The following is a 115,343-nucleotide window of genomic DNA, read 5'->3' as shown; positions in this document are numbered from 1 at the left end:
TTTCCCGACCCGGATGGCGCCGAAAAGACGATTAGTTTTCCTTTGTTCATTCTTTTATTATTACGAGGAACGAAGTAATCCGCTCCTTAATTTAGTTGTGTGTGTTTATGTTTTTAAGAAGGAACTAATTATAAAACGTTCAATACCTGTTCTTTGATTTTTTCCAATTCGTCTTTCATCTGAACGACAAGTTTCTGCATGCCGGCGTGATTGGATTTGGAACCCATCGTATTGATCTCGCGACCCATTTCCTGAGTAATGAATCCTAATTTTCTACCATTGGCCTCAGTTCCATTCAGCGTTTCTATGAAATAATCCAAATGATTGGTCAGACGCACTTTTTCTTCGGTGATGTCCAGTTTTTCCAAATAGTAGATCAATTCCTGTTCGAATCGGTTTTCATCCACAGTGACTTTCAGCTCATCAATAGCGGTTTGCAGTTTGTTTTTGATGTTCTGAATGCGTTCCGGATCCAGTTCCAAAGCCTGTTCCATGTACGAACGAATGTTCGCGATGCGCAATTGGAATTCTTTTTCCAGAGACAGTCCTTCATCGGCTCTGAAATTGTTGATATTGGTGAGCGCTTCGTCGATAACCGACATAATTTGCTTCCATTCGTTTTCGTCCAGCTCATCGCGCTCCGTCTTTAAGGCATCGGGCATGCGAACGGCCATTTTTATCAGTTCCGTTTCATCGGCAGTACCTAAAATGTCGCGGATTTGCGACATATACGCTTTTACAATCGGGGCATTCACTTTGGTGGATGTTTCTTCTCCGGTCACTTCGATATAAAGGGCAAAATCAACCTTACCGCGTTCCAGGCGTTGGGAAATCTGATTGCGAAGACCCAATTCCATTTCGCGGTATACAGAAGGCATGCGGACATTAAGATCCATTCCTTTACTGTTTAATGATTTTACTTCCACTGTGATTTTTTTGGTAGCCAACTGCAGCGTTGACTTTCCAAATCCGGTCATCGATTGTATCATGTTTTTCTAAATAGACTTCAAAGATAATTAAAAGTGTTCAGTAATCAGTGGTTAGTGTTGACTTGGGTCGGTAACCGCCATGGATTCACTGACAGTCGCAGGTTTCTTTTTGATTACGAGATATACGCCGGCGAAAATCAAAGCAGCCGAACCGATTTTTACCCAACTCAATTCGTCTTTTTGTAATGCGATAGCGAAAACCGTTGCGAAAAAAGGTTGCAGGTAGATAAAAACCGCTACGGTTGTCGGTTTCAGTTCGCGCATCGAAAGTAAATTCAGAAGATAAGTCAGGAATGTGGAAACCACCACTACGAATCCTATTTTCCAGAAGATGTCCATCGGGACTAACGTCCAATCCACCGCGTCAAATTCGTTCCATCCGAAAGGGATCACCATTATAAATCCGAAAAGATAGATCCATTTCACAAAGGAAAAAGCGTTGTATTTGTCCATCAGTTTTTTTACCAAAATCAGATAGAAACCATAAGAAACTGCGTTTACAAATACCAGAAAATTTCCTAAAGTCGCATTGGGTGCGTTGACCATCGATTTTCCGTATAAAATTAATGTTGAGGTTCCGGCCAGTCCCAAAAGGATCCCTAAGACTTTTTGCTTTTTCATGCGTTCTTTCATGATGATAGCCGACAAAACCAAGACAATCATCGGGGTGGTTACCATAAGAACGGCTCCCATAATGGGCGAAGTGTAACTCAGTCCTTTAAAGAAAGTCAGCATGTTCAAGGCCACACCAAAAAACGCGGCGGCCAAAATTCGCGGAAAATCCTTCCGGTCAATTTTTTCGGTTTTCACAAAAAAAGAAGCGATCCAAAACAAAATGGTCGATCCGCCCACGCGAAGGAAAATAAATCCGAACGCATCAATGTATTTCGGCATTACATCTTTGGCAATCGTAAAGGTCACTCCGTATATGATGGCTACCGTCCACGCAGCGATCAGGGCATAAGTACGCGCTTTCATTTAACTTAAAACAGCAATAACTTCGTTAATGTTTTTCTGGCTGTTGCCGATGTAGATTTTTCCGTCGATAATAAAAACCGGACGGCTCAGGAAGGTATAATGTTCCAGGATGTATTTCTTGAAATCGGCTTCGCTCAGGTTTTTGTTTTTCAGATCCATCGATTTGTATAGTTGTGCCTTTTTGCTGAAAAGTGCTTCATAACTGCCCGAAAGCTGGTACATTTCTTCCAGTTGTTCCGGAGTGATAGGATCCTGGCGGATGTCCTGAAATACCAAACGGTTGGTGTTGGGTAGGGATTTGATGATTTTTCGACAGGTATCGCAAGAAGCGAGATAGTATATTTTGTCCATGACCTTTTTTTTGCAAAAATACGCTTTTCGTTAAAAAAGATTTAATTTAAGTCGGCGTAAAGTACGGAAGCGGATTATTCTCTTTATTTTTGGGTAAATTTTACAAAAATGAATGCTTTTACCAGAGAGATTTCCATTCGATGGTCGGATTTAGACCCGAATTTTCATGTGCGCCACAGTGCCTATTACGATTATGGAGCCCAACACCGTATCGAACTTTTGGAACGGGAAGGATTAACGATGAAAGTGATGCAGGAAGGACACTTCGGACCGATTATCTTTAGGGAAGAGTGTGTTTTCAGAAAAGAGATGCACTTGGGGGATAAGATTTTCATCAGTACAAAAATGGGAAAAATGAGAGCGGATGCTTCCCGTTGGACCATTGTGCATGAGTTAAGAAATGATAAAGAAGAGCTTTGTGCCGTGATCACTCTGGACGGAGCGTGGATTGACACCAAGTTGCGAAAACTAGCCAGACCAATTCCTGAAATTGTTGGTCAGGTAATGGGTTCTTTTCCGAAAACCGATGATTTTGTTTCACTTTAAATTATACCGTTATGCAATCCACTTTTGACATTACCCAGTCGAGCAGAAACATTCTTCTTAAATTTATGGAAGACAATTCGTTAGAGCGTTTAAATAAAATTCCGGACGGTTTTTCTAATAATCTGATCTGGAATATTGGTCACATTGTTGTTGTCCAGCAAATGTTGGTGTACAATTTGTCCGGTTTGCCAATGTTGATTTCTGCAGAAATGGTCGAAAAATATAAAAAAGGAACCAAACCTGAAAATCCCGTGACTCAGGAAGAAGTGGATCATATTAAAAGTTTGCTTTTTGAAACTGTAAATCAGACCAAAACCGATTTTTCAAATGGTGTCTTTAAAGAGTATAAAGAATTTACCACTATGTCCGGTTTTAATATCCGAAATGCTCAGGAAGCGATGGAATTCAATAATTATCATGAAGGGGTTCATACCGGAGTAATGATGCGAATTCATAAGCTTATCTGATTTTCAGCAGCCGGTCATCCTAATTGTAAATTGGTTTGCCCTTACTCGTTTCAAAATTAAACGATAAATTTGTGCCTTTATTTGAAATTTAAACGAATACTATATGAAATTCAATACCAAAGTAATACATGGTGGACAACATCATGAAAAAGTGACCGGCGCGGTAATGCCTCCGGTATTCCAGACTTCTACTTTTGCTCAGGTTTCTCCCGGACAACCGGTGGGCGATTATGAGTACAGCCGTGCGGCAAATCCAACACGTCAAGCTTTGGAAGATGCTTTGGCTTCTATCGAAAACGGAGCCCGCGGACTGGCATTTGCGTCCGGATTGGCAGCAACTGACTGTTTGTTGCGCCTGTTCAAAGCCGGAGACGAAATTATAGCTATGGATGATTTGTACGGAGGAACGTACCGTTTGTTCACTCGTTTGTACAAAGACAGCGGCATCAAATTCCATTTCGTGGACATGAACGATTTGGAAGGATTTGAAAAGCTGATTAATGAAAACACCAAGTTGGTTTGGGTAGAAACCCCTACCAATCCCCTAATGAAGTTGGCCGATATCACTGAAATCGCCAAAATCACTAAAAAACATAATATCTTATTCGCGGTGGATAATACCTTTGCGACACCATACCTTCAAAAACCTTTGGATTTAGGCGCTGATATCGTGATGCATTCCGCAACAAAATATTTGGGAGGTCATAGTGATGTAATTGCGGGAGCTCTTGTGATCAAAGACAAAGTTTTAGGTGACGAGTTGCACTTCAAACAATTTGCTACCGGCGGTACGTTAGGACCAATGGACAGCTTCTTAGTGTTGCGCGGCATTAAAACCCTGCATTTACGTGTGCAAAGACATTGCGAAAATGGAGTGAAAGTAGCGGAATTTTTAATGAACCATCCGAAAGTGGAACGCGTTTATTACCCGGGATTGGAAAACCATCCTTTTCACGAAATTGCCAAAAAACAAATGATTGGCGGTTTTGGCGGGATGGTGACGTTTACATTTAAATCAGGTGCAAAAGCAGATGCTATCAGCTTCCTAGAAAAACTTAAAGTATTTACGTTGGCCGAATCATTAGGCGGAGTGGAATCCTTAGCGAATCACCCGGCATTGATGACACATGCGTCAATCCCTGAAGACAAACGTAAAGAAGTCGGAATTACAGACGATTTGGTTCGTTTAAGTGTTGGCGTTGAAGATGCTGCCGACCTAATCGAAGATTTAAAACAGGCATTGGCCTAAAAATAAAAAACCACGCAGTGAGCGTGGTTTTTTTATATATGTTTGTTTTGATCTATTGCAAATAGTAAATGTATCCGAAGTTTAACCAAACCAACCATTCATTGGCTTTATTTTCCGGATAGATATTAGGATCAGGATTTACCCCGTCAACCCAGTTGGAGAAGTAATACTGCCAACGTAAATCAATCATCAAATCGGATAATTCATTTAGCTTCCAACGGGTTCCCACACTGGCCACAACAGACCATGTACTTCCGTCATCATTGGAAACACCTCCGATATATTTTGTAGGCAACACACCAGGCTGGTCTAAACGTCCTCTGGTTGAACTTGCTTCAGGGTTGTAATAAGTGTAATGCGCACCTAAACTTACGAAAGGTCCGAAGGCGCCATCAGTTACGGTGAAATCTCGGATACTCAAAGGAAAGTATTCTAATTGCATTCCGATATCCGTATTCGAAGCTACTCCTCGCATACCTCTTAACTGCTGAGCAGTGATCGACGTTCTTTTTGAGTCAACCCATTCACCATAGTGCTTAAGTTCAGATCTGTTATAAGAAATCTCCGTTCTCAGTTTAAAGTGATCGTTAAAGTAGGTTTCAGGAGTGTAACAGTTACATTCCGCTCTATAAGAAAAATTCAGATAGTGTACGATACCGATACCATATCCGTTATTTCCGGAATTTGTTTCCCAATCATATCTTTCACCATAATCCGACATGAACATCACAGGACCAGCAATTGCTCCGATTTCGTGGGAAAAACCAAATTGAGCTCTAATAGCATTACTGCTTCCTAAAGCGACTAGCAGGATAAATAAAATCTTTTTGGGCATTTTACTCTAAAATTTAGGTCAATATCTGACAAATATATAAAAACAAACTTCACTTCAAAAAAAAAGTAAAAAAGACTTTAAAAAAAATGTAAATTTTCTCTGCCAATGTGTGAAATATTTGTGTTCACGGGAAGTTTTTTTTAAAAGTAAAATATATAAAAAACTGAAAAGTGCCGTTTTAGACTATATTTGTACAACAAACTGAGATTAATGAGAAAATTAGAGTACTTTATCCTGCTTGTTTTTATTAGCATTAATTCTTTTTCACAGCAAAGCCAGTTGTGGAGAGGTTTTTTTTCCTATGCAGAAGTTAAAGACCTTTCCCAATCTGCCAATAACGTCTACGCAGCGTCTGAAAATGCTGTTTTTTCAAAGAATATACAGACCAATGACCTGAAGACTATCAATTCCGTGGACGGTTTAAAGGCTGATGTGATATCTGCAGTGCATTACAGTGAAACGTTTCGTAAAATCGTAATAGGAAATCAAAATGGACTGCTTTTGGTGGTAAATGAAAGTGATGGGTCGGTTTTAAATGTAATTGATATTCTTAACAAACCGTCTATTCCCCCAAACCGAAAAAAGATCAACCATATTTATGAATATGAAGGAAAAGTTTATCTGTCGTGCGATTTCGGTATCTGTGTTTTTGATCTGGCCACATCGCAATTCGGGGATACCTACTTTATAGGGCCGGCGGGCGAGGAAATCAAGGTTTTTCAGACCACGGTTTTTAATGGATTTATCTATGCGGTAACAGAGCAAAACGGTATTCGCAGAGCGGATTATTCCAGTCCGAATCTGGTGGATTTCAGCCAATGGACCACATTTGATACCGATTATTGGAGCGGTATAGTAACTTTTCAGAATCAATTGATTGCCTCTCATAGTAATAATAAGGTTTATAGACATACAGGAGGCGCTTTTCAACAACTTACAGATGTAGGACAAGCCATCAGGGATTTGCGGGCCTACAATGACCGTTTGGTTTTTACATCAGCCAATCATGTTTATGTTTATGATAATCAATTGGTACAACTGTCACACATTACCCAGATACCGGATGTCATTTCATCGTTTTCATGTGCTACAGCCATTGGGGATAAAATCTTCATAGGTACGTCCGAAGAAGGATTGTATCAGACAACAATTGGGAACCCAACACTATTTGAAAATTGTACACCTAACGGGCCGGAACGGAATAAGGTTTTCAGAGTTAAAAAAACGGATAGTGTCCTATGGGCAGTTTATGGAGGTTATACGAAACAATACAATCCTTTTGAGTATTGCTGTGGTAATGTGCCGAGTGAATATGAAATAAGTTATTATAATAATCAGAACGGATGGGATTTTATACCCTACACTGAACTTTTGGGAGCCAAAGCGATCTCAAATATTACTGTCAATCCGACCAATCAAAATCAAATTTATTTTGGATCATTTCATTCCGGCTTACTCAGGGTAAATAACAGGGCAGCCGATTTTTTATACAATTCTTCAAATAGTCCGTTGGAAGATATCATACCCGACGTAAGTTTTATCGGAGCCAGTACTTTTGATAAACAAGGCGGTCTTTGGGTAACGAACAGCAGGGTTGCAAAAGGCCTGAAAGTTTTAAAAATGGATGGCCAATGGAGTTCTTATGATTTTACCAATGTAACTACGAATCCCCCGGCAGACAATTACTCTTCAATAGTTGCTGACAAAAACGGGACAAAATGGATCGGATCCTACAGAAACGGTGTGATCGGATTCAACGAAAATTACAACAATAAATTCATATTGATAAAATCAGGTTCAGATGCCGGAAACCTTCCCGATAATGATGTGCGTTGTGTTGCTGTGGATCACCGTAACCAATTGTGGATCGGAACATTTGCAGGGTTACGTGTGTTGCCGAGTGTGGATCGCTTTTTATCCGATACCAGCCTTGATACAAATCCAATTATCATTTTGGACAATGATCTGGCTCAGGAACTTTTTTACCAGCAAAGTATTATGGATATTGTGGTGGACGGATCCAATAATAAGTGGGTAGCCATTGATGGAGCAGGAGTATTTTTGGTTTCTTCCAACGGTCAGGAAACCCTGCACCATTTTACAAAGACTAATTCGCCGCTGCCAAGCAATAATGTGTTAGATATTGAAATTGACGGCGTAACCGGAGAGGTGTTTTTTGCTACCGATAAAGGATTGGTTTCTTTTAAAGGGACTGCTACGAAAGCCGCGGAAGATCTGAGTCACGTCTATATTTATCCGAATCCCGTGCGACCGGAATATACAGGAACGGTTAAGATCAGCGGCTTGATCAATGATGCCAATGTGAAAATCACCGATATTGGAGGAAATCTGGTTTATGAAACCACATCCGAAGGAGGAACGGTGGAATGGGATACCAAAGCCTTCGGTAAACACAAAGTCGCTTCCGGGGTGTATATGATTTTTGTCGCTTCCGGAGACGGAACGGAGACCACCGTAAAAAAAGTGATGATCGTAAGGTAATTATAACTGATTGGTTGGTATTTCATGATTTTTAATTTGTCTTTTGTAATTCGTAAGTAATTCAATGCTGGTTAAAACCAAAGCAATCGTTTTAAGCGCCATAAAATATCAGGAAAAAAGCCTGATCGTAAAATGCTTTACCCAGTCTAATGGTTTGAAATCCTATTTTGTACCCAATGCTTTTTCGGGTAAGAAATCAAATCACATAATAGCTTATTTTCAACCGTTGAGCATCCTCGAAATCGAAGCCGTACATAAGAACAAAGGCACCTTGGAGCATTTTAAGGAGATTAAATTAGCGATGCCTTATCATTCCATAAATACCGATATCTATAAAAGTACCATTGTCATTTTTCTGTCGGAAATGCTGCATCACAGTATTCGCGAAGAAGAACAGAATGAAGCTTTATTTTCCTTTCTTGAAGCCGCTTTGATTTGGCTTGATACGCACGAAGAAATGGCCAATTTTCACCTGATCCTGTTGCTGGAAATAACAAAATACTTAGGGTTTTATCCGGATGTTTCCGAAGTGGATCTGTCTTTTTTTGAGCTTAATGAAGGGGTGTTTTCTGCTTTTCACGGCATCAGTTGCCTCTCAGATCATGAGACATTTCTTTTTAAAAAACTGATCGGTTTAAAACTGGATTCCGATCAAAAGGTTTTCGCCGGGACAGAGCGTCAGCTACTGCTAAAAATTCTTCTGGATTACTATGCTGTTCATCTCGAAGGATTTAAAAAACCAAAATCCCTGGAAGTGCTTAAAGAGGTCTTCTCATAGTGGCAGGTATGTTAAATGTTAGCAAACTCTTAAAACTGTTGCGTTTATTCGTCTTTTTTCCTGCTTCTTTTCTCTATTTTCTTTAAAATTCCGTACTTTCGCGCATTGATTTTAGAAAACGACAAAATGAGTACGAAATTCACTGAATACAAAGGACTTGATTTGCCAACCGTGGCTTCTGAAGTGCTTGATTTCTGGAAAAAGCAAAACATCTTTGAACAAAGTGTAACTTCCCGTGAAGGTGCAACCCCTTATGTGTTTTTTGAAGGTCCGCCTTCAGCAAATGGATTACCGGGTATTCACCACGTGATGGCGCGTGCGATCAAAGATATTTTCTGTCGCTATAAAACTCAAAAAGGATTCCAGGTTAAACGTAAAGCCGGTTGGGACACACACGGTTTGCCGGTTGAATTGGGTACCGAAAAAGAATTGGGCATCACCAAAGAAGATATCGGGAAAACCATCACCATCGCCGAATACAACGAAGCTTGTAAAAGAACCGTTATGCGTTATACCGACGTATGGAATGACCTGACCGAAAAAATGGGTTATTGGGTAGATATGGAAGATCCGTATGTGACCTACAAATCCAAATACATGGAAACGGTTTGGTGGTTGCTGAAACAGATTTACGATAAAGATCTATTATACAAAGGCTATACGATCCAGCCCTATTCGCCTAAAGCCGGAACCGGTTTGTCTTCGCACGAAGTAAATCAGCCGGGTTCGTACCGTGATGTAACGGATACTACGATTGTGGCACAGTTCAAGGTTTTGGATAATCAGCGAAAACTGACGTTCGCCAAATTTTACGATTACATCACGTCCAACAATTTAAAACAATACAAATTTGAAGCGTTGGAATTGGATGAAATCTATTTCCTTGCCTGGACGACAACGCCATGGACTTTACCAAGTAACACGGCATTGACCGTTGGACCGAAGATCGATTATGTGTTGTTGAGAACCTTCAACCAGTATACGTTCCGTCCGATCAATGTGATCTTGGCTAAAAATTTAGTTGGAAAGCAACTTTCGAAAAATTATTTTGCGACCAGCGAAGAGTCTGATTTCGATAATTTCAAAGAAGGAAATAAAAAGATACCTTTCGAGATCCTGGCAGAATGTAAAGGAGCCGATCTTGTCGGAATTCAATACGAACAATTATTGCCATATACATTGCCATACCAAAATCCTGAAAACGCTTTCCGTGTAATTTCAGGTGATTTCGTTACTACGGAAGATGGTACCGGTATCGTACATACTGCACCGACATTTGGTGCGGATGACGCGAAAGTTGCTAAAGAAGCTTCTCCTGAAGTGCCACCGATGCTGGTTTTAGATGAATATGGGAATCCAGTGCCATTGGTTGATTTAAGAGGTAGGTTTTTGCCTCAAGTTCATGATAAGGTATTTGGACTGTCAGGGGAATATGTAAAAGCGGAATATCTTGATGAAGAGGAAAAGGCAAGTGATTTTGCAGTGCAAAAAGAACAGTTAAAATCGATAATTCCCGACTTAAAAAATTATTTATCGGTGGATGAGCGAATAGCTTTGAAATTAAAAACCGAAAGTAAGGCGTTTAAGATTGAAAAATACGTTCACAGCTATCCGCACAGTTGGAGAACCGATGAGCCGTTGTTGTACTATCCGTTAGATTCTTGGTTCATCAAAGTAACTGATGTGAAGGACCGTATGTTCGATTTGAATGATACTATCAACTGGAAGCCTAAAGCTACCGGGGAAGGACGTTTCGGAAACTGGCTGAAAAATGCCAACGACTGGAACCTGTCCCGTTCAAGATATTGGGGGATTCCGTTGCCTATCTGGAGAACAGAAGATAAGACCGAAGAAATCTGTATCGGTTCGGCAGAAGAATTGTTCAACGAAATCGAAAAAGCGATTGCCGCCGGGCTTATGACCGAAAATCCATTCAAAGGATTTGAAATCGGAAACATGAGTGAAGAGAATTATGAGTTGGTTGACTTGCACAAAAATGTAGTTGATAATATTACATTAGTTTCCCCATCAGGAAAGCCGATGAAACGTGAAAGCGACCTTATCGATGTTTGGTTCGATTCGGGAGCGATGCCTTATGCGCAATGGCATTATCCTTTTGAAAATAAAGAGTTAATTGACGAAAATAAGTCGTTCCCTGCGGATTTCATCGCAGAAGGGGTAGATCAGACCCGTGGTTGGTTCTACACATTACACGCTATCGGAACGTTGGTTTTTGATAAAGTGGCCTACAAAAATGTAGTTTCCAACGGTTTGGTGTTGGATAAAAACGGACAGAAAATGTCCAAACGTCTGGGGAATGCAGTGGATCCGTTCACTACTTTGGCGGAATACGGTCCGGATGCGACACGTTGGTACATGATTGCCAATGCAAACCCGTGGGACAACCTGAAATTTGACATCGAAGGAGTGGCTGAAGTTAGAAGAAAATTCTTCGGAACTTTGTATAATACCTATTCGTTTTTCGCGTTATATGCTAATATAGACGGATTTAAATACGCAGAAGCGGAAATTCCGTTAAACGAAAGACCTGAAATTGACCGTTGGATCTTATCGGAATTAAATACTTTAATTAAAGATGTGGATAGTTTCTACGCCGATTACGAACCAACAAAAGCGGCCCGAGCTATCTCTGATTTCGTTCAGGAGAACTTGAGTAACTGGTACGTGCGTTTGTGCCGTCGTCGTTTCTGGAAAGGTGATTACGCCCAGGATAAGATTGCGGCGTATCAGACACTTTACACTTGCTTGGTGACTGTTGCCAAGTTAGGAGCGCCTATCGCACCGTTCTTTATGGACAGACTTTACGGAGATTTAACACAGGCTACACAAGGAGAAAAATTCGGAAGCGTACATTTGGCAGCGTTCCCGAAATACGTTGAAAACTTTGTTGATAAATCGTTAGAGAGTAAAATGTTGAAAGCTCAGACGGTTTCATCCTTAGTTTTATCATTGCGTAAGAAGGAAATGATCAAGGTGCGTCAACCGCTGCAAAAGGTTATGATTCCTGTGCTTGACGCGAATCAGCGTGCCGAAATCGAAGCCGTTTCCGATCTTATTAAAGCGGAGGTAAATGTGAAAGAAGTAGAGCTGTTGGATGATGCTTCCGGTATTTTAGTGAAGCAGATCAAACCGAATTTCAAAGCATTAGGACCTCGTTTTGGGAAGGATATGGGGTTGATTTCCAAAGAAATACAGAATTTAGATCAGGAAAGTATCGCTAAACTGGAAAGAGAAGGCACTTTAAGCATTGTCATTTCAGGAAATAGTGTTAACTTAACATCTGAAGATGTAGAGATTTCTTCACAGGATATTGAAGGATGGCTGGTTGCCAATTCGGGTGGAATTACCGTGGCCCTGGACATAACAATTTCAGACGAATTACGTAAGGAAGGTATTGCCCGGGAATTGGTTAACCGAATCCAAAATATACGCAAAGACTCAGGTTTTGAAGTAACGGATAAGATTAGAGTGACGATGCTAAAAGACGGTATTATTCAGGAAGCCGTAAAAGATAATGAAGCATACATAAAATCGGAAACGCTAACAGAAGAGCTGGTTTTTGAAGACCGTATCGAAAATGGTACGGAAATTGAGTTTGATGAACTAAAAACAAGAATATTAATTTCAAAATAGGGAAATTATGGTGGACGAGCAAATAAGGTATTCCGACGCGGATTTAGCGGAATTCAGAGAGTTGATTCAGAAGAAATTGGAAAAAGCAAAAAACGATTTGGATTTGATAAAAAGCGCTTACCTAAACGACTTAAACAACGGAACTGATGATACATCACCAACGTTTAAAGCTTTCGAAGAAGGTAGCGAAACTATGAGTAAAGAGGCCAATTCACAGCTTGCCATTCGTCAGGAGAAATTCATTCGTGATTTAAAAAACGCATTGATCCGAATTGAAAACAAAACGTACGGAATTTGTAAAGTAACTGGAAAATTAATCAATAAAGAGAGATTGAAACTGGTTCCTCATGCAACCATGAGCATCGAAGCAAAGAATCTGCAACGTTAATCTTTTCAAAATTTTACTGAACGCTCCCTAGGGGGCGTTTTTTATATGGTTTAAATAGTTTATTTTTGTTGCTTAATTTAGTAAAATGTCGTTAAAAAAAGCCTATTTACTGGTAATTCTCGTTCTGGTAATCGACCAGATCTCTAAAATATACATCAAAACCAATTTCCGACTGGACGAGGAAATTTACGTTTTTGACTGGTTCCGTATCCATTTTATCGAAAATTCCGGTATGGCTTGGGGTGCTGAAATCCCCGGTGCTTTTGGAAAATTAATGCTGACCGTCTTCAGGATTGTAGCTGTTGGAGGTATTGGTTACTGGTTATATGATGCAGTTAAGAAAAGCTCTTCTAATTTTCTTATTGTGGCCGTTGCCTTGATATTGGCCGGCGCTGTAGGGAATATCCTTGATTCGGTATTTTACGGAGTTTTATTCGATGACAGTTACGGACAGGTAGCAACTTTATTCAGCCATCAGCCGTATGGGAAATGGTTCCACGGAAAAGTGGTAGACATGTTCTATTTCCCGATCTGGGAAGGGAATCTGCCGTCGTGGTTGCCAATCTGGGGCGGAAACCATTTTACGTTCTTCAACGCTATTTTTAATGTGGCCGATGTGGCGATTTCAACAGGAGTCGGGATTTTGATCGTATTCAATAAAAAAGCATTTGCTAAATAATATGAAATTGTAATTCGATTTAGATAATAAAAAAAGGATGCTTTCGGCATCCTTTTTTATTTATTGTGTCCCGGAGCATGTCGTTTTGCGCTCTTGTCACCGGATATTTTTTTTGCCTGTCCGGGCGGTAACTTATGTGATTTGTGATGATGGTGGTGTGAAACCATGCAGCTGTTCATGCTTAGGGTCATAACAGCCAGCAGTAGGCCACAAATAATCTTTTTTGGGGTTGCTGTTTCCATGAAAATGAGATTTGGTTTTAGCGAATATAGTTAAATTATTGGAATTTAAAAATTCCAAACGGGGTTACGCAAAAATCCAGTTTAATATCACTTTCAAAGGCATCGCTTATTTTTTCCTCGTGATCATAGAACGAAAGTCCGATTTTTAGGGTTTCCGGTTTGCATTCGGACAAAAATCGGTCATAAAAACCTTTGCCATAACCTACACGATGTCCTTGCTTGTCATACGCTAAAAGCGGAACAAAAACTACTTCGATCTTTTCCGACGGCACTTCAATTCCATCAACCGGTTCCGGAATTCCATATGTGTTCTTTTTGATTCGGGTATTGTCCGTCAAAAGGAAATGCGTCATTTTGAGATGCTCAAAATCTGAACTGGATACAATGATTTCCTTATCCCTTCCGGAAAGAATCTGTAAGAGAAATTCGGTATTGATCTCCTTTTTATCTTCAATTGGCAAAAATAAGTGGAAATAGGTTTTATTCCAAACCGGTAAGGAAAGACAATTGTTGGCGATGTTCAGGCTCAGGTCCTGTATTTCTTCAAAAGTCAGTTCGTTTCTTAGGTTTTTATACTTCTGTCTCAGTTCTTTTTTCAACATAACGGGTACTTTTCAAATCGGTTATAAAAGTACTCAAATGATCCACTTCCACGTGATCCATGATCACAATTTTATACCATTGGTTGGTTTTATCGTGCTTTTGGGGAACCAGATCATATTTCTTTTCCAGCCCTTGCGCAATGTATTCAGCATGGATTGTGACAATATTCATAAACGGATCCCGGAAATATCGGATATTTAAAGCGTCAAGAGCGTTGCAGAGCCAGTCGGTACGCATTTGAAGGATTCGCACCTTTTCGCACCAGCCAAAGACGCCATAGGTAAACATTATCATCCAAACCGCCACGGCATTGGAACCACTACGGCTTCCGCAAAGTGTCAGATCAAGTCCTTCCACATATTGAGCTTCTTTCGTCAGTACGTTTTCTATCAGTCCTTTTCGGCAGATAAAAATTCCCGTGCCATAAGGCGCCTGAAGCATTTTATGCGCATCAATAGTTATCGAGCTGATCTTTGGATTTTCGAATGATATAGCCGATGTTTTATTCGTAAAGGGGTATACAAATCCGCCATAAGCAGCGTCGATATGAAGTTTATAGGTCAGTTTATGTTTTTCAAGAATGGTGATATAATCTTCCGGATCGTCTATGGAACCGAACATGGTGGTTCCCATATTGGAAACGGCAATGAAGAATTTCTTTCCGTTGGTTTTCGCGGAAGCGACTATGTTTTCCAATTGCTCGGTATCCATCGTACGGGTTTCGAAATCTACCGGAACAGCATACCAGTCGAGCATCAGCAAATTGGCGGCTTTCGGAATCGAATAATGGGTGTCTTCTGAAGCGATAATGGCGATTTCCTCCAGTTTTGCTTCACAATCGTTTATGAAATGATTGCGGTACATCCAGATCGCCTGAATGTTGGCTTCCGTTCCGCCCGGAGCTATATATCCGTCATATGTGTTGATTTCCGCTTTAAAAATATCTACGGCAATGATCTGCAGTACTTCGCGCTCCATTTCCTGTGTGCCGCTAAAAGCACTTTCGGAAACACCAAAAGTGTGGCAGCCGATATGATTGGGATTGGCTACATACGTTTGCAACAGTGGTGCATCTTTCAAAAAAGGCGCGTCATTGCGGAATACTTCTCCGTCCAGTCGGGAGCCCGGATACCCTAAGGAAATGTCGTTGGCAAAGTTTACATTTTCCTTAAGTGCTTTTTCGATGCGTAATTGCTGTTCGCTTTGGGGAAGTTTTTTCCAAGTAATCATAAAAAATTGTTTCGTACAAAGCTATGGGCATCCGAAACAATAAAATATGATAATTGTTAGGTTTTATTTTTCCAGTTCCGTTGAAATATGGTAGATGGCATCCCCCTGATACACGATCGGTGCTTCATTTACATTGATAATATATCCGGCGTTTGGCGCTTTCATCTTGTGTTCGATTTTTCCGTAGGGATCGGAAATGGTGGCCAGAAGTTGTCCTCTTTCCACATAACTTCCAATGGCAGTATACCCGTGGAACAGACCGGAATATTTGGCTCGGATCCATGAGGATTTGGTTATGTAAATACTGTTGGTTTCTGCCGGATGCGCTTTTTTCCGATTGCCCAGCATGCCTAAATGTTCCAAAACGCGTTTGGCGCCTTCAATGCCCCGTTGCGTGATGTCTTCGTTGATGTCGATGGATTTACCGCCTTCAAACAACAGCATTTTTACGCCCAGTTTGTCACACGAATTTCTGAAGGAACCGGTAATGTTATTGGAATAAAGCGTAAACGGTGCGTTAAACACCGCAGCCAAATCCTGCAGTTCCGGGTTGTTGGGCGCGATTCGGATTTGAGCCGCATTGAATCGGGCTGCTCCTCCGGCATGAAAATCGATGGCATAATCCACGTGCGGAATAATTTCTTTTAACAGATAGTAGGCAAAACGACTGGCCAGTGAACCGGTTTTACTTCCCGGAAAGACCCTGTTCAAATCACGGCCATCGGGAAATTCTCGGGTTTGGTTTACGAATCCGAATACATTGATAATCGGAATGCAGATGATGGTTCCGGTCTTTGGTTTGTTGATTTTCTTTACGATCAGCTGACGCACGATCTCGATCCCGTTGATTTCATCGCCATGGAGTCCGGCTGAAAGTAAAACCGTCGGACCCGGCAGCTTGGAACGTTCCACAATAATCGGAATCTTGAGCTTTGTCATGGTGTGGAGTGTGGCAATTTCCATGTTGATGGTCTTGCTTTCTCCGGGTAAGATCTCTTCTTTTAGTATTTTCAGAATGTTATTGCGGTAGTTCATAGTCAGTTAAAACGCTAAAATAGTAATAATTATAAATTATGGATCACGAATTGTGATTTTTAAGCGACGATGAAAAGACACTAGTGAAAGCAGTATATTTTTTTCCAACGAAAGAAATTTCCAAAAGAATCATTTTTTAATGTAAAAATTATGGGATTATAGCATGTTTATACGTTTTTTGTGTCAAATGAATTTGTAAATTTGAACAACATTCGAATTTTTAATCCGACAATTCCATAAAATGTCGCTTTCCGCTTTAGAACTCCAAATCCAAACCCTGCCCGATAATCCGGGAGTGTATCAGTATTACGACAAGGAAGGGAAAATCCTTTATGTGGGAAAGGCCAAGAGTCTGAAAAAAAGGGTCGCTTCTTATTTCAATAAAGTACACGATAATGCCAAAACCAATGTGCTGGTTAAGAAAATAGTGTCCATAAGACATATTGTTGTTCCGACTGAAACCGATGCACTTCTGCTGGAAAACAATCTGATAAAAAAATTGCAGCCCCGCTATAATGTATTGCTGCGTGATGATAAAACCTATCCATGGATCTGCATTAAGAATGAAAGGTTTCCGCGCATATTTTCCACCCGCAAAATGATTAAGGACGGTTCGGAGTATTTCGGACCTTATACCAGTTTTAAGACCGTACATACGATCTTGGAGCTGATTAAAGAATTGTATCCGTTGCGAACCTGTAATTATGACTTGAGCAAAGCCAACATCGACAGCGGAAAGTTCAAGGTTTGCCTGGAATATCATATCGGGAATTGCAAAGGTCCGTGCGAAGGGTTTGAAACGATTACGAATTACGAAAAACAGGTGCAGGCCATCCGTGAAATCCTCAAAGGGAATTTTAGGGAAAGCTTAAAGGATTTTAAAAAACTGATGGGGGAACTGGCAATGGAAATGAAGTTCGAAGAAGCCCAGAAAATAAAGGAAAAGATCGAGGTTCTGGAAAATTACCAGGCACGATCAACCATCCTGAATCCGAAGATCTCCAGTATCGATGTGTTTTCAATCGTATCTGATGAGAGCATGGCCTACGTGAACTTTTTACAGATTTCCCATGGGGCCATTATCCGATCACATACGATGGAAATCAAAAAAAAGCTGGAAGAAAGCGACCAAGAACTTTTGGAATTGGCTGTGGTGGAATTGCGCGAGCGTTTTCATCTGAATTCCAAAGAAATTATATTGCCCTTTGAATTGAATTTTGGTGAAAAAATAAAAGTGACCGTTCCCAAACTGGGCGACAAAAAACAGATTCTCGACCTGTCGGAACGCAATGCCAAGTTTTACCGAATGGATCAGCTGAAACAGATTAAAATAGTAGATCCGGACCGGCATACAAACCGTATCATGGCTCAGATGCAGAAGGATTTACGCCTTCCGGTGGAACCCCGCCATATTGAATGCTTTGATAATTCCAATATTCAGGGAACGAATCCGGTTTCGGCCTGTGTGGTTTTTAAGGACGGAAAGCCGAGCAAGAAGGACTACCGTCATTTCAACATCAAAACCGTGGAAGGTCCTAATGACTTCGCTTCCATGGAAGAAGTGGTTTACAGAAGATACCGCCGATTGCTGGACGAGAATCAGCCCCTGCCGCAACTGATCATCATAGACGGTGGAAAAGGACAATTGTCTTCCGCATTGAAAAGCATTGATGATTTGGGTCTGCGAGGAAAAATTACTATTATTGGTATTGCCAAGCGTTTGGAAGAATTATTTTATCCGGGTGATTCGGTACCGCTCTATCTGGATAAGAAGTCGGAAACGCTTAAAATTATTCAGCAACTGCGAAATGAAGCACACCGTTTCGGTATTACCTTCCATCGCGACAAACGAAGCAAGGCCGCTTTAAATTCGTCGATCGAAAGTATTCCCGGAATCGGAGAAAAAACGATGCAGGCACTGATTTTGCACTTTAAATCGGTGAAACGACTAAAAATGGCGACAGAAAAAGAAATTTCTGACGTCATAGGTCTTTCAAAAGCAAAAAAAATTGTCGAATTTTACAAAAACGAATAACGGTATGCAGATTCAGGCACCAGCCAAAAGCCAAAAAGTTGAGGGTAGCAGAAAGAGCTGCTTTTTATTTGCATATCAATTATTGGTGATTGCTTTTTGTTTGGTATCTACGACCGCTATCGCCCAGGATACTGTTGTTCAGCCTAAAAGGCCTAAAATTGGGCTGGTTTTGAGCGGAGGAGGCGCAAAAGGTCTCGCGCATATCGGTGTCCTGAAAGTGTTGGAAGAAGCAGGCGTAAAGATTGATTATATCGGTGGGACCAGTATGGGAGCTATTGTCGGCGGATTGTATGCGGCGGGATATACGGCACATCAGTTGGATTCCATTTTCAAAGTAGCCGATCCGGATGCTTTACTACAGGATTATATTCCGCGAACTTCCAAAAGTTTTTTCGAGAAACGGAATGATGAAATGTATGCTTTGATGCTGCCTTTCAATAATTTCAAAATTGGTGCTCCTCCGGCGCTTTCCAAAGGAATGTATAATTACAATCTGCTTAGCAGGCTGACGAATCATGTGCGTTACGTTCGCGATTTCAACCAACTTCCGATTCCCTACGTGTGTATAGCAACCGATATCGAAACCGGTGAAGAAGTGGTGATCCGAAACGGAATCTTGCCCAAGGCGATTTTGGCCAGTGGTGCCTTTCCTTCCCTGTATACTCCGGTTGAAATCGATGGAAGACTTTTGATAGACGGCGGTGTGACCAACAATTATCCCATCGAAGAAGTTAAGCGCATGGGAGCAGATATCATTATCGGAGTTGATGTTCAGGAAGGTTTGAAAGACAGGACCAGAATCGGCGGAGCTACCGGAGTGATGGCGCAGATTGCCAATTTCAGCATGATCGAGAAGATGAGCGAGAAAAGAAATGCTACCGACATCTACATAAAGCCCGATGTTACCGGCTATTCCGTTATTTCTTTTGACTTAGGTCAAGAAATTATCAAAAAAGGGGAAGATGCGGCTTTTGCGGTATATGAAATTTTGGCCAAATACGGTGAAAATCCAAAAAAGGTGCCGCAGAAAATTTATGCGACAAAATTGACTGATACGATCACTATTGATAATCTGAAGGTGAGCGATCTTAATAATTATACGCGACCTTACGTGTTAGGGAAATTAAGATTTAAAAACAATTCGGCCGTTACTTTTCAGAAACTGAGCGACGGGATTGGAAATTTAAGTTCGACACAAAATTTCAGCTCGATTGCCTATTATTTCGATAAGAATGACGATGAGGGTGAGCAGATGGTATTGGAATTAAAAGAAAATCCAATTAAACGCTATCTGAAGTTCAGTATCCATTACGATGGTTTGTATAAAAGTGCGGCTTTGGTGAATGTGACCCAGAAAAAAGTCTTTTTTAAGAATGACAATTTTTCGGTAGATTTCATTCTGGGAGACAATTTCAGATACAATCTGAATTATTACTATGATAATGGTTTTCAGTGGAGCTTTGGGGTGAATTCCTACCTGAACCAATTCAACAAGAACAGTTTGGTGGATTACAGCGACGGAAAAGCTTTGAAGGATTTGAGCGTGCATTCGATTCCTCTTTCTTATTTGGATTTCACTAATCAGGTATTTGCCCAAACCATTTTCGCCCAAATATTCCTTATTGGCGGTGGAGGGGAATGGAAAATCCTTAAGATTGAATCGGATGCGTTGGAAAATTCCGATTCGGTTATTGAAAACAGCGGGTATTTTTCTTTGTACGGTTACATGAAGTTTGATTCAAAAGATAAAAATCATTTTGCGACAAGAGGATGGCATTTCCTGGGGGATTTCAAATCGTTTTTGTATTCGACCAATTATACTAACAACTTTGAGCCGTTTTCCATTGCCAAAGCAGATATCGAGTTGGTGCACAGTTTTTTCAAAGGGGTGGCTTTTAAAATCCAGTCGGAAGGCGGATTTGCCATAGGGGAACGAACGGTTCCTTTTCATGATTTCGTTTTGGGAGGATATGGCTACAACATGGTTAATAACTTCCGTCATTTTTACGGCTATGATTTTCTTAGCATCCCGGGCGATAGTTACGTAAAGGGCGAAGTAGGATGTGATCTCGAGTTTTATAAAAAAAATCATTTGAACTTTTATGCTAACTTCGCTAATGTGGGGAATGCTATTTTTGAAGATGGCAGCTGGATTACACATCCGACGTACTCGGGTTATGCGGTCGGCTACGGATTGGAAACACTTATCGGTCCCATCGAATTAAAACACACTTGGTCTCCTGAAACGAGAGATCACTTTACCTGGATCAGTGTAGGGTTCTGGTTTTAGTGGTTTATTGCAAGCAATCACCTCTTTTCTTGTTTTAATTTCATTTTTTTGCAGCAATGTTTCAAAAAAATTCTATTTTTGGGGACATAAAATTACCAAAACTATAGATATGTCAATTTGGAAAAGAAAATCTATTAATTCTTTATTGGCCGAAGCTTCGGATTCGGAAAAAGGGTTAAAAAGAACGCTTACTGCCTGGACTTTGGTAGCACTTGGAATCGGTGCGATTATCGGAGCGGGATTATTTGTTAGAACTGCTGCTGCGGCGGCAAACAACGCCGGTCCTTCTGTGACGATTGGTTTTATCGTGGCAGCTGTAGGATGTGCCTTGGCAGGACTTTGTTATGCGGAATTATCTTCTTCCATTCCAATCGCGGGAAGTGCTTACACGTATACGTATGCAACCATGGGTGAATTTTTAGCCTGGGTAATCGGTTGGGATTTGATTTTAGAATACGCCGTGGGAGCGGCAACTGTGGGAATCGCCTGGAGCGAATACCTCAATAATTTACTGGTCAATGTCTTGCATACCAGTCCGATACCTTATGAATGGTGTCACTCGCCATTTCAGCATTCCGCAGACGGGGTAAGCGGAATCATCAATCTGCCGGCGCTTTTCATTGTAGGGGCTTTAAGTTTATTGTTGATCAGAGGAACACAGGAATCGGCTTTCGTTAACGGAATCATTGTAGTGCTTAAAGTAGCTATTGTAGTAATGATTATTGTTTTAGGATGGCAATTCATCAATCCGGCAAACCATGAGCATTACATTCCGAAAGCAACGATTTATACGGATCATCAGGGGCTAGATCATAATTTCGGTGGAATCATGGGGATTTTAGGTGCTGCCGGTACCGTTTTCTTCGCGTTTATCGGTTTTGATGCGGTTTCGACTGCGGCTCAGGAAACTAAAAATCCTAAGAAAGATATGCCAATAGGTATTTTAGGGTCATTAGCAGTATGTACTGTTTTATATATCCTTTTTGCTCACGTATTAACCGGAGTAGCTAATGTTGAAGATTTCAGAGGTGAAGGTGGTGAGGCATCGGTAGCATATGCAATCAACAAATACATGGTAGGATATGAATGGTTAGGACAGTTTGTAACCGTGGCTATTTTAGCTGGTTTCTCTTCGGTAATCCTTGTGATGCTTTTAGGTCAGTCACGTGTATTCTATTCAATGGGTAACGATGGTTTGTTGCCGAAAGTATTCAGCGAAGTACATCCGAAATACAAAACACCTTATAAAGCTAACATGATTATTTTCGTAATCGTTGGTTTGTTCGCCGCTTTTGTGCCTGGAGATATTGTTGGAGATATGACAAGTATCGGAACATTATTCGCTTTCATCCTTGTTTGTATTTCAGTAATTGTGTTGCGTAAGACCAATCCGGAGATGAAACGTGAATTCAAGACGCCATTTGTTCCATTCGTTCCTGTTTTAGGAGTGTTGGTGTGTTTGGCAATGGTTTACGGATTAGGTTGGCCAAACTGGTTGCGACTGATTGCCTGGATGATCATCGGATGTGTGATCTATTTCGGATACAGTAGAAAGAACAGTAAGCTGAATAACGGAAAGTAAGTTCTCAAGATAGAGCAAAAGGATTAAAAAGGTAACTTTTTAATCCTTTTGTGTTTTTTAAAAGTGTGACTGCACTGTTTAACAAATCGTATTTTTTCCGATATTTGTAAAGTATATGAATAAGCATTGGACGGGTTTATTAGCGCATCTTAAGTTCCTCATCAAGAGAAATCCTGAGTGAGCGCTTTTTGTTTGGTATGAGCGGGGTTTTCAAACTAACGTTGAACTTTAAACAAATAAAAAATGCCATTTTATCATAAACTTGGAAAAATTCCACATAAAAGACACATACAATTCCGTAAAGAGAACGGTGATTTGTATTATGAGCAGTTGTTCGGGACCATCGGTTTTGATGGGATGTACACCAACATGTACCACGAACACCGCCCAACCCAGGTAAAGGAAATCCGCAAACAATACAGCGTAGCTCCAAAAATTGCCAAAGCAAATAACATTCAGTCTTACCGCCTTCGCGGATTTCAGGTGCCACAGATTAACGATTATCTGGAAAGCCGAAAAGCTGTGCTGACAAATAGTGACTGTACGATTATTTTAGCCGCTCCGAAAGAATCCACACGCGATTATTTCTATAAGAATACCGATGCCGATGAAATGATCTTCATCCACAGAGGAACCGGGAAATTAAGAACCATGTTAGGGAATCTTGATTTCAAATATGGAGATTATCTGATCGTGCCTCGCGGAATGATCTATAAAATCGACTTCGATACCGACGATAACCGTTTGTTCATCGTTGAGTCAAGGCGCCCTATTTACACTCCGAAACGCTACAGGAACTGGTTCGGTCAGTTGTTAGAGCATTCGCCGTTCTGTGAAAGAGACATCCGTCGTCCGGAAGAACTGGAAACACACAACGAGAAAGGTGAATTCATCATCAAGGTGAAAAAGAAAGATGAGATTTTTGAAATGGTTTATGCGACGCATCCGTTTGATGTTATTGGCTACGACGGTTTCAATTATCCTTATGCGCTTTCCATTCATGACTTCGAACCGATTACGGGAAGAATCCACCAACCGCCTCCGGTACATCAGACTTTCGAAACCGATGCGTTCGTTGTATGTTCCTTCGTGCCGCGTTTGTATGATTATCATCCGCAGTCGATCCCGGCACCTTATAACCACAGTAATATCGACTCTGATGAGGTTTTATATTATGTGGATGGTGATTTCATGAGCCGAAATGACATCGAAGCAGGTCATATTTCATTGCACCCGGCCGGAATTCCACACGGACCGCACCCAGGGGCTACCGAAAGAAGTATCGGAAAAACAGAAACACAGGAATTGGCTGTAATGGTTGATACTTTTAAACCTTTGATGGTTACGGAAGACGCCATGAAAATTGCCGACGAGCAATATTACCAATCCTGGCTAGATTAATTTACAAATTTGAAAATTTGGAACGGTAGTAGTTTGGCCGTTCTGAATTTTCGTTATGGGATTTGACAATTTTCAAATCTTCAAATTTTATTAATTTTCAAATAAAACATCATGTCAGAAGAAATAAAATCAGTAGAATACGGATTAGAAAAAATTTTTGAAGGAGCACAAGACTTCCTTCCGTTAATGGGAACCGATTATGTAGAGTTTTACGTAGGTAATGCAAAACAGGCGGCCCATTTTTATAAAACCGCTTTCGGATTCCAGTCGTTGGCCTACGCCGGATTGGAAACAGGAGTGAAAGACAGGGCTTCTTATGTTTTAAAACAGGACAAAATTCGTTTAGTACTAACAACCGCTTTAAACAGTAATTCACCAATCGGTGAGCATGTGAAAAAACACGGAGACGGGGTTAAAGTTATTGCACTTTGGGTGGAAGATGCGCGTTCGGCGTATGAAGAAACTACAAAACGCGGAGCAAAATCTTATTTTGAACCGGTTGTTGAAAAAGATGAAAATGGTGAAGTAGTGCGTGCCGGAATCTACGGTGCTTACGGAGAGACGGTTTTTGTTTTTGTAGAACGCAAAAATTATAACGGAATCTTTTTACCTGGATATAGTGAATGGAAATCGGACTACAATCCGGAACCGGTTGGACTAAAATATATAGACCACATGGTTGGAAATACGGGGTGGAACCGAATGAATGAGGCTGTAAAATGGTTTGAAGATGTGATGGGATTTGTGAATTTTCTTTCTTTCGATGACAAACAAATTACTACTGAGTATTCTGCATTGATGTCGAAAGTGATGTCAAACGGAAACGGACGCATCAAATTCCCGATCAATGAACCGGCAGAAGGTAAAAAGCGTTCGCAAATTGAAGAATACTTGGATTTTTACGAAGATGAAGGCGTTCAGCATATTGCAGTAGCGACCGATGATATTATCAAAACGGTTGCCGATATGCGTTCAAGAGGCGTAGAATTCTTGAGCACACCGCCTCAAGCGTATTATGACGCGATTCCGGAGCGATTGAAAGATCATATGAATAAATTCAAGGAAGATATTCATGAACTGCAAAAATTGGGGATCATGATCGATGCCGATGAAGAAGGTTACCTGTTGCAGATTTTTACCAAACCGGTGGAAGACCGTCCGACACTTTTCTTCGAGATTATCCAGCGAATGGGTGCAAAAGGCTTCGGTGCAGGTAATTTTAAAGCCCTATTTGAATCCATTGAAAGAGAACAAGAATTGCGAGGAACGTTATAAAAATTATACTTTTATTACGAATAATGCAAAAATGAACTTTTTGAAGGCTTGTTTTTTGCTAATGTTGTGTTAAAGTTGAAATTTGAGTTGCAATTCTGCAATAAAACCAACTACTTTTGCACTGCGAAAATGAGGAAGTCATAAGCCCTCATTGGAGTAAGTAAATTTTTCATAATTTATAGTTTTTTGGTTGGTTAATAGCATAAAAACTCAGTCATTTTTTTGACTGAGTTTTTTTGTTTTCCTAAATTTGGAATAATAATTGCGAGGAAGGTTTTAAATCGCATAAAATTTGACCAATGAAAAAAGGTATATTACTTCTGTCCTTAGTTTGTTTGCTGGCATTTGCCGCCTCTTTTACGACGTCAAGGCAGGAGGATGCTTTTACGACAGGTGAATTTTTTAAGTTCCGAATCCATTACGGATTGGTAAATGCCGGCTTTGCAACGTTAGAAATCCGCGAAGCCGTTCGGAATAACAGAAAAGTGCATCATGTTGTCGGAAAGGGCTATACAGTCGGCATGACTAAATTCTTCTTCAAAGTCTCCGATGATTATCAAAGCATGTTCGATAAAGAAACCGGTAAGCCTTATCAGTACCTTCGTAAGATCGATGAGGGCGGATATACAAAAAATCAGGAAGGCTTTTTTAATCAAACAAAAAATTCGGTACTTGTTAAAGATTATAAAAATAATACCGAAAAAACATTTACCGTGCCTGAAAATGTTCAGGATATTGTATCTTCGTTTTATTATTTAAGAAACCATCCGAAAATAGATAAGTTGACTCCGGGCGAGTCGATTGTAATCGATATGTTCTTTGATGATGAGGTGTATAAATTCAAACTTAAGTACATCGGAAGAGAAGATATTGAAACAAAATTCGGAACAATCCCAACCATGGTTTTCAGGCCTTATGTACAGTCCGGAAGGGTGTTTAAGGAGCAGGAAAGCTTAACCGTTTGGATTTCGGATGACGATAATAAAATGCCGATCCGTATAAAAGCGAGTTTGGCAGTAGGTTCGTTAAAAGCCGATTTGGATGGATTCAAAGGATTAAAAAACTCTTTTAAGGTTAAAGTAAAAAAACAATAATGGAAATTACACCGGAAATTCAGAACACCCTGAATCATATTGATGAAAAATTCAAAGCAATAAATCAAAAAACAGACACGCATTTAGAAGGTCTTTTATGGGCTAAACCAATCACGTATTGGGACTACATACAAACGGATGCTCTTTTGAATTTGCAGATTCAGCGAACTACGTTACCGGATGAAATGGTTTTTATCATGTACCATCAGATAAACGAGTTGTTGTTCAAAATGATTTTGTGGGAAATTGAACAGGTTTCCAATGCTGAGACGTTAACAACGAAGTTTTTTGCTGAAAGACTTAATCGAATCAGCCGTTACTTCAATATGCTTACTACCTCTTTCGATATCATGGGTGACGGAATGGAACCTGAACAGTATCTGAAATTCAGAAACACATTGACACCGGCGAGCGGTTTCCAAAGTGCACAATATCGTTTGATCGAATTCGCATCAACCGATCTGATCAATCTTATCGATCGCCGTTTCAGAGCTACGATCGATCGCAATACACCGTATGAGCATGCCTTAGAGCATTTGTACTGGCAAGCGGGAGGAAAAGATTATGCAACGGGCGAAAAATCATACTTGTTAAAAGGATTCGAGAAGAAATACAAGCCGGAATTCCTTGCGTTTATGGAGGAATACAACCAGAAAAACCTTTGGCAGAAATTCAGACAATTGCCGGAAGCGGATCAGAAAAACGCCGATTTGATAGCCGCTATGCGTCATTACGACAGAACAGTAAATATCACTTGGGTAATGGGTCATTACAATGCAGCTGTAAAGTATATCGAAAGTGTTCCCGGTAATCATGAGGCTACCGGCGGAAGCGACTGGAAAAAATATATGTTGCCAAAATACCAAAGAAGGATATTTTTTCCCGAACTTTGGTCGAAAGAAGAATTGGAAAAATGGGGAGAATAACAAAATAACCAACCTAAACCAACTAAATTGAGATACGTCACAATCATATTATTATCATTAATATTATTTGCTTGTAACAAAAAAGAAGAAAAAGAAGGAACAAAAAAAACCGAAGCCCCAAAAGAAAAAATCATCGTTGAATTCGGATTCAAACTGAACGATTTCAAAGTAGTTCATGATACGATACAATCAGGAGACAGTTTCGGTAAAATATTGGGAGAACAGGGATTTGATGCAGCTAGAGTGCATCAGATCAACGAAAAAGTAAAAGACTCTTTCGATGTTCGCGACATCCGGATAGGAAAACCATTTACCTTACTTCAAAATAAAACAGCGCCCAACGACTTAAAAGTATTCATCTATCAGCCCGATAAGATGAGTTATTATGTCGTGGATTTGCGTGACTCCATTCCATTGGTTTATAAAAAAGAACGTCCGGTAGTTATTAAACGCAGAGCCATTGCGGCTGCTATTGACGGTTCGGTTTCCAGCACGTTAAGCCGTGCAGGAGTTTCGCCCGGTTTAGCACCGGAATTATCCAAAATTTATGCGTGGTCTATCGACTTCTTTAAAATTCAGAAGGGTGACAAGTTTGCAGTTATTCTTAATGAAAAATATCTTGAAGGAGGCGAATACCTTGGCGTGGAAAGCATAGAAGCTTCCTATTTTGAGTACAAAGGGAAGAAGATTTATGCGTTCCCATTCAAACAGGATGAGAATTCCAAAAGAGTGGATTATTTCGACGAAGAAGGAAAAGTCCTTAAAAACATGTTCCTCAAAGCGCCGCTAAAATTCGTAAATATTACTTCGCGTTTTGCCAAAAGCCGTTTTCATCCGGTTCAGTTGCGCTGGAAAGCACACAATGGAACGGATTACGCAGCAGCGACCGGAACGCCGATCATGACCACAGCCTCCGGGACTGTGATCCAAACAGGATACACCGGTGGTAACGGAAATTTCGTGAAAGTTAAACACAACGGGACCTATACCACCCAATACCTGCACATGTCAAAGATCCTTGTGCGACAAGGTCAGCATGTACAACAGGGACAGGTAATCGGTAAGGTAGGAAGCACAGGTCTGGCTACCGGACCCCATGTTTGTTACCGTTTCTGGAAAAATGGAATTCAGGTAGATCCTTTACGTCAGAAATTACCAAATTCGGAACCTATGAATCCAAAATACAAAGCGCGATTCATTGCCGAAACAACTCCGTTAAAAAAGGAGCTAGATAGTGTTTCATTAGCTAAATTTGCAGAATAATGGCGCTGATAAACACAAATCCTACAACAACTAAGGCTTGGAAGAAATTGCAGGATCATTTTTCCGTGATGGAGCATGCCTGCATGCGGGAAATGTTCTCCAATGATCCGGAGAGAACTGATAGATTTCATATTCATTGGGGTGAATTCTTATTGGATTACTCCAAGAACCGCATCAATTCGGAAACGCTTGCGCTGCTTTTGGAATTAACAGAAGAAATCAATCTTAAAGATGCCATTCAGAAGTACTTCTCAGGGGATAAAATCAATGTGACCGAAAACAGAGCGGCTTTACATACTGCCTTGCGTTCTTCGGAAAAATCGCTTTTGATTGACAAGAAGAATATCATCCCTGAAATCGAGGAAGTACAGAAAAAAATTAAGTCCTTTTGCGAATCCGTTATTTCCGGAAATCGAACAGGATATACAGGAAAAGCCATTACAGATGTTGTTAACATCGGTATTGGTGGTTCTGATCTAGGTCCGGATATGGCTGTGGAAGCGTTACAGTTTTACAAAAACCATTTGAAGCTGCATTTTATTTCCAACATAGACGGCGACCATGTTGCGGAAAGCATCAAAAATTTAGACCCCGAGACCACTTTGTTTATTGTGGTTTCAAAAACGTTCACCACTCAGGAAACGATTTCGAATGCTACAGCATTGAAAAAATGGTTTTTGCAATCGGCCAATACGGAAGCAGTAGCCAAACACTTCGTAGCGGTTTCGACCAATATTCAGGAAGTAACCAAATTCGGCATTTCTCCGGAAAACACATTCCCTATGTGGGATTGGGTGGGCGGCCGTTTTTCAATGTGGAGTGCCGTAGGTTTGTCTGTCGCATTATCAATCGGCTTCGAAAATTTTGAAGAATTGCTGGAAGGCGCCCGTTTGATGGACGAGCATTTTGAGACGGCTTCTTTTGAAGAGAATATCCCTGTACTTTTAGCCTTGTTGAGCGTTTGGTACAATAATTTCTTCGGATGTGAAACCGAGGCGGTCATCCCGTATTCACAATATCTTAAAAAGTTAGCACCATACCTGCAGCAGGCATTTATGGAGAGTAACGGTAAACGAGTGGACCGTGACGGAACACCTGTTAACTACCAGACTGGAAACATCATTTGGGGAGAACCGGGAAGCAATGCACAACATGCGTTTTTCCAGTTAATTCACCAAGGAACAAAATTGATACCTTGTGATTTTATTGGTTTTATCGAATCGCTTCACGGCAATGAGGAACAGCACAATAAACTGATGTCCAATTTTTTTGCCCAAACGGAAGCGTTGCTTTTAGGAAAAGCCGAGGAGGACGTAACTATAAAGAGTGCTGAGAATGAGTTTTTAATTCCTTTTAAGGTCTTTAAAGGTAACAAACCAACAAACACCTTGCTTATACGAAAATTGACGCCACAAACGCTTGGATCGTTGATTGCGATGTATGAGCATAAGATATTTGTGCAGGGTGTTATCTGGAATATCTTCAGTTATGATCAGTTTGGCGTGGAATATGGAAAACAACTGGCCAACACCATATTGGATGAGATCACAAGCGGAAATTCAAAACCTCACGATAGTTCAACCGAGTTTCTTTTGAAGTATTACTCGGATATAAAAATAGAAAAGCCTCAGATATGAGGCTTTTTTTATATCGATTCGATTAGCTCTAAGGCGCGTTTTACTGATTTTACATTTTCAAAGGTCAGCAACAGTCGCAAGCCGTTTTTGGTTTCTTTCTCTTTCATTTTGCAGAGATTTCCGTTTTGCTGCACGAATTGTAACACTTTCATGAATTTTGCGGACTGGTAGAAATCCGATTGCTGGTCGGAAACAAAATAGCCTACCATTTTTCCCTGTTTCAGTACCAGTTTCTCAATTCCGATATGGGTCGCTTTCCATTTGATGCGGATGCTGTTTAACAAGGCCACCGCCTGTTTTGGCAAGGTACCGAAACGGTCAATCAGTTTTTGTTCGTACTGCTGAAGCACTTCTTCCGTTTTGATTATGCTTAATTCGTTATACAGGTTCAGTCGTTCCGAGATATTGTTGATGTATTCGTCCGGGAACAACAGTTCGAAATCGGTGTCAATCTGAATGTCTTTGACGTATTCCTTGGTTTCGATGTCGTTTTCTTCGGGATACAAATCCTTAAATTCGTTTTCCTTCAGTTCCTCAATCGCTTCGTTCATGATTTTCTGATAGGTGTCAAAACCGATGTCATTGATGAAACCACTTTGTTCACCTCCCAACAAATCTCCTGCACCGCGAATTTCCAAATCTTTCATGGCAATATTGAAACCGCTGCCCAATTCACTGAACTGTTCCAAAGCCTGGATTCGTTTTCGTGCTTCGTCCGTCATGGCTGAGTACGGCGGACAGATGAAATAACAGAATGCTTTTTTATTGCTACGTCCCACACGCCCACGCATCTGGTGCAAATCCGACAAACCGAAATTATTGGCATTGTTGATAAAAATCGTATTGGCATTTGGTACGTCCAAACCACTTTCAATGATGGTTGTGGCTACTAAAACATCAAATTCACCGTCCATGAAAGCCAACATCAGTTCTTCCAGTTTTTTACCATCCATCTGGCCATGGCCCACACCAACTTTAGCACCTGGAACCAAACGCTGGATCATTCCCGCAATTTCTTTGATGTTCTCAATGCGGTTGTTGATAAAATACACCTGACCGCCGCGTTCAATCTCATACGAAATCGCATCTCGGATCACTTCTTCGTTAAATCCGACCACTTGGGTTTCTATCGGGTAACGGTTGGGTGGAGGCGTGGTAATTACCGATAAATCCCTGGCGGCCATCAAAGAAAATTGAAGCGTTCTTGGAATCGGAGTCGCGGTCAGTGTAAGAGTGTCCACATTATGTGCGATGGTTTTCAGCTTGTCTTTTACGTTTACGCCGAATTTCTGTTCCTCGTCGACAATCAGTAAGCCCAAATCTTTGAAAAGCACATTTTTGTTTACCAACTGATGGGTTCCGATTAGAATGTCGAGTTTTCCGTCTTCAAGCTGTTTCAGGGTTTCTGCTTTTTGTTTAGCCGATCGGAAGCGGTTGATATAACCCACACTCACGGGCATATCTTTCAGACGTTCGCGGAAGGTTTTATAATGCTGAAACGCTAAAATAGTCGTCGGAACCAAAACGGCAACCTGTTTTCCGTTGTCAACAGCCTTAAAAGCAGCACGAATGGCCACTTCGGTCTTTCCGAAACCAACGTCGCCACAAACCAGGCGGTCCATAGGACGGTCGTTTTCCATGTCGGTTTTTACTTCCTGAGTCGCTTTCAGCTGATCGGGTGTGTCTTCGTATATGAAGGACGATTCCAATTCGGCTTGCAAATAGCTGTCGGGTGAAAAGGCAAATCCTTTGTCCAGACGGCGTTTTGCGTATAATTGAATAAGATTGAAGGCAATGTGTTTTACACGCGCCTTGGTTTTTTGTTTTAAGGTTTTCCAGGCGCTGGATCCCAATTTGTAAATTTTTGGAGGCGCGCCGTCTTTACCGTTGTATTTAGAGATTTTGTGTAAGGAGTGAATACTCACATACACGATGTCGTTATCGGCGTAGACCAACTTAATGGCTTCCTGTGTTTTGCCTTCGACCTGGATTTTCTGCAGACCGCCAAATTTACCGATTCCGTGATCGATATGCGTTACGTAATCGCCAACGGAAAGAGTGGTGAGTTCCTTTAAAGTGATGGTTTGCTTTTTCGAATAACCGTTTTTCAGATTGAACTTGTGGTAACGTTCAAAAATCTGATGGTCGGTATAACACGCAATCTGGTTTTCGTCGTCGATGAACCCCTGAAACAGCGAAAAAACAATGGTATGGTATTGTTTTCTGAGGTTTTCATGATTGGCTTCGTCAAGACTTTCGAAAATATCGTGGAAACGCTTTGCCTGTCCGTCGTTGGAGCAGAACAAATAGTTTTTGATCCCGTTAAAATGATTGTCGTTCAGGTTGTTCAAAAGCAGATCAAACTGTTTGTTGAACGAAGGTTGTGGCTGGGTATGGAATTCAAACGTTTTTTCGGTTCTGAAAATCGGTTTGGACGCCAGTTCCACCAGCGTGAAATCCAACGCTTTTTTTACAAAGGCCTGCTGGTTCAGGAACATGGAGTCGGGCGAAGCGTGCTGAATATCTTTCGATAATTTCTCGAAGGCTTCATTGGCTTTGCCGAATAGTTTGTCTAATTGCGATAACAGCGAATCAGTATTCTGAAGGAACAGTACGGTTTGCGGATTAATATAATCCAGAAAACTTTCGCGATTTTCTTTCAGGAATTTATTTTCAACATTCGGAATGATGGTGATCTTCTTCTGTTTTTCGATGGAAAGTTGTGTTTCCACATCAAAACTACGGATGGAATCCACTTCATTGCCGAAAAATTCGATTCGGTACGGATTGTCATTGGAAAACGAAAACACGTCGATAATTCCGCCTCGCATGGAAAACTCCCCTGGTTCGGAAACAAAATCCACACGTTTGAAGTTGTATTCAAACAAGACTTCGTTAATGAAATCGATGGAAATGGAATCGCTAACGGCTACTTTGAGCGTATTTTTGTCCAATTCTTTTCGGGTAACCACTTTTTCAAAAAGTGCATCGGGATAAGTAACAATAATAGCCGGTTTTTTGCGCGAATTGATACGGTTCAGCACTTCGGCGCGGAGCAAAACATTGGCGTTGTCAGTTTCTTCGATCTGATACGGACGACGATAGGAACCGGGATAGAACAATACGTCCTGATCGTTAATCAGGTTTTCCAGATCGTTCAGATAATAGGCGGCTTCTTCCTTGTCCTGAAAAATTAGCAAATAAGGTAAGTCCGTTTTGCTGAAAAGCGCTTCAATCACAAATGAGAGCGAGGAACCGATCAGTCCTTTCATCTGGATTTTCGATTCACGTTTTCCTAATTGCTCAGCGATTTGGGCAATTTTTGTCGATTTGTGATAGCTATTTTGAATGTCGTTTTTCAAAAGGAAATGAATTAACGGTTTAACGGACCTTTTTTGTTGCCCGGCGGCGTTTGTTTTTTAGCAGCTTCTTCATCTTTCGGCTCCTGAACCTCACGACGTGCGTGACGTGCGGTGTCCAAGGCCTGAAGCATAATCATTTCACCTTCTTCTTTCGGGATCTCACTTTTTACGATGATTTCGTTCATTTGGTTCTGGATGGAAATCACTTCTGTCGAAATGTCCTTTATCAACGGCAGTACTTTTTCCATGGGGATGTATTCCAAAGTGATGTAGGTTTCCAGTGATTTCAGCTTAGTGTTCAAGGTTGAAATCCTGCTTTTCACGGCCGGTTTGCTGAATAGTGCCGGAATGTTTTGGGACAGCACGTTTCCTTTTAGGGTTAAGGCTTTTGATTTTAATCGGAAGGCGTTCAGTGAACTTTTCGGTTTTTGCTGCAGCTCCTGATTAAAGAAACGCCATTCCTGCCACCTGTTGATGTGTGCCTGCACTTTCGGGGTTACCGGCGGAATGTTGAAATTCCAGTTTTTGTTGAGCACGGCAAATACCGAATCGTTATGTTTTGCCGCTTTATCACTGTCGGCTAAACGATCCTGTTTATTTTGGCAGGAAAAAATAAGCAACGAGAATAAAAGCAGTAGCGACGACTTGATCTTCATAATAAAAGTTTAGAAAGCAAATTTACAAATGTTATTCAAAACTCCTTTTTTTCAGGGAAATATGTTAACTAAAATCCGGTTTTTTGTGAATTGAAAATTTTCAGAATGAAATTGAATTTTAAATTTTAGCAAAAGAGTATCTTTGTAGACATTAAATAAACACAGATGAGTACGAAAATTTTAATCATTGGCGCTTGCGGACAGATTGGTACCGAACTGACTGCAAAATTGAGAGCAACCTACGGAGTTGATAATGTAATAGCTTCGGACATCCGAAAAATGGATAACGATGTGGTGCATAACGGAATTTTTGAAGTTGTTAATGCCCTTGATTATAATCAGATAGAGCATCTTGTGGAGAAATACCAGATTACCGATGTGTATCTTATGGCCGCTTTGCTTTCGGCTACGGCGGAAAAGAACCCTGCTTTTGCGTGGGATCTGAATATGAACTCGTTGTTCCACGTGCTTAATCTGGCGAAAGACGGAAAAATCCAGAAGATCTTCTGGCCGTCAAGTATCGCGGTTTTCGGACCTACAACACCAAGAAACAGTACACCTCAGTACACCGTTATGGAACCTGCTACGGTTTATGGGATCTCGAAACAGTCGGGTGAGCGTTGGTGCGAGTATTACAATAAAAAATACGGGGTTGATGTAAGAAGTATCCGTTATCCGGGGCTTATTTCATGGACTACACTTCCTGGTGGGGGAACTACGGATTATGCCGTGGATATCTACTACAAAGCTTTGGAGGATAAAAAATTCACTTGTTTCCTTTCTGAAAATACAGCTTTGCCGATGATGTATATGGATGATGCTATTAAAGCGACGATCAGTATCATGCAAGCGCCGGCTGAGAAAATTAAGATCCGTTCTTCTTACAACTTATCGGCAGTAAGTTTTACACCGAAAGAAATTGCGGAATCCATCAAGAAGCACATTCCTGAATTCACTATCGATTATGCGCCGGATTTCCGTCAGGCGATTGCGGACAGCTGGCCGGCGAGTATCGATGATTCTTTTGCAAGAAAGGATTGGGGTTGGCAACATGATTTTGATATGGAGCGCATGACCTCGGTAATGTTGGAGAATTTAGCCAAGAAATAATAAACAAGTTCAATAAAAAACGCTACCCGTTCAGGTAGCGTTTTTTATTGAACATAATATCAGATTTTTATTGTACTATCTGAGTTCTCAAGGATTCCAAAACAGCTACAACATCGTTAATTATAACCGGATCGGTTACGCCATTTAAACCGGCAGCGGTACCCACATAGCCAATAAATTTGTCATAATCTGCATTTGTTGAAGCCGCGCCCATTCTCGGATTCATGGTAGGGTTGTGAGCCGTTGTCATGCTTAAGCCGGTATAGGTATTGGTTGCTCCACCGCCGGTATTTGCAGAAAAGAAATCGGTTAAATTATCACTCAGAACGGCAACGTTGGTCGTGTTTCCGCTCGATACCTCAGCAACCAGCGGTGCGAAATGCGCACCAAAATTTCCTTCCGAACCCGAAACGATATCAGCAACAATTAAGGTAATGGTGCTGTCCACTACCGAACGGTAACTCAAACGTCCTTGTTCAATCATTTGTCCCGGATTGTTAGGGTCAGCTACCATAGTGGTACCACCCAGCTTCTGGTAGAGTGTTTTTTCCGTTGGGGTCATTGCGGTGTCGTCATTGTCATCACATGATGTGAAGAACACTGCAGTTCCCGCGAACACTACTAAAAGCGCAATTTTAGTTAACTTTTTCATAAGAATTGATTTATTGGTTAATTGAAAATTCGTTGGATGCCTCTGGAAAACTTGTAGCTGAAACTGTTGGTATTCATTGCGGGGCAGACTTTTTTAGAGGCCATGGTTTCGGACAATACGTAACGTTGGGCCTTATAGTTCCCTTTGGCTATTAATTGGGTATAGACTTGTTCGGAATTGGTAATTCGGTTGTCGTGGAAATAAACCAACACGCCTGTTTCTGGGTTTAAACGGTCGTTTTTTACACCAGGAATGGATTTTAAATTGCGGTGAATTTCTTTTGCCTTGAGGGAGTCTATGGGTTCTTTAAAGTCGATACGACTGATTTGCAGGGTTGCATTGTCATAGACCACCGGTTTGGCTGTGGCGATATGAAGTATCAATACAACAAAAAGAAGTGCAGTTGTTCCGAGGATACTGCCCGCTATCCATTTTATGGTTTTGCCGATTTTCATAATCTTTCTTTTTTGTGTTCGTAACAATTATCTACGAGAAAAAAGAAAGGTTGGTTTCGTGATTTGTAAAAGAATGTGGAAATAAAAAAAACCTGCTCTTTCGGAACAGGTTTCAGGGTTGTTATTTTTTGATTTTTTGAAGTTGCTCGTCTTCAATCTTTTCTATGACTTTAATAACTTCCTTAGTATTATCATTGGGAACTGTCATTGAAAGTACGTAGTGTTTTATTTTCCACACTTTTCCTTCTTTCACCATAACGCCCGAACCGCGACAGATTTTCATCCAAGTGTCCAACAATTCATCAAACCACGCTATTTTTCCTGATGGATCCATGTAGATGTGACGTTCAACAGGTTTAAAGTCCCACGCACGGCCTTTGTCGAAATACGGTTTGGCAAAATCAATAAATTGTTTTTTGTTCCAGTTTTCTGTGGCATCCGTACCAATGAAGATGGACTCGTCTGACATGGCGCCGAAATACTTGTCGAAGTTTCCTTCCGCAGCATCCTTATGCCAGTTGTCTAATACAACGGTGATTGCCTTTTTTTCGGTTTCTTGTTTTTGCGCCGTGGTTTTAACAGAAATCAGCATGATCGCTGATAGTAAAAAGAATAATTTTCTCATAAAGGGTTGTTTGTTTGAACATGCAATTTAGGAAAAGTTTTTAGATCCCTTTCCCCGAAAGCGGGTGTACTGCGGAGTTTCACATTTTTTCTTTTTTTGATGAGAATTTAGGAAGTCTTGATCACCACCGTCTTTATATTTACAAATTCTTTGATCCCTTCCTCGGAAAGTTCTCTTCCATAACCTGATTTTTTCACGCCGCCGAAAGGCAAACGCGGGTCGGATTTAACCATTTCGTTGATGAAAACAGCGCCTTCATGAAATTCGTGAATATGTTTTCTGATGGAAGCGATGTCTTGGGTGAAAATGCTGACGCCTAAACCGTACTCCGATTGGTTGCTGATGCTGATGGCGTCTTCGAGGGTTTCAAAGGAAATCAAAGCGGCTACGGGTCCGAATGTCTCTTCTTTAAATACTGGCATTTCGGTGGAAACATTGGTTAGTATGGTCGGTTCGTAAAACGCCTCTTTTCGATTTCCGCCCAGCACTATTTTAGCGCCCATCGTAACGGATTGGTTGACTTGTTTTTCAAGATCTTCGGCTAAATCAACACGGGCCAATGCTCCGATTTGTGTTTCGGGGTTCATCGGGTCGCCTGTTTTGAGCAGGCTCACGGCTTGTTTGTATTTTTCGGTAAAAAGATCAAAAATATCCTGTTGGATCAGGAAGCGTTTGGCTGCAATACAGCTTTGTCCGGTGTTTTGCATACGAGCGTTTACAGCTACAGCAACTGCAGTATCGAGATCGGCGTCTTTATAAACGATGAAAGCATTGCTGCCTCCGAGTTCCAGTAAGGATTTTTTCAGATGTTTACCTGCGAGGGACGCTACGGAACTTCCTGCGGCTTCACTTCCGGTAAGGGAAACACCTTTAATTTCAGGATGCGCTATGACTTCTGCCACTTTATCGCTGGTGATATGCAGGTTTTGATATATGCCGATAGGTAAACCACTCGCTACAAATAAAGCTTCGATGCTTTCTGCGGACTGCGGAACATTGCTTGCGTGTTTGACCAGCACCACATTTCCCGCAAGTATGGACGGAATTGCGAATCGGAAGACCTGCCAGAAAGGGAAATTCCAAGGCATGACACCTAATAGTACTCCTAAAGGTTCGTAGCTTATGAAATTTTCGTGACCTTCTGTTTTGACGTATTTGGGCTGCAGAAAATCGGCTGCATTTTTACAGTAATAATCGCAAAGTACACCGCATTTGTCTATTTCGGCAAGGGCTTGTGTGATAGGTTTGGCCATTTCCTGCGTCATTAGGGAAGCATAATGTTCGCGATTTTTTTGCAGTGTATTTCTAAGATTTTGAATATGTACGACACGCTCTTCGATAGCGATACGCTTCCAATAAAGGAAAGCTTCTTCGGCGGTGTTTATCTTTGTTTGCATGACTTTATCGTTGTGAAGAGTAAAGTTACGTTTTTTGGAGAAAAAACAGAATTTGTTTCTCTAAACAGGGGTTTTTTTATTGCTGGGCTTTACTCGGCTTATATACGGCTTTGGTACGGCTTAAGTATGGAGTATTGTGAGAGAAAAATTTCAATGCAGGTAAAGATAGCTTTTGGGTTTTTCAAATCGATTTAGCATAGTTTGGAAATGACTTTATGAAATCTGATTGGCGCATTTAATGCAAAAAAAACATTGGCAAACTGTAATTGCCAATGTTTTGAGGATTTAATATTTTATTGATTTACTTTTTTATCACTTTCCGTGTTTTGGTTTCTTTACCTTGCCTTATTGTAACATTGTAAATCCCCGAAGGATATTGTTTACCGATTTGAAGTTTAGAGGCTTCACTCGGTTTAAACTCATGTTGTTCGAGTTGTCTTCCGATCATGTCATACACCGTTACCAGTATTGTTTCTTCATTTTGAGTTGGTATGTCTAAGGTGAAGTACTCAACGTATGGATTTGGAATTACCATTGCATTGCCAATTGTAAAGTCCGGTTGTGCAGTGCTTAGGGTTACTGTTATGGTAATGGAAGCGCAGGTCGTGGTGTTGTATGGGCCTTCCGCAAGAACATAATAGGTAGTGGTTTCGGTAGGTGAAATGGTCAATGTGACGCCGGTTCCCACGAATGTGCCACCGCACGAACCAATGTACCACTTATACGCGGCTCCTTCGCCCAAGGAACCGCCCACTTGTGTAAGCGTAACCGATTCTCCGTTATTGATGGTTGTTGTCCCGCTGATTGTTATTGGAGCCGTTGAAATGCTTTGTCCTGTACCATATATCCTTGCTATTCTATTGCGGCCAATGCCATTATAGGATTTGAAAATTCCGCCAATAATGATTTTCCCGTCAAGTTGAGTGGTTACTGAATTAATAGAAGTATCGACGCCTGTGCCTGTGTTAAAAGAACTGTCCAGTGATCCGTCGTTATTCAGACGGGCAATTTTACTTACTGCGGTTCCATTATAGGATGTGAAACCTCCTAAAATGATCATTTTTCCATCAGGTTGCATTGTGATTAAACCAATGTTATTATTCGCTCCTGTCCCCGCATTAAAACTATTGTCTAATGAGCCATCAGCATTTAGGCGTGCAATATGATTACAGGTTGTGTTGTTATAGGAAGTAAAATTCCCTGCGATTATGATTTTGCCAGCGGGCTGCAAGATATTTGCCAATGCAGCATTTGGTCCGGTACCCGGATTAAAAGTGGTGTCTAGCGAACCATCAGCATTAAGGCGTGCGATGCGATTGCAAGATGTGTTATTATATGATGTGAAAAATCCACTGATAATGATTTTTCCATCAGGCTGAAGTGTGGCGCTAATTATTGAGTCATTTGCCCCAGTGCCTGGATTAAAGGAAGTGTCTACTGAACCGTCATTATTCAGACGAGCAATCGTACCGATATAGCCCGTCATACCCCCATTGATAATTATTTTTCCATCAGGTTGCAGGGTAACGTCTGTTATGGGGTTGCTGTTAGTTGGTCCGTTGCCCGGGTCAAAAGTACTGTCCAATATGCCATTGGAATTCAGGCGGGCAATATATCTTCGTGCTGTGCCATTATAGGATGTAAAAAGACCAATAATAACGATTTTTCCATCAGGCTGTATTGTGGCTTTAAGTATTGAGTTGTTTGCTCCCGAGCCTGGATTAAAGGTGTTGTCTAAGGAGCCTTCGGGATTCAGACGAGCGATACGATTGATCGGCGTGTTATTATAAGACTGAAAACTACCGGCGATAATTATTTTTCGATCAGATTGCAGTGCGATCGTACGAACATCTTGATTGGCACCAGTGCCTGGATTAAAGGTATTATCTACCGAGCCATTGGTGTTTAAGCGAACGATGTATTTGCGTAACGGAGTGTTAAATGATGTAAAATACCCGCTTAGGATAACCTTTCCGTCGGGTTGCACAATGGATGAGCAAATTTTATCGTTTGCCCCTACGCCCGGATCAAAAGTAGTATCTAATAATCCATCGCTATTCAGACGTGCAATACTATTGCTGGTAAAGCCATAGATGGATGTGAAATTTCCTCCAATAATGATTTTTCCGTCGGCTTGTAGGGTAGCAGTTAAGACTTCTGCGTCGAGCAATCCTCCTGAATTAAATGTGGTGTCCAGGGTGCCATCAATATTCAGACGGGCGATTCTATGTCTTGGAATATTGTTATATGCGGTGAAATAACCCGTAATAATGATTTTTCCATCAGGTTGGAGAATAGTGCTCCATACAATAGAATCAGCCCCGGTGCCCGGATTAAATGTGTTGTCTAACGTGCCATTAGCATTCAGCCGCGCAATGAAATTTTTCATTGTACCATTATAGGAGGTAAAAGTTCCACTAATAATGATTTTTCCGTCCGGTTGAAGCGTTATTGAGCTAACTTGATTATCTGTTCCGGTGCCCGGATTAAAAGAAGAGTCTAAGGAGCCGTCAGCGTTAAGACGAGCGATACGATTTCTCGTCGTGCCATTGTAAGATGTGAAAGTGCCTCCAATAAGGATTTTTCCGTCGGGCTGTAGTGTGACGCTACTTATCCAATTGTTAGCTCCAAAACCTGGATTAAAGGAACTGTCTGTTGAACCGTCATTATTCAGGCGGGTAATCCTTATCGGAGTGAAATTTCCCGCAATGATGATTTTTCCATCTGGTTGCAGGGCGATCGAATTTATGTAGTCATTTGCTGGAAAAGCCGGATTAAAGCTGGTGTCCAGAGAACCGTCTGTATTTAAGCGGGCAATTCTATTTCGTGCCGTACTATTATATTGCGTGAAGTTTCCCCCAATAATGATTTTGCCATCTGGTTGGAGGGCAGTAGTTGTTGTATTGGAGCTCGCACCGTCTCCCATTCCAAAACCGGGATCATCAGGATTGAAAGAAAGATCAATAGTTCCAGGCTGGGCATATCCCAACAAGGAGACCAATAGGAAAAATAATAGCGTAATTTTTTTCATAAGCAACGTAGGTTTTAGGACTGTATGGAATAATTTCACAGACAGTAGTATCATTATCGTGATTTCATATGGTAAAAAAAGTCTATTCTTTAATTCAATAGGCTTATTTGTGTATAAAGACCTAATAAAAAAGATAGGAAAAAACTACTTTAGTTTTTTGGCGGCAAAATTAGTTGAAAATTCAAATTGATTTCAGGGAAGGATGTGCTAAAAAACAAATCAGTGTAATTATGTTAAATTGCAATTGTGCTGAAGGTAGTTCAGAGTTTCTTCTTCGAATCAAACATAGAAAGCAAAAGTCCGCCCATAATGCTTCCATAAAGTGTGCTGTTTACCGGACTTGAAGTGATTGCACATGAGCCTTGGCACCCAAAATAAAGATAATAGAAATATCCTCCGATAGCACCTACAGCGCCTCCGACTAACCAAAGGAGTACTGTTTTTTTATTCATCTGTGGATTTTGATTTGGTATTCATGCCCAATAGGGAATATAACGGACAAAAACTGATAAAACTCGTCAGCAAAAAAACGATGCTAAAGCCTAGTGCTACAAAGCCTAATGTGCCGGTGATGGTTTCCGTAGCAACCAATATGGCTAAAATCAGGGCGACTCCGATGCGGATGAATTTGTCGCGTTTTCCCATGTTTGCTTTCATAAGTATTTTGTTTTAACGGTTTTGTTTACTACTTGTTGTACCGGTCAGTTTAGTTATTTGTATCGTTTAATGACATTTACCAAATCATTTTTCGAAAGCAGGCCTGCCTGTCGCCACACTTGTTTCCCTTCTTTGAAGAGCAACATGGTGGGCACGCTGCGAACCTGAAACTGGGCCGCAATCGCCTGATTTTTGTCAATATCTATTTTTATTACCGAGACACCTTCACCCAATTCATCTTTGACTTGTTTTAAAATAGGCGAAAGGGTTTGGCATGGACCGCACCAGGTGGCAAAAAAATCCACCAGCACAGGTTGGTCTTTGTTAATTATATCTGAAAAGCTGCTCATTCCGGTTTAATTTTTATTTCTTTTTTGGGGCACAGCACAACCTCTTGGTCCACATCCGAAGTTAAAGATGGCCTGTACAAGAAAAAAGGCGGCAAATGGCAGGAGAAACCATTCGTGGGTCTGAATAGCTTCATATCCTAAACATAAGGCGAGGCCGAGTCGGAAATAGCGGAGGAAATGCCAGTTCTGAAAAAATTTGTTCATTACTTATTGTTGAATTTGTGTAAAGTTACGAAATCGTAAGACAGGAATTGTAACCGTTGTTACTTTGACGGGTATGGAGGAATGAGTATCAATTAGTTTTTAATCACCTTGTAAGTAGCGGTTTCTTCATCACAGTGCAATTGGATGAAGTACATTCCCCCAGTGACTTCTTCTAATGTTATTTCGAATTCCTGTTGCGCATTAAAATTCCATTTTCGGATAATTTTTCCGGTGAGGTCTGTTACCTGAACTTCTGTTTTTTCATAAGCTATCGGAAGTGCTATCTTAAAAATTCCGGAACTCGGATTGGGATACAGTTTTACGGAACGGGCCAAAGCGGAATCTGTGCTTAGAACCGCTTGGCAGGCAGAAGTACTTCTGCAGCCATTGATCGATATAACTGCTGCATAATTCCCGCTAACTGCAGGAGTGAACGAAGCGTTTGTCGCTCCCGATATTGGTGCGTTATGATTGCTGCAATCTACCCATTGATAGGAATCTGCCGGTGTGTTTGTTGAAAGGGTATTTCCCGATATAGTAACAGCTACTGGTGTTGGACTGCAGTCCTTGTATTTGGCTAAAAACATATCCGAGGAGTTGATGGATGTTAGGTCAAAACTATCATCGGAGAGGTCAAAATCTGTGTTTAGACTGAAAGCGCCGGTGATAATCATTTCATCACTGCTGTTGATCACAATGGAACTGGCGGTTTCATTCATGGCTCCCCCGGTCGATTTGGCCCAAAGATAATTTCCCCCCGAGCTGTATTTAGCTATGAAAAGGTCTCTTCCTCCGGTTGTGGTAAAGGTAGTTGCCGTGTTAGTGGGGTCAAAAATAACGGTGGTTCCCGGGTTTCCATAATTCGTGCCGTAATCGCCGACCATTATCAGATTGCCTGCGTTGTCAGTGGCGATAGAGTTGATATAGGGTATTGAGTTTCCAAGGATTGGTTTGACCCAAAGATAGTTACCGTTGGCGTCGTATTTTACAATAAAGCTCTCAACGCCTCCTGAAGAAGTATGGGTAGCGATGGCGGGCGAAGGATCGAAATCAGCACTTCCGACAAATTTGCCGCTAAGGTATATCTGACCGTTGTTATCTAAGGTAATTGTCTCAAATTCGGCATAATCCAAACCCATAATGCCTTTCACCCATAGGAAATTGCCATTGGTATTGTATTTGGCGAAATACATGGCGTCAAGGCCGCCTGCTTCCAGATTTGCAATAGCCGGTGAGGGGTCAAAATCGACGGTATCGCTAAACGGACCGGTAATATAGATGTCTCCATTGCTGTTTACCCGCATAGCGTTTGCGCTGTCATACCAAGTGCCGCCGATTGCTTTTGCCCATTGATAATTTCCCTCCGAGTTGTATTTGGCGATATAGATGTCATAAAACTGAACTGAAGTGAGGATTGCGTTTGCGGGGGATGGGTCGAAATCTAAAGCTCCTTCAAAATATCCTGAAATATAGATGTTCCCGTTATTGTCTGCCGCTATTGATTTTATCGGGTTGTATCCGATCGTATCGTCATATTTAGGAAGAAGTTTTGCCCATAAGTAATGACCGTCCGCATCATATTTGGCTATGAAAATATCACTCCAGTCGTTTGAAGTTAATGAAGCTGTGTTGTTCGACGGATCAAAATCAATGGTACCAAAGAAATACCCGGCAATATAAACATTGCTGTTTTGATCAACCGTTACGGCGGTCAGCGACATAGTTTCGCTTTGGATTCCGGGAAGCGCTTTGGCCCAAAGGTATTTTCCTGCTGCGTTGTATTTGGCGATGAAAATGTTTTTATCACTGCCTTGTGAGGTTAAGTCGGCATTCAAGGAAGATGGGTCAAAATCAATAGTTTGAGCAAAAGTTCCGGCCACGTATATTGTGCCATTTGGGGCCAAGGCTATTTTGTTTTCGTTTTCAGAAGAGTTGCTTGTCGGATATCCGCCAATTGATCCCGCGTTGACAAATGTGCCATCAGCGGTGTATTTTGCAATAAATACATCAAAAGTTCCGACCGAAGTCAGTCCCTGAACTATTGCTGAAGGATCGAAATCGACTGACTTCTGAAAGTTTCCCGTGCAGTTAATGTTCCCGCCGGCGTCTAGTGCCATGGCGGCAATGGATTCGTTGTCTGGACCGCTTACAGCTTTCGCCCAGAGGTAGTTTCCATTAGGATCGTATTTGGCAATGTAAATATCTTTTTCGCCGGCAGCCGTCAGATTGGCTGTTGCTGGTGAGGGGTCGAAATCAACAGTGTTCTGAAAATTTCCGCAAACATAAATCAGTCCTGCGGAGCCTATTGCTATGTTTTTGAATTCATTAGTGTAGATGTTTTCTACGTTAAGTAAAGCTTTTGCCCAAAGGTAATTCCCGTTTGCATCGTATTTGGCAATAAAGTAATTCTGTGTGCCTGAACCGTTGATAGTATTTATGGCGGCTGATGGATTAAAATCAACGGTGCCTGCAAATAATCCTATACTATGAATTTCTCCGTTTTGCCCCAAAGCAAGCGCAGTTGGACTTACTTGGGCGCCGCTTCCTCCAATGTCTTTTACCCACAGATAATTTCCGTCAGTGTCATACTTAGCGATATAGCCATCAGAGCCTTCTGCGGTCTGTGCAGTGAGGTTTGCTGTGGCGGTAGAGGGATCGAAATCAACAGTGCCACCGAAGGAGCCGGTCAGCACAATTTGGTTGGCTGGAGTGATGATTAGAGCGCTGATTCCTGGATCCGGTGTGTTGCTAAAGATTTTTTTCCACAAGTTGATTCCGTTGGAATTGTATTTTGCGATATAAGAAACTTCTATTCCGGTTCCCGCCAGATAGATATTTCCTAAATTGTCTGAGGCAACAGCTTGGACAGCTTCGTATTTATAGTCATGAATCGCAACGGCCCAAATGTAGTTGCCATTAGGGTCATATTTTGCTACAAAACTGTCAGGTCCGCCGGTGGAGGATAGGATTGCCTGGCCTTGGGAAGGGTCAAAATCAAAATCACTACCCAGTGTGCCCATCAGTATTATGTCGCCGTTGTAATCCAGATGTATAGATATTCCTTCGTCGTAGCCGTAATAGGAATCGGGGCCTCCAATAGTTTTCGCCCACAATAAATTCCCGTTAGGGCCGTATTTGGCAAAGAACACATCGCCAGAATCGTCGCTGTATTGTGAATCCATATAGGTAGCTGTCAGGTTGAAAGTGTTGGGAGAAGGGTCGAAGTCGGCTGTGAGTTGGTACCTTCCGGTGATATAACGATTCCCGGCGACATCGACGGCGATGTCATAACTGTTGATTTCTCCGGTATTTGGGTTGGTATTTCTTGCGCTCAAGGCCCATTGCAACTGAGGGGATGTTTGTCCGTATGTTTTATCGATTATGCCTATTGATAGTAACCAGATAAATAAGTATAAATGTCTCATAATCAATTATTTAACATATAAAGTTACGAAAAATTAATACGCATCAAGTGGTGAAAAATGTTGTAAACACAACAAAATGAGGGAGTTGTGATTTTGTTGTTGGGGATTGGCAGAAATGTTTGTATATGCATCTGATAAAAATTCCTCAAGGATCGACGATACAAAAAGGTTTGACTGTAATGTCGGGACTTAAAAAATTCCCGATACTATTAAATTTTCTGTGTGGTATGCTTAAACCATATGACTAAATTATGGTTAAGCCTAAAGGTTTTGCGGATAAATGATTGAATAATAGTTAATTAAAAGCCATTTTAAAATATTTATCCTTAAAATAGGTGTACCTTTACCACAGAGCATTTTTAGAAGCTCTATTACTTCAATAGATAATCTCCTCTTAGTAGCGTTTAGCTGAAAGTTTTTTGATGGTAAAGATGGAATACATTGGGGAATTCCAATGTTAAAACTGTGGTCAAAATAACTAAAAAAAACAGCATGAAAACTTTTTATAACAGTATAGCAATAACGCTTATAGTACTATGGGGCGTAACCTTTTTTGTTAGTAGCACGGGGTCTTTTATTCATTTGTTGTTACTTCCTATTGCGGCAATTTTAGTTTATGATGTTGTCGAAATCATTAAGCTTTTGAATAGAGCGTAATTTCTAAATTTTGAACATAGCTGATCGTGATAAGTGTCACGAAGTATCAGTAATAATAAACAATTATAAAATGAAAACACTGCACGGCATATTGTCAAAGAAGATATTCTCTGTAACGGAGAACATTCAGGAAAATTTTCCAGGGCTTTATGAGCATTTGGATGAAACGCCCTTTTCATTAAAGACTTTCGACAAGCATGAAATTGAGGATGCTGACCTAATAAATTATTTGCAAGAATTAATTTTCCAAATGAATTGTAGCAAGAAATCCGCCGGGCATTATAATACAAATGAAAATATTATGAACAATTTAAACGACAACTCAGAATCTTTGAATGAAAACTGGGGTGAACAAAAAGAAAAGTTATTGGAAAAGTATTCTGTTTTAAGTGAAGCAGATTTACTGTTTATAGATGGAAAAAAAGAAGAAATGCTTGAAAAAGTTAGAAAACTATTAGGGCTGACAAAAGAAGAATTTCTGTTCATGCTATTCAGATTTTAACTTTTACAGATTGTGTGATTGCAGAAGAGTATCAGTATGACTGGTACTTTTTTTGTTAGTGCAACCTAGTACAAGGTACAACCTTCTGATTTTCAACGTCTTTTTCTCGATGAAATTGATTTTTTTTTGAAGTTTTGTCTAAAAAAAAGGCTTTGCTAAATATATTATGTCTAGCTTTGCCCTCTATTGGTTTTCTGCCGGTGCTTGTTCTGATTTGTAAATTCGTGTACTCTTTCTCTTCAGTTTTGGCGTTTCAGTTGCCGCTTTATTAACTTAAACAAGTTTACATCGTGAACTTCTATACAGAAGGTATGGGTTGCCATGACTTCAGTAATACAATTCCTTGATTTATTTAGTGTTGTGTACTATCAAGGAAGTTTTCCAAAAAAAATAATCAATACCGATTTTCCGATTTGCAAGACCTTAAGCTCAGTATTTTGTTCGGTCTTGAGCTCTAAAAAAGACTTTTTGGTTCTTCACTATATTTTACAATCACACGTAACTAGTATTTTCAGTACTGTTTGATACTTTTTGTCGGTGCGTCAAAGATTCTGATGTGAATTTTGACAATAAAGAAATAATAAAAGCTGGTTATCAGCTACAAAATTTAGAATTATGACATTTAAAAATTTGAATATAATAGCTCCCATATTAAGGGTGTTGGAGCGGGAAAATTATTTTTCTCCCACGCCTATACAAGAGCAGGCTATCCCGTTTATTTTACAAGGTGATGACGTCTTGGGATGCGCACAAACAGGGACAGGAAAAACAGCAGCTTTTGCTGTGCCTATTCTACAGCAACTGGAGCTTCGACAAGCCACAAAGCCCAAATCCGTGAGAGCATTGATACTTACGCCGACAAGGGAATTAGCGATACAGGTAGGAGCCAATTTTTCTTGCTATGGTAGTCATCTTCACCTAAAAAGCACGACTATTTTCGGTGGAGTGTCACAATTGCATCAGGTAAAGGCTTTGAAGGCCGGAACAGATGTGCTTATTGCGACTCCGGGACGTTTGCTTGACTTGATGCGTCAGAACCAGGTTAGTCTTTCACATTTGGAAATTTTTGTGTTGGATGAAGCCGACCGAATGCTTGATATGGGATTTGTGCATGATGTAAAGAAGATCGTGGCATGCCTTCCTGTTGAAAGGCAAACCCTGCTTTTTTCGGCTACTATGCCAAAATCTATACAACAACTTGCCGGTAATCTTTTGAAAAATCCGGTTTATGTTAGTGTTGATCCGGTGTCTTCTGCTTCGCAAGCCGTTGCCCAGTCCGTATATTTCGTTGAAAATGCCGGCAAGGAAGAATTGCTTTCAACCTTGTTAAACGATTCGGGAATTTTGCGTTCTTTGGTTTTTACCCGTACTAAGAGGGGAGCAAATCAGTTAGTGCAAAAGTTGATTAGTAAGGGGATTTTGGCGGCTGCCATACATGGTAATAAATCCCAGAATGCCCGCCAGAAAGCTTTGGCAGATTTCAAGGAAAATGCTTTGCGGGTTCTTGTGGCTACTGATATAGCTGCAAGAGGGGTAGATATTGAGGATTTGCCTCATGTGGTTAATTATGACCTTCCAAACATTCCCGAAACTTATGTGCACAGGATTGGACGAACAGGACGCGGTGGTAAAAGCGGTGTTGCTGTTTCTTTTTGTAGCAGAGAGGAAAAAGCAGAACTTAAAAGTATTGAGAAGTTAATAGGAGTGGCACTTTCCGTTTCTATTGTGTAATACAGGGTTACAGCTGTCTTGTCGAGACCAATTGGATGGTTTAGCAGATAGTGTCATAATACGTTATTGATATCGTGACAACCAGCGAGTGTGAATAATTGTTAAAATTTAAACGACAGAACGATGGCAGATTCATTTTTCAAAAAGGAAAAAAATAAGAAGAGAGTATTAAAAAAGAAATTCAAAGATCAAAAAAAAGAAAACAGGAAAGTTAATAATAACAAGGGGAAAGGATTTGACAGCATGATTGCTTACGTGGATGAAAACGGGCATTTAACGTCAACGCCTCCTGAAATTAAGAAACCTGTTGAAGGGAAAGTGCATTCGCCGAATCCGCCGGCCGGAAGGGGAATGGTAAAGTTAGTCCAATAGGGGTAAGTTTATGCTTTTTGGTTTTGTGATGGTACAAAGTTTAGAATGGGATTGATTCTGGTGCACCACACCGTTTTTGATTTAAATTGGCGCTTGTACAGGAAGTAAAACACGAAATGGTGTTGGTTTTAATAGTAAAAGGCTTCGCAGAAATGCGAAGCCTTTTGTTTTTTAGCTCTTCAATGCTTTAATGTGTTTTGCTGTTTTTTTTGCTTGGGTGATGTTTTACCAATTTATTTTTAAAAATAGTTTTCAATCATCAGTAATTACAACCTGTATATTTTTTGAATGCTCTTTACAGATACAACTAGAACCTTTTATCTAAGGCGGCAGGTTCTCTGATGTATAAGTTCTTTTTTGATGTGAGTAAAGAATGTAAACGGTATTCGTAGCTTGGGTTTTATCTGTATAAAAAAAGCCCGACATTGCTGTCAGGCTTTTGAAAGCTCCCCCTCTTGGGCTCGAACCAAGGACCCTCTGATTAACAGTCAGATGCTCTAACCAACTGAGCTAAGGAGGAAACTGTATTTTTATGTAAAGAACTTTTTTAAAGATATAAAAAGCCACTCTTGCGAATGGCTTTTTTGCTCCCCCTCTTGGGCTCGAACCAAGGACCCTCTGATTAACAGTCAGATGCTCTAACCAACTGAGCTAAGGAGGAAGGTGTGTTACCTTTAATGCGGTGCAAATATAAGCTGAAATTTTATACTCGCAAATAAAAATTTAAAAAATTTTATAAAAGTTTGTCGACTACTAGTTGGTAAATATCCTTTCCAAAGGTTAAGGCCATTAAAGTCAGCAAGATAATCATTCCGAAAGTCTGTACATGACCCATCGCTTTTTCGCTCAAAGTTTTTCCGGTAATCATTTCGGCTATAGTGAAAAGAGCATGACCACCGTCCAATCCCGGGATCGGTAAAAGATTCATGAAGGCTAAACCGATTGAAAATAAAGCCGTGAAATTCCAAATGAATTCCCAGTTCCAGGTATCCGGCAATGCTCTGGCGATACCAACCGGGCTTTTTACGTGTTTGTACGCTTCTGTTTTAGGACGTAAAATCAGTTTGAATTGCTTTACGTTATAGATTAGCAATTGCCAAGATTCTTTTACCGCTTCCGGGAAAGCTTGGGCAATGCTCAGTTTGTTTACGATTTCGTAAGTTGGGGTATCGTTGGATTTTAATCCGAATCCAAGTTTTCCGTTTTTGCCAACATGTGCAGGTAAGTCCATTCTTTGTGAACCTCTTACGATATTTAGTGTTACATCTTTGCCCGCAGCCAGTTTTAATTGCGATTTGAAATCAAAGAAATTCTCATAAACTCTTTTGTTGAATCCTAAGATAACGTCGTTTTTCTCCAATTTTGCTTTTTCAGCTTCAGAGCCAGGAACAATTTCATCAACGGTAGAATTCGCCATATCCATTGATGGTGCGAAGAAAATACTTTCGCCGAATCCGGCTTCTCCGTCTTTGTCCACAGTTAAAGAAAGGGTAACCGGAGCGCTGTTTCTAATAACAGTTACCGGAATAGTGGTGCCTTTATGGTTTTTCAACTCGTCCGTGAACTCATCTAAATAAACAAATGTTTTGTTGTTAACCATCTGTAGTTTATCTCCGGCCATGAATAGGGACGGTTTGTTTTTTTCCGCTGCCACACTGTCGATCATTACTTGTGAAATCAGATTTCTTGCGCCAACAAAACCACGTCCTTCGGTTGCCAGGATTTTTGCTTTGTGTTCGTCGGATAAAACAATGGTTTGCTTTTTGCCGTTTCTTTCGATTTCGATATTATCTCCCAGTAGTGCGTTCAATACTGTACGATTGAAACGTTCTTCGCTAACTCCGTCTACGGAAAGGATTTTATCTCCGTTTTTGAAGCCGGCATTCAACCCGCTTTCGCCAAACATTAATCCGTTTTCCTGAATTTTTTCGGTGGAAACATATTTTTGTCCGTAAGTGGTATAAACTACTGTGTAAAGAAACCAGGCCAGAAGAATATTAACGATTATTCCGCCCAACATGATGATCAGCCTTTGCCAGGCCGGTTTTGAACGGAACTCCCAAGGTTGTGGTTCCTGTTTCATCTGTTCCATGTCCATACTTTCGTCTACCATTCCGGCAAGTTTAACGTAACCACCGATAGGTAGCCATCCGATTCCCCATTCGGTTTCGCCGATTTTTTTCTTAAGTAGAGCGAAACCTGCATCCATGAAAAGGTAGAATTTTTCTACTCTGACCTTGAACATTCTTGCAGTGATATAGTGACCGAATTCGTGTAAAATTACTAATACGGATAATATGAAAAGGATCTGTCCTAATTGTATCATTTTGAAACTTTGAATTTTATTATAAACGACAAAAGTAAGGTTTTCGCCTTACTTTTTATCAAGTTATTTAGGATTGCCTAATTTTTTATAAAATTTTTATGAATTACACCCTCAGAGGTGGTGATCTTAACGATATGAACGCCGTTGGACAGTTGATTTACGCTGAATTCCGCATTAGTTTCGGTGGCTACTAATTGGCCAAGTGCGTTGTATATTTCTGCTTTTTGTAGTTGAATGGCAGTTGGCAATTGAATCGTTACGCGATCGTTTGACGGGTTAGGATATAAACTGATAAGCTGATTGAGTTCAAACGATTCATTCCCTAGCGTGGCAGTGCTGTTTTTGGAAATGATATGTTTGTTGGGGTCAAACAGAATTCCCGTTGGAGCGAAAGGTACCGAAACCACAAATTGTTGTCCGTTACTGGTGTTATCTAGAACAGTATCATAAGTTAAACCGCCTGCACCTGTGAAACGGATAGGAACCGGCGCTTCGAAAAACGGAACAGAAATATGTGAACTGCTCTGGTTAAGCGTAACACGCACCTGATTGCCTCCTAAGGCCTGGGCATTTACAGTATAGGTGGGATAGCCTTGCATGTAGATCCAATCATTGAAGAATTCGGTTAGATTCATACCCGAAACTGCTTCCAAATGCGTTTTTAGCTGAGGCGTGGTTGCGTAGCCATAAGCCAGAGCGGGATCATTTAGATAGTTGCGAAGTCCCTGAAAAAAGTTGGCATCGCCCAGTTTGTGTCGCAGCATATGGGTTACCATGGAACCTTTGTCGTATGAAATTCTCGAACTGAAAATGGTGTTTACATTTTGAGCCTGAGTATCCGATAAATACAGGTTACCACCAGCCAGTGATGTAATATTGTTTATTTTGCCCGACTTCCAGGATACAAAGCTGGAAGCGCCGTCGAAATTTTCAACAACTAATCCCGACATGTATTCCGTAATCCCTTCATTGAGCCAAATGTCTTTCCAGGTTCCGCAAGTAACTTTATCTCCGAACCACTGGTGCGCCATTTCGTGAGCAATAAGGCTTCTTCCGAAATTGTACATAAAGGAAACAGTAGTGTGTTCCATTCCGCCGCCCCAACCGAATTGGGCATGACCGTATTTTTCATTACGGAACGGGTAAGGTCCGATCAAAGATTCGTATAAATTTAAAATTAAAGGGGTCTGATCGATCTGTGTTCTAGTTGAAGCCGTATTGTTCTCTGCATAAATATAATTTACCACCGGGTAATAAGGGCTGGCCGCCGTGCCTAATCCTGCCTGTTGGGTGTAAATCTGATAGTTGGTCACCGCCATACAAATTAGGTAGGCCGGAATGGGATAACCGTGGTGGAAGTGCGTGGTTTTATTTGCGCCGTTGATTGTTTGTGATTGTTCCAATCCGTTAGCAACGCTTACATATGAGGAAGGCGCCGTAATAAAAACATCGATGCTGTCCACTTTATCATTTAAGTCTTGTTTGCAAGGCCACCAGTCTCTCGCGCCAAAAGGCTCCGATAAGGTGTACAAAACCGGGCTGCCGTTATGTGTGCTGGTGGTAAAAGCCTGTTCTCCACTTGCAGGTGCTCCTGAATACGTGATTTTTACTGTTGCTGAATTGCCTGTCGTTAATGTGGAAGGAAGTGTTATGACCAATTCGTTATTGGCGTTTTGGGTAAATGTCAGGTTTGTTAAGCCTTGCTTTACACTGCTTACCGTTAACTGATTCGTCAGATCGAAAGTTACCGACGACATATCCGACAATGCTGTAAAGGTCGTTGTAACTACCCCTGAAATAGTATATACGGCCGGATCAACCGTGAATTCCAGTTTGTGATAAGTGATGTTGTAATTCTGGGTATTCGGATTGACTCTGAAATCCATTCTTCTTGCAGCCGATTTCATTTCAGCTTCAATCATTCGATGGTAGTCTTCGTCATGGGTCTGCGAAAAACCTATATAGGTTAGGAGTAATGCAAAAAGCAGGGCAAACTTTTTCATATTTCTTAAAAATTTTCCCAAATATAAAAATTATTATAACATAAGCATCTTATTTTGTGTCTTTTACAACATTATGTTTTTCTTTTTTTGTGATGCATGATTTTATCAGGGATTATCAGAGAAAAGGTTTTCGAAAATAGTTATTCTTTAATTAAATTATGATGGATAGTTCCTGTGGAAGTAGTAATTACCATGGGATAAACACCATTGGCAAGAGTGCTTATGTTTATCATTGATTTGTTTTCCTTCAGAATCAACTGCCCCAGGACGTTGAAAAATTCCACTTTTTCCAGGTTAACATCTGTTGGAAGTTTTAGCGTTAAGATGTCATGGCAGGGATTTGGATAGATGATAAGGTCTGTGTTATCGCCTGTCATATTTGCACTGCTGTTCCGGGAAATGATGTTTTTTTTGGGATCGAAAACTATTTGTTTCACTTTAAAAGGAACTTCTACAATAAATTCCTGATTGTTTGTTGTGTTATTCAATACAAGGTCCTGTTTTAGGTTGTTATCGCCGAATAATCGGAGAGGCACCGGCATTTCGAAAAACGGAACCGATGCATGGGAACTGCTTTGACTGATCGTGATTTTAGCTATTCCGTCGCCCCAGTTCTGTGCTGTTATCGTGTAGGTTGGGTAGCCTTCTTTGTAGATCCAGTCATTGAAAAAATCGGTAAAATCCATTCCGGAAACCGCTTCCAGATGCGACTGTAATTGAGGAGTAGTTGCATAACCGTAAGCCAGGGCAGGATCGTTCAGGTAATTTTTCATTGCCTGGAAGAAATTGCCATCTCCCATTTTAAACCGAATCATATTGGTGACCATCGCGCCTTTATTATACGTTAAACGGTAGTCAAAAATACGTCCGATATCATTGAGTTGGCTGTCTCTCAGGTACAGATTTCCCCCGGGCTGTGATGTGATACTAATGATTTTGTCGTTTTTCCAATTATAAAAACTTTCGGCGCCATCCAGATTTTCAATGATCAACCCTGATAAATATTCGGTAATGCCCTCGTTTAACCAGATGTCATTCCAGGAGCCACAGGTGACCTTGTCGCCAAACCATTGGTGTCCCATTTCGTGCGAAATCAAATCCCTGTCCCATCCGCCCATAAAAGAAACGGTGGTATGCTCCATTCCGCCTCCCCAACCAAACTGAGCGTGTCCGTACTTTTCGTTTCGAAAAGGATAAGGGGTAAAAAGAGCTTCATAAGTATTTATAATGACTGGAGTAACGGCTAAACTGTTTTCCGTGCTTGCTGCTGTTTCGGGATAGATGTAGTTGATAATAGGAAAGTGAGGACTTTCGGGTGTGCCTAAACCTCCTTGTTGGTTAAAGATGTGATAGTTTGTTACTGCAATTGCGATCAGGTAAGCCGGGATTGGATAACTGTGATGGAAATGCGTGGTTTTATTAGGCCCGTTAAAGGTTCGAGATTGCTCCAGCCCGTTTGAAACACTTGTATATTGGGATGGCGCGGTTATGTAAACATCAATGTTGTTTATTTTGTCGTTCAGATCCTGTTTACACGGCCACCAATCACGTGCGCCATAAGGTTCGGAAAGCGTCCACATAACCGGTATTCCATTATGAGTGGAGGTTGCAAAGGCTGTGAAACCGTGTACGGGAGGCGCGCCGGAATAGGTTATTTCTACAGTGCCCTGTGTTCCTGATAATTGAGGGTTGGGAAAAGTGATTACCAATTCATTGTTTCCGTTTTGTTGATATGTTAGATCTACCCCTCCTTTTTTTACACTGCTTACCGTCATTTCGTTAGCCAGATCAAAGGTGATGGTATTCATGTCTTCCAGTGCCGTAAATGTAGTTGTGATCTTGCCGGCGATGAAATATACGGCCGGGTCAACGGTAAATTCGAGTTTGTGATAAGTGATGTCGTAGTTTTGGGTATTAGGGTTTTCCCTGAACTCCATGCGCCCTGCAGCAGCTTTCATTTCGGCATGTACTAATTGCTGAAGGTTCTTTTTGTTTTGCTGTGAAAACCCAAAGGAAGTAATAAGCAATGCTAAAAGTAGGGCAGTTTTCTTCATGTTTTTTCGGGAATCTTTCAAATTTAGGAAATAATTTAATCTGTGAATGGGGTTTGATTAAATATTAATGGATTATTGATGCGGGATATGCTCAACTTTCATTGTACGCTTTAAAATTTAATGAAACAATTCCTTAAATTTGCTCACTTTAAAAATCAAAACGTATGTTACAGATAGCTTTTATCAGAGAAAATCAGGAAAAGGTAATTCAGGCGTTGGCGAAAAGAAATTTAGATGCCGGCGAAATGGTTGCGAATGTGGTAGCATTGGACGAAAAACGTCGTGCGACCCAAGTAGAATTGGATAACATTTTAGCTGAATCCAACAAGCTTTCCAAAGATATCGGCGAACTGATGAAAAATGGTGAAAAAGCCAAAGCGGAGATTTTAAAGGAAAAATCAACTCAATTGCGTGAAAAAGGAAAAGAACTTTCCGAAGCGTTGAACGCGGTTTCAGAAGAACTTACCCAGGAATTATATAAATTACCGAATACTCCTGCGGATATTGTTCCGAATGGAAAAACACCTGATGATAATGAGAATGTTTTTCAGGAAGGAGAAATTCCGGTCTTGCATGAAGGCGCCTTGCCACATTGGGAACTGATTAAAAAATACGATATCGTAGACTTTGAATTGGGAACGAAAATTACGGCTCCCGGATTCCCGGTATACAAAGGAAAAGGTGCAAAACTTCAAAGAGCTTTGATCTCTTATTTCCTTGATAAAAATACGGATGCAGGGTACCGCGAGTTTCAGGTGCCACATTTGGTAAATGAAGCGTCCGGATACGGAACAGGGCAGTTGCCGGATAAAGAAGGACAGATGTACCACGATGCAAAAGACGATTTATATCTGATCCCGACTGCTGAGGTTCCGGTAACCAACATTTTCAGAGACGTGATTTTACAGGAGAATGAATTGCCTGTTTTGGCAACAGCTTATACGCCTTGTTTCAGAAGAGAAGCAGGCTCTTGGGGAGCACATGTACGCGGACTCAACCGTTTGCACCAATTTGATAAAGTGGAAATCGTTCGTATTGAGCATCCTGAGAAATCACACGAAGCTTTAGATGGAATGGTGGAACATGTAAAAGTTTTGCTGCAGGAATTGAAATTACCATACCGTATTTTACGTCTTTGTGGCGGCGACATGGGATTTGCTTCGGCATTAACCTATGATTTCGAAGTGTTTTCAACGGCGCAGGATCGTTGGTTGGAGATTTCTTCGGTTTCTAACTTCGAAACGTTCCAGGCGAACCGTTTGAAATTACGTTTCAAAGGAAAAGACGGTAAAACCCAATTAGCACATACCTTAAACGGAAGTTCATTGGCATTACCACGTGTATTGGCGGGAATATTGGAAAATTACCAGACGCCGGAAGGAATCGTAATTCCCGAAGTGTTGCGCAAATACACCGGTTTCGATATTATCGACTAAGAACAATAGTGCAGATAAATAAAAAGCAGACTGAGAGGTCTGCTTTTTTATTATGCATCTTTTATGGTTTTGCTGTTGCTACATCTAATCCAACACCAATTACGTTAGGTAGATAAGGGCCATGAAAAGAATTGGAAACCGTTAGTTTGTAATATCCTTTGGCCAACTTTGAGTGTTCCTTGATTTTATAGCTTAGATCACAAATGTCGCCTATACAACTGCCTATTTCCTTTCCTGCACTGTCTTTGATTTTTAGATCAATTCTGAATATTTCTTTTTTTCCTGAAGGGTCGGTTATTTCAAAATCCAACGGAACGCTAGGAAACTGATAATCATACACGTGACTGAATTTAAAAATAAGATCATAGGTTTTGCTGTCGTCAGAAATGGTAAAATCATAGGTTCTAACATCGGTCTGAACCCATCGGTTGTCTGGAAATTCATCATCAAATTTGCTGTAAACATCGGCTTTGCTGCAGGAAATCAAAAGAGCGAAAACGCTGAATAGGAGTAATTGTTTCATTATCACCGGTTTTAAAGGTTGATTTTTTATTTATCCGAACAATTCCGACACGACATCTTCGATCTTAGCTACCAATTTTACATCGATAAGCGTGTTTTTCAGCGATATCTTGTTGTATTTGGAAACAAAGATGGTTGAAAATCCAAGTTTTTCCGCTTCCTGGATTCGTTGTTCCACGCGGTTTACCGGACGGATTTCACCTGAAAGTCCCACTTCTCCTGCAAAACAGAAATTCTTTTCTACCGGAATGTCTTCGTTGGACGACAGTATCGCGGCCACTACAGCTAAATCAATGGCCGGGTCGTCTACTGAAATTCCTCCGGTCACATTCAGGAATACGTCTTTGGAGCCCAAATGAAAACCAGCTCTTTTTTCCAACACGGCTAAAATCATGTTGAGACGCTTAGCGTTGTAACCCGTAGTGCTACGTTGTGGTGTTCCGTAAACAGCGGTCGAAACCAAAGCCTGTATTTCTATCATCAGCGGTCGCATACCTTCTAAAGTGGAAGCAATCGCCGTTCCCGAAAGTTCTTCGTCTTTGTGTGAAATCAAAATCTCAGACGGATTCGCCACTTCACGTAATCCGGAGCCCTGCATTTCATAAATCCCTAATTCGGCAGTAGAGCCAAAACGGTTTTTTAACGAGCGCAAAATGCGGTATACGTGGTTACGGTCGCCTTCAAACTGTAAAACGGTATCCACCATGTGTTCCAGAATCTTCGGCCCGGCAATGTTACCGTCTTTGGTAATATGTCCGATTAGGATTACAGGTGTATTGGTTTCCTTTGCAAATTTTATCAGTTCGGCGGTAGTCTCCCGAATCTGCGAAATACTTCCTGCCGAAGATTCAATATAATCCGTATGCAAGGTTTGAATCGAATCGATAATCACGATTTCCGGCTCGATCTCTTCAATCTGTCGGAAGATATTTTGCGTTTTGGTTTCGGTCAGGATGTAACAATTGTCGCTATTAGAGGTAATTCTTTCAGCGCGCATCTTGATCTGTTTCTGACTCTCTTCTCCAGAAACGTAAAGCGTTTTATAAGGTAATTTTAGTGAAATCTGTAATAGGAGTGTACTTTTTCCAATACCTGGTTCGCCACCCAAAAGCGTTAAGGAGCCGGGTACAAGTCCGCCACCCAAAACCCGGTTCAGCTCACCGTCCGTGGTGTCTAACCGGATTTCTTCGGCAGAATCGATTTCGTTGACTTTTAATGGTTTAGTAGCTCTTTTAACCGCTGAGGTTTCGGTTTTCCAGGCCACTTTTTCTTCTTTGTGAATGACTTCTTCAACAATGGTATTCCACGCTTTACAAGAGGTGCATTGTCCCTGCCATTTGGCAAATTGGGTGCCGCAACTCTGGCAAAAAAAGGAGGTTTTTATTTTGGACATTATTATTGTTTCGGTTGTTCAACAGGGGTTTCTGTCGGTGTTTCGGTTGGCGTTTCGGTTGGCGTTTCTGCCGGGGCATCTGTTGGTTGTTCTTCTGTTACTTCGTTCTTGCCTTTTTTGCCTTTTTTCAGCTGTCCTTTGATAGCATCAGCACGTTCCAGCATCATGTCTTTAGTAAGGTCACGGATCGGAGATAATCCGAAGGCGGTCATAAAGGCTTTCTGTGCTTTGCCCGGTTCGCCAGTATTGTCATAATACATTGCTTTGTGGTAATCAGCCAACATGGTTTTAGGGTAGTTTTTCTTTGCCAATTCGGAAAGCGGCAGAAAATCTTCGTAGTTTTTGTTTTTCATGATGGCAGCCTCAATAGCTTTAAAATCGGACAGTCGGATTCGTGGCATGAAGCCCAGTTTTTTCTGTATGTTCGTGTACTTGTCTATTAAATATTGCGTGTGTCCTTTTTCCAGTTTTCCTAATTTCTCCTGGAATTCATTCATCGAAATCGGCTGATATCCTTCAAAAATAGCTGCGATGGCATTGTTAATGGCAAACGGAACCAGCGAGTAGTGGGATGTATTTTTAAAATCGTCAAAATTGTATTTTACGAAATCGGTTTTCACGGCTTTAGCGCCTTCATCGAGCACTTTAATACGATCTCTCATGTCTTTTAAATCGCCATCGGCCGTAGCTAAATAGTAAAAAATCGGTTTTTGGGCGATTTTAAGTCGGTCCGGGATTCGGGTTTCCATTTCGGCCGGTAATTCCGGGCTAAGACATAAGTAGGCATTGAAAACCGGATTGTCTTTGTACAGATAGGCGTTTAAAAAAGAAGCTGTCAAATCATGTCCGACAATCATGCGGAAAGGCGCAACACGAAATTTTTTCTCTAAGTAAGGCAGTAATTCGATGCCGATGAACTCGAAGAATTTTGCTCCTTGTTCGGTCGGAAGTCCGTCTTCGTCAAATTGACTGTCGTATTCACGTTCATTGCTTTTATTTTGGTTGATTCCGACGATGATCACTTCGGGAAGATCGTCCCAGTAAGCGCCGTATTTCATAGTTCCCATTACGGGGTCCAGTAAAAATTCACTATCCAAAACCACGAAAATCGGGTATTTTTTATCCTTAGCTGATTCATAAGATGGAGGCAGAATGATGCTAATATCGCGGGCAACGCCTAATTTTTGAGATTCAAACGGTTCGTCAAAGCGCTGAGCAAACAAGGAACCCGTTATAAGCGTGAGAAGTAGGAGCAATTTGGTTTTCATGTAATTTACTGTATTTAGCTGTTAAAATAGAACAGCAATATAGTAAATTATTTTTTGCGATTGAAAACGGGTAAAAGTAAAAACGAGATACCGCCCAAAACTACTATAAGCGCCGTTTGTGAAGACCATAGAATCCAGCCAAATGCAGTCCCGGCTGTTTCCGGAATATTGTAAAGCAAAAGGATTTGGGCAATCATTAACGGGAAGGCGCCAAATCCTCCGTTGGTGAAGGTTACGGCTAAGCTTCCCACGACAAATGCGGTAACGATTACACCAAGAGTGATGCCGCTTGTTTCAGGTAAAGCGTATACTGCCGAATAAAATGTCAATACATAGGAAATCCAAATCACTGCCGTATAGATCATGAACGGAACCCGATTTGGCATTTTGAAGGTGCTTAAAAGTCCTTCGATCAAGCCGGCCACTTTTTCTTTGATGAATACGATCGGTTTCCAATTGGAATAAATAAAAAGCAAAACAACGCTCACAAATCCAAACACACCGACGAATCCAATGTAAATTAGCTGTTCTACAGGGATTATACCGGAAAGGAAGGTTTGCAGCTGGTCAAATTGGAGTATAAGTGCCGTAAGGATGAATCCGATGAGAATGAACAAATCAATGACACGTTCGGCAATAATGGTTCCGAAAGCTTTATCGAAAGGAATGTCGTTGTATTTTTTGAGTACCAATGCACGCGAAACTTCTCCTGAGCGTGGAACCGTATAGTTCATCAGATAGCCGATGCATACCGCGGAAAAATTATTAGGGAAATTGGAAAGATAACCCATGTGCTCAAGACTGTAACGCCAACGGTAGCCTCGGGCCGCCAGACTGACAACGGAAAAGAAGGATGAAATCGCGATGAAACCATAGTTCGCATTTTTGAAATAGCCCTTCATTTCATCCAATTGCGCGTCGGTAAACTTATTGTAAGTATAACAAACCAAAAAAACTCCCAACAGAAGCGGGAGTACAATTCCAAGTGTTTTTTTTACTTTTTCGTTCAAGCTTATCTTAAAGAATTGTCATGCTCGTTAGGGAACACTAAGGCTGGTTTGAAGGTTTTAGCCTCTTCGCAGGTTAGGATTCCGTAAGCAATGATGATAATGATATCACCCTTATGAACTTTGCGGGCAGCCGGTCCGTTCAAAGTGATTTCACCGCTATTTCTTGGTCCGGTGATGGCGTAAGTTTCCAGACGTTCCCCGTTATTCAGGTTTACGATGGATACTTTTTCGCCTTCATAAATGTTGGAAGCTTCCATTAGAGCTTCGTCAATGGTAATACTACCGATGTAGTTTAAATCAGCTCCAGTCACCTTAACGCGGTGAATCTTGGATTTAACAACGTGAATTTGCATACTGCAAAGTTATATCAATTTAGTGAAATATTATCTATTAATCGGATGTTGTTTACGAAAAGCGCTATAAAACCACGGTACTTTCGGGTTTTGCTTTTTCTTTTGCAGGGTAATAGCGTGGCTTCGTCGGCGATTTCAAAATACTCCAGCTGGAAATTCGGGTGTTTTTTGAATTCGTTCGTAACAAAATCGGTAACTTCTTTTGTTGAATGTTTTTCGAATTTCGTTTTTGCCAGTTTTAAGGTTTTGTAGATGAAGGCTGCTTCTGCCCGTGCTTCTTCCGAAAGACGTTCATTGCGCGAGCTCATGGCCAGTCCGTTGGGTTCGCGGTGGATGGGGCAGCCGTGAATCTGTACCGGGAGACGGTGTTTTTCAACCATCTTTTTTACAATCTGTAATTGCTGGAAGTCCTTTTCGCCAAAATAAGCATTGTCGGGCATTACGATTTCCAACAGTTTTTTAACAATTGTCCCCACGCCGTCAAAATGACCCGGACGATGAGCGCCCTCCATTTGAAATTCCAAGCCGTCGTAATTGAAGGAGGTCGATATTGTGTTGCCTTCATACATGTCTTCCACGGTAGGGGCAAAAACGATAATGCCGTCGGAAAGTGTTTTTATTTTTTCAACATCACGCTCCAGTGTTCTGGGGTATTTTTCCAGATCCTCAGCGTTGTTGAACTGGGTAGGATTGACAAATATACTTACCACTGTTATTGTGTTGTTTTTTAGAGATTCCTTCATCAGTGACAAATGTCCCTGGTGTAAGGCCCCCATGGTAGGAACAAAGCCGATTTTGGTTTTTTGAGAACGAGCGGTTGTCAAATGTGCCGCTAAATCAGACTTTTTATTGAAGATTAACATTTTCTTCCGGTTTAAATTCAGTGCAAACTTACTATTTTGTCAAATAACTGCATAAATTTTTGTAATTTTGCCTGTTTTTTGTACCCAATTTTTAAAAATAAATTACAAATGGAGGATAAGAGGATATTGTATGTATCATCTGAAGTAGTGCCTTACTTGGCTGAAAATGAGGTTTCTTTAATGTCGTACGACGTGCCTAAAATGATCAACGATCAAGGAGGCCAGATACGCATTTTCATGCCCAGATACGGAAATATTAATGAGCGCAGGCATCAGTTGCATGAAGTGATTCGATTGTCGGGAATGAATTTGGTGGTGAACGATATGGATATGCCTTTAATTATTAAAGTTGCTTCGATTCCGAAAGAACGAATTCAGGTTTATTTTATTGATAACGACGAATATTTCAAGCGCAAGGCCACTTTCACCGACGAAGAAGGCGTGCTGTACCCGGATAATGACGAACGTGCCATTTTCTTTGCGAAAGGTGTTGTGGAAACGGTTAAGAAACTTAACTGGGTTCCGGATATCATTCATGTTCACGGCTGGATGGCAGCAATGTTGCCGGTATATATGAAGCATTTTTACAAAAATGAGGCGCTTTTTGCAGATACTAAAATCGTAACATCAGTGTACGGTCAGTCTTTTGACGGTACATTGGATATGGAGATGCTTAAAAAAGTGACTTTTGATAATGTTCCGCAAGATGCGGTTGCTGATTTGGCTGAACCGAATTTTGAGAATATCATGAAAGCTTCGATTTTGCATTCGGATGCGGTAATTATCGCATCGGAGGATGTGTCTCCAAGTTTAACAAAATTTATAGAAACTTCAAACAAACCTTTTTTACCTTTCGTCTCGAAAGATCAATTTGCAGAAATGTATACTAATTTCTACAAAACACAGGTTTTATAATAAACGGATTTTACATAAACATGAATAAACTTTCATTAGTTAAGAGGATTTTATTGTTGGTTCCCATTGTTTTCCTTGCTTCTTGCGATAAGGAATTCAATACTATAGGTTCAGATATTGTTGGTAACGATTATTTTCAGTTTGATAAGGCAACTTATGAGGTGAAAACCAATAATTACCTGACCGGTCCGGTGCAGACAAACAATCTTACCCTAAATTCCCTTGGAACTTATACAGATCCTGCTTTTGGGACAACTACATCTCACTTTGTGACACAGGCCGAACTGCAGGTTTCCAATGTTACTGTGAATACCAATCCTGTAATTGATTCGGTTTGGGTCTATGTTCCTTTCTATAATACCGATAAGGGAACTAATGCTGACGGTACCAAAAAATATGAGTTGGATTCGGTTTACCCGGCTCCTAAAGATGTGGATTTGACTACCAAAAAGTTCAAGCTGAAAGTTTATGAAAACGGGTACTATTTGGGAACATACAATCCAAATAATACGGGAGGGGCAGAGCGCCATTTTTCTGATGAGAAGGGTAAGGTGGAAAATGTTAAGTTAGGGGCTGATGCCAATAATGAAGATATTGTTAACGGCGCGTATTTAAATAATAGTGCAGACACTGCTGAAAATGAAGAGTTTTTCTTTAGCAATAAGGAAAGAATTATTTATAAGACCAATGGTAGTGGAGATTTTGTGAATTCTTCGGGTGATGTAATCGATCCCTCCAATATTGAAGATCGTGTAGTTAAGGAGCGTTTTGTGCCGGGGATTTGGTTGAATCTTAACAAAGAATACTTTGAGAAAAGGATTTTAAAAGCGCCGGCCAGTAAGTTGGCGAATAATAATGCATTCAAAGAGTATTTCAGAGGATTGTATTTTAAGGTGGAATCAAATGGTGGAGAGGGAGCTATGGCTTCATTGGATTTTACCAAAGGGTATATAAAGATGACTTACAAAATGGATCAGGCTACTGATGACGATAATGACCCTACGACTCCGACAGCCACCCGTCTGAAAAGATATTTAGTGATTAAACTGGGCGGAAATTGTGTTAATTTCTTTGATAGCAGTCCTACTTTGGCGCCAAATCCTATGCAGAGACTGCGTTTAAAAGGGGGTAATGGTTCGGCAGCGTATATTGACCTTTTTGGTGAAGACGGACCCGATGCAGGTACCGTTCCGGATGAGTTGGAAACTTTGCGTGCTAATGGCTGGATGATCAATGAAGCGAACCTTACTTTTTATGTTGATGGAACACTTGACGGTATGGGTAAATCAGGTCAGATTGAACCAAACAGGATCTATCTTTACGATTATAAGAACAAAAGACCGGTAGTGGATTATTATGCGGACGGTTCAACCAACAGTGCTAATCCTAAGTACAATAAAAGAGGATTTGGAGGTATAATTGAAAAAGATGCAAACGGAAACGGGTTTAAATATAAGGTTAGGGTAACGGAGTACATTAAGAGTCTTATAAAGCATAAAGATTCAACCAACTACAGACTTGGAATTGCTGTTTCTGAAAACATAAATCTTTCAACGAATGCATACAGAAAGCCTGCAAGTGGTCAGCCAACGGAAATTATTCCGCTATCGTCGGTGTTAAGTCCCCTTGGAACGATTTTGTATGGCCCTGAAAGTGAAGATCCGGAAAAAAGACTTAAATTAGAGATTTACTATACAAAACCTGACTAATTATGTGTGGAATTGTTGGATATATAGGTCACAGAGATGCTTATCCTGTGATCATTAAAGGATTAAAGAGATTAGAGTACCGAGGTTATGACAGTGCCGGTTTGGTTTTGTGTGAAGATGGAAAGTTTAATCTTTCCAAGACAAAAGGAAAAGTTTCCGATCTGGAAGCCAAAGCTGCAAAAGAATTGTCTTTAAAAGGTACTGTAGGTATGGGGCATACGCGTTGGGCTACACACGGAGTGCCTAATGATGTGAATTCCCATCCTCATTTTTCGAATTCAGGCGAATTGGTGATCATCCATAATGGGATTATCGAAAACTATGAGCCGCTTAAAAAGGAATTGATTAACAGAGGATATGTTTTTCATTCAGATACCGATACGGAGGTTTTGGTAAACCTTATCGAGGAGGTACAGAAGAAAGACAATCTTAAATTAGGGAAAGCAGTTCAGGTTGCTTTGAATCAGGTAATCGGTGCATACGCTATCGCAGTGATGGATACGAAATCACCCGAGGAAATGGTCGTGGCCCGTTTAGGAAGTCCTTTAGCAATTGGAATCGGTGAAGATGAGTTCTTCGTGGCTTCAGATGCTTCTCCTTTTATAGAGTATACTACGAATGCTATTTATCTTGAAGATGAAGAAATGGCGATCGTTCGTTTGCATAAACCGATGAAGGTTCGCAAAATCAAAGACGATACTTTGGTTGACCCTTATATTCAGCAGCTTCAAATGAATTTGGAGCAGATTGAAAAAGGAGGTTACGATCACTTCATGTTAAAAGAGATTTATGAGCAGCCAAGTGTGATCAAAGATACCTACAGAGGTCGTTTGCATGCCAATAAAGGTATTATCCAAATGGCCGGTGTAGAAGATAATCTTGAAAAATTCACAAATGCTAACCGTATTCTGATCGTTGCCTGCGGAACTTCGTGGCACGCCGGATTGGTTGCGGAATATATTATAGAGGAATTTGCCCGTATATCGGTGGAAGTGGAATATGCTTCTGAATTCCGTTATCGTAATCCTATTATATATCCGGATGATGTGGTGATCGCAATTTCGCAATCGGGAGAAACTGCCGATACTTTAGCGGCGATTAAGTTGGCTAAGGAAAAAGGTGCGTTTGTATTCGGAGTATGTAATGTGGTAGGTTCGTCTATTTCGCGTGAAACCCATGCGGGTGCTTATACGCATGCCGGTCCGGAAATCGGAGTGGCTTCTACAAAAGCGTTCACAACACAGATTACGGTATTGACTATGATCGCCCTTCGTTTGGCAAAAGCAAAAGGCACGATGAACAATTCCGATTACCAGCGTTATTTGCTTGAACTGGAGTTGATCCCGGAGAAAGTGGAAGAGGCATTACAGACCAATGATGTGGCAAAACAAATTGCGGAAATATATAAAGATGCGCCTAATTGTCTTTATTTAGGACGTGGATATAATTTCCCTGTTGCCTTGGAAGGTGCTTTGAAATTAAAAGAGATATCTTATATACATGCAGAAGGTTATCCTGCTGCCGAAATGAAACACGGTCCGATCGCCTTGATCGACGAGCACATGCCGGTGGTGGTGATTGCGCCTAAGCAGAATCATTACGATAAAGTAGTAAGTAACATTCAGGAGATCAAAGCCCGTAGCGGAAAAATCATTGCTGTGGTTACTAAAGGCGATACTCAGGTACGTGCATTGGCGGATCACGTGATTGAAATTCCGGACACATCGGAGGCGTTAACACCATTGTTGACTACGATCCCGTTGCAATTACTTTCGTATCATATTGCAGTGATGCGGGAATGTAATGTCGATCAGCCGAGAAATCTTGCGAAATCGGTTACAGTAGAATAGTAAAAAAGGCGGATTTTCAGGGTCCGCTTTTTTTATTGTAAAAAATTCAAAAATTAATTTTCGTTTTTTGCATTTAAAAACTATCTTTGCGCTCTGAAAAAAGAGGTTTTTTCAAGAAACGTAAATAGCTGTTTAATAAATACATAAGCAATGTCTAAAGTTACAGGAAAAGTTGCACAGATTATCGGACCGGTAGTTGACGTGGTATTCAACACGCAAAATGCCGAACTTCCAAAAATTTATGATTCATTAGAAATCATTAAAAAAGACGGTTCAAAATTAGTACTTGAAGTACAGTCTCACGTTGGTGAAGATACAGTTCGTACTATTTCGATGGATTCAACGGATGGTTTAAGTAGAGGTACGGAAGTGGTTTCAACGGGTAATCCAATCCAGATGCCAATCGGAAAAGATATCTACGGTCGTTTATTTAATGTAATCGGAGACGCTATTGATGGTCTTGGAGATTTGCCAAAAGAAGGTGAGAATGGTTTACCGATCCACCGTCAGGCTCCAAAATTCGAAGATTTATCAACTTCAACAGAAGTTTTATTTACAGGTATCAAAGTAATCGATTTGATTGAGCCTTATGCAAAAGGAGGTAAAATTGGATTGTTTGGTGGTGCAGGAGTAGGTAAAACGGTATTGATCCAGGAGTTGATCAACAATATTGCAAAAGGTCACGGTGGTCTTTCTGTATTCGCAGGAGTAGGTGAAAGAACACGTGAAGGAAATGACTTACTTCGTGAGATGTTAGAGTCAGGTATTATCAAATACGGTGATGATTTCATGCACTCTATGGAAAATGGAGGATGGGATTTATCAAAAGTTGATAAGCCAGGAATGAGAGAGTCTAAAGCTACTTTCGTTTTCGGTCAGATGAATGAGCCACCAGGAGCTCGTGCTCGTGTTGCATTATCTGGTCTTTCTATCGCTGAATATTTCCGTGATGGAGCAGGTGAAGGTCAAGGAAAAGATGTATTATTCTTCGTTGATAATATCTTCCGTTTTACACAGGCAGGTTCTGAGGTATCGGCGTTATTAGGTCGTATGCCATCTGCGGTAGGTTACCAACCAACATTGGCAACTGAGATGGGGGTAATGCAGGAGCGTATTACTTCAACTAAAAAAGGATCTATTACTTCAGTACAGGCAGTTTACGTACCTGCAGATGACTTAACTGACCCGGCACCGGCAACAACGTTTGCTCACTTAGATGCTACAACAGTATTGTCTCGTAAGATTGCTGAGTTAGGTATTTATCCTGCGGTAGATCCATTGGATTCTACTTCTCGTATCCTTACTCCGGAAATTTTGGGTAAAGAGCACTACGCTTGTGCGCAAAGAGTAAAAGAGATTCTACAGAAATACAAACAATTACAGGATATCATCGCGATCTTAGGTATGGAAGAGTTATCTGAAGAAGATAAATTAGCTGTATCAAGAGCTCGTCGTGTTCAACGTTTCTTGTCTCAGCCGTTCCACGTAGCGGAGCAGTTTACTGGTATCCCTGGAGTATTGGTTGATATCAAAGATACTATCAAAGGATTTAACATGATCATCGACGGTGAGTTAGATCACTTACCTGAGGCAGCGTTCAACTTGAAAGGTACCATCGAAGATGCTATCGAGGCTGGACAGAAAATGTTAGCAGAAGCATAATCTAGTATGCAGTAAGCAGTCGCGGTGAACAGTCACTGGCAATTGTAAGCTGTAAACTGTAAACTAAAGAATATGATTTTAGAAATTGTATCACCGGAAGCCACATTATTCAAAGGAGAAGTTACTTCGGTAGCGGTTCCGGGAGTAAATGGCGAGTTCCAGATGTTAAACAACCACGCACCTATCGTGTCGTTGTTAGGAAAAGGGAACGTGAAAATTGTAGGTTCGGGATTGAAGATCGCAAAAGAATTTGCGACTAAATTCAACAAAGTAAACGAACAGACATTTTGGTTGCCTATCGAATCGGGAACGATCGAAATGAATGACAATAAAGTAATTGTTTTAGCGGACTAAGACAATTGAACCCGAGCGTAGCGAACTGCACGCAGTAAAATAAGGAAAAAAGTCTCGAGAAATCGGGACTTTTTTTATAACATGCAACAACAGAAAAAGGGCTCAGACAGTTTTAAAAAGAAAGGCCTGCTGTTTTCAAAGTATAAATTAACAAAGGAATATGAGTTTAATACAAATTCAATGTTTAAATTTATAGCTTATTTGTACCAATGAGACTCAATTTCGCTTTCATACTGCTTTTCTTCTCGCTAACCGTTTTCGCACAGAACGAACAGTTGGCGCAGAATTATTTTGACCGTGGCGAATTTGAAAAGGCCATCGTGGTTTACGAGGATGTACTAAAAGCACAGCCGTACAATTATGCGGTCTTACTAAAGACAATCGCTTGTTATCAGCAGTTAAAGCAATACGACAAAGCGGAACAACTTATTCAGAATCGTATCGAGAAAATGAAGATCGACAATCTTTATGTCGAATTGGGGTACAATTATCAGTTGCAGAAAAATCAGGAGAAAGCCAATAAGTATTATGACATCGCTTTAGATAAGATACGCGAAAATCCGAATAACACGTATGGAATCGCCTACGCGTTTGAACAGAAAGTCTTGGTCGAACGGGCGATTCAGGCGTATGAAATCGGTAAAAAAGCCAATCCGCAGTTTAATTTCGATTACCAGATGGCTTTATTGCAGGGACAATTGGGCAATATGGAACTGATGACGGATAAACTTCTGGATTTTGCATTCACCAATCCGGCAAACCTTCCGTTGGTGCAAAACCAGCTTACCCGATTCATAACCGAAGACGCCAGCGAAAGTTTCAATTCTTATTTAAAAAAGGCATTGTTGCTTCGCACTCAGAAAACGCAGGATATCTTCTGGAATCAGTTTCTGAGTTGGTATTTTGTGCAGCAAAAAGAATTCGGAAAAGCATTCGTACAGGAAAAAGCAATTTTTAAGCGTTCACCGGACAATTTCTTTACCATTATTAACTTGGCCAAACTCGCAATTCAGGAAGACGAAACCGAAACGGCAACAGAAATACTACAGTTCATTCTGGATAGTACACAGGATCTGGAACTGCAGATGGAAGCACACCATCAGTTGCTTACCATGCAAATAAGAAAAGCACCTGAAAAAGACTATCCGGCGATAAAAGACAAATTGGCTTTGCTGTTGAAAAAGTACGGCATATCACCTTATTCACTGCATCTGCAAACGCTCTCGGCTCATTTCGACGCTTTTTATCTAAAACAGTTCGAGCCGGCAAAGATGACCCTGGAAAAAGCATTGGCCTTGCCGTTGAACAATTACCAGAAAGCAGAGGTGAAAGATGAATTGGCTGATATTTTACTGTTGAACGAAAAATTCAATCAGGCGATTATTTATTATGGCCAGATTGAAGACGATCTGAAAAACGACGAAATCGGGCATCAGGCGAGTCTGAAAATGGCCAAAGCGAGTTATTTTAAAGGGGATTTCGAATGGGCGCAAAAACAGTTCAAAGTACTTAAGTCATCGTCATCTCAATTAATTGCCAATGATGCGCTGGAATTGTTCTTGCTCATCAGCGACAATACGGTAGAAGACAGTACGCAGGTCGCTTTAAAGAAATTCGCTAAAGCGGACTTCAAATTATACCAAAACAAAACTACCGAGGCGCTGGCCGCGTTTAAAACGATTTTACAAGAGCACAAAGGCCAGTCGATAGAAGACGAAACCTTGCTGAAAATCGGACAATTGTATGAAAAGCAAAACGATTTCCAACAGGCTTTAGTTTATTATCAACGCATCCTCGATGATCACAAAGAAAGCATCTACACCGATGAAGCCCTGTTTTACTCGGCAGAAATTTACCGAAAGAATATCGTAGACGTCGAAAAAGCAAAAGCACTTTACGAAAAGGTGATCTTCAACCATCAGGACAGCATCCATTTTGTCGATGCCCGGACGAATTTCAGAAAACTGAGAGGGGATACGAACTTATAACGTGAGGGATAAGGGACAAGGGAGAAGAGAAAAGAAGCAGGAGACAAGATAGGATCAAATAACCAAATCAACCGATCCATCAATAACCAATTCGAGAATAAACAAATCCACAAACAAACGAATACACAAATATGATAATCTACAATGTAACCATAAATATACACGAAAGCGTTCATGATCAATGGATGGACTGGATGCAAAACAAGCACATCGCGGATGTTTTGGCAACCGGAAAATTCACTTCGGCGCGCATGGTAAAAGTATTGGTCGAAGAAGAAATGGGCGGGGTAACCTATTCCGTTCAGTATACCACCGACAGTAAAGAAACCCTGCAGCGATATTACGACGAAGACGCGCCAAGACTTCGCGAGGAAGGATTCCGATTGTTCGGCGATAAGATGCTGGCCTTCCGTACGGAACTGGAATTGATTTCAGAGCATTAATAAAAGCCAAATCGGAGCTTTCTAAAAAATAACAAAATAAAGTCCCTTAGGCCTTGGCGTCTTCGTGGCAGATGAATATGGATAAAGTAAAAGCAAAAAAACACCTCGGGCAGCATTTCCTCAACGACGAAAGCATCGCGAAAGACATAGCCGATACCCTGACGCTGAAAGGATACATGAACGTATTGGAAATCGGACCGGGCATGGGTGTGCTTACCAAATATTTATTGGACAAACCCATCGATACCTATGTCATCGAAATCGATACCGAATCAGTGGCGTATCTTGATGCCCATTATCCTAAGTTACACGGGAAAATTATCTCCAAGGATTTTCTGAAATACAATATCAAAGAAGTTTTTAACGATGAGCCTTTCGCCATCATCGGAAACTTCCCCTATAATATTTCGACCCAGATCGTGTTCCGAACCCTGGAACTGCGTGACCAGATCCCTGAATTTTCAGGAATGTTCCAAAAAGAAGTAGCCGAACGCATCTGTTCCAAAAAAGGGAGCAAAGTGTACGGTATTTTGTCGGTTTTGGCACAGGCCTTTTACGATGTGGAATACCTGTTCACCGTAAGTGAGCATGTATTTACCCCACCGCCAAAAGTAAAATCGGGTGTGATGCGTATGATCCGCAAGGAAAACTACTCCTTACCGTGTGATGAAAAGCTTTTTTACAATGTGGTGAAAACATCCTTCAACCAGCGACGAAAAACGCTTAGAAATAGCTTAAAATCGCTGAATCTGTCGGATAAGTTGCGAGAAGATAGTATCTTTGACCTCCGTCCCGAACAGCTTTCGGTAGAACAATTCATAGAACTTACGCAAAAAATAGGAGCCGATGGAGTTTAAATTCAGCAAAGAACTAATTCAGGAATTAGAGCAACTCATTCAGAATAAGAACGACCAGCAACTGGAAGTTTTACTGAATGACCTGCACCATGCTGATATTGCCGAAATCCTTGACGAATTGGATTTCGATGAAGCTACCTATATTTTCAAAGTGCTGGATTCCGAGAAAACCGCGGAAATCCTGTTGGAACTGGAAGACGATTTGCGTGAGAATATCTTACGCCGCCTTTCACCCAAAGAAATTGCTGAAGAGCTGGACGAGTTGGATACCGACGACGCGGCCGACATTATCGCGGAACTTCCGCAATCCAAAAAAGAGGAAGTAATCCTTGAGCTGGAAGACGTAGAGCACGCCAAAGACATTGTCGAGCTTTTGCGCTACGACGAAGATACTGCCGGGGGTCTGATGGGGAAAGAGTTGGTGAAAGTCAACGAAAACTGGAACGTGCTCACCTGCGTCAAAGAAATGCGTCAACAGGCCGAACACGTAACCCGGGTACATTCCATCTATGTAGTGGATGACGAAGACCGTCTGAAAGGCCGTTTATCACTAAAAGACTTATTGACCACGTCCACGAAAACCCCGATCAGCGAGGTTTATATCAAAAAAGTAGATTACGTAAAAGTAGACACCCCCGATGTCGAAGTAGCCCGTATCATGCAAAAATATGACCTGGAAGCCATTCCGGTTGTGGATGAAATGGGACGACTGGTGGGCAGAATTACCATCGACGATATTATCGATGTAATTAAAGAAGAGGCCGATCAGGATTACCAGTTGGCAGCCGGTATCTCGCAGGACGTTGAGGCGGATGACAGCATTCTGGAACTGACACGAGCGCGTTTGCCTTGGTTGGTATTGGCATTATTCGGCGGATTCATCAGCGTGAAAGTGCTGGGTCTTTTCGAACCCGCCATGGAATCGCACAAAGCCTTATTTTTCTTTACGCCATTAATTGCTGCGATGGGGGGTAATGTTGGGGTGCAATCTTCGGCGATCATCGTACAGGGTTTGGCCAACAATGCCATTACGGGCAGTATCGTGCAGCGACTGCTAAAAGAACTGTCCTTGAGTTTACTGAACGGACTGATTTTGGCAGCCATCCTCTTTTCGGGAAGTTATTTTCTGTTGGGATACGAAATCCATATTGGGATCACCGTTACCGTGGCGCTATTATCGGTTATCATCATTGCTTCTTTAAACGGGACCTTCATTCCCATTATTCTTAATAAATACGGCATCGACCCCGCTTTGGCTACCGGGCCGTTCATCACTACCAGCAACGACATTCTCGGGATTTTGATTTATTTCAGCATTGCCCGTGTGATTCTTGGGTTTTAAATTCTTGGGGGCAGTTATAAATTCAATGGGACACTTACTGAAAAGTTAAAGCCGTCAAAGTCGAACAGTTTTTCATAGTATACGGATGTGTTCACATAGGAAATCAATTTCGTTTTTGGATGAAATGATTTGGAAATACCGACTTCATAATTGTAAATGTCCGGGCTGTAGTAGCTGATTTCCGCGTAAGGATAAATCCCAATGTCGTCAATTTGTTTCCCGACTCCAAAAAAACCTCCATTTTGATTGGAATCCTGCGTTTTCAAAAGGTCATAGCCTGCATAGAAATTGGCAATCTTATGGGCAAAAAAGCAATATTTCAAAGAGTAATTCTGAAATGATTTGTCCAAGCCGGAATAATCCAGTTGTCGTGACTGGTATTCCAGCACCAGTTTGTCGGAGTAGTTGTTTTTTGCTTTAAAAAGCACATCGTATTTATAGAGCCAGCCGCCAAAAGCGTAATCTTCATTGAAACCGTGGCTATAATGCGCCGCAATACCGGTTTTGATGTCTCTTTTCCTTATTTTATACTGATAATAACCAACAAGGGCTCCGATAGGAAGTCTATAACTACTTCGGATATTTACATCGGTATAGTAATTTTTTAGTTCAAGTTTTGCGAAAGACATTCCACTGCCATTGCTATAATTTCCATCGGGTAAATCGTACGTGAAAATCTCATATTTCTTTTTAAGTTGAAGCAGTTTTGAAACTTCATCAACGAAGCTTTCAACAATTAGGGCTTCTTTTAGTGAATCCTGTGATCTTGGGGTCCAATAGGTTTTCAGAGAATAGTTATTTTTATCCGAATATTCGATTTCGTACGTTACGCCATCAAAGCCGTGGCTCCAACCTTTGATTTCACTATCGGTCGGTAAATCCAGAATATGGGTTTTCTGGATCAAATCGTACAGGGAATCGGCTTTTGGCTGCGGTAGGTCTTCTTTCTTTACAATGGTTTCTTTGGGATTGTTTTTATATTTTCTGAAAGTGTAATGGTAGAGTGCCGCTTGGTTCCGTTGTAAGGAATCCTTCCAAAGATCAATTTTGACCCCGTGGTAGGACAGCCTGAAATAGAAATCTTCGGTGGTGGTTTTTAAATCCTTTATGCCGATTTCTTTATCGATGCCATCATTATAATCCATCCAATATTTGGATTCTTTGGTATATTCCAATTTCTTCTGCGCAAGCACAGGCAGTGAGAACGCAAAAAGGAGGTAAAGGAAAAATTTCGCAGGTGTGGTCATGGGTTTCAAATATACTCTTTTTTCAAAGAGAATTTAATAGTACCTTTAACCGTCATAATAAGAACTACCGCCTTGATACAGCCTACCGCACAAACCAAGATCCTGCATATCGACAGCAACCACCCGTTGTTGTGGGAGCAACTGGAAGCCGCCGGTTTTCAGAACTTCGAAGATTTCAAATCGTCCAAAAAAGAGATCGAAGCCAAAATACTCGAATACCACGGCATCGTGATCCGCAGCCGTTTTAAGATCGACAAAGATTTTCTTGATAAAGCCACGAACCTGCAGTTCATCGCAAGGGTAGGCGCCGGACTGGAAAGCATCGACTGCGATTATGCCCAGGCCAAAGGCGTTCATCTCATCGCCGCTCCGGAAGGGAACCGCAATGCGGTGGGCGAACATGCGCTGGGGATGCTGCTGTCGCTTTTCAACAACCTGAACAAAGCCGACCGCGAAGTGCGCAGTGGGCACTGGAACCGCGAGAGCAACCGCGGGCAGGAGCTCGACGGAAAGACCGTGGGCATCATCGGGTATGGCAACATGGGGAAATCCTTTGCGAAGAAACTCCGAGGCTTTGACGTGGACATATATTGTTACGATATTTTAGAGGGTGTGGGCGACGAAAACGCACGGCAGGTCAGCTTGGCCGAATTTCGGAAGAAAGTCGATGTGGTGAGCCTGCATACCCCCTGGACGCCCGAGACCGACAAAATGGTCAATGCCGATTTCATTAACGCCTTTGAAAAACCGTTTTGGTTCCTCAATACCGCCCGCGGGAACAGCGTGGTGACGGCCGATCTGGTCGAAGCGCTAAAAACCAAAAAGATCCTCGGCGCCGGTTTGGATGTGCTGGAATACGAAAAACTATCCTTCGAACATTTGTTTGAAGAGGAAAAACCCGCCGCTTTTGAGTACCTGCTTCAGGCGGAAAATGTGTTGCTTACGCCGCACATTGCCGGCTGGACGGTGGAGAGCAAAATCAAGCTCGCACAGACCATCGTAGATAAGATCCTGATATTGTATACGTAAGGAAAAGCGCCTCACTAAATTTGGTGATATGAAAATCACTAAATTTAGTGATAGGATGGTAAGGAAATTCTTCTTATACTTGCGGACACACTTTTAATTTTTGAATAAGCAATTATTTAAAACTGACTAAGCCATCCATCCGGGGTGGCTTTTTTTGTTTTGCTTTCATTTAATTTTATTCTTTATTAACAAAAACATGAATAAATGTTAATAAAAAAGTAAGTAAAATAGTATATAATATTTTTTTGATAATTTTTTTCAATCAATATTTGTAAGAGTATAATTATAAAAATGAACAATATGCCATTTACAAATTTTGACAGCAGACATTTCAGTGCTGCAGAGAAAACCACAATTAGCAGTGCTATTACATCTTTAGAAGCTGCCTTGGCTCCTAAATTAGCGAATCTTTCTACTGAAGAAAGACAGCAGTATGGAAGTGTGAACGAACAGAATAAACTAATCATTAATAAGGTAAAAGACTTTCGAGATAGTCAACCCAATCTAAGTTGTCCTGATGTGGATTGGACGGAGTTTATGAACGATTTTGATACTCGTTCTTATCTACAAGCTAATATTCACCGTCTTCAGAGCTTGATTGATGGCTTGAGCAATGCTAAAATTCTACATGATTGGGACAATTATCAGGCTTCGTTGATAGATTATGATTTTACTAAATTTAAAGGTTCTACTCAATCAGTAGGTTTCGAAACAAAAGCCAATGAGTTGGGACAGTTTTTTGCTGGAAGACCAGCAGGTTCAACTCAAACAGCTAAGTAAAACTTTAAAATTTATAAGAGTGCTAAAACCGATAGTTCGCTATCGGTTTTTTTTTAAAGCATCTTATGTTTAATTAACTCTATTACATGTATTGTAACGTTCTGAGCCTATTTTAATACGTAGGTAGACGTATTTTAATACGTTCCGAACCTATTTTAATACGTAGGTAGACGTATTTTAATACGTTCCGAACCTATTTTAATACGTGGTAGACGTATTTTAATACGTTCCGAACCTATTTTAATACGTGGTAGACGTATTTTAATACGTTCCGAACCTATTTTAATACGTAGGTAGACGTATTTTAATACATTCTAAACCTATTTTAATACGTAAGTAGACATATTAAAATAGGTTTCGCACCTAATTTAGTGCATTCATAAATCTTTTTTAGGTCATCAGCTTTCATGTAATTCATATATTTGGGAGTTACCAGTAATTTTATCGAAAAAAACCGAAAAAACATGAAATTCAATAAGATTAAAAGATTATGTCTAATTTTATGCATAACTATATTATTTATCCAGTGTAAAAAATCAAATAACAATTATGAAGATGAACAGCAAGAAAATTATTCTGACGAGAATGGTTATTCTGATGGAACCTATTGTGCTGAAATCAATTATTATTACTCAGAAACAGGAACTAACTCAACTTATACATTACTTGTAGAAATTGAAAACAATGAATTAACTGTTATTCATTGGCCAAATGGTGGTTGGTTAGATAATTCACATTTTACACCTCCAGATATTTCTTATGGTGTAGCTTCATTTAGAAGTGATCGAGGTGTTGAATATAAAGTGAAAATTATTGGAAATGAAGGAGATTGTTCTACTAGTTCATATGTAACTGACGAAGATGAATTAATACAACAAAACAATGAGGAAGAAGAGGAAGAAGAATATAGAAAAAAACAGGAAGAGGAAGAAGAGGAATATAGAAAAAGACAATTAGAAGAAGAGGAAGAAAGGGAAGCTGAAGAAGAAAAAAGAAGACAGGAAGAAGAAAACGAAGAATAATAACAATTAGACAAAATGGAAAAAAACAACTTAAATAAATTGAAATTAAGTTTAGACGAAATAAAAATTAAAAATAACGAGTATAAAAGAGAAAAAAATAAAAAAAACTCAAAATTTAATTGATAACCAAATCACTAGACTCAAAAATAATTTGATTTCAAATTACAATTTAATGGACTATGATCTATACATTAAATCAGAAAGTCACAATACTGAATTCTTTATTCACGATGTAGAATCTATAATCTTAAAAATAGAAGGTAACAAATGAAAGAACAAAAACTACTGGTAACAGCGGTTTTAAGAAATTGGGGTTTTGGTGTATAATGGAACGGTCTTTTTGTATATTTGGCTTTAGTCCTAATGGAATGGTTTGGGAACAAAAATCCCCAACTTCTTAAAGCCGGCGGGACGTTAGCAGTTATATTAAAAAACTAAACGCAGATGGAACCTTCAACTTATACAGCTATTGATATATTAAATCTAATTTTAACTTTAGTAAACTTGTGTGTTTTTATATACTTTACAAAACTTGTTTACAATTACAATAAATCAAAAGATAGAATCGATTTTTTACGCCAAGTTCCTTTAGTTTCAATAGAACAAAAAGATGATTATAATTACTATATCAAAAATGTAGGCAGTGGGCCAGCACTAAATGTTAGAATTCTAAGTGAGCCTGATTTTGCTAATAGGACTTGGAATAAAAATGAAATTGGATATAGTTTATTTGGAGATTCTACAGAAATTGAATTAAACTCCTTTGATAAATCTGCATACTTAGTTTTATATAGTGATATCCATCAAAAAAATTACTTTTCATACATGAAAAACAATATTTTGAGTTTTGGAAACCTTGAGGATATAGAATCTAATGATAAGATACATAAAATTCTGAAGTTTAAAAGACCTGAAGAACAACTAAGAGAAAATCACATTCCTTCAGTTTAAAAAATACAACTGCTAACAGCGGTTTCAAGAAATTGGGGTTTGAGTGTTTAATGGAACGATCTTTTTGTAAATTTGGCTTCAATCCTAAGTGAATGGTTTGGGAACAAGAATCCATAACTTCTTAAAGCCGGCGGGACGTTATACGCAATACTAACAATAATACATTTGAAACATGTCAGCCACGATTGGAACAGCCCTTGTAGGACTTTTTAAGGAGCCTATTCAAAAAGGAAGTAATATTCTCAGTGATGAATTTATTCATATTTTCAATAATGGACTCCCTGATTATATTGATAGTTTTTACGATAAATACTCAAATACTAAAACCTTCATTTACAGGGACGAGAAGGTCAAATTTTACGATATTTTTTTTCCCATTAATATTCGTAATAGAACTGAAGTTTTGAATACGTCAATAGACCTAAAACTTTTGTTTCAAAAAAGACAATTCATAACAATTATTGGGAGTGCCGGGTCGGGTAAAAGCATGTTAATGAAACATATTTTCCTTTCTACTGTTAATAACTCTTTTAGAATACCAATCGTTATTGAGTTGCGTAATTTAAATGATTTTAACGGCAAAATCTATGATTATGTATCGAACATACTCACTAAAAATGAAATAGCTAAGACATCAAAAATTATTGATCGTATTTTGAAACAAGGAAAATTTATTTTCCTTTTTGATGGTTATGATGAGATCTATTCTTCTTCGAAAGATCGAATAACTACCGATATAGAAGAGTTTGTTGATGTTTATAATAAAAATTTATTTGTGGTTACTTCCCGACCCGGTTCAAATGCAGAATCATTGCAACGATTTGACAATTTTTTCGTTCAATCTTTGAGCAGCGAACAAATTGAAAATTTTACAAGGTTACAGTTTAAAAACGTTGAGGATGTCGATTCAGTTAATAAAATATTAGCTGTTATAAAAAATCCTGCTAATAAAGATTATAAAGATTATCTATCTAGTCCATTATTACTATCAATGTTCATTTTTACTTTTAAAGCTTACCCAGAGTTACCAAAGTATAAAAGTAAATTTTATTCTAATGTTTTTGACACACTTTGTACTAAACATGATTCATTTACAAAAAAAGGTTTTTGGCTACACGAACGAAAATCAGGACTTCAAAATGAAGATCTTGAAAATATTTTAAAATGGTTTTCCTATGTAACAATCTTTAAAGGTAAATACAATTTTGAAGAAGTTTACTTAAAAGATACATTAAAAGAGATAATCGAAAAGCTTAAATTAACTTGCAATATTGATGATTTGATTTATGATTTAATTGTATCTATTGCAATAATAATTCAGGATGGCACAGAGTATACATTTCCGCATAAATCTTTACAGGAATATTTTACAGCTATTTTAATTAAAGGTCTAAATGAAGATCAAAAAGCAAAAATATATCAATCAAAATTTGATGAGCAAATAAACTTATCGAATGGTGGAAACTTCAATTTTTACAAATTATGTTATGAAATAGACAAAACACATTTTTGTAAATATTTCCTCGAACCTAATACAATAAAATTTATAAATGATGTATATTCAAAGTCACCAGGAAAATTAACCTTAAACTTACTAGAAAAATTTAATGTTGATTTTTATGAAAGTACAGCTGAAGAAAAAACAATACAAAGTTATTCAATGAATATTGTAAAGGTTGAAGCATTTTTGGATTTTTTTGATATTGATTTAGATGATTTTGTTCCTTCATTTGAAGTACTCATAGAGCATAGTAATATTTTGCAGGAAACTTTTAAAAATGTAACGATCAAGCCATCAAAATATTCAAAAGCAATGGAAAGATATCTCGATTTTAAAAATCCAACGGAAAAATCAAAAAAAGAAATAGAGAAATTTTTAGAAGTTATCGGCTTAGTTGAGAAGTCGGTAAAGCTCGTGGAAAAAGTAAAAGTAGATTTGGGAAATTTAATGAAAGTGGTCTGTGAGGAAAATGCAAATACAAAAGATTTATTAGATATATGAAGTACTGCGTATAACTGCGGTTTTGTGGAGTTGGGGATTTAGTGTTTAATGGAACGATCTTTTCGTACATTTGGCTCAATCCTAATGGAATGGAATGGGAACAAAAATCCCCAACTCCACAAAGCCGGCGGGACGTTAGCAGCTATGTCAAAAAACAGCGCGAGTATAATCAATATTTATTCTCAATCTCTTTACTTAATTCAAGAACTTTAAGGAAGAAATAAAGTAAGACAGCACTATCGTTAGCTTTTTTATCCTTAATAACCTTCCATCTATATTTTTTTACGTCAATCTTTAAGATATGAGGAATAGTGTTGGTTAGCAAAGTTATTACTGGTGTCCTTTCCTCATTGTTGTCATTTAAATCAATCATTACCCCAGTAAAGCTTTGACTAAAATCATCATTGCTACTACATTGCACTATTGATAATGGTGAAAATTGCTGCAAGTAAAAATTTTCAGTTTCACAATCTTCCAATATAGATATTGCTTCATCAACAGCACATTGAATCCTTTCTATCTTTAATTCCCTTTCCTGCTTCTTCTTTCGTGCTTTTACAATTTCTGCAGAAACTTCTGGTAAATTCATTATGAAAAAATCTTCCCATTTTTCTATAGAATCACTTACTAATTTTTCAAAAGTGCAAATTAAATTATCATCGAAATCAACAATATCAGCTATTATTACAACTCTACCTTCCATTATATTGTAAAACAAATGGGTTATAGGCATTTCTCTACTAAGAGTATTTTTAATATTTACAATTTTAGGGTTTAATTTTGACCTATTTGTTTTCGTTAATGGATACCCATGCTTTTCTTGGTTGACCAAGTCCATTACAATACACAAGCATTGCGAGTTATCAATATAGTCTTCAACGAGCTTGGAATTTAAACGATTTCTTAGATTATCTTTTAAATTAGATATGTTATATAGAATTGAATTAATACTTAGTTGTGCAGCTTTTTTTTCTTTATCTGTTGTTAAGCCTCCATTTATTTTAAGTGTGTGTTGTTTCTTACCATTTTCAGAAATACCTTCTTCCCAAATAGGTTCTGGATATTTGAACTTCTCAAAATGTAAATTTACTGATTCGTATAATAACCCCACTCTCTCCTCTAAATCATTAAATGATATATTCTCCATTCTAAAATTTTAAAGTTTATTCTCTCAAATATATATAATTAAAAAATGAAAAGAAAACCAAATCAAGAGAGATCATTTTAAGTGTTTTCTTAAAATTAGAGTAAATTATACTCACAAAAAAGTGATTACCAAAATCTATACACAGCCACTAACAGCGGTTTTTTGAAATGGCGGGGCTTGGTGATTTTTTGAAATGGTCTGGTGCTTATATTTCTACTTCTCATTCTGCTTTTTTCATTCTGACTTTTCGGTATATTTGTTAGTGTTAAAATCAACCAACAAATGAAAAACATAGTTGTAGCAATACCATTTCTAATTCTTGTTTGCGGTTGTAAGGCACAGAAAAAAGAATTCTCCCTACTGGGAAAATGGGAACAGACGGAGCGGTTGGGCAATAATGGCGCTAAAGATTTCAGCGTTCCTGTTAAAAATGGGAGCATAATTACTTTTGAAGTCGGCAATGTCATAACGGATAAATCCGGAGAAAAGGGAACCTACGAAGTTAAAGGGGATTCGCTGCATATTCAATTTGCTGACAGAGCGTATTTTTATAGGTTCTTTCCCGATAAGAAAAATGGTGAGAAAATGTATCTTACGCCGGTAACACCTGAATATCAGATTATCTGTGATGAGGGATGCGCCGATGTTTATAAAAAAATAGACGATTAATGATTTACTTAGCCCTGAAATAAATCCAAATGAAACAGCTTTTTTACTTATCCTTTCTGCTTTTCAGCATTTTGTCTTTTGGGCAAATCACCGACCCTACCCCAAACTTCGATATTGAATGGCCTTCTCCGGCTCCGGGCGCTAAATGGGATTTTGCTAAAAAGCCCTATAAGAAAATAGTAAGCTATGAAAATAGTAAATGCATTGACGAATTTGATTCCATAGGAAGACATACGGCAAGAACTGTTTTTTGGAACCACGTAACCGAAAGCACGCATAAAAAATATAAGGGGGATATGATGGTTGAGTTCACGCGGAAGAAAATCTATACTCCTGACGAAAAAGGAATTAAAAAACATCAGGATGAAATTACGATCAACAAATTAAATCTAAACGAAAAGGGGAAAATAATTGATGGGAAAACGTATAAATTATCAGGTGACGGCACGTATAAAATAGTCAGTTATCAGTATTATGACAACAAAAACAGGATAGTTCAAAGTAAAGATTCAACGGAGTCATTCATTGATAATTATTTTTACTCGGGTAAAAATTTAGTGCGAAAAGAAGAAATACGTCAAAGTGATCCGACGACAAAAACCGTTTTCAACAGAACGTACAAGTACAATAAAGACAACCAGATTGTGTTCTATGAATCCGTTAAGAGCCTGTTTAAAAACAATGTTTTAACGGAGAAAAAAACTTCGCGCACCGTTGAGCAGGAATATAAAAATAAACTACTCGTAAAAAAGGTTTTAAAAGACGACACAGAAATCATAGAGAGAAATTACACTTACGATAACAATAGGAATGTAATTACTTTCATTGAAATAAAGAAAAACAAGTATGATGGTTTGATAACCTCTCAAACGAAACACACTAAAAAGTATGAAAACAATATTTTAGTCTATTCCGAAGTGCAAGAGGGTTTAGGTACGCAACAGGGTAAATTTAGTTTTACCTACTATTTTCATTCCGATGATGAATCGTTAGCAAAAACTGAGACTACGGATAACAAAGGGAATATACAACGTGAATACCTGTACAATGAATTTAATCATCTGATTAAAACCGTTACCACTTTTTCAAACAGTTCTTCCCGAAGCGAAGCGGTTTATGAAATAGAATATTATTAAGAACATAGCACGTCAGAACAGTTTTTTACGGATGCAACCCAAACCTTTCTTAAACCCGTTGCTCCCCAATATTCCTTCTTTCCTCCAGTTTATTCTTTAAAAATGCAGACAACTTTTTGATGGCAAAAGCCACCGCGATTCCGGCAAGGAAACCACCAACCAAACCAGCACCTAAGCCGATAAGTATAGCCTGAGTCTCGCTCCACCAATGCTTAAAGGTGTTAAGCACCCAAAAACACCCGGCGCCGAGGAACGCAAAACCAACCGTGGAAAAAAGAATCACAAAGGTCCGGAATCCGGCGGTGAGTGATTTTTTACTTATCCCCACCAGAACGGAAGCGGACAAGGCGCCCACTGCGATACAGCCAAAAACTAACAATAGCAGGAAAAACACCGCCAGCACCGCCAGAAAAACGCATAAACAGATAAAAATAATGCCTAAGATAAGAAAGACAAGTAGGAATAAACTGAAATGCTCATCTTCGGGCGGTGCGGCTTGCAATAGGTAAATAAGTGATGGTCGCAAGTGGAAAGGGTTTAGGTTAGTATTGTTCTTTTGTTATTGTGGCAAGGGTATCAGCTGATGTATTACTTAGCTCCTTAGAATCTTCTCCATCGTTTTTCCTTTGGCCAGTTCATCAATCAGTTTGTCTAAATATCGAACCTTCTGCATGAGCGGGTCTTCGATGTCTTCCACGCGATAGCCACAGATTACGCCCGTAATTTTTGAAACATTAGGATTGATCTGCGGCGCCTGGGCGAAAAAGGTTTCGAAATCCGTTTTGTTATCGATATGGTTTTGCAGACTCTGTTCATTATAGCCCGTCAGCCAGAAAATGATGGTGTCTACCTCTTCTTTTGTGCGTCCCTTTTTCTCCGCTTTATTGATGTAATGCGGATAAACACCGGAAAAAGCCATTTTGTATACTCTTGTATTGTCCATTTTAGTTGTGAATGTTTGTCGGATGTATTTTTGTTATCGCTGAAGCTCTGTTCCTTTAATCCCTTCTTATTCACCCACCGTGCCGGTTTCGACTTCCCCGGCCCGTTTGTAATTTACCAGAATGACGCCGCTGGGCGTAACCACACTTTCCAATACGGTAAAAGCGGCTGGAATGGCGCCGTCGGTAAACAGTTTTTTTCCTTTGCCAAGCGTTAAGGGGTGGATCATGAGCCAAAGTTCGTCGACCAGATCATTGGTAAGGAGTAACTGAATAAGTTCACTACTGCCCCAAACCTGGAGGTCGGAACCGTTAGTGTTTTTTAGTTTTTGGATATCGGCCAGGTTTTCAAGAAATACCGAGTGGGGCCAGTTTGATTTTTTTCGGGCATTCGACAGTACATATTTTGTGACCTCGTTGATGCCCTGCCACGCATCGGCATGCTCAGGCCAATAGTTTTCCCAAATCTCAAATGTTTTTCTTCCCAAAAGTAAATCGGAAGGTCTCATGAGTTTTTTAAAGACCTCACCGGAAAATTCGTCTCCGTAAGGCGCGACCCAACCACCGAATTCGAAACCACCTGAAGGATCTTCCTCGGGTCCGCCGGGCGCCTGCATCACACCGTCCAGCGTAATCATTGATAGAACAGTAATTTTTCTCATCGTATTTTATTTTTAAAGACTTTTTTAAGATTGGGCGATAGGGCTGAGGTATGATTTACTTCAGCACAGACTTTTAAAATAGATAAACGAGGCTGTGTCTATCAAAGATAACATTTTTAATAAAAAAAGCTACAACTAAAATGCTGTAGCTTCAATTATAATAAACGTTCAAGGTGTGATGGCCGTAGCATTGCATCTTCTGCTAATATTCTGCGAACATATAGTCCCCGTCTGTGAATCTTAAAGTAAATCGGGGTAAGGCAAATCCGCCAACGGTAACTTCTTTTAGTATGCCTTTAAGAATCATGTCTTTACCTTCCAATTCTTCTGTTGTCTCAGCTATTCCATTTTTAATAGTTACATATTCAAAGGCAAAGATCTGGGTTCCGTTTTTATTGTTTACACCGGTGAAAAAGGTGTTTTTGTCTTCGCTGCTTACTTGAATGCAATTCATGCGACAGTTGGAATGGAAAGGATGGCCAGGCATGATCATCTCTTTACCTTTTAAATGGATTACTTTTTTAAGGGCGTCCTCTTTTGAAAGTTTTCTTTCATTCAGAAGTCCGGAAGTAGTATAAATCAGCATGTACCTCAAAACCTTTTTCTCATTGTCCATTTCCAGTTTGGGTTCAGCGAATTCCAATAAATTAGCGCAGAGTTTTTCGGAAGCTTTCCAGTCTTCTTTCTCTAGGTTTTCAATCAGTAAATTGAAATTTTTATCAAAATTTTCAGTTGTTATTTTTTGCGAAAAGCCTTGAAGCGATAAAAAGGAAAGAACGGTGAGCAGGATTTTGTTTTTCATGTGTTCGTTTTGTGATAAATGGATTTGTTTTTTTATAAATCAATGTCGGCTAATGTTCTGCTATGGAATCGTTTAAATTTAAGTGGTAGGAAGATTGCTGTTTTTTTTTCATAGTCACTTAAGGTCTTTTGGAGTGTTTGTCAAAAATAGCGATTCAAAACCGTTTTTTAGTATTTATTAAAGTTGGAAGATTTTTTTAGAATTTTCCGTTGTCGTTTTTCCAGTTTTCTTTTGCAGGAATCGGCTCAATGACGTCCCAATGTTCGGCTATTTTGCCATTTTCTACCCGGAACAGATCGTAAAAAGCGTTATGATCTTTGCCGAAATGTCCTTCACTGACCACCAACACAAAATTTCCTTCGCCCAGGACTTTGTGGATTTTCTCGTATTTCAAAAAGACGCCTTGCTTGCCAAGGGCTTCCAGTGCGCCGCCAAGTCCTGAAAGAAGATCGGGAATATGCGGATTGTGCTGAATGTAATTGTCGCCGTCAAAATATCCTGCCAGTAGGGCCATTTTGCCGTTTACCAGGATGTCGTCAACAAAATTTCGCACCAGGGTTTTATTTGCTTCGGTTTTGTCAAGGTCGGTGACTTCGATCGTACCGTCAATCATCGTGCGTCCGCTGGGATTTGGTTGTGCAGTTTCCTGCAGGTTGTCCCAGTGTTCCACAATTTTACCGTCTTCAAACCGGAAGATGTCAAAACCGATTTTTGGTCCGAAGAAATTATAATCCGTATGGGTAAATACATAATCGCCGTCCTGAAATGCCCTTACCGTCTCCACTTTTGCCGAATGGGGCGGAAGCTGCTGCATCAGTTCTCCGAAGCCCGCCAGTCCATCGGCGGCAGCCAGATTGTGCTGGATGTATTTGTTGGGATTAATATAACTCACCGGGGTATTGTCGCCGGTTTCAATGCTTTTTAAAAGCGCAACTACTTTTTCTTTGTTCGAATGTTCCATTTTTGTTTTTATTGTAATTTATTGTGCTAATCCGATTTGCTTCATGAACGCCTGGTTGTCCCAGAACAGATATTCTTCAATCATTTTACCGTCTTTCCAGTGACCGATGGTGCTCATACTCAATTTAAATTTTTTTCCGGTCGGAGGGATTGTTTTTCCGCCACCTATCGGCATGGGTTGGGAAAAAGTCCCTTCCATTTCTCCGATAACACAGGTCCAGTCGCCGCTTCCAAAACGAACGGGATGATTTTTGATTTTGGTGTCGGGCGCAAAGACAAACATGGGTTTAAGCATGTCGATGTGTTGCGGATTCAGGCCTTCAGTCACCATTCCGTCAGGATAATACACTTTGATGTTATCGGCGTGACTCTGGTTGAAATTTTTCCAATCCTGATGGCTGTAGAAATCATAATCGAGCGAGTCAAAGCGTATCAGACGTTTTTCGGTCATCGCCTGTTCGTCCTTAAACTTTTTCAGTTCTGCTTCGAGCGAATCGATTTTTGCCTGCATTGAGGAATCGCTGCTTTTGTTGCAGCCGGTGAAGGTGAATGCAGCTGCTACAGTCAAAAGAGCTGCTGCCATAAATGTGGTTGTTGTTTTCATTTTGCCTTGATTTAACAGTTGTGTAAAATTACTTTTTGGGGCAATCTGAAGAAAGGTAGAAACCCTCCTTAAAATGATACTTTTACTCCGAAACGAATTGTTCCCGGAACTCGATAGGGGTGAGTTTGGCGTGTTTTCGAAAGTATTTGATAAAATTGGTCGGTTCGTCAAAACCTAATCTGAAACCGATTTCTTTTACATTTTCGTTGGTGTGTACCAGCAATCTTTTGGCTTCGAGCAAAACCCGTTCGTCAATTAACTGCTTCGGCGTTTTGCCAACTGTTTTTGATGTGGCCTGATTTAAACGCTTTTCGGTAAGGTGGAGTTCATTCGCGTAGCTACTCACTTGCTTGAGCTTGTGAAAATTGGTTTCCAGCAGGTCTTTGAACAGCAGCAGATAATCCAGATCGGCACTTTTCTTTATTTCGCTGAAATGCTGCCGTCGTCTTTCCCTCTCGGCCAACAGCAAAAAATTGTGTAAAAGGTTTTGGATGAGGTCTGATTGGTAATTGTCTTTTTCGTTTTGCAGTTCGCTTGCCATAAGCTGCAAAAGCTCTTTAAATAAGGCCGACTTTTCAGCTACCTGAATTTGGGCTACGTCAAACATGTCGTTGAACAGTATCGTGCTTCGGAGAAATTTGGTATCTGCTTCGGTCTTGCTGAAAAAACGGTCTGTGAACAAAATCGCAAAACCGTCTGATTTGGCTTTGTTGTCGAATCGCTGAACCTTGTCTTTGTTGAGGAATAAAATCGTGTCCGGTTGGATGTTTACGGGTTCAAAGTCTACTAAATGTTTCGGACTGCCTTTTTGAAACCAGAGAATGTGATAAAAATCCGTCCGATGCGCGTTGGTCAGCAATTCCTTGTGGTTTTTGTACAGGTCGTTGAGTCTTACGATTTCAAATTCTATCGGAAGACCGCTCTTGAATTCATATTTCGTGATGTCATTTGCCATTTGATCGGATGTAAAGCAGCGACAACGCTCTATCAAAGGTAACGATTCGAAACCGTTTTTAATAAAAAAGGCACAACGTATTTGTCGTAGCCTTAGTTTTTTGCGCTTCCAAAGAGGTTTGTTTTCAAATTTTCATTTTGCTGATTTTCGCAAGTGCTTTTTTATAGTCCGAATCAAATTTTCTGTCGTGCTTATTTTCGATTTCTATTTTGTAATCGTGGACTTTGTTTCTGACTATTTTGTAAAAGCCAACCCAATCCGTTCCTGAGACAACATAACTTTGAACGATATTATAGGTTGGATTGTATATCGGGTTTTTTATTTCTTCAAAACCTGCCACTTTTTTAAAAGTATTGTTTTTCGGATCGTAGAGATACAAGTTGTAGGTCCAATTGCTTCTCACATCAGAAATGTTCTGAATCAGGATATCTTTTATTTTGTCGTTATTAAAATCGGCAAATTTGATTTCCTGCACTTTACTGAAAATGGAATCTTTTACCAGGACCTTGGTTTTATTATTGGTGATTTGCTTAATTTCAAATATTGAATTTTTTTCACCCTCATATCCATCGGTTTCTTGGTCGAAATTTGTCAGTCTGATGGTTATGTTTTTATGCGGATAAACGGAATCGCATGCAATGATCTGACTCTCTGCTTCTTCATCTTGGGCAAAACAGCTAAAAGGGAGTAACAGTAGCACCAGGATCTGAAGAGGTTTAAATTTTTGGGTGATATTCTTTTTCATTTTTTAATTATCCTGTCTGTGAAGTAATGCAATTCTGTGATTATTTCCGTCATGATTTATTTTTTATGTAAATCAATACGTACTTTTTTTCGTATTGTACCCGCATTTCATTTGCTGTCAGAAGTAAAATTTTGTCTGTTGAAGCGTCTAAATAATTTCCGTTAGTATCCGTGCGCCATTTTTTTCCTAAAATTTCCTGGGTTTGTCTTATCAGATTGCCTTGCCTTGAATCTGTTGGGATTACCATTTCGTATTCGATTTCATTGTCGGAAAGAAGTTTCCAGTTACCCTTGTCGGAATTGGTTGCAGTGAATTTTTTTATGTAAGTATGGTCGGCCCTGATCGTAATGTCCGGGCCATTGGCTACAACTTGGATTTCGGCGCCATCTGGGCCTTTATAGTCTTTCGTTACATATTTCACTTCGTTATTATCTGCGTCTACGGTTTTTATGAAAATCCACTGTCCGATCAGCTTTTGTGTTATCTCGGCATTTTCTTTTGTCTGGGCGCTTAGGTTAAAACTGATCAGGCAAAGTAAAATACTAAGCTGTGTGATTCTTGTTAGGGTCATAATTTGTTGTTAGGAGTGTTTTTGTTATTAGAAACTAACTTAAGCTGGCTGGCTCTTTTGTCATAATATTGTTATCCAGTCCATAGCAATAGTGGTTCGAATCGGCCTCGTCGGTACTTCAAGGTCTTTGTATTCGCCGATTCTGTTGTTGTCGTCCGTCATGAAAATGAAATTCCAGCGGTTTTTTTCATCATGCATAAATTCCCATTGCATCATTAAATCCTGGCTGACTTCAATATTGGAATATTGTTTCTGAAGTTCTTTTACCGTGGCCTTTGGATGTAAACCGCCATCTGTTTTTAAGTTTTTGCTTAGTGCGATTATTACCAGTATTTCCTCGGAATGCATTTTGGGGACCAGCGCCAGAACAGGCTCTTTCTGCAAATAATAAATGTACGCTTTTCCTCCGCCGTCATAACCGAAATCGTAAGCTTCACATTCTTTTTTTGTGAGGGGCTTGATTTCTTTCTCGGCAGCAGATAGTGTCATTCCGATTTTTATTGGGCCAAGATGTCCTTTTTCTATTTTAAATTGATCAAAATTGAAATCACTGTCGTCTTTGTTCTGTATTGTTTCGGTTTCGGAACGGGTTTTATGTGCAGATTCGGAGTTGGTTTCCCGACTTTTTTTACACGAAAACATAAGAAACAGGAGTACTAAAAATACTGATGTTAGTTTCATATTGTGGTCGCCTTACTTGTTTTTAGGATTATCAAACGTAATTATTGAAACCGTATCATGCCGCACGGTCAAAAAGCCTGACATTTCTCCGTTTCGGCTGTTAAAGGTGCTCAAATTCGTTGTTTCGTTGATGTTGGTACGGTCATTATACGAAATTAAGGCTTGATTGAAGATCGTACTTAAGTGAATAAGACTGTCGTTTTGAATTTGGCTTATGTATGTTTTGTTATAGTCAACCGTGATGTGATATAGTTTATTGTCGGCAACGAACGAGGTCATGGCGTGGGCTCCCAAGGGATCTGCTACTTTTTTTGTTCCGGCGAAAAAGGGTTTCCACGCGGCTTCATCGTCCGAAGGGCCCAGTAAATAACGATGCCAATCATAACGGTATTTCAGACTGTCTGTTTTAATTTCGTAAAGCTTGGTGGGGTCATCTATTTTGAATAGTTCACTTGTAAGCCCAGGATATACAACTGTTGCAAAGTAGCTTTTTTTTATTTTGTTGATAATAACAGTGCAATTTGCCGGAAAGCCGTAAAGGCGTTTTGTTTTTTTGTCTTCGAAAAAGAGTGAACCGCCAAACTCTCCGAAGCAGGAATTGTTTATAATAAATCTTTCATCTTCAAAAAGAGGATCAAAGAGAGGTTCCTTTTTAACAGCCTGCCATTTCTGATCCTTGTCCAGGTAGAATTTTTTTGCCTTTTCCGCATTCTTTTCGAAATAGCCCGCAATCAATGTGTCATTAGACAAATAAGTAAACGAGAATTTTAATTGGTTGATTGTCTTGGTAAGGGCGTTTTCTATTTGAAATTTATCGTTGAGACAAATAAACTGACCGCTGTCCGTCAAACAATAATAATGATTTTTATAATAAATCGTGTTGTTGATTTTATTCGGAATAGGAAGAGAATATTTTTTGACAACAAATGGATCCGCCGTTTTTTGATTGGGTTTTTGGTCGCAGGAAAAGACGCCCGCTGCTAAAAATAAAAGTATAAAGAATCTCATGGGATGGTTTATAATAGTAGTTTTTAAGGAATGCGTTCCGTCAAATATAAGGATTCGAACTGATTGTAACCAAAAAAGCCACAACGCAACCGTTGAGGCTTTTATTTTATGTTGAATAATCATCGGACTTTGAACAAAGTGGATTCTTATTTGAAATTCCAGTTCAGGATGGGCAGTTTTCTGCGTTCGTTCACATTCCACAATCCGAACTGAAAACCTTTTGTTTTTTTGCTGCGGTTGTAAATCCCAAACTGAACGCCCCTCATTTCATAAGTTTCGTTGTAAATCCCAAACTGAGCGCCGTTATGGATCTGCGAATAATTGAAAAGGGTTGCCGACAAACCACTTACCTTATACTGAAACTGCTGAAGCGCACCCAGGGCAATGCCATAGGTCACGCAGTCACAGGCGGTTCCGAACAAGGAAAGGTTTATTCCGTTTATGCGTTCTGAAACAGGATTTATTTGGGCAAAGTAGAAACTGTCCGGATCCTGGGCAACCGGACTCGCTTTAAAATAAGGAAATATTAATCCGCCGCCCAATATTTCCATTTTGACGCCGTTGGTATCGGTGTTTAGAAAGTAGTCGGGCGATGACAGCAATCCGAGCGACACGCCGTCAATGGTTATATTCTTATGGTGAAACGTCCAAATAGGGAAGTATATTTTCTTTTTTTGTCCGAAAGCAACTAAAGCGAAAAAAATAAGCAAAAGTAAAAGTGCTTTTTTCATAAGTTATGATTTGTATTAATGCCATTTTTGTTAAAATGGATGAGGGGAAAAGATAAAAATGTGACGCTTGGAGTAGCCTTTTCCTGAGTAAATTCGCTTTGTGGGAACTATATCAAATTTAATGAATTTTAGCCAATTTTAATGGGTAAACCGACAACGATTTTGAAGCATTTTTTTATTTTTTATGAGAGCAACCATGAAACGATTCGGAAACGGCTACAGGGCAGGAATGTCTGTGTTTTCAATAAAAAAGCTACAACATAAATGCTGTAGCTTTGGGTTGTTGTGTTGCAAAGGTGGAGGACTCTGAAAGAACTCCTATTATTTTTTTTGCCGGTCTATTTTTGTCTGAACATAGATACCCCAACAAATAACGACGATGGAACAGATGGCCGGGAGTATCGCGATTTTTTCGTGCGGTTTTGAAAGCTGTACGTAAAGCGTTGTGGTACCGATAATCATCAGCGGTATTCCGGATCTTGTGTTTGATTTCATTATTTAATGCAATAAGTATTCAAGGCAATTGCCTGAAACAGAGGTGCAAAAGTAGACAAATGATTTTCAATTTTGGACGAAATTGACGTCACAGTTTTGTGGAAATTTGTGATTCTAAGGTGATAAAATTGCATTTGTGTATTGTGCTTAAAAATATTTTTAAAAAAATACGACACGATTCTTGTGCTGAACGATAAATTATTTTTAGTTTAACACAAATATTTGTGTTATATTTGAGAAATTTGTAATGTCGACACAATGAGAAAAACATCTGAGATAAAAAATATTTTAGGATTGTCCCAGGACGAAATGGCACTGTTACTGGGAATAACGCCGAGTCAGTGGTCAATGTTTAAATCCGACAAACGCGATATACCATTAGAATCGAAAGAACAATTGGCGCTGCTGTTGCAAAGAATTCAAAAAAGCGAAACACTTTCAGCAGAGGGTCAGAAAGTGAGGAATGCTGAAATTGAACGAACAAAAGAGAAACTGCAACAGGAATTTCAGAAAGTGCATGTCAAAACAATGCGTCTGGAAAAGCAAATCGGCGTGATAGAAAACCTGCGTACCGAATGTCTGGCGGCATTGGAAGTTTCTGCCGTATTGGCCGCACAAAAATCCAGTCCCCGCACGATCGTCCTGGCGGAAAACATCCGGTTACGTGCATTAAATTCACTGAAAAAGCACAGTCTGTATCAGCTGACTGAATTACAGCTCAAAAAGGAAAGCTTCGAAATGCTGAAAAGCAAAATCAAACTGAAGATCAAGCAGCTGGAGAAATAGTTCAGCCGATAGGAACTGTTCAAGCCAAAGATTCTAACCATTAAAAACAATAGAAATGACTATTTTAAATATTTTTTTGATTGCCCTTGGAGGTCTGATAGCCTTAGTGTTGCTGATGGCGCTTGTCATGCGAAAAGAATACAATGTGCGTCGTGAAATTATGATCAATGCACCTCGCGCAAAAGTTTTCGATTATTTAAAGCTATTGAAAAACCAGGATCATTTCAACAAGTGGGTAATGACAGATCCGGAAATGCAGCGTGAATTTATCGGGGTTGACGGAACGGCCGGATTCATTTATAAATGGAACGGAAATAAAAAAGCTGGCGAGGGAGAATTGGAGTTGATGTCTCTTTCGGAATGCGAAAAAATTGCCACGGAGGTGCGTTTCGTGCGTCCGTTTCCGGCAGTGGCCTATGCAGATTATGTTGTCGAGACGGTGTCCGGTGATCAGACAAAAGTCATCTGGAGCAATAAAAGCAAAATGGTAGTTCCTATGAACGTAATGGTGTCGATGATCGAAAAAATGCTTGCGAAGGACATGGACATCAGTCTGTCGAACCTGAAGAGAATTCTTGAGGAGTAGTTTTCTTTCGATTTAATTTAAGGCAGGCTTTTCATTCGCTTTAAATTTTATGGTGTCAGTGGCTGTTATTACAGCTAAGGAATCTGTTCCGAAAAGGTTACCATCTGTAGGGAAATCGCCATTTTCAAGTCTGATTCTATCAATTATTACCAGTTTTCCATTCTCAATCTTGTAAAGATCGTAACGTTCTTCTACAGGTTGACGGGTCAGCGGCGTATTAAAAGGTAACATTACTGCTGTAATAGTAGCAAAAAGTATTAAAAAAGGTAATGCTATTGGAAGACAAGCTCCAAGAAGTAAGTAATTTTTTATCGTAAATTTTTGTTTGTTTTTATCTTCCGAAAAGACAATCAAGGCGATAAAGAAATAGAGAAAATAGCACGGCAGAGCCCAACCTAAGTAATCAAAAATAGAAATGCTGAAAAATATTTTTGAAAGGAGCCAAACTGAAAACACTACAATCTGAACCAGAAAGCTAAAATAACTTAATTGTCTTAGTGTAATCTTTGGGAACTTCATTTTGTAGATTTTGATTGAAACAAAAATACGGATTCCGCTGGTTAGTCTGACGGAATCCGTATTTGTTTTTTTACAGTTTAAAATTCAGTCCGAAATTAAAAGTATTCGCGTTTACAATTTTACGTTCGATTCCGTCTTTTTTTGCATCCGAAAGATCCGACTGCACTTCGTAGCCGATTCCAATATCGAGAAGATCGGAAAGAACGAATTTAAGTCCGAGTTGTGATGTAAAACCAAAATTCCATCCGAGATTGTTATCGCTGAAAGTGCCTTCAAGGTTTTCCACTTCCTGTTTCATTAGGTCGTTCCCGTAAAAACCAAGCCCCCAGGTAAATTGAATATTTTGATTTTCAGGTTTGGCATTTTTATAGACAAGTATGCTGCCATTTACCGTTAAAGGGATATGCAGATACGTATTTGTCATATCCACTGAATTTCCGCCAATGGTTTTATTGCCCGTAAAAGACAAGATACCTATACCTGTTGACAAGCCAATGTTTTTTCGTTCTCCTGTTTTGATTTTAAACAAGAGATCGCCACCGTTGAAAAATCCGTTAGTGGAAGGGCTTCCGGTTTCAGTAACTTTTCCGAAACCAAATTTAGGGATTACAGCGATTTCATATTTGCTTGGTTTGTTGTCGGTTGTGGTTGATACTTCCTGCGCAAAAGTTGCGCAGGAGGATGCAATTAAAAGTAGAATGGTTAATTGTTTTTTCATAAAGATTTTTTTAATGATGATTGTTTGATGAAATATTTCATGGACGAATATCTGAAAAATAAAAACTTAAATGTAAGAATTAACTTTATTTTGACATTTTGCTTTTTGGATAAAAAGCTGTTGAAAGTGTCTGTTTTCTGTGTTGGAAAAATTATTTAATGGATATTAGGTGGTTTTCTGTAGGAATCGGTCGCTGAATCCAGAAATATTTGTGTTATATTTATGAATCAAAAACAGAAATATGAATAAGATTGCTTACTATCTCACGCTTTTTGTTGCAGGTGTCACTTGCCTGCAGTTTATTCCGCACGCCTTTTTGGGTTTTCCCGCCGTATTGGAACATATAGAAAAGGGTGAAATTCAGGAACCGGCCGCTTTAGGCATGCAGATGATCTGGCTGTATTCTTCTACCATGATGCTTTTGTCAGGAATATGGATGTTTTTTTTGGCTAAGCCGATCAAGGATGGTAACTATAGTGCGCGACTTCAGGGTTTGGCGTTGGCTTTAGGGCTTATCGGTTTCGGATTGATTAGTAGTTACATCTCTCAGGAGGTTTTCAATCATTTGTTTTTCTTTACCGTAGAAGGAATATTATTGCTGTTAGCTGTAACAGTGTTTTTTAATACACAAAAAAAATGAGTAAAAAAGATTTAAAGAGAGTTACAGGATTGGGCGGTTTCTTTTTCAAGTGCGACGATCCGAACATTACCAGAGACTGGTACAAAAATCATCTGGGTATTCCGGTAACCCAATACGGTTGGAATTTTCAATGGAAGGATGGTGAAGGAAACGGTGGTTCTACGCAATGGTCGCCTTTTCCTGCTACAACCAAGTATTTTGAACCGAGCGAAAAGCAGTTCATGATGAATTTCCGTGTTCACGATCTTGAAGGATTGTTGGAAGCACTAAAAGAGGAAGGTGTAACCATCGTCGGCGAAATGCAATCGTATGAATACGGAAAGTTTGGCTGGATTCTCGATCCCGATGGTAACAAAATTGAACTTTGGGAGCCTGCTGATGAAAGCGTTTTGTAGGATTATGCGTTTTTTCTGAAAAATTAGTATTTTAGTAATCTGTTAACCAACTAAAAATAAGCATATGGCTGAAATGAATCAGAAAGAAGAAGCATGGAACAATCCGCCGAGGATTCCTGTTTTTAATGTTGATCCGATTGTAGTTTTAATCCTTGGGGTAGTGACCTGTGGATTGTATCTGATCTACTGGAATATCAAAATGGCGGAAGTGTTTAACGCGGTGGCGGAGAAAGAGGTTATTTCGCCTGTGGTGGCTATTTTTTCCGGATGTTGTATGCCCGTAAATCTGTATTTTTATTATCTGGCGTCCAGGGAAGCATTGCCTAAAGTTTATGAAAGAGCGGGAGAACCTCAAAAAGATGATTCGTTGCTTTTGATAATTTTAGGGTTTATTTTTCCTATGGTTGCTGCAATGATCGTACAAACCGATGTCAACAAAATGTACAAATAGTAGCGTTCGATTAAAAATTTATGGGATTATTGGGGCCGGTTTAACCCTGATAATCCCTTTTTTTTTGAAACTGGGGAATAATGATAACCATCTGGAGACGGATCAGTCGCTCTGTCCTTTTAAAATGGTGACCGGATTTCCCTGCCCGGGATGCGGTATCACGAAGTCACTGGTTTATCTTTATCAGGGCGATCTGGTCAAAAGTGTGAAATACCATCTTTTTGGTCCGTTTGCGGCTCTTTTTTGTTTTTTAGCGATAGTTGTCCTTTTGACGGAATTATCGACTGGGAAAGCTTATTTTAACAAATGGTTTTATAGTGCGAAGGTAGCTTATGGTTTAGGGGCCGTGCTGCTGGTTTATCATTTGCTCCGGCTGCTGTATTTTGTTCAAACGAATTCGATTGATAGTATTCTTCACGAGTCAATATGGAGATAAAGAAAAAGGGCTGCCAATGGCAGCCCTTTTTTTATGATGTTTAAACTAAATTATTCGATAACGATTTTCTTAGTTTCTTTTTTGTCACCATCCTGAACAGTTACGATATAGATTCCTGACTGAACATTGCTAAGAGCAATATTCTGTTGGAAAGTTCCAGTATTCTGGAAGCTCTTGTCAAATACCAAACGACCTCTTAAATCGTGAACTCCGATTTTGATTTCGTTAGAAGTATTAGATGTAAACTGAACGTTGAAGTTACCGTTGTTCGGGTTAGGATAGATTGAGAAGTTTTCTAAACCAAAAGTCTCAGTAGCTAAAACCGGAACGTTTTGAGAGTAACATAATTGAATTGTGAACGTATTCAATGTTGCCCCTGTAACGTTTGAGTCAACAACAGTATCTTTGAAATATAGTTTCCAAGCACCTGCACTGTTATTTCCGTTATATCCGTTGATGTTAGTGTTAGAATAAGGAATGAAAGAAGATGCGAAAGCTCCGTTGTTTGTGTTAGCACAGTTAACAGCATTACCTGCAGTGTCAAACCATTTGTTCATGTTTGCACCTGTACAAGTAGTGTTGTTGTACCATAAAGCTGTATTCAAAGATGCTTGCCATGGAGCCATTAACAACAAGTTAATTTGGCCAACATTAGGGTGAGTAATATTAGCATAGAAGTTAGCATCCGTGATTGTGAATGAATCAGTGATATTCATTGAAACTCCAGGGTAGGAAGTACCTGTACTTTCTGTAATACCTGAATTCAGGTTGAATACATAATCAGAACAAACGTTTTGTGGCTGATAAGTATAGTTTCCGATTGCAATGTTTTTTGTGTTAACATTGAAGAAGATGTTTCCTGATGCTTTTACCATTACACGACAGTTAGCAAACGTTACGTTTGGAACTGTAATAGTCTGTGTTCCGTCATTTGGTGTGTTGGCAAGTAAAACTGTACCCCATGTAGCGCCGTTATCAGTTGATAACAAGATGTCTACGTTTGTACCACCAGGACTTGTGTTTGTACTGTTAACAGCCCAAGTAATAGTTTGTGTAGAACCTTGTGCCCAAACAATACCGTCTGTATTTTGAGAAGTTACCGTAAGTGGTCCTTTTGAAGCGTCCACAGTAACAACCATGTCGTCAAATTTAGTTTGAGCCACTTTAACCGGAGCTGTAGCGCTGAACGCTGCATTATCTCTTACAGTCAATCGGAAGTTCAATGTTCTTGCTACTGAGCTTAACGCTTCTACAACGATATCAGCACCTGCAGTAGTAGTCTGTCCGTTAATAACTGAAGTCATGTTAGGGAAATATCTAACCGGTGAAGCTGTAGGACTGTACGTTCTGAAGTTAGGACCAACAGTTTTAGTGTCAGAAGCAGCACTGCTTGCGCCTGTTACAGCAGCAGTTCCGTTATCGTACTGTTCCCAGCAATAAGTTAGGGCATCACCTGCATTTGCATCTGTCCCAACTCCTGTTAACATGAACGGTGTGCTTTTCGGGATTGTATAGTCTGCTCCGGCATTTGCAGTAGGAGTAGCATTGTTTGCAGTAACACTAGTTGATACCGGACAAGTTTTTCCGGATAAATTAGCTTGAATTTGTGCGATAGATGCAGCGTGGTAAATATCAATTGAGTGCGCAGCTACGTCTTCGTTAGTAATACCAGCGTATCCCATGATAGTTACACCTGATCCAACTTCCATGTTTACACCGCTTCCTTCGTTTGAGTTAGAGAATGTGTGGTTTCCTCCTAATTGGTGACCTACTTCGTGAACTACATAATCGATGTCGAAGTTATCTCCCATTGGGATTCCGTCACCAGGAGATGTAAATCCACTTCCTTTGTTTTTGTCAGATGTACTTGCAGTATCGTTAACACAAACACATCCAATACAACCTGCATTTCCACCACCACCGGAAGCACCGAATAAGTGACCGATATCGTAGGCAGCATTGTTGGCAGCTAAAGAAGTACCTGCTCCTGTTAAACTTGAACTTAAAGTGTTTTGCAACTCAGCGTTCCATGCTCCTCCTGCTCCAGCAGCAGCAGCAGAGTAAGGATCCGTAAGTGGGTTGTAATAAATTACGTTAGTTGAAGCAGCAACCAAATTAAGGTGAAGCGCTAAATCTTTTTCGTAAACACCATTACAACGTGTTAAAGTAGCGTTGATAGCAGCTAAAACCAATCCTACCTGAGCAGAACTGCTAGCGCCGAAGTAATTTGAATATTCTGCTGTTACGGATTGTGCTAAACGCATCGTTCTCAGCGTTCCGTCACTGAATTTTCCGGCAGCATTTTGTGCTTTTGGAGTAATTCCTGCAAACATTTCATTGTCTTGTACTGAACAAGTCCAAGGTAAGCTTCCTTTTTCTCTTTGGGATTTGAACACAGCATAAACTCTGTGATCTTGAGAGTAAGGCTCCATGAACTCATTTGGTTTGTCAGTTCTGAAAACCATTGTTTGTATTCCCTGTGGAGAAATACTTAACTTCAAAGTAGCATATTTATCCGTAATACCTTTTCCTGAATAGGCGCGGATTTCTGGAAATTGTGCCTGTAAGTCAGCTTCGAAGTTAGAAGCTTCATACATTTCAAACTGTTCTAAACCACCATTTGCATTCGGCAACGTAATGATAACCTTTTGGTTAGATTGTCCGTTTTGAGTAGCAAACAAAGTTTGTCTTAGCTGAGTCAGATTCAACTCATACAAATCAAATTGTTTTGGAAACGAAAGACGGGCTACTGCCTTATCGGTAGTAAGCTTAGCGCTTTCTCCTTTGTAGGATGACCAAAACTTATCGCTCTGTGCATATCCAGTCGATATTGCGAAAGCGGCAAGAGTTAAGAGTAAATTTTTTTTCATTCCAAGTGGAGTTAAGTTTGTAACAAAAGTAGATTATTTTTTTAGAATCGCAAATTTTGTGGAAAAAAATAAAAAAGGCGTCAATTAAGACGCCTTTTTATTGAGTAATTGATAAAATTATTTTATGGAGATTTTCTTAACTTCTTTTCTGTCGCCATCCTGTACAGTTACAAGATAAACTCCGGATTGAACATTGTTAAGCTGAATGTTTTGATTGAACATACCTGAGTTGTGGTAGTCTTTTTCAAACACCAATCGGCCTCTCATGTCGTGAACTCCGATTTTAACTTTGTTTCCAGTGTTGGAATTAAATTGAATGTTAAAGTTACCGTTGTTTGGATTTGGATACAATGTGAAGTCTTCTAAACCAAAGTTTTCAGTAGCCAATGTTAATGTCTGGCTACAAACCGTTAATGTGTAAGAGTTAAGTGTTCCTGTGTCTACAGCGGCATTGTCGTTTACTCCAACAGTCCATGTTCCATTGGCCGGGACACCATTGAATCCGCTAAATGGTGTGTTTGGAATGATGTTTCCTGTGATGGTAGCAGCACATGCAATAGCAGAACCCTGGTCGTCAAAGGTCGCGTTGATATTATCATTGTTCGTACATGAATTGGCGAAAGCTGTAATCTGAGTTCCCTGAGGATTTTTCAATACTATAGATACATCGCTGATATAAGTATGCGATACATTCACCTGAAGGTTAACATCCGAAACGTTATTGGTATCCGTTACGTTTACGGGTGCAAAAGTGTACGCTAAAACATTATCCGGAATACTTACCGGAACGGAAGTCGCCGTATAAGAATTACAGGTTGTTGTTACTAAATATCCAATAGCAAAAGGAGTAGTATTTACATTAAAGAAGATGCTTCCGGATGCTTTTACCATGATTCTACAGTTAGCGGAAGTTACGTTAGGTGCGGTAACGGTTTCGGAACCATCATTAGGTGTGTTACTTACCAATGTGGTCGGGAATGTTAATCCACCATCGGTTGATAATAAGATATCAACATTGGCTCCGCCGGCAATTGTATTTGTACTGTTTACTGCCCATGTTACGGTTTGAGTTGAATAACGGAGCCATGAAACACCTGCAGTACTTTGAGATGTTACATTTAATGGTCCTTTAGCACCGTCTACTGTTACAATCACATCGTCAAAATCGGTTTGTGCCACTTTGATCGGTGCTGTAGAACTGAACGGGGCATTGTCTCTAACAGTTAATCTGAAGTTCAGTGTTCTGGCTACCGAACTTAATGCTTCAACATTGATATCCGTTCCCGGTGTAGTTTGCTGATTAGCTAAAATTGTCGATAATTTAGGGAAATATCTAACTGGTGAACTTGATTGGCTGTATGATCTCCAGTTAGGGCCTGATACTTTTGTTGCTGATGCAGCACTGCTCGCTCCCGTTTGCGCTCCTGTCGCATTGTCAAATTGTTCCCAGCAGTAGGTTAAAGCGTCACCTGCGTTTGCATCTGTGGCAGCACCGGTTAACATGAAAGGCGTGCTTTTCGGAATTGTGTAATCCGCTCCGCCAATTGCATCCGGAGTAGCATTGTTTGCTGTGATCGTAGTTGATACCGGGCATGTTTTACCTGCTAAATTTGCCTGAATCTGAGCAATAGATGCAGCATGATAAATGTCGATAGAGTGCGGCGCAACGTCCTGAGAAGTAATACCTGCATAGCCCATGATGGTTACCCCGGATCCGACTTCCATATTAACGCCGGTTCCTTCATTGGCATGTGAGAACGTGTGATTTCCTCCTAATTGGTGACCTACCTCGTGAACTACGTAATCGATATCGAAGTCGTCTCCCATAGGGATTCCATTAGCAGGAGAGGTGAAACCACTTCCTTTATTTTTGTCTGCCGTACTTGCCGTATCGTCCACGCAAACACAACCGATACAACCTGCATTTCCACCGCCACCGGAAGCTCCAAATAAGTGACCGATGTCATAAGCGGCATTGTTAGCTGCCAAAGAAGTCGCAGGACCTGTTAAACTGGTGCTTAATGTGTTTTGTAATTCTGTGTTCCATGCTCCTCCAGCTCCGGTTCCGGCTGCTGAGTAAGGGTCGGTTGCCGGATCATAGTAAATAACGTTAGTGGATTGCGCTATTAAATTTAAGTGTAATCCTAAGTCTTTTTCGTAAACGCCGTTACAACGTGACAAAGTGTTGTTGATGGCTGCAAGTACCAATCCAACCTGAGCCGAGCTGGTTGCTCCGAAATAGTTGGAATATTCTGCAGTAACGGATTGTGCCAAACGCATGGTTCTTAATTTACCATCGTTGAATTTGCCGGCTACATTATTGGCACTTGGAGCAATTCCCGCAAACATTTCATTGTCCTTTACGGAGCAGGTCCAAGGTAATTTTCCTTTTTCTCTCTGCGATTTGAAAACAGCATAAACTTTGTGATCCTGAGAGTAAGGCTCTATGAATTCATTTTCTTTATCAGTTCTGAAAACCATGGTTTGTATTCCCTGCGGGGAGATGCTTAGCTTCAAAGTGGCATATTTATCCGTGATACCACGCCCCGAATAGGCTCTGATTTCCGGAAATTGTGCCTGTAAGTCAGCTTCAAAGTTAGACGCTTCGAACATTTCAAACTGTTCTAAACCGCCATCCGCATTCGGTAACGAGATGATGACTTTTTGGTTTGGTAATCGGTTTAGCGTTCCTAGTAAGGTTTGTTTGATGTGATTCAGATTCAGTTCATACAAATCGAACTCTTTGGGGAAAGAAATTCTGGCAACACCTTTGTCGGTAGTAATTTTGTTACTATCGCCTTTATAAGCTGACCAAAACTTGTCGTTTTGAGAATATCCTGTGGATACCGCAAAAGCTGCTAAAGTTAAAAGTAATGTTTTCTTCATTTTTTATAAGGTTAGTTTTCTCAAAAATAAACAATATTTCGATATTTAGTTATTTTTTTAATAATGGTAATAAAAAAAGCGCCGTTAAAGGCGCTTTTTCTTTAAGAGATATTCTTTATTTTATGATAATGCGTTTTGTGGTTTGATTTTCTCCATCCAGAACGGTTACCAAATAAACACCTGCCTGAGCGTTGTTTAATTGTAGGTTCTGATTGAAAGTACCTGTATTTTGATATGATTTTTCAAAAATTACTCTTCCGCTCATATCGTGTACATTAATCTTGATGTTGTTGCCGGTAGCGGATTCAAACTGTACATTGAAAGAACCGTTGTTCGGGTTAGGGTAAATTGTGAAATCTTTCAGGTTATTATCTGTAACACCTGCTGTCTGTACGGTACAGATGTTTAAGCTCCAGCTGTTTAAAGTTCCTCCGTCCTGATTGAAACCGTCGAATATTCTTAAAGTCCATGTTCCGGTAGAACTCTCATTGTTGAACGCGGATAAAAGCTGAGTAGATTTAACGGTTCCTGTGATTCCAGGGTTTGTACCGCAAACAACATTCGCACCTGCGTCGTCAAAAGTAGCTACGACATTTTGGATATCTGCACTTGTACAAGGTTGTACAAATAATTGTACCTGAGTTCCTGCAGGGCTGATTAAAGTTGCCGTTAAGTCATTGATCCAAGTGTGAGTTAAATTCATGGTAATGTTAACATCACCAATTGTACCTCCGCTAGGAATGTTCAATGTCGAATTTACGGTTACGTTAGCCGTTGTTGCAATAGTTAACGGAACGTTTGTTGAAGCTGTTGTTCCGCATGCGATAACTCCGGTTGTGAATTTGTATGCTGAACTGTATGTTCCGCTACAAGAAGAGTTTTTAGGAAGAACTCTCCAGTAATAATCCGTTGCCTGAGTTAATCCGGAAACACTGTAGCTTGTTGTTGTAGTGTTTCCTGTGCTAATAATGTTCGTGAATGTATTATTTGTAGAAACCTGTACATCATATGAAGTAGCATTGGCGTTCGCCGGCCATGTTAAATTTAAGTTTAATCCCTGACCTACCGCATTGTTTGCCGGCGTAGATAAAGTCATTACTCCAAAATTAGAGTTAAACAATTCGAAATAGTAAGGAACCGTTTTGCTGGTAGCTCCTGAAGTTGCAGTTACAATAATATTGTAAACTCCTGCAGTACTTGCTGCTGTATTGCTTACTGTCATTGTTACGGTACCGTTTGAACTGCTCATGGAAGTCGGAGAGAAAGTTACAGTTGATCCTCCAGGATTTCCGGCTGCAGTAAAAGTTGTAGTTCCACTGAAACCTGCCAACGCTTTGTAGTCAATAATGAATGATGTATTTGTTCCCTGACATGCAGTTTTGAATTGCTCACCAGCTACCCCATTGAATCCAACGGCAAAAGTTGAAGTTGGAGCAGCAATTGTAAAGTTCGCATTTGAGATATCGTAGAATATATGATTGTTTCCTTTAACCATAACTCGGTTGGTTGTGCCTACATTGTTAGGAACGGTTACCGTCTCAGTTCCGTCATTAGGCACTTTGCTTGCTAATAATATTGGGTATGTCAAACCACCATCAGTAGATAAATAGATGTCCACATAATTACAGTTTACACCGTTAGCTGTTGTTCCGGCTACGGCCCAAGTAACAGTCTGATTAGTTCCTACTGTCCATGAAACAGCAGTGTTAGGTGTGTTAACCGTGAAAGGTCCTGCAGTTCCATTCACTGTAACTACCATGTCATCAAAGCTGGTTTGTCCCACTTTAATAGGAGCCGTTGAGCTATACGGTACATTATCTCTTACTGTTAATCTGAAATTTAATGTTCTTGCAACAGAACTTAAAGCTTCTACGTTGATTCCGTCATTTCCTGTTCCGGCCGTAGTCTGACCACCTGCAATAACAGTGGCTAAAATTGGCATATAACGCACCGGAGAGGCTGTTGGGCTCCATGATCTCCAGTTTGGTCCGATTGTTTTAGTTGCGCTGGCCACACTGTTGGCGCCAGTTTGTGCACCACCGTCATCATTTTGTTCCCAACAGTAAGTTAAAGCATCACCTGCATTTGCATCTGAACCTGAACCGGTAAGGATGAATGGTGTACTTTTTGGAATCGTGTAATCCGGTCCGGCATTAGCCACCGGCGTCGCATTGGTTCCGGATAACGAAGTAGTTACTGGGCAAGTTTTTCCTGCTAAATTTGATTGTATCTGCGCAATTGAAGCCTCGTGAAAAATGTCGATTGAATGCGGTGCAATATCTTGTGATGTAATACCGGCGTAACCCATAATGGTAACACCTGAACCCACTTCTTTATTCACACCTGAACCTTCATTACTGTTTGAAAAAGTATGGTTTCCTCCTAACTGGTGTCCAACTTCGTGTACCACATAATCGATGTCGAAGTTGTCTCCCATTGGGATACCGTCTGCGGGCGAAGTGATTCCCGCTCCTTTATTTTGGTCTGTAGTACTCGCCGTATCGTCTACACATACACATCCGATACAACCTGCATTTCCACCACCTCCGGTTGCCCCGAACATATGTCCGATATCATAAGCGGCGTTGTTTGCGGCTAAAGATGTTGCAGGTCCGGTAAGGCTTGTGCTTAAAACGTTCTGTAATTGTGCATTCCATTGACCTAAGTTTGTTGAATACGGGTCAGTTGCAGGATTACAGTAAATTACGTTTGTAGTGCTGGCAATTAAATTCAGGTGTAATGCTAAATCTTTTTCATAAACACCATTACAGCGCGTCATAGTTGCGTTGAACGCAGCAAGTACAAGGGCTTTATCAGCAGCGGTTCCTGCAGTTGTGGCGCCGAAGTAAGCTGCATATTCCCCATTACATGATTGTGCCAGACGCATTGTTTTTAATTCACCGGCGCTGGATTTGTTTGTGTTTGGAAGTTGTTTGTCTACATTATTCATTAGAGCATGATCATCAGTGGAACAGCTCCATGCTAATTGACCTCTTTCTCTTTGTGAGTTGAAAACCACATAAGTCCTTCCGTCGACAGAATAAGGTTCCATAAACTCATTTTCCTTGTCGGTTCTGAAGACCATGGTTTGGATTCCCTGTGGTGAGATACTCAGTTTTACGGTTGCGTATTTGTCGGTGATCCCTTTACCTGAGAAAGCTCTGATTTGTGGGAACTGTGCCTGTAATGCCGGCTCAAAATTGGAAGCTTCATACATTTCAAATTCTTCCAGTTGCCCTTTAGTGTTTGGTAAGGTAATGATTACCGTTTGTCTGGACGACTTGTCGGTAATAGAAAATAAGGCCTGTTGTATCGGGCTGATGTTTAAGTCATAAAGATCAAACTTTTTTGGGAAAGTTTGCCTCTTTACATTTTTTGAGACCTCGATTTTTTGTCCTGAACTTGGTTTCCAAGCCTTGTCAGTCTGCGCTTCCGAGGAGAGTGTACCCCAAAAAGCAACGAGCGAACAGAGTAAAATTCGTTTCATTTAAGTAAGTTTTTGTTAGTTAGGTTGTCAAAAATACACTTATTTTTTATTTTTTTAACAAAACACCTGCTTTTTTTGTTTTTTAACAAATTGAAATTCAGTATTTAAAAACAATGGTCTATCCTTTTTGAATTAAAATAACAATAATTACCTTTGCGCAAACATTATAACTTGAAAATAGTTTCATCCATACAGGAATTCAATTCATCGGTCGGGACCGTTGTTACCTTAGGTACTTTTGACGGGGTTCATATCGGTCATCAGAGTATATTGGATAAGGTGATTTCTTCGAGCAAGAAACTGGATTGTGAAAGTTTGGTGCTGACTTTCTTTCCGCATCCGAGAATGGTTCTGCAGCACGATTCGGAAATCAAACTTTTGAATACCATTGAAGAAAAATCACTTCTTTTAGAAAAGGCCGGAATCGATAATTTGGTCATCCATCCATTCAATCAGGAATTTTCCCAACTTACCGCAGAAGCTTTTGTCAAGGACATTCTTGTGGATAAGTTCAATGTAAAAAAAATCATCATTGGGTACGATCACCGTTTCGGAAATAACCGCACGGCTACTATTGATGATTTAATTAAGTTTGGTCTCCAATACGGTTTTGAGGTAGAACAGATTTCCGCGCAGGAGGTGGATGCCGTTTCGGTGAGTTCGACAAAAGTGCGTAATGCTTTGGATGCCGGGAATGTTGCTTTGGCCGGACAATACCTGGGATATGATTATTTCTTCTCGGGCACTGTTGTTGAAGGTCGTAAACTTGGACGAACGATCGGCTATCCGACGGCAAACATTAAAATAGACGAAAATTATAAACTCATACCTAAAAACGGTGTTTACATTGTTTCGGCTGAAATTGAGGATAAGAAGGTGTACGGAATGATGAACATTGGCGTAAATCCCACGGTAGGAGGTATGACCCAAAGTGTTGAAGTGCATTTTTTTGACTTGGATCAGGATCTGTACGGTAAGAAAATTACAGTTACCGTTTATGAGAAAATCCGTGATGAACAAAAGTTTCCTTCGGTGGATGATTTAAAAATGCAATTGAAAAAGGACCAAGAGGTATCATTAAGGTATATAGCCAACCGATTTTCAAAATGAATTCCAGGCTCTTCAAGTCAATAGACAATGCTCCTTTAATTATTTTCAGAATATTTTTCGGATTACTGTTTGCCTGTGAAACGTTCGGCGCTATTCTAACCGGATGGGTGAAGAATAATTTCATCAGTCCGGAATTTACTTTTTCCCACATTGGAATGGAATGGTTGCAGCCGTTACCGGGTTACGGCATGTATTTTTATTTTGCTGCGATGGGCTGTTTGTCATTAGCCGTTATGCTTGGTTATAAATATAGGTACAGTCTTGGCGCGCTTACTTTGCTTTGGGCAGGAGCGTATTTCATGCAAAAAACTTCTTATAACAACCATTATTATTTATTGCTCCTTATTGCTTTTATCATGTTGTTTCTGCCCGCCGACCGATATGCTTCTCTGGATGTAAAGGCAGATCCCAGCCGAAAAAGATTGTCAATGCCTGCCTGGTGTTCCGCGGTGCTGATCTTTCAGGTAGCTATAGTCTATTTTTTTGCAACCATGGCAAAGTTGTATCCGGAATGGCTGGACGGAACTTATACGCGGATTTTGTTTTCGGACATCCGGAGTTTTCCGATGATTGAACAATTATTTTTAAATCACCGCTTTCATCTTTTTATTGCTTATGCCGGAATTGCTTTTGACGGTTTGATTATTCCCTTGTTGTTTTGGAAGCGGACCCGAACAATAGCGCTTTTGGCTTCCCTTTTCTTCCATTTGTTTAATTCCTATTTTCTCAAAATCGGGATATTTCCCTATTTCGCATTGAGTTTTGCGGTTTTTTTCTATCCGCCGGAAACCATAAGAGCGCTTTTTTTTAAACGTAAACCGGCCTTCGTGGCGGAATCTGAGAACGAGGGAATAATTGGACAGAAGCTGTTTTTATGGTTTTTTGTTCCGTACTTCATAATTCAATTGATATTGCCGATCCGACACTGGCTGGTAAAGGGAGATGTTTTGTGGACGGAAGAAGCCCATCGTTTAAGTTGGCGGATGATGTTACGCGAGCGTAAAGGAACCATTGCTTTTCGCGTAATAGATACGAAAACTCAAAGCAGGATTTATTATCCGGTGGAAGATCATCTGACGCGCAGGCAGTTCGAAGGAATGTCAGCCAAACCGGACATGATCTGGCAAATGGCGCAGAAGATAAAATCGGAATTTCTTCAAAAAGGGATCCATGTCAGCATTTATGTCGACTGTTGGGTCTCCATTAACCACAATGTGCCACAGCAACTGATCGATCCTAAAGTAGACCTGGCGGCAGTCCCATGGGATTATTTTTGGCATAACGAATGGATTTTGTTGCCCGAAGACAGAAAAGAGATTGGCCTGTGATTTTTGAATTCGTGTTGTAAATTTTTGTAACTTAGTGGATTATAGATAGTTGGATTTTAAACTTTCTAAGATTCTTTGTTTAACTAAAAAATTTACCATTATGTTACGCAGAAAAGAATTTAAAAACGGTTGTATTATTTTTCTTGGTATCGGACTTTATTTTCTGTTAATGGAAATGTTAGGTTTAGCCGATCAGTTGTATTTGCGATTCCTTAATGTTTTTATTGTGCTTTATGGTGCCAGCCGAAGTATCAGAGCGAATTACGCAGAAGGTAATTACGAATACATGAACAATTTTATGTCAAGTCTCATGACTTCCTGTATCGGGGTAGGTTTAAGTGTTTTCGGATTGATGGTTTATATTCATGCCCGCGGCGGAGAACATTACCTGGCTTCACTTTCGGACGGTTTTATGTTTGCCGGCGGAAAAGCCCGAATTAATGAATATTGCATCGGACTATTGTTTGAAGGAATCGCTTCTTCTCTGATAGGCAGTTTGCTGCTGATGCAATACTGGCATGGAAAGATTCCGAAAACCGAACATTTTACGGATAGATGATGTTGCTAATGATTGAATCGCTTTAATTCGAAGTTGGTTCCGTCAAAAACACCATAGGAAAAATACCCTATCCAGTCACCCAGATTAAAGTAATGGGAATCCTCTTTTAATAAAATCTCAAGGGGTAAATGTCTATGGCCGAAAATGAAAAAATCATAATGCTTTGCCTCCAGCTTTTTCTTCGCATATTGGTATAGCCATTCGTGTTCTTTCCCTAAGAAATTAACGTCTTCTTTCCCGGAAATCAATTTGTTTTTTACCGAAAGGTGTTGGGCTAATTTAACACCAACATCGGGATGCAGCCATCTGAAAAGCCATTTTGAAAACGGATTGGTGAAGACTTTCTTCATTCTTTTATATCCGGTGTCGCCAGGACCCAGGCCGTCGCCGTGTCCGATAAAGAAATCCTTGCCGTTGATCTTAAAGTGCCTTGGTTTATGGTATACCGGGATGTCGAGTTCTTTTTCAAAATAATCGTACATCCATAAGTCATGATTCCCTACAAAGAAAAAAATAGGGATACCACTATCGCGAAGTTCCGCCAACTTTCCCAAAACCCTGACAAATCCTTTCGGAACCACTGTTTTGTATTCAAACCAAAAATCAAAGAGGTCGCCCAAAAGAAACAGGGCGTCTGCATCTCGTTTGATTTCATCGAGCCAGGCTACAAATTTTTGTTCTCTTGGGAAGCTTAATTCAGCAGTTGGAGCTCCAAAATGCTGATCAGATGCAAAATATACTTTTTTGGCTTCTAGGGTCTTCATATATAAAAAATGAGAATCCAAATATAGGGAATGTAAATTACTTTATAATCCGGTTTCGTTTAAAGTCAGATAAAAACGTTGTAGGGGAATACGCAATAATTTTTTACGATGCAAACCTTTACATGTTTAAAAAAAATAAAAAAATATTTTTTTTGTTAATTTTTTGTAAATTAGACCTGCTTGTATCGATAAAACACACGAAAAAGTCGGTAAAGTGCAAAAAACATTTAAAAATGATGAAAATGAAACATTTATTTCTTTTGTTGTTATTTTTTCCGGTATTTCTTTTTGCTCAGGAAAAAGTAAAAGTGCAGGGTAAATTGGAAGGGACTTATCAGGTCGAGTTTCTTAAATCTGCCAAAGCACCAATTGCCGTTACAGGCGAAATCCTTGAGAAGATTGAATCGGTGCGCGAAGAAAGCAAAGTTGCTTATTTAACCGTTAATGATGAGTGCCGAATCAGGATTCTTCCCAAACGTGATCTTTCGATGTCGTCAGGAAAAAAACTTGAAGAGTTTGTGATCGTTGAAAAATTCACTAATTAATCTGGCAGTTGATGATGAAAAAACTACTCTTTTCTTTTTTTTGTGTAGCTTTATTTTCGGCAAAATTATTTGCCCAAACCCCCGGAACTACGCCTTGTAGTGCCATACAGCTATATCCTTATACTTCGTGTGGAAATTCAAGTGGCCTCCAATATGCAGGACATTACCAAACGGAAATGGGGGATGGTGTAATGGTTACCATGACAGGAACCAGCACGATCAATCCGGCTTGCACCACAGATAACGAAACAACTCAGGCTGTGGAATGGCTGATGGTAACCGCTACCACAACATCGTTTACAATAACTAACCTGACCAATTATTCCGGTCCCGGGGCTGCTACGGCAGAAACAAGGGATTATGCTGTTTATTCGGGCTCATGCGGAAGTTTAACACAAGTTTCGTGCACAGCAAATGTGGCGTTAAATGGGACTGTAAACGTGACGGGACTGACGGCTGGTCAAACGTATTATATTATGGTATCACAATCTGCCGCCGCTTTTTCGGGCTATCCGACGGCCAACGCAGTGGCGACCTGTATTACGAGTACGGTTCCTCATACGCCAGCCAACGATGTATGTAGTAATGCATTTGTTTTATTAAATAATGTGACATACACCTCGACGAATGCAGACGGAACTGCAGATGGGCCAGCGGTATGTCAGAATCCGGCCTCCGGAAGTGTTGAGAATAATACTTGGTACCAATGGTGTGCGCCTTCTACCTGGACGCCTGGTCAAACCGCATTTTTAAATGTGAATAATCAGGTTTGTAACAGTACGCAAGGCTTACAATTGTCGATTTATGACGCGTCTACTACTTGCGCGCAAATTACTGCCGGTACGGCGACCTCATTGGTTTGCCAGAATCCAGGGGCAACCACAAATTACAACTATACCTTTACGGCCAATCCTAATCAATGTTATCTGATCGTTTTGGATGGTTTTGCAGGAACCTCATGTACCTATAGCATTCAGGTTTCCGCAACAGCCAGCACCTGTGTTACACCGCCGGTGGTTACAGCCACCGCAGTTACCCCAACCGTTTGTCCGGGCGGTTCAACGGTTTTGAACGCAACCTGTTCGGGAGGCGGTTGTACAGGGATTACTTATACGTGGTCACCGACAACCGGACTTTCAGGAACCAGCGGGGCAAGCGTAACCGCTACTCCGGTCGTTACCACAACGTATACCGTTACCGGAACTACAGCTACTTGTACAGCAACCTCTACCGTAACAGTTACTGTTAATCCGCTTCCGACAATTACGTTGACTTCAGCAGCGGCTACAACAAATCAGACGCTTTGTATCAATACAGCGATTACGAATATTACATATTCGGTAGGTTCAGGTGCTAGCGGTGCTACGGTTTCAGGATTGCCTTCGGGTGTAACCGGAACTTATGCGGGGGGTGTTTTCACAATCAGTGGTACACCGACCGTTTCAGGAACATTTAATTACACGGTTACTACAACGGGTGGTTGTACTCCTTCGCCTACGGCCACCGGAACAATCACGGTTAATCCGCTTCCGACAATTACGTTGACTTCGGCAGCAGCTACAACAAATCAGACGCTTTGTATTAATACAGCGATTACGAATATTACATATTCGGTAGGTTCAGGTGCTACCGGTGCTACGGTTTCAGGATTGCCTTCGGGTGTTACCGGAACGTATGCGGGGGGTGTTTTCACAATCAGCGGGACACCGACCGTTTCAGGAACATTTAATTATACGGTTACGACAACAGGTGGTTGTACTCCTTCGCCTACGGCCACCGGAACAATCACGGTTAATCCGCTTCCGACAATTATGTTGACTTCGGCAGCAGCTACAACGAATCAAGCACTATGTATCAATACGGCGATTGCGAATATTACATATTCAGTAGCTTCAGGTGCTACCGGTGCTACGGTTTCAGGATTACCTTCGGGTGTAACCGGAACTTATGCGGGGGGCGTTTTCACAATCAGTGGTACACCGACCGTTTCAGGAACATTTAATTACACGGTTACTACAACAGGTGGTTGTACTCCTGCGGCTACGACAACAGGTACGATCACGGTCAATCCTTTGCCGGTTACACCATCTGCAAGTGTAACGACTCAACCGACATGTATTGTGTCGACGGGTGTTATTACAATTTCTGCTCCAATAGGTGCTTCTTTTGAGTATAGTATAAATGGTACCACCTATCAGGTAAGTCCGGTTTTTAGTGGATTAGCGCCTGGGACATACAATGTTACGGTTCATAACACCGTAACGGGTTGTTTTTCTGCTGCTACTGTTTTGATTGTTAATCCGGCTCCGGGAGCGCCAATTGCACCTACGGCGAGCGTCACTAGTCAGCCGACATGTACGACTCTCACTGGGACAATTGTAATTACATCGCCACTTGGTGCGACATTAGAATACAGCATTAACGGAACAACATTTCAGTCAGGCACAACCTTTTCGGGCGTGGCCCCTGGAACCTACACTGTTATTGTTAGGGATACGGGTTCCGGATGTTCTTCAGCAACATCGGTAACGGTTAATCCTATTCCAGCAAATCCTTCAGCGCCAACAGCAAGTGCCACGGTTCAGCCAACATGTAGTTTGGCAACAGGAACTATTGTTGTAACAGCTCCAACAGGTGCGGCTATGGAATACAGCATTAATGGTGTTAGTTATCAGTCAGGAACCACTTTCACAGGATTAGCTTCCGGAACTTATAATGTGACGGTTCGTGATACAGCTACGGGTTGTGTTTCGTCTGCTACATCGGTAACGGTTAATCCAATTCCGGCAAATCCTTCAGCGCCAACAGCAAGTGCCACGGTTCAGCCAACATGTGCGTTCACAACAGGAACTATTGTTGTAACAGCTCCGACAGGTGCGGCTATGGAATACAGTATAAATGGTGTTACGTATCAGTCTGGAACCACTTTCACAGGATTAGCTTCCGGAACTTATAATGTAACGGTTCGTGATATGGCTACGGGTTGTGTTTCGTCTGCTACATCGGTAACGGTTAATCCTATACCAGCCAATCCTTCAGCGCCAACAGCAAGTGCCACGGTTCAGCCAACATGTACGTTCACAACAGGAACTATTGTTGTAACAGCTCCGACAGGTGCGGCTATGGAATACAGTATAAATGGTGTTACGTATCAGTCTGGAGCCACTTTCACAGGATTAGTTTCCGGAACTTATAATGTAACGGTTCGTGATACGGCTACGGGTTGTGTTTCGTCAAGTACATCGGTAACGGTTAATCCAATTCCGGCTAATCCAACTGTTGCTGTGGCTACAATTGTTTCTCCAACAACCTGCGCTGTTTCTACGGGTAGTATAATGGTTACGGCTCCGACAGGCGCAACATTAGAATATAGTATAGACGGGGTGACTTATCAGTCAGGAGTACTATTTAATAATTTAACTCCGGGGACTTATGCGGTAACGGTTCGCGATACCAGTACAGGATGTGTTTCGTCAGCTGCATCATATACTGTTAACCCTGCTCCAGGAGCTCCGGTTGCTCCGATGGCGAGTACAACTGTTCAGCCAACTTGTACAACACCGACAGGTACTGTAGTGGTTGCAAATCCGGCAGGGTCAACGATAGAATATAGTATTGATGGAGTAACGTACCAATCATCAGTTACTTTTGCCGGAGTACTATCCGGTACTTATAATGTATCCGTCAGAGATACCGCTACGGGTTGCGTTTCATCGGCTACATCGGTAACGGTCAATCCTACTCCAGTAGCTCCAACGACGCCTATTGCTACAGCGACGGTTCAGCCGACATGTATAAATCCGACAGGAACTATTGTCGTGACAGCGCCACTTGGGACAGTTTATGAATACAGTAGTGATGGTGTTGTTTATCAGTCATCAAGTACATTCAGCGGACTGTCATCAAATACCTATATTATAACGGTGCGTGATACAAGTACGGGTTGCATTTCTTCGTCAACTTCTGTAACGGTTGGTCCAATTTCAAATATTACTTCCTTACCAACATCTACTGTTATTTCACCGTTAACGTGTGCAACAAGCACTGGTAGTATTACGGTTACCAGTCCTATTGGAGCAAATTATGAATATAGTGTGAACGGAACGGTGTATCAGTCTTCAGTATTGTTTTCAGCATTAATGCCAGGCTCTTATAATGTTACTGTCCGTGACGTAAATACGGGCTGTGTTTCACCTGTAAGTACAGAAATCGTTAATCCGGCTCCAGGAGCTCCCGGAAGTCCAGTAGCTAGTGTGAATGCTCAGCCTACCTGTAATGTTCCGACAGGAACTATAGCGATTACCGGTCCGACAGGTGCTAATTATGAATATAGTATTAATGGTACGACCTATCAGGCATCTACTGTATTTGCAGGATTGGCTCCTGGTTCATACAGTGTGACAGTGCGTGATACAACTAGCGGATGTACTTCGTCAGCAACAATTGTGATTGTTAATCCTTTACCGGCAAATCCAACGGTTCCGGTAGTTAACATTACGACGCCTGCTACCTGTACACTTCCTTCAGCGACAGTAACAATTACTTCGCCTGTAGGGGCTAAT

General features: G+C 40.3%; 100 protein-coding genes and 2 tRNA genes (1 of these 102 running past the window's edge). 50 read left to right on the top strand and 52 right to left on the bottom strand.

What is annotated here, in order from left to right:
- The 4 genes from gmk to AC3E9U_RS15110 form a co-directional block, all read right to left on the bottom strand.
- Window positions 1–50, bottom strand: the beginning of a protein-coding gene (gmk, locus tag AC3E9U_RS15125; protein ID WP_488747763.1) for a guanylate kinase. It extends 523 nt beyond the left edge of the window; only the first 50 of its 573 coding nucleotides appear in the window; the start codon lies at window positions 48–50; its stop codon lies off the left edge, out of view.
- Window positions 51–128: 78 nt separating this feature from the next.
- A complete protein-coding gene (locus tag AC3E9U_RS15120; RefSeq protein ID WP_488747762.1) occupies window positions 129–989 on the bottom strand; it encodes a YicC/YloC family endoribonuclease in 861 nt (286 codons plus the stop codon).
- A 51-nt stretch (window positions 990–1,040) separates the two neighbouring features.
- Window positions 1,041–1,967 carry a DMT family transporter gene (locus AC3E9U_RS15115; RefSeq protein ID WP_488747761.1) on the bottom strand — a complete coding sequence of 309 codons (927 nt, stop codon included), beginning with the start codon at window positions 1,965–1,967 and terminating at the stop codon, window positions 1,041–1,043.
- Entirely contained in the window at window positions 1,968–2,318 is a 351-nt protein-coding gene (locus tag AC3E9U_RS15110) for an arsenate reductase family protein (RefSeq protein WP_488747760.1), read from the bottom strand.
- A gap of 108 nt (window positions 2,319–2,426) precedes the next feature.
- On the opposite strand from AC3E9U_RS15110, the gene AC3E9U_RS15105 reads away from it, so the two are divergent.
- The 3 genes from AC3E9U_RS15105 (at window position 2,427) to AC3E9U_RS15095 (ending at window position 4,580) form a co-directional block, all read left to right on the top strand.
- A complete protein-coding gene (locus AC3E9U_RS15105; RefSeq protein ID WP_488747759.1) occupies window positions 2,427–2,864 on the top strand; it encodes an acyl-CoA thioesterase in 438 nt (145 codons plus the stop codon).
- A gap of 11 nt (window positions 2,865–2,875) precedes the next feature.
- Window positions 2,876–3,331, top strand: a complete 456-nt coding sequence (locus AC3E9U_RS15100; protein ID WP_488747758.1) for a DinB family protein — start codon at window positions 2,876–2,878, stop codon at window positions 3,329–3,331.
- Between the two features lie 103 nt (window positions 3,332–3,434).
- Window positions 3,435–4,580: a cystathionine gamma-synthase gene (locus AC3E9U_RS15095; RefSeq protein WP_488747757.1), complete on the top strand. Its 1,146-nt coding sequence runs from the start codon at window positions 3,435–3,437 to the stop codon at window positions 4,578–4,580.
- Window positions 4,581–4,632: 52 nt separating this feature from the next.
- Here the strand turns inward: AC3E9U_RS15095 and AC3E9U_RS15090 are convergent, their stop codons facing one another.
- Window positions 4,633–5,415: a THC0290_0291 family protein gene (locus AC3E9U_RS15090; protein ID WP_488747756.1), complete on the bottom strand. Its 783-nt coding sequence runs from the start codon at window positions 5,413–5,415 to the stop codon at window positions 4,633–4,635.
- Window positions 5,416–5,625: 210 nt separating this feature from the next.
- On the opposite strand from AC3E9U_RS15090, the gene porZ reads away from it, so the two are divergent.
- From porZ to AC3E9U_RS15065, 5 genes are all read left to right on the top strand, one after another.
- On the top strand, window positions 5,626–7,917 hold the full coding sequence (gene porZ, locus AC3E9U_RS15085) for a type IX secretion system anionic LPS delivery protein PorZ (protein ID WP_488747755.1): 2,292 nt from the start codon (window positions 5,626–5,628) through the stop codon (window positions 7,915–7,917).
- Window positions 7,918–7,981: 64 nt separating this feature from the next.
- Window positions 7,982–8,695, top strand: a complete 714-nt coding sequence (gene recO, locus AC3E9U_RS15080; protein ID WP_488747754.1) for a DNA repair protein RecO — start codon at window positions 7,982–7,984, stop codon at window positions 8,693–8,695.
- Window positions 8,696–8,821: 126 nt separating this feature from the next.
- On the top strand, window positions 8,822–12,349 hold the full coding sequence (gene ileS / locus AC3E9U_RS15075) for an isoleucine--tRNA ligase (RefSeq protein ID WP_488747753.1): 3,528 nt from the start codon (window positions 8,822–8,824) through the stop codon (window positions 12,347–12,349).
- A gap of 7 nt (window positions 12,350–12,356) precedes the next feature.
- Window positions 12,357–12,737: a TraR/DksA family transcriptional regulator gene (locus AC3E9U_RS15070; protein ID WP_023573087.1), complete on the top strand. Its 381-nt coding sequence runs from the start codon at window positions 12,357–12,359 to the stop codon at window positions 12,735–12,737.
- An 85-nt stretch (window positions 12,738–12,822) separates the two neighbouring features.
- On the top strand, window positions 12,823–13,416 hold the full coding sequence (locus AC3E9U_RS15065) for a lipoprotein signal peptidase (protein WP_488747752.1): 594 nt from the start codon (window positions 12,823–12,825) through the stop codon (window positions 13,414–13,416).
- A 56-nt stretch (window positions 13,417–13,472) separates the two neighbouring features.
- Here the strand turns inward: AC3E9U_RS15065 and AC3E9U_RS15060 are convergent, their stop codons facing one another.
- The 4 genes from AC3E9U_RS15060 to AC3E9U_RS15045 form a co-directional block, all read right to left on the bottom strand.
- Window positions 13,473–13,658 carry a hypothetical protein gene (locus AC3E9U_RS15060; RefSeq protein ID WP_488747751.1) on the bottom strand — a complete coding sequence of 62 codons (186 nt, stop codon included), beginning with the start codon at window positions 13,656–13,658 and terminating at the stop codon, window positions 13,473–13,475.
- A gap of 35 nt (window positions 13,659–13,693) precedes the next feature.
- Window positions 13,694–14,260: a 5-formyltetrahydrofolate cyclo-ligase gene (locus tag AC3E9U_RS15055; RefSeq protein ID WP_488747750.1), complete on the bottom strand. Its 567-nt coding sequence runs from the start codon at window positions 14,258–14,260 to the stop codon at window positions 13,694–13,696.
- On the bottom strand, window positions 14,229–15,491 hold the full coding sequence (locus AC3E9U_RS15050; protein ID WP_488747749.1) for a pyridoxal phosphate-dependent decarboxylase family protein: 1,263 nt from the start codon (window positions 15,489–15,491) through the stop codon (window positions 14,229–14,231). The genes AC3E9U_RS15055 and AC3E9U_RS15050 overlap by 32 nt, the downstream gene beginning before the upstream one ends.
- A gap of 63 nt (window positions 15,492–15,554) precedes the next feature.
- The gene (locus AC3E9U_RS15045) at window positions 15,555–16,526 is read right to left on the bottom strand and encodes a succinylglutamate desuccinylase/aspartoacylase family protein (RefSeq protein WP_488747748.1); all 972 of its coding nucleotides are present in this window, start codon (window positions 16,524–16,526) and stop codon (window positions 15,555–15,557) included.
- A 241-nt stretch (window positions 16,527–16,767) separates the two neighbouring features.
- Here AC3E9U_RS15045 and uvrC point away from each other — a divergent pair, with 241 nt between their 5' ends.
- The 9 genes from uvrC to pgi all read left to right on the top strand — a co-directional run bounded on the left by uvrC (window position 16,768) and on the right by pgi (window position 30,029).
- Window positions 16,768–18,561 carry an excinuclease ABC subunit UvrC gene (gene uvrC, locus AC3E9U_RS15040; RefSeq protein ID WP_488747747.1) on the top strand — a complete coding sequence of 598 codons (1,794 nt, stop codon included), beginning with the start codon at window positions 16,768–16,770 and terminating at the stop codon, window positions 18,559–18,561.
- Window positions 18,536–20,851 (top strand): patatin-like phospholipase family protein, encoded by a 2,316-nt coding sequence (locus AC3E9U_RS15035; RefSeq protein ID WP_488747746.1) that lies wholly within the window; start codon window positions 18,536–18,538, stop codon window positions 20,849–20,851. Before uvrC ends, AC3E9U_RS15035 begins: the two co-directional genes overlap by 26 nt.
- Before the next feature lie 109 nt (window positions 20,852–20,960).
- Window positions 20,961–22,433 carry an amino acid permease gene (locus AC3E9U_RS15030; RefSeq protein WP_488747745.1) on the top strand — a complete coding sequence of 491 codons (1,473 nt, stop codon included), beginning with the start codon at window positions 20,961–20,963 and terminating at the stop codon, window positions 22,431–22,433.
- A 243-nt stretch (window positions 22,434–22,676) separates the two neighbouring features.
- A complete protein-coding gene (locus AC3E9U_RS15025; RefSeq protein ID WP_488747744.1) occupies window positions 22,677–23,834 on the top strand; it encodes a homogentisate 1,2-dioxygenase in 1,158 nt (385 codons plus the stop codon).
- Between the two features lie 111 nt (window positions 23,835–23,945).
- Entirely contained in the window at window positions 23,946–25,109 is a 1,164-nt protein-coding gene (gene hppD, locus AC3E9U_RS15020; protein WP_488747743.1) for a 4-hydroxyphenylpyruvate dioxygenase, read from the top strand.
- A gap of 299 nt (window positions 25,110–25,408) precedes the next feature.
- The gene (locus AC3E9U_RS15015) at window positions 25,409–26,203 is read left to right on the top strand and encodes a DUF3108 domain-containing protein (RefSeq protein WP_488747742.1); all 795 of its coding nucleotides are present in this window, start codon (window positions 25,409–25,411) and stop codon (window positions 26,201–26,203) included.
- Window positions 26,203–27,129, top strand: coding sequence for a tryptophan 2,3-dioxygenase family protein (locus AC3E9U_RS15010; protein ID WP_488747741.1), 927 nt, complete (start codon window positions 26,203–26,205; stop codon window positions 27,127–27,129). Before AC3E9U_RS15015 ends, AC3E9U_RS15010 begins: the two co-directional genes overlap by 1 nt.
- Window positions 27,130–27,156: 27 nt before the next feature.
- Window positions 27,157–28,392 (top strand): peptidoglycan DD-metalloendopeptidase family protein, encoded by a 1,236-nt coding sequence (locus AC3E9U_RS15005; protein ID WP_488747740.1) that lies wholly within the window; start codon window positions 27,157–27,159, stop codon window positions 28,390–28,392.
- Window positions 28,392–30,029 (top strand): glucose-6-phosphate isomerase, encoded by a 1,638-nt coding sequence (gene pgi / locus AC3E9U_RS15000; RefSeq protein WP_488747739.1) that lies wholly within the window; start codon window positions 28,392–28,394, stop codon window positions 30,027–30,029. The genes AC3E9U_RS15005 and pgi overlap by 1 nt, the downstream gene beginning before the upstream one ends.
- 8 nt (window positions 30,030–30,037) lie before the next feature.
- Here pgi and mfd read toward each other — a convergent pair whose 3' ends face one another.
- Window positions 30,038–33,301 carry a transcription-repair coupling factor gene (gene mfd, locus AC3E9U_RS14995; RefSeq protein ID WP_488747802.1) on the bottom strand — a complete coding sequence of 1,088 codons (3,264 nt, stop codon included), beginning with the start codon at window positions 33,299–33,301 and terminating at the stop codon, window positions 30,038–30,040.
- Window positions 33,302–33,402: 101 nt separating this feature from the next.
- Window positions 33,403–34,047, bottom strand: coding sequence for a hypothetical protein (locus AC3E9U_RS14990; RefSeq protein ID WP_488747738.1), 645 nt, complete (start codon window positions 34,045–34,047; stop codon window positions 33,403–33,405).
- 165 nt (window positions 34,048–34,212) lie between these two features.
- Between AC3E9U_RS14990 and AC3E9U_RS14985 the strand changes: the two genes are divergently transcribed.
- Complete coding sequence (locus tag AC3E9U_RS14985) at window positions 34,213–35,157, top strand: L-threonine 3-dehydrogenase (RefSeq protein WP_488747737.1); 945 nt, start codon at window positions 34,213–34,215, stop codon at window positions 35,155–35,157.
- A gap of 67 nt (window positions 35,158–35,224) precedes the next feature.
- Here AC3E9U_RS14985 and AC3E9U_RS14980 read toward each other — a convergent pair whose 3' ends face one another.
- From AC3E9U_RS14980 to AC3E9U_RS14940, 9 genes are all read right to left on the bottom strand, one after another.
- Window positions 35,225–35,809: a globin family protein gene (locus tag AC3E9U_RS14980; protein WP_488747736.1), complete on the bottom strand. Its 585-nt coding sequence runs from the start codon at window positions 35,807–35,809 to the stop codon at window positions 35,225–35,227.
- A 17-nt stretch (window positions 35,810–35,826) separates the two neighbouring features.
- Entirely contained in the window at window positions 35,827–36,264 is a 438-nt protein-coding gene (locus AC3E9U_RS14975; RefSeq protein WP_488747735.1) for a hypothetical protein, read from the bottom strand.
- A 121-nt stretch (window positions 36,265–36,385) separates the two neighbouring features.
- On the bottom strand, window positions 36,386–36,889 hold the full coding sequence (locus AC3E9U_RS14970; RefSeq protein ID WP_488747734.1) for a nuclear transport factor 2 family protein: 504 nt from the start codon (window positions 36,887–36,889) through the stop codon (window positions 36,386–36,388).
- 107 nt (window positions 36,890–36,996) lie between these two features.
- The gene (locus tag AC3E9U_RS14965; RefSeq protein ID WP_488747733.1) at window positions 36,997–38,286 is read right to left on the bottom strand and encodes an NAD-dependent succinate-semialdehyde dehydrogenase; all 1,290 of its coding nucleotides are present in this window, start codon (window positions 38,284–38,286) and stop codon (window positions 36,997–36,999) included.
- 301 nt (window positions 38,287–38,587) lie between these two features.
- Window positions 38,588–41,317, bottom strand: coding sequence for a T9SS type A sorting domain-containing protein (locus AC3E9U_RS14960; protein ID WP_488747732.1), 2,730 nt, complete (start codon window positions 41,315–41,317; stop codon window positions 38,588–38,590).
- A gap of 260 nt (window positions 41,318–41,577) precedes the next feature.
- Window positions 41,578–41,769 (bottom strand): DUF6132 family protein, encoded by a 192-nt coding sequence (locus AC3E9U_RS14955; RefSeq protein ID WP_488747731.1) that lies wholly within the window; start codon window positions 41,767–41,769, stop codon window positions 41,578–41,580.
- A complete protein-coding gene (locus AC3E9U_RS14950; protein WP_488747730.1) occupies window positions 41,762–41,974 on the bottom strand; it encodes a YgaP family membrane protein in 213 nt (70 codons plus the stop codon). Before AC3E9U_RS14950 ends, AC3E9U_RS14955 begins: the two co-directional genes overlap by 8 nt.
- 53 nt (window positions 41,975–42,027) lie before the next feature.
- Window positions 42,028–42,324 (bottom strand): thioredoxin, encoded by a 297-nt coding sequence (trxA, locus tag AC3E9U_RS14945; protein WP_488747729.1) that lies wholly within the window; start codon window positions 42,322–42,324, stop codon window positions 42,028–42,030.
- A gap of 296 nt (window positions 42,325–42,620) precedes the next feature.
- Window positions 42,621–45,953: a T9SS type A sorting domain-containing protein gene (locus tag AC3E9U_RS14940; protein WP_488747728.1), complete on the bottom strand. Its 3,333-nt coding sequence runs from the start codon at window positions 45,951–45,953 to the stop codon at window positions 42,621–42,623.
- A gap of 492 nt (window positions 45,954–46,445) precedes the next feature.
- Here AC3E9U_RS14940 and AC3E9U_RS14935 point away from each other — a divergent pair, with 492 nt between their 5' ends.
- From AC3E9U_RS14935 to AC3E9U_RS14920, 4 genes are all read left to right on the top strand, one after another.
- Window positions 46,446–46,610, top strand: coding sequence for a DUF5670 family protein (locus tag AC3E9U_RS14935; RefSeq protein WP_488747727.1), 165 nt, complete (start codon window positions 46,446–46,448; stop codon window positions 46,608–46,610).
- A 70-nt stretch (window positions 46,611–46,680) separates the two neighbouring features.
- Window positions 46,681–47,112, top strand: coding sequence for a CsbD family protein (locus tag AC3E9U_RS14930; protein ID WP_488747726.1), 432 nt, complete (start codon window positions 46,681–46,683; stop codon window positions 47,110–47,112).
- Between the two features lie 615 nt (window positions 47,113–47,727).
- Window positions 47,728–48,843, top strand: coding sequence for a DEAD/DEAH box helicase (locus tag AC3E9U_RS14925; RefSeq protein WP_488747725.1), 1,116 nt, complete (start codon window positions 47,728–47,730; stop codon window positions 48,841–48,843).
- Window positions 48,844–48,966: 123 nt separating this feature from the next.
- Complete coding sequence (locus AC3E9U_RS14920; protein WP_488747724.1) at window positions 48,967–49,215, top strand: hypothetical protein; 249 nt, start codon at window positions 48,967–48,969, stop codon at window positions 49,213–49,215.
- A gap of 446 nt (window positions 49,216–49,661) precedes the next feature.
- On the opposite strand, the gene AC3E9U_RS14915 is transcribed toward AC3E9U_RS14920, so the two are convergent.
- From AC3E9U_RS14915 to AC3E9U_RS14895, 5 genes are all read right to left on the bottom strand, one after another.
- Window positions 49,662–49,735 (bottom strand) — tRNA-Asn (locus tag AC3E9U_RS14915).
- 67 nt (window positions 49,736–49,802) lie between these two features.
- Window positions 49,803–49,876 (bottom strand) — tRNA-Asn (locus tag AC3E9U_RS14910).
- A 72-nt stretch (window positions 49,877–49,948) separates the two neighbouring features.
- Window positions 49,949–51,541, bottom strand: a complete 1,593-nt coding sequence (locus AC3E9U_RS14905; protein ID WP_488747723.1) for a site-2 protease family protein — start codon at window positions 51,539–51,541, stop codon at window positions 49,949–49,951.
- A 77-nt stretch (window positions 51,542–51,618) separates the two neighbouring features.
- Window positions 51,619–53,544 (bottom strand): M1 family metallopeptidase, encoded by a 1,926-nt coding sequence (locus tag AC3E9U_RS14900; protein WP_488747722.1) that lies wholly within the window; start codon window positions 53,542–53,544, stop codon window positions 51,619–51,621.
- Between the two features lie 140 nt (window positions 53,545–53,684).
- Complete coding sequence (locus AC3E9U_RS14895; protein WP_488747721.1) at window positions 53,685–55,598, bottom strand: M1 family metallopeptidase; 1,914 nt, start codon at window positions 55,596–55,598, stop codon at window positions 53,685–53,687.
- A gap of 164 nt (window positions 55,599–55,762) precedes the next feature.
- On the opposite strand from AC3E9U_RS14895, the gene serS reads away from it, so the two are divergent.
- A complete protein-coding gene (gene serS / locus AC3E9U_RS14890; protein WP_488747720.1) occupies window positions 55,763–57,034 on the top strand; it encodes a serine--tRNA ligase in 1,272 nt (423 codons plus the stop codon).
- A gap of 61 nt (window positions 57,035–57,095) precedes the next feature.
- Here the strand turns inward: serS and AC3E9U_RS14885 are convergent, their stop codons facing one another.
- The 6 genes from AC3E9U_RS14885 to panC are packed head-to-tail and all read right to left on the bottom strand — an operon-like array spanning window position 57,096 to window position 62,443.
- Entirely contained in the window at window positions 57,096–57,557 is a 462-nt protein-coding gene (locus AC3E9U_RS14885) for a gliding motility lipoprotein GldH family protein (protein ID WP_488747719.1), read from the bottom strand.
- 30 nt (window positions 57,558–57,587) lie between these two features.
- Window positions 57,588–58,949 carry a DNA repair protein RadA gene (radA, locus tag AC3E9U_RS14880; protein ID WP_488747718.1) on the bottom strand — a complete coding sequence of 454 codons (1,362 nt, stop codon included), beginning with the start codon at window positions 58,947–58,949 and terminating at the stop codon, window positions 57,588–57,590.
- 2 nt (window positions 58,950–58,951) lie between these two features.
- The gene (locus tag AC3E9U_RS14875) at window positions 58,952–60,217 is read right to left on the bottom strand and encodes an alpha/beta hydrolase (RefSeq protein ID WP_488747717.1); all 1,266 of its coding nucleotides are present in this window, start codon (window positions 60,215–60,217) and stop codon (window positions 58,952–58,954) included.
- Between the two features lie 47 nt (window positions 60,218–60,264).
- Window positions 60,265–61,227 carry a lysylphosphatidylglycerol synthase transmembrane domain-containing protein gene (locus tag AC3E9U_RS14870; protein ID WP_488747716.1) on the bottom strand — a complete coding sequence of 321 codons (963 nt, stop codon included), beginning with the start codon at window positions 61,225–61,227 and terminating at the stop codon, window positions 60,265–60,267.
- Window positions 61,228–61,229: 2 nt separating this feature from the next.
- Window positions 61,230–61,580, bottom strand: coding sequence for an aspartate 1-decarboxylase (gene panD / locus AC3E9U_RS14865; RefSeq protein ID WP_488747715.1), 351 nt, complete (start codon window positions 61,578–61,580; stop codon window positions 61,230–61,232).
- Window positions 61,581–61,594: 14 nt separating this feature from the next.
- The gene (gene panC / locus AC3E9U_RS14860) at window positions 61,595–62,443 is read right to left on the bottom strand and encodes a pantoate--beta-alanine ligase (protein WP_488747714.1); all 849 of its coding nucleotides are present in this window, start codon (window positions 62,441–62,443) and stop codon (window positions 61,595–61,597) included.
- Window positions 62,444–62,551: 108 nt separating this feature from the next.
- Between panC and AC3E9U_RS14855 the strand changes: the two genes are divergently transcribed.
- The 9 genes from AC3E9U_RS14855 (at window position 62,552) to mgtE (ending at window position 73,563) form a co-directional block, all read left to right on the top strand.
- Window positions 62,552–63,358 (top strand): glycogen/starch synthase, encoded by an 807-nt coding sequence (locus AC3E9U_RS14855; RefSeq protein ID WP_488747713.1) that lies wholly within the window; start codon window positions 62,552–62,554, stop codon window positions 63,356–63,358.
- A gap of 20 nt (window positions 63,359–63,378) precedes the next feature.
- Window positions 63,379–65,067 (top strand): BamH family beta-barrel-assembly machinery protein, encoded by a 1,689-nt coding sequence (gene bamH, locus AC3E9U_RS14850; RefSeq protein ID WP_488747712.1) that lies wholly within the window; start codon window positions 63,379–63,381, stop codon window positions 65,065–65,067.
- Between the two features lie 2 nt (window positions 65,068–65,069).
- Window positions 65,070–66,917 carry a glutamine--fructose-6-phosphate transaminase (isomerizing) gene (glmS, locus tag AC3E9U_RS14845; RefSeq protein ID WP_488747711.1) on the top strand — a complete coding sequence of 616 codons (1,848 nt, stop codon included), beginning with the start codon at window positions 65,070–65,072 and terminating at the stop codon, window positions 66,915–66,917.
- Between the two features lie 150 nt (window positions 66,918–67,067).
- Window positions 67,068–68,579 (top strand): F0F1 ATP synthase subunit beta, encoded by a 1,512-nt coding sequence (atpD, locus tag AC3E9U_RS14840; protein ID WP_488747710.1) that lies wholly within the window; start codon window positions 67,068–67,070, stop codon window positions 68,577–68,579.
- Between the two features lie 72 nt (window positions 68,580–68,651).
- Complete coding sequence (locus AC3E9U_RS14835; protein WP_488747709.1) at window positions 68,652–68,933, top strand: F0F1 ATP synthase subunit delta/epsilon; 282 nt, start codon at window positions 68,652–68,654, stop codon at window positions 68,931–68,933.
- Between the two features lie 209 nt (window positions 68,934–69,142).
- Window positions 69,143–70,921 carry a tetratricopeptide repeat protein gene (locus AC3E9U_RS14830; RefSeq protein WP_488747708.1) on the top strand — a complete coding sequence of 593 codons (1,779 nt, stop codon included), beginning with the start codon at window positions 69,143–69,145 and terminating at the stop codon, window positions 70,919–70,921.
- Window positions 70,922–71,052: 131 nt separating this feature from the next.
- A complete protein-coding gene (locus AC3E9U_RS14825) occupies window positions 71,053–71,364 on the top strand; it encodes a DUF4286 family protein (protein ID WP_488747707.1) in 312 nt (103 codons plus the stop codon).
- A 77-nt stretch (window positions 71,365–71,441) separates the two neighbouring features.
- On the top strand, window positions 71,442–72,221 hold the full coding sequence (gene rsmA / locus AC3E9U_RS14820) for a 16S rRNA (adenine(1518)-N(6)/adenine(1519)-N(6))-dimethyltransferase RsmA (protein WP_488747706.1): 780 nt from the start codon (window positions 71,442–71,444) through the stop codon (window positions 72,219–72,221).
- A complete protein-coding gene (gene mgtE, locus AC3E9U_RS14815) occupies window positions 72,211–73,563 on the top strand; it encodes a magnesium transporter (RefSeq protein ID WP_488747705.1) in 1,353 nt (450 codons plus the stop codon). The genes rsmA and mgtE overlap by 11 nt, the downstream gene beginning before the upstream one ends.
- 14 nt (window positions 73,564–73,577) lie before the next feature.
- Here the strand turns inward: mgtE and AC3E9U_RS14810 are convergent, their stop codons facing one another.
- A complete protein-coding gene (locus AC3E9U_RS14810; protein WP_488747704.1) occupies window positions 73,578–74,810 on the bottom strand; it encodes a hypothetical protein in 1,233 nt (410 codons plus the stop codon).
- Between the two features lie 72 nt (window positions 74,811–74,882).
- Here AC3E9U_RS14810 and AC3E9U_RS14805 point away from each other — a divergent pair, with 72 nt between their 5' ends.
- The 5 genes from AC3E9U_RS14805 (at window position 74,883) to AC3E9U_RS14785 (ending at window position 80,594) form a co-directional block, all read left to right on the top strand.
- Window positions 74,883–75,839 (top strand): 2-hydroxyacid dehydrogenase, encoded by a 957-nt coding sequence (locus tag AC3E9U_RS14805; RefSeq protein WP_488747703.1) that lies wholly within the window; start codon window positions 74,883–74,885, stop codon window positions 75,837–75,839.
- 300 nt (window positions 75,840–76,139) lie between these two features.
- On the top strand, window positions 76,140–76,619 hold the full coding sequence (locus AC3E9U_RS14800) for a hypothetical protein (protein ID WP_488747702.1): 480 nt from the start codon (window positions 76,140–76,142) through the stop codon (window positions 76,617–76,619).
- A 464-nt stretch (window positions 76,620–77,083) separates the two neighbouring features.
- A complete protein-coding gene (locus tag AC3E9U_RS14795; RefSeq protein ID WP_488747701.1) occupies window positions 77,084–77,641 on the top strand; it encodes a hypothetical protein in 558 nt (185 codons plus the stop codon).
- 444 nt (window positions 77,642–78,085) lie between these two features.
- Entirely contained in the window at window positions 78,086–78,592 is a 507-nt protein-coding gene (locus AC3E9U_RS14790; RefSeq protein ID WP_488747700.1) for a hypothetical protein, read from the top strand.
- A gap of 172 nt (window positions 78,593–78,764) precedes the next feature.
- Window positions 78,765–80,594 (top strand): NACHT domain-containing protein, encoded by a 1,830-nt coding sequence (locus AC3E9U_RS14785; RefSeq protein WP_488747699.1) that lies wholly within the window; start codon window positions 78,765–78,767, stop codon window positions 80,592–80,594.
- Window positions 80,595–80,763: 169 nt separating this feature from the next.
- Here AC3E9U_RS14785 and AC3E9U_RS14780 read toward each other — a convergent pair whose 3' ends face one another.
- Window positions 80,764–81,741 (bottom strand): hypothetical protein, encoded by a 978-nt coding sequence (locus AC3E9U_RS14780; protein WP_488747698.1) that lies wholly within the window; start codon window positions 81,739–81,741, stop codon window positions 80,764–80,766.
- Between the two features lie 282 nt (window positions 81,742–82,023).
- Between AC3E9U_RS14780 and AC3E9U_RS14775 the strand changes: the two genes are divergently transcribed.
- The gene (locus AC3E9U_RS14775) at window positions 82,024–82,410 is read left to right on the top strand and encodes a hypothetical protein (RefSeq protein WP_488747697.1); all 387 of its coding nucleotides are present in this window, start codon (window positions 82,024–82,026) and stop codon (window positions 82,408–82,410) included.
- A gap of 29 nt (window positions 82,411–82,439) precedes the next feature.
- Entirely contained in the window at window positions 82,440–83,546 is a 1,107-nt protein-coding gene (locus tag AC3E9U_RS14770) for a hypothetical protein (protein WP_488747696.1), read from the top strand.
- 49 nt (window positions 83,547–83,595) lie between these two features.
- On the opposite strand, the gene AC3E9U_RS14765 is transcribed toward AC3E9U_RS14770, so the two are convergent.
- The 13 genes from AC3E9U_RS14765 to AC3E9U_RS14705 all read right to left on the bottom strand — a co-directional run bounded on the left by AC3E9U_RS14765 (window position 83,596) and on the right by AC3E9U_RS14705 (window position 92,701).
- The gene (locus AC3E9U_RS14765; RefSeq protein ID WP_488747695.1) at window positions 83,596–84,072 is read right to left on the bottom strand and encodes a hypothetical protein; all 477 of its coding nucleotides are present in this window, start codon (window positions 84,070–84,072) and stop codon (window positions 83,596–83,598) included.
- A 66-nt stretch (window positions 84,073–84,138) separates the two neighbouring features.
- Complete coding sequence (locus AC3E9U_RS14760) at window positions 84,139–84,489, bottom strand: DUF2200 domain-containing protein (protein ID WP_488747694.1); 351 nt, start codon at window positions 84,487–84,489, stop codon at window positions 84,139–84,141.
- Window positions 84,490–84,555: 66 nt separating this feature from the next.
- Window positions 84,556–85,149 (bottom strand): dihydrofolate reductase family protein, encoded by a 594-nt coding sequence (locus AC3E9U_RS14755; RefSeq protein ID WP_488747693.1) that lies wholly within the window; start codon window positions 85,147–85,149, stop codon window positions 84,556–84,558.
- A gap of 202 nt (window positions 85,150–85,351) precedes the next feature.
- Window positions 85,352–85,951 (bottom strand): hypothetical protein, encoded by a 600-nt coding sequence (locus AC3E9U_RS14750; protein WP_488747692.1) that lies wholly within the window; start codon window positions 85,949–85,951, stop codon window positions 85,352–85,354.
- A 196-nt stretch (window positions 85,952–86,147) separates the two neighbouring features.
- The gene (locus AC3E9U_RS14745) at window positions 86,148–86,912 is read right to left on the bottom strand and encodes a nuclear transport factor 2 family protein (protein ID WP_488747691.1); all 765 of its coding nucleotides are present in this window, start codon (window positions 86,910–86,912) and stop codon (window positions 86,148–86,150) included.
- 18 nt (window positions 86,913–86,930) lie between these two features.
- Entirely contained in the window at window positions 86,931–87,515 is a 585-nt protein-coding gene (locus AC3E9U_RS14740; RefSeq protein ID WP_488747690.1) for an ester cyclase, read from the bottom strand.
- An 82-nt stretch (window positions 87,516–87,597) separates the two neighbouring features.
- Window positions 87,598–88,470 (bottom strand): helix-turn-helix domain-containing protein, encoded by an 873-nt coding sequence (locus AC3E9U_RS14735; protein WP_488747689.1) that lies wholly within the window; start codon window positions 88,468–88,470, stop codon window positions 87,598–87,600.
- A gap of 124 nt (window positions 88,471–88,594) precedes the next feature.
- A complete protein-coding gene (locus AC3E9U_RS14730; protein WP_488747688.1) occupies window positions 88,595–89,215 on the bottom strand; it encodes an XAC2610-related protein in 621 nt (206 codons plus the stop codon).
- A gap of 49 nt (window positions 89,216–89,264) precedes the next feature.
- Window positions 89,265–89,786 (bottom strand): hypothetical protein, encoded by a 522-nt coding sequence (locus AC3E9U_RS14725; RefSeq protein ID WP_488747687.1) that lies wholly within the window; start codon window positions 89,784–89,786, stop codon window positions 89,265–89,267.
- Between the two features lie 60 nt (window positions 89,787–89,846).
- On the bottom strand, window positions 89,847–90,467 hold the full coding sequence (locus AC3E9U_RS14720) for a hypothetical protein (RefSeq protein ID WP_488747686.1): 621 nt from the start codon (window positions 90,465–90,467) through the stop codon (window positions 89,847–89,849).
- A 12-nt stretch (window positions 90,468–90,479) separates the two neighbouring features.
- Entirely contained in the window at window positions 90,480–91,475 is a 996-nt protein-coding gene (locus AC3E9U_RS14715) for a hypothetical protein (protein ID WP_488747685.1), read from the bottom strand.
- 146 nt (window positions 91,476–91,621) lie between these two features.
- The gene (locus AC3E9U_RS14710; RefSeq protein WP_488747684.1) at window positions 91,622–92,206 is read right to left on the bottom strand and encodes an LA_2272 family surface repeat-containing protein; all 585 of its coding nucleotides are present in this window, start codon (window positions 92,204–92,206) and stop codon (window positions 91,622–91,624) included.
- A gap of 321 nt (window positions 92,207–92,527) precedes the next feature.
- Complete coding sequence (locus tag AC3E9U_RS14705; RefSeq protein WP_488747683.1) at window positions 92,528–92,701, bottom strand: hypothetical protein; 174 nt, start codon at window positions 92,699–92,701, stop codon at window positions 92,528–92,530.
- A 258-nt stretch (window positions 92,702–92,959) separates the two neighbouring features.
- Here AC3E9U_RS14705 and AC3E9U_RS14700 point away from each other — a divergent pair, with 258 nt between their 5' ends.
- Together AC3E9U_RS14700 and AC3E9U_RS14695 are read left to right on the top strand one after the other, a co-directional pair.
- On the top strand, window positions 92,960–93,487 hold the full coding sequence (locus AC3E9U_RS14700; protein ID WP_488747682.1) for a hypothetical protein: 528 nt from the start codon (window positions 92,960–92,962) through the stop codon (window positions 93,485–93,487).
- 55 nt (window positions 93,488–93,542) lie between these two features.
- A complete protein-coding gene (locus AC3E9U_RS14695) occupies window positions 93,543–94,073 on the top strand; it encodes an SRPBCC family protein (RefSeq protein ID WP_488747681.1) in 531 nt (176 codons plus the stop codon).
- Window positions 94,074–94,085: 12 nt separating this feature from the next.
- Here AC3E9U_RS14695 and AC3E9U_RS14690 read toward each other — a convergent pair whose 3' ends face one another.
- Both AC3E9U_RS14690 and AC3E9U_RS14685 read right to left on the bottom strand, forming a co-directional pair.
- Window positions 94,086–94,592, bottom strand: a complete 507-nt coding sequence (locus AC3E9U_RS14690) for a hypothetical protein (RefSeq protein ID WP_488747680.1) — start codon at window positions 94,590–94,592, stop codon at window positions 94,086–94,088.
- Window positions 94,593–94,662: 70 nt separating this feature from the next.
- On the bottom strand, window positions 94,663–95,310 hold the full coding sequence (locus tag AC3E9U_RS14685; RefSeq protein ID WP_488747679.1) for a hypothetical protein: 648 nt from the start codon (window positions 95,308–95,310) through the stop codon (window positions 94,663–94,665).
- A gap of 241 nt (window positions 95,311–95,551) precedes the next feature.
- On the opposite strand from AC3E9U_RS14685, the gene AC3E9U_RS14680 reads away from it, so the two are divergent.
- The 4 genes from AC3E9U_RS14680 to AC3E9U_RS14665 all read left to right on the top strand — a co-directional run bounded on the left by AC3E9U_RS14680 (window position 95,552) and on the right by AC3E9U_RS14665 (window position 97,232).
- On the top strand, window positions 95,552–95,950 hold the full coding sequence (locus AC3E9U_RS14680) for a hypothetical protein (protein WP_488747678.1): 399 nt from the start codon (window positions 95,552–95,554) through the stop codon (window positions 95,948–95,950).
- On the top strand, window positions 95,947–96,345 hold the full coding sequence (locus AC3E9U_RS14675) for a VOC family protein (protein WP_488747677.1): 399 nt from the start codon (window positions 95,947–95,949) through the stop codon (window positions 96,343–96,345). The genes AC3E9U_RS14680 and AC3E9U_RS14675 overlap by 4 nt, the downstream gene beginning before the upstream one ends.
- A gap of 64 nt (window positions 96,346–96,409) precedes the next feature.
- Complete coding sequence (locus tag AC3E9U_RS14670) at window positions 96,410–96,796, top strand: DUF4234 domain-containing protein (protein ID WP_488747676.1); 387 nt, start codon at window positions 96,410–96,412, stop codon at window positions 96,794–96,796.
- Window positions 96,774–97,232, top strand: coding sequence for a DUF2752 domain-containing protein (locus tag AC3E9U_RS14665; RefSeq protein WP_488747675.1), 459 nt, complete (start codon window positions 96,774–96,776; stop codon window positions 97,230–97,232). The genes AC3E9U_RS14670 and AC3E9U_RS14665 overlap by 23 nt, the downstream gene beginning before the upstream one ends.
- A 50-nt stretch (window positions 97,233–97,282) precedes the next feature.
- Here AC3E9U_RS14665 and AC3E9U_RS14660 read toward each other — a convergent pair whose 3' ends face one another.
- The 3 genes from AC3E9U_RS14660 to AC3E9U_RS14650 all read right to left on the bottom strand — a co-directional run bounded on the left by AC3E9U_RS14660 (window position 97,283) and on the right by AC3E9U_RS14650 (window position 106,475).
- Window positions 97,283–100,102 carry a zinc-dependent metalloprotease gene (locus AC3E9U_RS14660; protein ID WP_488747674.1) on the bottom strand — a complete coding sequence of 940 codons (2,820 nt, stop codon included), beginning with the start codon at window positions 100,100–100,102 and terminating at the stop codon, window positions 97,283–97,285.
- A 117-nt stretch (window positions 100,103–100,219) separates the two neighbouring features.
- Complete coding sequence (locus tag AC3E9U_RS14655; protein WP_488747673.1) at window positions 100,220–102,988, bottom strand: zinc-dependent metalloprotease; 2,769 nt, start codon at window positions 102,986–102,988, stop codon at window positions 100,220–100,222.
- Between the two features lie 115 nt (window positions 102,989–103,103).
- A complete protein-coding gene (locus AC3E9U_RS14650) occupies window positions 103,104–106,475 on the bottom strand; it encodes a zinc-dependent metalloprotease (RefSeq protein WP_488747672.1) in 3,372 nt (1,123 codons plus the stop codon).
- Between the two features lie 171 nt (window positions 106,476–106,646).
- Between AC3E9U_RS14650 and AC3E9U_RS14645 the strand changes: the two genes are divergently transcribed.
- The 3 genes from AC3E9U_RS14645 to AC3E9U_RS14635 all read left to right on the top strand — a co-directional run bounded on the left by AC3E9U_RS14645 (window position 106,647) and on the right by AC3E9U_RS14635 (window position 109,472).
- Window positions 106,647–107,585 carry a bifunctional riboflavin kinase/FAD synthetase gene (locus AC3E9U_RS14645; RefSeq protein WP_488747671.1) on the top strand — a complete coding sequence of 313 codons (939 nt, stop codon included), beginning with the start codon at window positions 106,647–106,649 and terminating at the stop codon, window positions 107,583–107,585.
- Window positions 107,582–108,913 (top strand): HTTM domain-containing protein, encoded by a 1,332-nt coding sequence (locus AC3E9U_RS14640; RefSeq protein ID WP_488747670.1) that lies wholly within the window; start codon window positions 107,582–107,584, stop codon window positions 108,911–108,913. The genes AC3E9U_RS14645 and AC3E9U_RS14640 overlap by 4 nt, the downstream gene beginning before the upstream one ends.
- Before the next feature lie 100 nt (window positions 108,914–109,013).
- Complete coding sequence (locus AC3E9U_RS14635; protein ID WP_488747669.1) at window positions 109,014–109,472, top strand: hypothetical protein; 459 nt, start codon at window positions 109,014–109,016, stop codon at window positions 109,470–109,472.
- A gap of 5 nt (window positions 109,473–109,477) precedes the next feature.
- Here the strand turns inward: AC3E9U_RS14635 and AC3E9U_RS14630 are convergent, their stop codons facing one another.
- Window positions 109,478–110,236 carry a UDP-2,3-diacylglucosamine diphosphatase gene (locus tag AC3E9U_RS14630; protein ID WP_488747668.1) on the bottom strand — a complete coding sequence of 253 codons (759 nt, stop codon included), beginning with the start codon at window positions 110,234–110,236 and terminating at the stop codon, window positions 109,478–109,480.
- 242 nt (window positions 110,237–110,478) lie between these two features.
- Here AC3E9U_RS14630 and AC3E9U_RS14625 point away from each other — a divergent pair, with 242 nt between their 5' ends.
- Both AC3E9U_RS14625 and AC3E9U_RS14620 read left to right on the top strand, forming a co-directional pair.
- The gene (locus AC3E9U_RS14625) at window positions 110,479–110,781 is read left to right on the top strand and encodes a hypothetical protein (protein WP_488747667.1); all 303 of its coding nucleotides are present in this window, start codon (window positions 110,479–110,481) and stop codon (window positions 110,779–110,781) included.
- Between the two features lie 11 nt (window positions 110,782–110,792).
- Window positions 110,793–115,343, top strand: a 4,551-nt coding sequence (locus tag AC3E9U_RS14620) for a beta strand repeat-containing protein (protein ID WP_488747666.1), incomplete at its 3' end; no start/stop codon positions are given.

This window comes from Flavobacterium sp. 21.1 (genome assembly GCF_057801535.1).
This window is presented reverse-complemented; position numbering and strand designations above follow the sequence as displayed.

Coding starts and splice junctions, on each gene's coding strand:
- AC3E9U_RS15120 (WP_488747762.1), bottom strand. CDS start 989: ATGATACAATCGATGACCGGATTTGGAAAGTCAACGCTGCAGTTGGCT.
- AC3E9U_RS15115 (WP_488747761.1), bottom strand. CDS start 1,967: ATGAAAGCGCGTACTTATGCCCTGATCGCTGCGTGGACGGTAGCCATC.
- AC3E9U_RS15110 (WP_488747760.1), bottom strand. CDS start 2,318: ATGGACAAAATATACTATCTCGCTTCTTGCGATACCTGTCGAAAAATC.
- AC3E9U_RS15105 (WP_488747759.1), top strand. CDS start 2,427: ATGAATGCTTTTACCAGAGAGATTTCCATTCGATGGTCGGATTTAGAC.
- AC3E9U_RS15100 (WP_488747758.1), top strand. CDS start 2,876: ATGCAATCCACTTTTGACATTACCCAGTCGAGCAGAAACATTCTTCTT.
- AC3E9U_RS15095 (WP_488747757.1), top strand. CDS start 3,435: ATGAAATTCAATACCAAAGTAATACATGGTGGACAACATCATGAAAAA.
- AC3E9U_RS15090 (WP_488747756.1), bottom strand. CDS start 5,415: ATGCCCAAAAAGATTTTATTTATCCTGCTAGTCGCTTTAGGAAGCAGT.
- porZ (WP_488747755.1), top strand. CDS start 5,626: ATGAGAAAATTAGAGTACTTTATCCTGCTTGTTTTTATTAGCATTAAT.
- recO (WP_488747754.1), top strand. CDS start 7,982: ATGCTGGTTAAAACCAAAGCAATCGTTTTAAGCGCCATAAAATATCAG.
- ileS (WP_488747753.1), top strand. CDS start 8,822: ATGAGTACGAAATTCACTGAATACAAAGGACTTGATTTGCCAACCGTG.
- AC3E9U_RS15070 (WP_023573087.1), top strand. CDS start 12,357: ATGGTGGACGAGCAAATAAGGTATTCCGACGCGGATTTAGCGGAATTC.
- AC3E9U_RS15065 (WP_488747752.1), top strand. CDS start 12,823: ATGTCGTTAAAAAAAGCCTATTTACTGGTAATTCTCGTTCTGGTAATC.
- AC3E9U_RS15060 (WP_488747751.1), bottom strand. CDS start 13,658: ATGGAAACAGCAACCCCAAAAAAGATTATTTGTGGCCTACTGCTGGCT.
- AC3E9U_RS15055 (WP_488747750.1), bottom strand. CDS start 14,260: ATGTTGAAAAAAGAACTGAGACAGAAGTATAAAAACCTAAGAAACGAA.
- AC3E9U_RS15050 (WP_488747749.1), bottom strand. CDS start 15,491: ATGATTACTTGGAAAAAACTTCCCCAAAGCGAACAGCAATTACGCATC.
- AC3E9U_RS15045 (WP_488747748.1), bottom strand. CDS start 16,526: ATGAACTACCGCAATAACATTCTGAAAATACTAAAAGAAGAGATCTTA.
- uvrC (WP_488747747.1), top strand. CDS start 16,768: ATGTCGCTTTCCGCTTTAGAACTCCAAATCCAAACCCTGCCCGATAAT.
- AC3E9U_RS15030 (WP_488747745.1), top strand. CDS start 20,961: ATGTCAATTTGGAAAAGAAAATCTATTAATTCTTTATTGGCCGAAGCT.
- AC3E9U_RS15025 (WP_488747744.1), top strand. CDS start 22,677: ATGCCATTTTATCATAAACTTGGAAAAATTCCACATAAAAGACACATA.
- hppD (WP_488747743.1), top strand. CDS start 23,946: ATGTCAGAAGAAATAAAATCAGTAGAATACGGATTAGAAAAAATTTTT.
- AC3E9U_RS15015 (WP_488747742.1), top strand. CDS start 25,409: ATGAAAAAAGGTATATTACTTCTGTCCTTAGTTTGTTTGCTGGCATTT.
- AC3E9U_RS15010 (WP_488747741.1), top strand. CDS start 26,203: ATGGAAATTACACCGGAAATTCAGAACACCCTGAATCATATTGATGAA.
- pgi (WP_488747739.1), top strand. CDS start 28,392: ATGGCGCTGATAAACACAAATCCTACAACAACTAAGGCTTGGAAGAAA.
- mfd (WP_488747802.1), bottom strand. CDS start 33,301: ATGAAAGGACTGATCGGTTCCTCGCTCTCATTTGTGATTGAAGCGCTT.
- AC3E9U_RS14990 (WP_488747738.1), bottom strand. CDS start 34,047: ATGAAGATCAAGTCGTCGCTACTGCTTTTATTCTCGTTGCTTATTTTT.
- AC3E9U_RS14985 (WP_488747737.1), top strand. CDS start 34,213: ATGAGTACGAAAATTTTAATCATTGGCGCTTGCGGACAGATTGGTACC.
- AC3E9U_RS14980 (WP_488747736.1), bottom strand. CDS start 35,809: ATGAAAAAGTTAACTAAAATTGCGCTTTTAGTAGTGTTCGCGGGAACT.
- AC3E9U_RS14975 (WP_488747735.1), bottom strand. CDS start 36,264: ATGAAAATCGGCAAAACCATAAAATGGATAGCGGGCAGTATCCTCGGA.
- AC3E9U_RS14970 (WP_488747734.1), bottom strand. CDS start 36,889: ATGAGAAAATTATTCTTTTTACTATCAGCGATCATGCTGATTTCTGTT.
- AC3E9U_RS14965 (WP_488747733.1), bottom strand. CDS start 38,286: ATGCAAACAAAGATAAACACCGCCGAAGAAGCTTTCCTTTATTGGAAG.
- AC3E9U_RS14960 (WP_488747732.1), bottom strand. CDS start 41,317: ATGAAAAAAATTACGCTATTATTTTTCCTATTGGTCTCCTTGTTGGGA.
- AC3E9U_RS14955 (WP_488747731.1), bottom strand. CDS start 41,769: ATGAATAAAAAAACAGTACTCCTTTGGTTAGTCGGAGGCGCTGTAGGT.
- AC3E9U_RS14950 (WP_488747730.1), bottom strand. CDS start 41,974: ATGAAAGCAAACATGGGAAAACGCGACAAATTCATCCGCATCGGAGTC.
- trxA (WP_488747729.1), bottom strand. CDS start 42,324: ATGAGCAGCTTTTCAGATATAATTAACAAAGACCAACCTGTGCTGGTG.
- AC3E9U_RS14940 (WP_488747728.1), bottom strand. CDS start 45,953: ATGAGACATTTATACTTATTTATCTGGTTACTATCAATAGGCATAATC.
- AC3E9U_RS14935 (WP_488747727.1), top strand. CDS start 46,446: ATGAAAACTTTTTATAACAGTATAGCAATAACGCTTATAGTACTATGG.
- AC3E9U_RS14930 (WP_488747726.1), top strand. CDS start 46,681: ATGAAAACACTGCACGGCATATTGTCAAAGAAGATATTCTCTGTAACG.
- AC3E9U_RS14925 (WP_488747725.1), top strand. CDS start 47,728: ATGACATTTAAAAATTTGAATATAATAGCTCCCATATTAAGGGTGTTG.
- AC3E9U_RS14920 (WP_488747724.1), top strand. CDS start 48,967: ATGGCAGATTCATTTTTCAAAAAGGAAAAAAATAAGAAGAGAGTATTA.
- AC3E9U_RS14905 (WP_488747723.1), bottom strand. CDS start 51,541: ATGATACAATTAGGACAGATCCTTTTCATATTATCCGTATTAGTAATT.
- AC3E9U_RS14900 (WP_488747722.1), bottom strand. CDS start 53,544: ATGAAAAAGTTTGCCCTGCTTTTTGCATTACTCCTAACCTATATAGGT.
- AC3E9U_RS14895 (WP_488747721.1), bottom strand. CDS start 55,598: ATGAAGAAAACTGCCCTACTTTTAGCATTGCTTATTACTTCCTTTGGG.
- serS (WP_488747720.1), top strand. CDS start 55,763: ATGTTACAGATAGCTTTTATCAGAGAAAATCAGGAAAAGGTAATTCAG.
- AC3E9U_RS14885 (WP_488747719.1), bottom strand. CDS start 57,557: ATGAAACAATTACTCCTATTCAGCGTTTTCGCTCTTTTGATTTCCTGC.
- radA (WP_488747718.1), bottom strand. CDS start 58,949: ATGTCCAAAATAAAAACCTCCTTTTTTTGCCAGAGTTGCGGCACCCAA.
- AC3E9U_RS14875 (WP_488747717.1), bottom strand. CDS start 60,217: ATGAAAACCAAATTGCTCCTACTTCTCACGCTTATAACGGGTTCCTTG.
- panD (WP_488747715.1), bottom strand. CDS start 61,580: ATGCAAATTCACGTTGTTAAATCCAAGATTCACCGCGTTAAGGTGACT.
- panC (WP_488747714.1), bottom strand. CDS start 62,443: ATGTTAATCTTCAATAAAAAGTCTGATTTAGCGGCACATTTGACAACC.
- AC3E9U_RS14855 (WP_488747713.1), top strand. CDS start 62,552: ATGGAGGATAAGAGGATATTGTATGTATCATCTGAAGTAGTGCCTTAC.
- bamH (WP_488747712.1), top strand. CDS start 63,379: ATGAATAAACTTTCATTAGTTAAGAGGATTTTATTGTTGGTTCCCATT.
- glmS (WP_488747711.1), top strand. CDS start 65,070: ATGTGTGGAATTGTTGGATATATAGGTCACAGAGATGCTTATCCTGTG.
- atpD (WP_488747710.1), top strand. CDS start 67,068: ATGTCTAAAGTTACAGGAAAAGTTGCACAGATTATCGGACCGGTAGTT.
- AC3E9U_RS14835 (WP_488747709.1), top strand. CDS start 68,652: ATGATTTTAGAAATTGTATCACCGGAAGCCACATTATTCAAAGGAGAA.
- AC3E9U_RS14830 (WP_488747708.1), top strand. CDS start 69,143: ATGAGACTCAATTTCGCTTTCATACTGCTTTTCTTCTCGCTAACCGTT.
- AC3E9U_RS14825 (WP_488747707.1), top strand. CDS start 71,053: ATGATAATCTACAATGTAACCATAAATATACACGAAAGCGTTCATGAT.
- rsmA (WP_488747706.1), top strand. CDS start 71,442: ATGGATAAAGTAAAAGCAAAAAAACACCTCGGGCAGCATTTCCTCAAC.
- mgtE (WP_488747705.1), top strand. CDS start 72,211: ATGGAGTTTAAATTCAGCAAAGAACTAATTCAGGAATTAGAGCAACTC.
- AC3E9U_RS14810 (WP_488747704.1), bottom strand. CDS start 74,810: ATGACCACACCTGCGAAATTTTTCCTTTACCTCCTTTTTGCGTTCTCA.
- AC3E9U_RS14800 (WP_488747702.1), top strand. CDS start 76,140: ATGCCATTTACAAATTTTGACAGCAGACATTTCAGTGCTGCAGAGAAA.
- AC3E9U_RS14795 (WP_488747701.1), top strand. CDS start 77,084: ATGAAATTCAATAAGATTAAAAGATTATGTCTAATTTTATGCATAACT.
- AC3E9U_RS14790 (WP_488747700.1), top strand. CDS start 78,086: ATGGAACCTTCAACTTATACAGCTATTGATATATTAAATCTAATTTTA.
- AC3E9U_RS14785 (WP_488747699.1), top strand. CDS start 78,765: ATGTCAGCCACGATTGGAACAGCCCTTGTAGGACTTTTTAAGGAGCCT.
- AC3E9U_RS14780 (WP_488747698.1), bottom strand. CDS start 81,741: ATGGAGAATATATCATTTAATGATTTAGAGGAGAGAGTGGGGTTATTA.
- AC3E9U_RS14775 (WP_488747697.1), top strand. CDS start 82,024: ATGAAAAACATAGTTGTAGCAATACCATTTCTAATTCTTGTTTGCGGT.
- AC3E9U_RS14770 (WP_488747696.1), top strand. CDS start 82,440: ATGAAACAGCTTTTTTACTTATCCTTTCTGCTTTTCAGCATTTTGTCT.
- AC3E9U_RS14760 (WP_488747694.1), bottom strand. CDS start 84,489: ATGGACAATACAAGAGTATACAAAATGGCTTTTTCCGGTGTTTATCCG.
- AC3E9U_RS14755 (WP_488747693.1), bottom strand. CDS start 85,149: ATGAGAAAAATTACTGTTCTATCAATGATTACGCTGGACGGTGTGATG.
- AC3E9U_RS14750 (WP_488747692.1), bottom strand. CDS start 85,951: ATGAAAAACAAAATCCTGCTCACCGTTCTTTCCTTTTTATCGCTTCAA.
- AC3E9U_RS14745 (WP_488747691.1), bottom strand. CDS start 86,912: ATGGAACATTCGAACAAAGAAAAAGTAGTTGCGCTTTTAAAAAGCATT.
- AC3E9U_RS14740 (WP_488747690.1), bottom strand. CDS start 87,515: ATGAAAACAACAACCACATTTATGGCAGCAGCTCTTTTGACTGTAGCA.
- AC3E9U_RS14735 (WP_488747689.1), bottom strand. CDS start 88,470: ATGGCAAATGACATCACGAAATATGAATTCAAGAGCGGTCTTCCGATA.
- AC3E9U_RS14730 (WP_488747688.1), bottom strand. CDS start 89,215: ATGAAAAAGAATATCACCCAAAAATTTAAACCTCTTCAGATCCTGGTG.
- AC3E9U_RS14725 (WP_488747687.1), bottom strand. CDS start 89,786: ATGACCCTAACAAGAATCACACAGCTTAGTATTTTACTTTGCCTGATC.
- AC3E9U_RS14720 (WP_488747686.1), bottom strand. CDS start 90,467: ATGAAACTAACATCAGTATTTTTAGTACTCCTGTTTCTTATGTTTTCG.
- AC3E9U_RS14715 (WP_488747685.1), bottom strand. CDS start 91,475: ATGAGATTCTTTATACTTTTATTTTTAGCAGCGGGCGTCTTTTCCTGC.
- AC3E9U_RS14710 (WP_488747684.1), bottom strand. CDS start 92,206: ATGAAAAAAGCACTTTTACTTTTGCTTATTTTTTTCGCTTTAGTTGCT.
- AC3E9U_RS14705 (WP_488747683.1), bottom strand. CDS start 92,701: ATGAAATCAAACACAAGATCCGGAATACCGCTGATGATTATCGGTACC.
- AC3E9U_RS14700 (WP_488747682.1), top strand. CDS start 92,960: ATGAGAAAAACATCTGAGATAAAAAATATTTTAGGATTGTCCCAGGAC.
- AC3E9U_RS14695 (WP_488747681.1), top strand. CDS start 93,543: ATGACTATTTTAAATATTTTTTTGATTGCCCTTGGAGGTCTGATAGCC.
- AC3E9U_RS14690 (WP_488747680.1), bottom strand. CDS start 94,592: ATGAAGTTCCCAAAGATTACACTAAGACAATTAAGTTATTTTAGCTTT.
- AC3E9U_RS14685 (WP_488747679.1), bottom strand. CDS start 95,310: ATGAAAAAACAATTAACCATTCTACTTTTAATTGCATCCTCCTGCGCA.
- AC3E9U_RS14680 (WP_488747678.1), top strand. CDS start 95,552: ATGAATAAGATTGCTTACTATCTCACGCTTTTTGTTGCAGGTGTCACT.
- AC3E9U_RS14675 (WP_488747677.1), top strand. CDS start 95,947: ATGAGTAAAAAAGATTTAAAGAGAGTTACAGGATTGGGCGGTTTCTTT.
- AC3E9U_RS14670 (WP_488747676.1), top strand. CDS start 96,410: ATGGCTGAAATGAATCAGAAAGAAGAAGCATGGAACAATCCGCCGAGG.
- AC3E9U_RS14665 (WP_488747675.1), top strand. CDS start 96,774: ATGTCAACAAAATGTACAAATAGTAGCGTTCGATTAAAAATTTATGGG.
- AC3E9U_RS14660 (WP_488747674.1), bottom strand. CDS start 100,102: ATGAAAAAAAATTTACTCTTAACTCTTGCCGCTTTCGCAATATCGACT.
- AC3E9U_RS14655 (WP_488747673.1), bottom strand. CDS start 102,988: ATGAAGAAAACATTACTTTTAACTTTAGCAGCTTTTGCGGTATCCACA.
- AC3E9U_RS14650 (WP_488747672.1), bottom strand. CDS start 106,475: ATGAAACGAATTTTACTCTGTTCGCTCGTTGCTTTTTGGGGTACACTC.
- AC3E9U_RS14640 (WP_488747670.1), top strand. CDS start 107,582: ATGAATTCCAGGCTCTTCAAGTCAATAGACAATGCTCCTTTAATTATT.
- AC3E9U_RS14635 (WP_488747669.1), top strand. CDS start 109,014: ATGTTACGCAGAAAAGAATTTAAAAACGGTTGTATTATTTTTCTTGGT.
- AC3E9U_RS14630 (WP_488747668.1), bottom strand. CDS start 110,236: ATGAAGACCCTAGAAGCCAAAAAAGTATATTTTGCATCTGATCAGCAT.
- AC3E9U_RS14625 (WP_488747667.1), top strand. CDS start 110,479: ATGAAACATTTATTTCTTTTGTTGTTATTTTTTCCGGTATTTCTTTTT.